This is a genomic window from Arthrobacter ipis (genome assembly GCF_014694315.1).
GTDB lineage: Bacteria > Actinomycetota > Actinomycetes > Actinomycetales > Micrococcaceae > Arthrobacter > Arthrobacter ipis.
The window spans coordinates 503,059-616,482 of the sequence record NZ_JAAOXD010000001.1; the positions used below are offsets into that span (position 1 = coordinate 503,059).

The 113,424-nt window shown below is 66.7% G+C and carries 112 protein-coding genes and 3 pseudogenes (1 of these 115 only partly in view); 83 read left to right on the forward strand and 32 right to left on the reverse strand.

Annotated features, from left to right (window positions below):
- Positions 1–359: hypothetical protein (locus G9E11_RS02395; RefSeq protein ID WP_190602591.1), on the reverse strand; the 359-nt coding region annotated here is incomplete at its 3' end.
- Positions 360–857: 498 nt separating this feature from the next.
- Between G9E11_RS02395 and G9E11_RS02400 the strand changes: the two genes are divergently transcribed.
- Entirely contained in the window at positions 858–1,514 is a 657-nt protein-coding gene (locus tag G9E11_RS02400) for a DNA alkylation repair protein (protein WP_190602593.1), read from the forward strand.
- A gap of 39 nt (positions 1,515–1,553) precedes the next feature.
- Here the strand turns inward: G9E11_RS02400 and G9E11_RS02405 are convergent, their stop codons facing one another.
- Complete coding sequence (locus G9E11_RS02405; RefSeq protein WP_190602595.1) at positions 1,554–2,924, reverse strand: ammonium transporter; 1,371 nt, start codon at positions 2,922–2,924, stop codon at positions 1,554–1,556.
- A gap of 392 nt (positions 2,925–3,316) precedes the next feature.
- Between G9E11_RS02405 and G9E11_RS02410 the strand changes: the two genes are divergently transcribed.
- The 4 genes from G9E11_RS02410 to G9E11_RS02425 all read left to right on the forward strand — a co-directional run bounded on the left by G9E11_RS02410 (position 3,317) and on the right by G9E11_RS02425 (position 5,053).
- A complete protein-coding gene (locus G9E11_RS02410; protein WP_190603672.1) occupies positions 3,317–3,589 on the forward strand; it encodes a hypothetical protein in 273 nt (90 codons plus the stop codon).
- 8 nt (positions 3,590–3,597) lie between these two features.
- Entirely contained in the window at positions 3,598–4,038 is a 441-nt protein-coding gene (locus G9E11_RS02415; protein ID WP_190602597.1) for a DUF1810 domain-containing protein, read from the forward strand.
- A 96-nt stretch (positions 4,039–4,134) separates the two neighbouring features.
- Complete coding sequence (locus tag G9E11_RS02420; protein ID WP_190602599.1) at positions 4,135–4,311, forward strand: CsbD family protein; 177 nt, start codon at positions 4,135–4,137, stop codon at positions 4,309–4,311.
- A 205-nt stretch (positions 4,312–4,516) separates the two neighbouring features.
- Entirely contained in the window at positions 4,517–5,053 is a 537-nt protein-coding gene (locus G9E11_RS02425) for a hypothetical protein (protein ID WP_190602601.1), read from the forward strand.
- A 31-nt stretch (positions 5,054–5,084) separates the two neighbouring features.
- Here the strand turns inward: G9E11_RS02425 and G9E11_RS02430 are convergent, their stop codons facing one another.
- Positions 5,085–5,588: a metallophosphoesterase family protein gene (locus tag G9E11_RS02430; protein WP_190602603.1), complete on the reverse strand. Its 504-nt coding sequence runs from the start codon at positions 5,586–5,588 to the stop codon at positions 5,085–5,087.
- Between the two features lie 32 nt (positions 5,589–5,620).
- On the opposite strand from G9E11_RS02430, the gene G9E11_RS02435 reads away from it, so the two are divergent.
- The 7 genes and pseudogenes from G9E11_RS02435 (at position 5,621) to G9E11_RS20920 (ending at position 8,937) form a co-directional block, all read left to right on the forward strand.
- Positions 5,621–6,139, forward strand: a complete 519-nt coding sequence (locus G9E11_RS02435; RefSeq protein WP_190602605.1) for an NUDIX domain-containing protein — start codon at positions 5,621–5,623, stop codon at positions 6,137–6,139.
- Between the two features lie 6 nt (positions 6,140–6,145).
- Positions 6,146–6,496, forward strand: coding sequence for a TraR/DksA family transcriptional regulator (locus tag G9E11_RS02440; RefSeq protein WP_190602607.1), 351 nt, complete (start codon positions 6,146–6,148; stop codon positions 6,494–6,496).
- Positions 6,497–6,579: 83 nt separating this feature from the next.
- Positions 6,580–6,768, forward strand: coding sequence for a DUF1918 domain-containing protein (locus G9E11_RS02445; RefSeq protein WP_102972420.1), 189 nt, complete (start codon positions 6,580–6,582; stop codon positions 6,766–6,768).
- The gene (locus G9E11_RS02450; protein WP_246468646.1) at positions 6,707–7,255 is read left to right on the forward strand and encodes an LpqB family beta-propeller domain-containing protein; all 549 of its coding nucleotides are present in this window, start codon (positions 6,707–6,709) and stop codon (positions 7,253–7,255) included. The genes G9E11_RS02445 and G9E11_RS02450 overlap by 62 nt, the downstream gene beginning before the upstream one ends.
- A 109-nt stretch (positions 7,256–7,364) precedes the next feature.
- A pseudogene (locus tag G9E11_RS20910) lies at positions 7,365–7,568 on the forward strand (DUF5671 domain-containing protein); the annotation flags it as partial.
- A gap of 92 nt (positions 7,569–7,660) precedes the next feature.
- Entirely contained in the window at positions 7,661–8,530 is an 870-nt protein-coding gene (locus G9E11_RS20915; RefSeq protein WP_246468752.1) for a hypothetical protein, read from the forward strand.
- Positions 8,479–8,937, forward strand: coding sequence for a hypothetical protein (locus G9E11_RS20920; RefSeq protein WP_246468648.1), 459 nt, complete (start codon positions 8,479–8,481; stop codon positions 8,935–8,937). Before G9E11_RS20915 ends, G9E11_RS20920 begins: the two co-directional genes overlap by 52 nt.
- 18 nt (positions 8,938–8,955) lie before the next feature.
- Here the strand turns inward: G9E11_RS20920 and G9E11_RS02460 are convergent, their stop codons facing one another.
- Positions 8,956–9,660 (reverse strand): endonuclease/exonuclease/phosphatase family protein, encoded by a 705-nt coding sequence (locus tag G9E11_RS02460; protein WP_190602609.1) that lies wholly within the window; start codon positions 9,658–9,660, stop codon positions 8,956–8,958.
- Between the two features lie 158 nt (positions 9,661–9,818).
- Positions 9,819–10,190 carry a hypothetical protein gene (locus G9E11_RS20925; RefSeq protein ID WP_246468651.1) on the reverse strand — a complete coding sequence of 124 codons (372 nt, stop codon included), beginning with the start codon at positions 10,188–10,190 and terminating at the stop codon, positions 9,819–9,821.
- Between the two features lie 55 nt (positions 10,191–10,245).
- On the opposite strand from G9E11_RS20925, the gene G9E11_RS02470 reads away from it, so the two are divergent.
- Both G9E11_RS02470 and G9E11_RS02475 read left to right on the forward strand, forming a co-directional pair.
- Positions 10,246–10,530 carry a DUF427 domain-containing protein gene (locus tag G9E11_RS02470; RefSeq protein ID WP_190602611.1) on the forward strand — a complete coding sequence of 95 codons (285 nt, stop codon included), beginning with the start codon at positions 10,246–10,248 and terminating at the stop codon, positions 10,528–10,530.
- Between the two features lie 69 nt (positions 10,531–10,599).
- Positions 10,600–11,403, forward strand: coding sequence for a thioesterase family protein (locus tag G9E11_RS02475; RefSeq protein WP_190602613.1), 804 nt, complete (start codon positions 10,600–10,602; stop codon positions 11,401–11,403).
- 12 nt (positions 11,404–11,415) lie between these two features.
- Here the strand turns inward: G9E11_RS02475 and G9E11_RS02480 are convergent, their stop codons facing one another.
- Entirely contained in the window at positions 11,416–11,799 is a 384-nt protein-coding gene (locus tag G9E11_RS02480) for a DUF2177 family protein (protein WP_190602615.1), read from the reverse strand.
- A 16-nt stretch (positions 11,800–11,815) separates the two neighbouring features.
- Between G9E11_RS02480 and G9E11_RS02485 the strand changes: the two genes are divergently transcribed.
- Positions 11,816–12,565, forward strand: a complete 750-nt coding sequence (locus tag G9E11_RS02485; RefSeq protein WP_190602617.1) for a lipoate--protein ligase family protein — start codon at positions 11,816–11,818, stop codon at positions 12,563–12,565.
- 10 nt (positions 12,566–12,575) lie between these two features.
- Here the strand turns inward: G9E11_RS02485 and G9E11_RS02490 are convergent, their stop codons facing one another.
- The gene (locus tag G9E11_RS02490; protein WP_190602619.1) at positions 12,576–12,938 is read right to left on the reverse strand and encodes a VOC family protein; all 363 of its coding nucleotides are present in this window, start codon (positions 12,936–12,938) and stop codon (positions 12,576–12,578) included.
- Positions 12,939–13,099: 161 nt separating this feature from the next.
- Between G9E11_RS02490 and G9E11_RS02495 the strand changes: the two genes are divergently transcribed.
- Positions 13,100–13,357 carry a hypothetical protein gene (locus G9E11_RS02495; RefSeq protein ID WP_190602621.1) on the forward strand — a complete coding sequence of 86 codons (258 nt, stop codon included), beginning with the start codon at positions 13,100–13,102 and terminating at the stop codon, positions 13,355–13,357.
- A gap of 14 nt (positions 13,358–13,371) precedes the next feature.
- On the opposite strand, the gene G9E11_RS02500 is transcribed toward G9E11_RS02495, so the two are convergent.
- Positions 13,372–13,629 (reverse strand): mycoredoxin, encoded by a 258-nt coding sequence (locus G9E11_RS02500; RefSeq protein ID WP_078028863.1) that lies wholly within the window; start codon positions 13,627–13,629, stop codon positions 13,372–13,374.
- A 102-nt stretch (positions 13,630–13,731) separates the two neighbouring features.
- Between G9E11_RS02500 and G9E11_RS02505 the strand changes: the two genes are divergently transcribed.
- Positions 13,732–14,481, forward strand: a complete 750-nt coding sequence (locus G9E11_RS02505; RefSeq protein WP_190602623.1) for an SOS response-associated peptidase — start codon at positions 13,732–13,734, stop codon at positions 14,479–14,481.
- 60 nt (positions 14,482–14,541) lie between these two features.
- Here the strand turns inward: G9E11_RS02505 and G9E11_RS02510 are convergent, their stop codons facing one another.
- Complete coding sequence (locus G9E11_RS02510; RefSeq protein ID WP_190602625.1) at positions 14,542–14,964, reverse strand: VOC family protein; 423 nt, start codon at positions 14,962–14,964, stop codon at positions 14,542–14,544.
- A 14-nt stretch (positions 14,965–14,978) separates the two neighbouring features.
- Here G9E11_RS02510 and G9E11_RS02515 point away from each other — a divergent pair, with 14 nt between their 5' ends.
- Positions 14,979–15,305 (forward strand): chorismate mutase, encoded by a 327-nt coding sequence (locus G9E11_RS02515; protein WP_190602627.1) that lies wholly within the window; start codon positions 14,979–14,981, stop codon positions 15,303–15,305.
- Between the two features lie 109 nt (positions 15,306–15,414).
- Here the strand turns inward: G9E11_RS02515 and G9E11_RS02520 are convergent, their stop codons facing one another.
- A complete protein-coding gene (locus G9E11_RS02520; RefSeq protein WP_102972335.1) occupies positions 15,415–15,801 on the reverse strand; it encodes a hypothetical protein in 387 nt (128 codons plus the stop codon).
- 155 nt (positions 15,802–15,956) lie between these two features.
- Between G9E11_RS02520 and G9E11_RS02525 the strand changes: the two genes are divergently transcribed.
- The 6 genes from G9E11_RS02525 (at position 15,957) to pdxS (ending at position 24,381) form a co-directional block, all read left to right on the forward strand.
- Positions 15,957–16,322, forward strand: coding sequence for a hypothetical protein (locus G9E11_RS02525; protein WP_190602629.1), 366 nt, complete (start codon positions 15,957–15,959; stop codon positions 16,320–16,322).
- Positions 16,319–19,930: a DNA polymerase III subunit alpha gene (locus tag G9E11_RS02530; protein ID WP_190602631.1), complete on the forward strand. Its 3,612-nt coding sequence runs from the start codon at positions 16,319–16,321 to the stop codon at positions 19,928–19,930. Before G9E11_RS02525 ends, G9E11_RS02530 begins: the two co-directional genes overlap by 4 nt.
- 203 nt (positions 19,931–20,133) lie before the next feature.
- Positions 20,134–22,098, forward strand: coding sequence for a threonine--tRNA ligase (gene thrS / locus G9E11_RS02535; protein WP_194717846.1), 1,965 nt, complete (start codon positions 20,134–20,136; stop codon positions 22,096–22,098).
- Between the two features lie 20 nt (positions 22,099–22,118).
- Positions 22,119–22,706, forward strand: a complete 588-nt coding sequence (locus G9E11_RS02540; RefSeq protein WP_190602634.1) for an HIT family protein — start codon at positions 22,119–22,121, stop codon at positions 22,704–22,706.
- The gene (pgsA, locus tag G9E11_RS02545; protein ID WP_190602636.1) at positions 22,696–23,316 is read left to right on the forward strand and encodes a phosphatidylinositol phosphate synthase; all 621 of its coding nucleotides are present in this window, start codon (positions 22,696–22,698) and stop codon (positions 23,314–23,316) included. The genes G9E11_RS02540 and pgsA overlap by 11 nt, the downstream gene beginning before the upstream one ends.
- A 138-nt stretch (positions 23,317–23,454) precedes the next feature.
- Positions 23,455–24,381, forward strand: coding sequence for a pyridoxal 5'-phosphate synthase lyase subunit PdxS (gene pdxS, locus G9E11_RS02550; protein WP_190602638.1), 927 nt, complete (start codon positions 23,455–23,457; stop codon positions 24,379–24,381).
- A 195-nt stretch (positions 24,382–24,576) separates the two neighbouring features.
- On the opposite strand, the gene G9E11_RS02555 is transcribed toward pdxS, so the two are convergent.
- Positions 24,577–26,589, reverse strand: a complete 2,013-nt coding sequence (locus G9E11_RS02555; RefSeq protein ID WP_190602639.1) for a M3 family metallopeptidase — start codon at positions 26,587–26,589, stop codon at positions 24,577–24,579.
- Positions 26,590–26,874: 285 nt separating this feature from the next.
- Here G9E11_RS02555 and G9E11_RS02560 point away from each other — a divergent pair, with 285 nt between their 5' ends.
- Complete coding sequence (locus G9E11_RS02560; RefSeq protein ID WP_246468653.1) at positions 26,875–27,306, forward strand: hypothetical protein; 432 nt, start codon at positions 26,875–26,877, stop codon at positions 27,304–27,306.
- Between the two features lie 43 nt (positions 27,307–27,349).
- Here G9E11_RS02560 and G9E11_RS02565 read toward each other — a convergent pair whose 3' ends face one another.
- Both G9E11_RS02565 and G9E11_RS02570 read right to left on the reverse strand, forming a co-directional pair.
- Complete coding sequence (locus G9E11_RS02565) at positions 27,350–28,102, reverse strand: type 1 glutamine amidotransferase (RefSeq protein WP_190602641.1); 753 nt, start codon at positions 28,100–28,102, stop codon at positions 27,350–27,352.
- Entirely contained in the window at positions 28,099–29,388 is a 1,290-nt protein-coding gene (locus tag G9E11_RS02570; RefSeq protein WP_190602643.1) for a Mur ligase family protein, read from the reverse strand. Before G9E11_RS02570 ends, G9E11_RS02565 begins: the two co-directional genes overlap by 4 nt.
- Positions 29,389–29,479: 91 nt before the next feature.
- Here G9E11_RS02570 and pdxT point away from each other — a divergent pair, with 91 nt between their 5' ends.
- The 9 genes from pdxT to G9E11_RS02615 all read left to right on the forward strand — a co-directional run bounded on the left by pdxT (position 29,480) and on the right by G9E11_RS02615 (position 39,509).
- Positions 29,480–30,211 (forward strand): pyridoxal 5'-phosphate synthase glutaminase subunit PdxT, encoded by a 732-nt coding sequence (gene pdxT, locus G9E11_RS02575; protein WP_190602646.1) that lies wholly within the window; start codon positions 29,480–29,482, stop codon positions 30,209–30,211.
- Positions 30,212–30,214: 3 nt separating this feature from the next.
- Entirely contained in the window at positions 30,215–30,970 is a 756-nt protein-coding gene (locus tag G9E11_RS02580) for a YebC/PmpR family DNA-binding transcriptional regulator (RefSeq protein ID WP_190602648.1), read from the forward strand.
- Between the two features lie 31 nt (positions 30,971–31,001).
- The gene (gene ruvC, locus G9E11_RS02585; protein WP_003800677.1) at positions 31,002–31,580 is read left to right on the forward strand and encodes a crossover junction endodeoxyribonuclease RuvC; all 579 of its coding nucleotides are present in this window, start codon (positions 31,002–31,004) and stop codon (positions 31,578–31,580) included.
- A gap of 81 nt (positions 31,581–31,661) precedes the next feature.
- Positions 31,662–32,309, forward strand: coding sequence for a Holliday junction branch migration protein RuvA (gene ruvA, locus G9E11_RS02590; RefSeq protein ID WP_190602650.1), 648 nt, complete (start codon positions 31,662–31,664; stop codon positions 32,307–32,309).
- A complete protein-coding gene (ruvB, locus tag G9E11_RS02595) occupies positions 32,302–33,390 on the forward strand; it encodes a Holliday junction branch migration DNA helicase RuvB (RefSeq protein ID WP_190602651.1) in 1,089 nt (362 codons plus the stop codon). Before ruvA ends, ruvB begins: the two co-directional genes overlap by 8 nt.
- Before the next feature lie 233 nt (positions 33,391–33,623).
- Entirely contained in the window at positions 33,624–34,019 is a 396-nt protein-coding gene (gene yajC, locus G9E11_RS02600; protein WP_190603601.1) for a preprotein translocase subunit YajC, read from the forward strand.
- Between the two features lie 100 nt (positions 34,020–34,119).
- On the forward strand, positions 34,120–35,877 hold the full coding sequence (secD, locus tag G9E11_RS02605; protein ID WP_190602653.1) for a protein translocase subunit SecD: 1,758 nt from the start codon (positions 34,120–34,122) through the stop codon (positions 35,875–35,877).
- Positions 35,877–36,893 (forward strand): protein translocase subunit SecF, encoded by a 1,017-nt coding sequence (secF, locus tag G9E11_RS02610; RefSeq protein WP_190602655.1) that lies wholly within the window; start codon positions 35,877–35,879, stop codon positions 36,891–36,893. Before secD ends, secF begins: the two co-directional genes overlap by 1 nt.
- A 222-nt stretch (positions 36,894–37,115) precedes the next feature.
- Positions 37,116–39,509: a RelA/SpoT family protein gene (locus tag G9E11_RS02615; RefSeq protein ID WP_190602657.1), complete on the forward strand. Its 2,394-nt coding sequence runs from the start codon at positions 37,116–37,118 to the stop codon at positions 39,507–39,509.
- Here G9E11_RS02615 and G9E11_RS02620 read toward each other — a convergent pair.
- From G9E11_RS02620 to G9E11_RS02630, 3 genes are all read right to left on the reverse strand, one after another.
- Positions 39,390–40,127, reverse strand: coding sequence for a type IV toxin-antitoxin system AbiEi family antitoxin (locus G9E11_RS02620; protein ID WP_246468654.1), 738 nt, complete (start codon positions 40,125–40,127; stop codon positions 39,390–39,392). The genes G9E11_RS02615 and G9E11_RS02620 overlap by 120 nt on opposite strands.
- A gap of 87 nt (positions 40,128–40,214) precedes the next feature.
- The gene (locus tag G9E11_RS02625) at positions 40,215–41,879 is read right to left on the reverse strand and encodes a DUF349 domain-containing protein (RefSeq protein WP_190602659.1); all 1,665 of its coding nucleotides are present in this window, start codon (positions 41,877–41,879) and stop codon (positions 40,215–40,217) included.
- 72 nt (positions 41,880–41,951) lie between these two features.
- Positions 41,952–42,770 carry a peptidylprolyl isomerase gene (locus G9E11_RS02630; RefSeq protein ID WP_190602661.1) on the reverse strand — a complete coding sequence of 273 codons (819 nt, stop codon included), beginning with the start codon at positions 42,768–42,770 and terminating at the stop codon, positions 41,952–41,954.
- Between the two features lie 262 nt (positions 42,771–43,032).
- On the opposite strand from G9E11_RS02630, the gene hisS reads away from it, so the two are divergent.
- The gene (gene hisS, locus G9E11_RS02635) at positions 43,033–44,388 is read left to right on the forward strand and encodes a histidine--tRNA ligase (protein ID WP_190602663.1); all 1,356 of its coding nucleotides are present in this window, start codon (positions 43,033–43,035) and stop codon (positions 44,386–44,388) included.
- A 49-nt stretch (positions 44,389–44,437) separates the two neighbouring features.
- Here hisS and G9E11_RS02640 read toward each other — a convergent pair whose 3' ends face one another.
- Entirely contained in the window at positions 44,438–45,721 is a 1,284-nt protein-coding gene (locus G9E11_RS02640) for an APC family permease (protein ID WP_190602665.1), read from the reverse strand.
- A 99-nt stretch (positions 45,722–45,820) separates the two neighbouring features.
- Between G9E11_RS02640 and aspS the strand changes: the two genes are divergently transcribed.
- Positions 45,821–47,608, forward strand: coding sequence for an aspartate--tRNA ligase (aspS, locus tag G9E11_RS02645; RefSeq protein ID WP_190602667.1), 1,788 nt, complete (start codon positions 45,821–45,823; stop codon positions 47,606–47,608).
- Positions 47,609–47,750: 142 nt separating this feature from the next.
- Complete coding sequence (locus tag G9E11_RS02650; protein ID WP_414635174.1) at positions 47,751–48,533, forward strand: GNAT family N-acetyltransferase; 783 nt, start codon at positions 47,751–47,753, stop codon at positions 48,531–48,533.
- Between the two features lie 102 nt (positions 48,534–48,635).
- Here the strand turns inward: G9E11_RS02650 and G9E11_RS02655 are convergent, their stop codons facing one another.
- The 6 genes from G9E11_RS02655 to G9E11_RS02680 form a co-directional block, all read right to left on the reverse strand.
- On the reverse strand, positions 48,636–48,773 hold the full coding sequence (locus G9E11_RS02655; protein ID WP_190602671.1) for a hypothetical protein: 138 nt from the start codon (positions 48,771–48,773) through the stop codon (positions 48,636–48,638).
- Between the two features lie 10 nt (positions 48,774–48,783).
- Positions 48,784–50,208 (reverse strand): MFS transporter, encoded by a 1,425-nt coding sequence (locus G9E11_RS02660; protein ID WP_311764280.1) that lies wholly within the window; start codon positions 50,206–50,208, stop codon positions 48,784–48,786.
- Between the two features lie 10 nt (positions 50,209–50,218).
- Positions 50,219–50,548: a Dabb family protein gene (locus tag G9E11_RS02665; RefSeq protein WP_190602673.1), complete on the reverse strand. Its 330-nt coding sequence runs from the start codon at positions 50,546–50,548 to the stop codon at positions 50,219–50,221.
- A gap of 2 nt (positions 50,549–50,550) precedes the next feature.
- Positions 50,551–52,245, reverse strand: a complete 1,695-nt coding sequence (gene chcC1 / locus G9E11_RS02670; protein WP_190602675.1) for a 4-oxocyclohexanecarboxylate 2-dehydrogenase — start codon at positions 52,243–52,245, stop codon at positions 50,551–50,553.
- A gap of 67 nt (positions 52,246–52,312) precedes the next feature.
- Positions 52,313–53,074: an SDR family NAD(P)-dependent oxidoreductase gene (locus G9E11_RS02675; RefSeq protein WP_194717751.1), complete on the reverse strand. Its 762-nt coding sequence runs from the start codon at positions 53,072–53,074 to the stop codon at positions 52,313–52,315.
- Positions 53,075–53,180: 106 nt separating this feature from the next.
- A complete protein-coding gene (locus G9E11_RS02680) occupies positions 53,181–53,966 on the reverse strand; it encodes an IclR family transcriptional regulator (RefSeq protein ID WP_190602677.1) in 786 nt (261 codons plus the stop codon).
- A 132-nt stretch (positions 53,967–54,098) separates the two neighbouring features.
- On the opposite strand from G9E11_RS02680, the gene chcC2 reads away from it, so the two are divergent.
- From chcC2 to G9E11_RS02705, 6 genes and pseudogenes are all read left to right on the forward strand, one after another.
- Positions 54,099–55,871, forward strand: a complete 1,773-nt coding sequence (gene chcC2, locus G9E11_RS02685) for a 4-oxocyclohex-2-ene-1-carboxylate 5-dehydrogenase (RefSeq protein ID WP_190602679.1) — start codon at positions 54,099–54,101, stop codon at positions 55,869–55,871.
- Positions 55,872–55,891: 20 nt separating this feature from the next.
- Positions 55,892–56,059 (forward strand): annotated as a pseudogene (locus G9E11_RS21615) (helix-turn-helix domain-containing protein); the annotation flags it as partial.
- 42 nt (positions 56,060–56,101) lie between these two features.
- Positions 56,102–56,611: pseudogene (locus G9E11_RS21620) on the forward strand (IclR family transcriptional regulator); the annotation flags it as partial.
- A gap of 178 nt (positions 56,612–56,789) precedes the next feature.
- The gene (locus G9E11_RS02695; protein ID WP_203219237.1) at positions 56,790–58,085 is read left to right on the forward strand and encodes a cytochrome P450; all 1,296 of its coding nucleotides are present in this window, start codon (positions 56,790–56,792) and stop codon (positions 58,083–58,085) included.
- Positions 58,078–59,370: an NAD(P)/FAD-dependent oxidoreductase gene (locus G9E11_RS02700; protein ID WP_190602684.1), complete on the forward strand. Its 1,293-nt coding sequence runs from the start codon at positions 58,078–58,080 to the stop codon at positions 59,368–59,370. The genes G9E11_RS02695 and G9E11_RS02700 overlap by 8 nt, the downstream gene beginning before the upstream one ends.
- Before the next feature lie 10 nt (positions 59,371–59,380).
- On the forward strand, positions 59,381–59,704 hold the full coding sequence (locus tag G9E11_RS02705; protein WP_190602686.1) for a 2Fe-2S iron-sulfur cluster-binding protein: 324 nt from the start codon (positions 59,381–59,383) through the stop codon (positions 59,702–59,704).
- Positions 59,705–59,809: 105 nt separating this feature from the next.
- On the opposite strand, the gene G9E11_RS02710 is transcribed toward G9E11_RS02705, so the two are convergent.
- Positions 59,810–60,484, reverse strand: a complete 675-nt coding sequence (locus G9E11_RS02710; protein ID WP_190602688.1) for an acVLRF1 family peptidyl-tRNA hydrolase — start codon at positions 60,482–60,484, stop codon at positions 59,810–59,812.
- 61 nt (positions 60,485–60,545) lie between these two features.
- Between G9E11_RS02710 and G9E11_RS02715 the strand changes: the two genes are divergently transcribed.
- From G9E11_RS02715 to nusB, 14 genes are all read left to right on the forward strand, one after another.
- On the forward strand, positions 60,546–62,009 hold the full coding sequence (locus tag G9E11_RS02715) for a replication-associated recombination protein A (RefSeq protein ID WP_190602691.1): 1,464 nt from the start codon (positions 60,546–60,548) through the stop codon (positions 62,007–62,009).
- Between the two features lie 170 nt (positions 62,010–62,179).
- Positions 62,180–62,806 (forward strand): 30S ribosomal protein S4, encoded by a 627-nt coding sequence (gene rpsD / locus G9E11_RS02720; protein ID WP_190602692.1) that lies wholly within the window; start codon positions 62,180–62,182, stop codon positions 62,804–62,806.
- A 144-nt stretch (positions 62,807–62,950) separates the two neighbouring features.
- On the forward strand, positions 62,951–63,325 hold the full coding sequence (locus G9E11_RS02725) for a DUF948 domain-containing protein (protein WP_190602695.1): 375 nt from the start codon (positions 62,951–62,953) through the stop codon (positions 63,323–63,325).
- Positions 63,326–63,343: 18 nt separating this feature from the next.
- Positions 63,344–63,574: a DUF6167 family protein gene (locus G9E11_RS02730; protein ID WP_190602697.1), complete on the forward strand. Its 231-nt coding sequence runs from the start codon at positions 63,344–63,346 to the stop codon at positions 63,572–63,574.
- A gap of 106 nt (positions 63,575–63,680) precedes the next feature.
- A complete protein-coding gene (gene alaS / locus G9E11_RS02735) occupies positions 63,681–66,359 on the forward strand; it encodes an alanine--tRNA ligase (RefSeq protein WP_190602699.1) in 2,679 nt (892 codons plus the stop codon).
- A gap of 6 nt (positions 66,360–66,365) precedes the next feature.
- The gene (gene ruvX / locus G9E11_RS02740) at positions 66,366–66,965 is read left to right on the forward strand and encodes a Holliday junction resolvase RuvX (RefSeq protein ID WP_190602701.1); all 600 of its coding nucleotides are present in this window, start codon (positions 66,366–66,368) and stop codon (positions 66,963–66,965) included.
- The gene (mltG, locus tag G9E11_RS02745) at positions 66,962–68,686 is read left to right on the forward strand and encodes an endolytic transglycosylase MltG (protein ID WP_190602703.1); all 1,725 of its coding nucleotides are present in this window, start codon (positions 66,962–66,964) and stop codon (positions 68,684–68,686) included. Before ruvX ends, mltG begins: the two co-directional genes overlap by 4 nt.
- Positions 68,683–69,543, forward strand: coding sequence for a shikimate dehydrogenase (locus G9E11_RS02750; protein ID WP_190602705.1), 861 nt, complete (start codon positions 68,683–68,685; stop codon positions 69,541–69,543). Before mltG ends, G9E11_RS02750 begins: the two co-directional genes overlap by 4 nt.
- A 26-nt stretch (positions 69,544–69,569) precedes the next feature.
- Complete coding sequence (gene aroC, locus G9E11_RS02755) at positions 69,570–70,769, forward strand: chorismate synthase (RefSeq protein WP_190602706.1); 1,200 nt, start codon at positions 69,570–69,572, stop codon at positions 70,767–70,769.
- Positions 70,769–71,410 (forward strand): shikimate kinase, encoded by a 642-nt coding sequence (locus tag G9E11_RS02760; protein ID WP_414635168.1) that lies wholly within the window; start codon positions 70,769–70,771, stop codon positions 71,408–71,410. Before aroC ends, G9E11_RS02760 begins: the two co-directional genes overlap by 1 nt.
- Entirely contained in the window at positions 71,407–72,495 is a 1,089-nt protein-coding gene (aroB, locus tag G9E11_RS02765) for a 3-dehydroquinate synthase (RefSeq protein WP_190602709.1), read from the forward strand. Before G9E11_RS02760 ends, aroB begins: the two co-directional genes overlap by 4 nt.
- Positions 72,495–73,013, forward strand: a complete 519-nt coding sequence (locus G9E11_RS02770; RefSeq protein ID WP_190602711.1) for a tetratricopeptide repeat protein — start codon at positions 72,495–72,497, stop codon at positions 73,011–73,013. The genes aroB and G9E11_RS02770 overlap by 1 nt, the downstream gene beginning before the upstream one ends.
- Before the next feature lie 187 nt (positions 73,014–73,200).
- On the forward strand, positions 73,201–73,764 hold the full coding sequence (gene efp / locus G9E11_RS02775; RefSeq protein WP_190602713.1) for an elongation factor P: 564 nt from the start codon (positions 73,201–73,203) through the stop codon (positions 73,762–73,764).
- Positions 73,764–74,174: a transcription antitermination factor NusB gene (gene nusB / locus G9E11_RS02780; RefSeq protein ID WP_003800750.1), complete on the forward strand. Its 411-nt coding sequence runs from the start codon at positions 73,764–73,766 to the stop codon at positions 74,172–74,174. Before efp ends, nusB begins: the two co-directional genes overlap by 1 nt.
- A 152-nt stretch (positions 74,175–74,326) precedes the next feature.
- On the opposite strand, the gene G9E11_RS02785 is transcribed toward nusB, so the two are convergent.
- On the reverse strand, positions 74,327–75,571 hold the full coding sequence (locus G9E11_RS02785) for a PrsW family intramembrane metalloprotease (protein ID WP_190602714.1): 1,245 nt from the start codon (positions 75,569–75,571) through the stop codon (positions 74,327–74,329).
- A gap of 177 nt (positions 75,572–75,748) precedes the next feature.
- On the opposite strand from G9E11_RS02785, the gene pyrR reads away from it, so the two are divergent.
- The 13 genes from pyrR to G9E11_RS02850 all read left to right on the forward strand — a co-directional run bounded on the left by pyrR (position 75,749) and on the right by G9E11_RS02850 (position 90,961).
- The gene (pyrR, locus tag G9E11_RS02790; RefSeq protein WP_190602716.1) at positions 75,749–76,333 is read left to right on the forward strand and encodes a bifunctional pyr operon transcriptional regulator/uracil phosphoribosyltransferase PyrR; all 585 of its coding nucleotides are present in this window, start codon (positions 75,749–75,751) and stop codon (positions 76,331–76,333) included.
- On the forward strand, positions 76,330–77,325 hold the full coding sequence (locus tag G9E11_RS02795; RefSeq protein ID WP_190602719.1) for an aspartate carbamoyltransferase catalytic subunit: 996 nt from the start codon (positions 76,330–76,332) through the stop codon (positions 77,323–77,325). The genes pyrR and G9E11_RS02795 overlap by 4 nt, the downstream gene beginning before the upstream one ends.
- On the forward strand, positions 77,325–78,686 hold the full coding sequence (locus G9E11_RS02800) for a dihydroorotase (RefSeq protein WP_190602721.1): 1,362 nt from the start codon (positions 77,325–77,327) through the stop codon (positions 78,684–78,686). Before G9E11_RS02795 ends, G9E11_RS02800 begins: the two co-directional genes overlap by 1 nt.
- Complete coding sequence (locus G9E11_RS02805) at positions 78,686–79,204, forward strand: PH-like domain-containing protein (protein WP_190602723.1); 519 nt, start codon at positions 78,686–78,688, stop codon at positions 79,202–79,204. Before G9E11_RS02800 ends, G9E11_RS02805 begins: the two co-directional genes overlap by 1 nt.
- A gap of 19 nt (positions 79,205–79,223) precedes the next feature.
- Positions 79,224–80,546, forward strand: coding sequence for a glutamine-hydrolyzing carbamoyl-phosphate synthase small subunit (gene carA / locus G9E11_RS02810; RefSeq protein WP_190603606.1), 1,323 nt, complete (start codon positions 79,224–79,226; stop codon positions 80,544–80,546).
- The gene (gene carB, locus G9E11_RS02815; protein WP_190602725.1) at positions 80,546–83,890 is read left to right on the forward strand and encodes a carbamoyl-phosphate synthase large subunit; all 3,345 of its coding nucleotides are present in this window, start codon (positions 80,546–80,548) and stop codon (positions 83,888–83,890) included. Before carA ends, carB begins: the two co-directional genes overlap by 1 nt.
- Positions 83,883–84,743 (forward strand): orotidine-5'-phosphate decarboxylase, encoded by an 861-nt coding sequence (gene pyrF, locus G9E11_RS02820; protein ID WP_190602727.1) that lies wholly within the window; start codon positions 83,883–83,885, stop codon positions 84,741–84,743. The genes carB and pyrF overlap by 8 nt, the downstream gene beginning before the upstream one ends.
- 104 nt (positions 84,744–84,847) lie before the next feature.
- Positions 84,848–85,165 carry an integration host factor, actinobacterial type gene (gene mihF, locus G9E11_RS02825; protein WP_111905467.1) on the forward strand — a complete coding sequence of 106 codons (318 nt, stop codon included), beginning with the start codon at positions 84,848–84,850 and terminating at the stop codon, positions 85,163–85,165.
- Between the two features lie 43 nt (positions 85,166–85,208).
- Positions 85,209–85,805: a guanylate kinase gene (gene gmk, locus G9E11_RS02830; RefSeq protein ID WP_111905438.1), complete on the forward strand. Its 597-nt coding sequence runs from the start codon at positions 85,209–85,211 to the stop codon at positions 85,803–85,805.
- 15 nt (positions 85,806–85,820) lie between these two features.
- The gene (rpoZ, locus tag G9E11_RS02835) at positions 85,821–86,081 is read left to right on the forward strand and encodes a DNA-directed RNA polymerase subunit omega (RefSeq protein ID WP_003800778.1); all 261 of its coding nucleotides are present in this window, start codon (positions 85,821–85,823) and stop codon (positions 86,079–86,081) included.
- 40 nt (positions 86,082–86,121) lie between these two features.
- The gene (coaBC, locus tag G9E11_RS02840) at positions 86,122–87,351 is read left to right on the forward strand and encodes a bifunctional phosphopantothenoylcysteine decarboxylase/phosphopantothenate--cysteine ligase CoaBC (protein ID WP_190602728.1); all 1,230 of its coding nucleotides are present in this window, start codon (positions 86,122–86,124) and stop codon (positions 87,349–87,351) included.
- A gap of 76 nt (positions 87,352–87,427) precedes the next feature.
- Positions 87,428–88,663, forward strand: a complete 1,236-nt coding sequence (gene metK / locus G9E11_RS02845; protein ID WP_111905440.1) for a methionine adenosyltransferase — start codon at positions 87,428–87,430, stop codon at positions 88,661–88,663.
- Between the two features lie 132 nt (positions 88,664–88,795).
- On the forward strand, positions 88,796–90,961 hold the full coding sequence (locus G9E11_RS02850; RefSeq protein WP_246468655.1) for a primosomal protein N': 2,166 nt from the start codon (positions 88,796–88,798) through the stop codon (positions 90,959–90,961).
- Positions 90,962–91,012: 51 nt separating this feature from the next.
- On the opposite strand, the gene G9E11_RS02855 is transcribed toward G9E11_RS02850, so the two are convergent.
- From G9E11_RS02855 to G9E11_RS02875, 5 genes are all read right to left on the reverse strand, one after another.
- Positions 91,013–92,089 (reverse strand): glycosyltransferase family 4 protein, encoded by a 1,077-nt coding sequence (locus G9E11_RS02855; RefSeq protein ID WP_190602732.1) that lies wholly within the window; start codon positions 92,087–92,089, stop codon positions 91,013–91,015.
- Complete coding sequence (locus G9E11_RS02860) at positions 92,086–93,015, reverse strand: alpha/beta fold hydrolase (protein WP_190602734.1); 930 nt, start codon at positions 93,013–93,015, stop codon at positions 92,086–92,088. The genes G9E11_RS02855 and G9E11_RS02860 overlap by 4 nt, the downstream gene beginning before the upstream one ends.
- Positions 93,016–93,028: 13 nt before the next feature.
- Positions 93,029–93,898 carry an aldo/keto reductase gene (locus G9E11_RS02865; protein WP_190602735.1) on the reverse strand — a complete coding sequence of 290 codons (870 nt, stop codon included), beginning with the start codon at positions 93,896–93,898 and terminating at the stop codon, positions 93,029–93,031.
- A gap of 89 nt (positions 93,899–93,987) precedes the next feature.
- Complete coding sequence (locus G9E11_RS02870; protein WP_190602737.1) at positions 93,988–94,350, reverse strand: VOC family protein; 363 nt, start codon at positions 94,348–94,350, stop codon at positions 93,988–93,990.
- Positions 94,351–94,435: 85 nt separating this feature from the next.
- Positions 94,436–95,398 carry a sugar-binding transcriptional regulator gene (locus tag G9E11_RS02875; protein WP_190602739.1) on the reverse strand — a complete coding sequence of 321 codons (963 nt, stop codon included), beginning with the start codon at positions 95,396–95,398 and terminating at the stop codon, positions 94,436–94,438.
- 139 nt (positions 95,399–95,537) lie between these two features.
- Here G9E11_RS02875 and G9E11_RS02880 point away from each other — a divergent pair, with 139 nt between their 5' ends.
- From G9E11_RS02880 to G9E11_RS02930, 11 genes are all read left to right on the forward strand, one after another.
- Positions 95,538–97,310, forward strand: coding sequence for a glycerol-3-phosphate dehydrogenase/oxidase (locus G9E11_RS02880; RefSeq protein ID WP_190602741.1), 1,773 nt, complete (start codon positions 95,538–95,540; stop codon positions 97,308–97,310).
- A gap of 58 nt (positions 97,311–97,368) precedes the next feature.
- Positions 97,369–98,115, forward strand: a complete 747-nt coding sequence (locus G9E11_RS02885; protein ID WP_190602743.1) for an MIP/aquaporin family protein — start codon at positions 97,369–97,371, stop codon at positions 98,113–98,115.
- Positions 98,116–98,214: 99 nt separating this feature from the next.
- Entirely contained in the window at positions 98,215–99,729 is a 1,515-nt protein-coding gene (gene glpK, locus G9E11_RS02890) for a glycerol kinase GlpK (protein WP_190602745.1), read from the forward strand.
- 395 nt (positions 99,730–100,124) lie between these two features.
- Positions 100,125–102,650, forward strand: a complete 2,526-nt coding sequence (gene leuS / locus G9E11_RS02895) for a leucine--tRNA ligase (RefSeq protein WP_190603607.1) — start codon at positions 100,125–100,127, stop codon at positions 102,648–102,650.
- A 92-nt stretch (positions 102,651–102,742) separates the two neighbouring features.
- Positions 102,743–103,786: a DegV family protein gene (locus G9E11_RS02900; protein WP_190602747.1), complete on the forward strand. Its 1,044-nt coding sequence runs from the start codon at positions 102,743–102,745 to the stop codon at positions 103,784–103,786.
- Between the two features lie 232 nt (positions 103,787–104,018).
- Positions 104,019–104,450 carry a DUF222 domain-containing protein gene (locus tag G9E11_RS02905; protein WP_246468656.1) on the forward strand — a complete coding sequence of 144 codons (432 nt, stop codon included), beginning with the start codon at positions 104,019–104,021 and terminating at the stop codon, positions 104,448–104,450.
- Positions 104,451–104,501: 51 nt separating this feature from the next.
- Complete coding sequence (locus G9E11_RS02910) at positions 104,502–104,687, forward strand: hypothetical protein (RefSeq protein WP_102972397.1); 186 nt, start codon at positions 104,502–104,504, stop codon at positions 104,685–104,687.
- A gap of 173 nt (positions 104,688–104,860) precedes the next feature.
- Entirely contained in the window at positions 104,861–105,859 is a 999-nt protein-coding gene (locus tag G9E11_RS02915) for a ComEA family DNA-binding protein (RefSeq protein ID WP_311764281.1), read from the forward strand.
- A 22-nt stretch (positions 105,860–105,881) separates the two neighbouring features.
- On the forward strand, positions 105,882–107,807 hold the full coding sequence (locus tag G9E11_RS02920) for a ComEC/Rec2 family competence protein (protein ID WP_311764282.1): 1,926 nt from the start codon (positions 105,882–105,884) through the stop codon (positions 107,805–107,807).
- A complete protein-coding gene (gene holA / locus G9E11_RS02925; RefSeq protein WP_190602752.1) occupies positions 107,744–108,757 on the forward strand; it encodes a DNA polymerase III subunit delta in 1,014 nt (337 codons plus the stop codon). Before G9E11_RS02920 ends, holA begins: the two co-directional genes overlap by 64 nt.
- 113 nt (positions 108,758–108,870) lie before the next feature.
- The gene (locus G9E11_RS02930; protein WP_190602754.1) at positions 108,871–109,917 is read left to right on the forward strand and encodes a hypothetical protein; all 1,047 of its coding nucleotides are present in this window, start codon (positions 108,871–108,873) and stop codon (positions 109,915–109,917) included.
- A 361-nt stretch (positions 109,918–110,278) separates the two neighbouring features.
- Here G9E11_RS02930 and rpsT read toward each other — a convergent pair whose 3' ends face one another.
- Complete coding sequence (gene rpsT / locus G9E11_RS02935; RefSeq protein WP_003800822.1) at positions 110,279–110,539, reverse strand: 30S ribosomal protein S20; 261 nt, start codon at positions 110,537–110,539, stop codon at positions 110,279–110,281.
- Between the two features lie 185 nt (positions 110,540–110,724).
- Positions 110,725–111,270 (reverse strand): type II toxin-antitoxin system PemK/MazF family toxin, encoded by a 546-nt coding sequence (locus tag G9E11_RS02940; RefSeq protein ID WP_190602756.1) that lies wholly within the window; start codon positions 111,268–111,270, stop codon positions 110,725–110,727.
- Positions 111,271–111,449: 179 nt separating this feature from the next.
- Here G9E11_RS02940 and lepA point away from each other — a divergent pair, with 179 nt between their 5' ends.
- Positions 111,450–113,303, forward strand: coding sequence for a translation elongation factor 4 (gene lepA / locus G9E11_RS02945; RefSeq protein ID WP_180987343.1), 1,854 nt, complete (start codon positions 111,450–111,452; stop codon positions 113,301–113,303).
- Between the two features lie 36 nt (positions 113,304–113,339).
- On the forward strand, positions 113,340–113,424 hold the 5' end (the start) of the coding sequence (hemW, locus tag G9E11_RS02950) for a radical SAM family heme chaperone HemW (protein WP_190602758.1). Its footprint extends 1,145 nt past the window's final position; the window shows 85 of its 1,230 coding nt (coding positions 1–85); its start codon is at positions 113,340–113,342; its stop codon lies off the right edge, out of view.

The window sequence follows — 113,424 nt, forward strand, 5'->3', positions numbered from 1 at the left end:
GGAGCAGGCTGGGCGGGAGCCGCCGCTGCCGTCGGCGCGGCGGCTACGGCGGGCGCGGTTGTGGCGGTGGAAGCGGCGGCAGGAGCTGCGACGGCGGGTGCAGCCTTTGCGGGAGCGGCAGCAGCAACGGCTGCCGGCACAGCGGCCGTTGCCGCCTTAGCCGCTGCCGTCTTGGCTGCCGCCTTTGCTACGGCAACCTTCGCCTCTGCTGCCCTGGACGCGGCAGCCTTGGCGGCCGCAGTCTTGGTAGCCGCAGTCTTGGCCGCAGCAGCCTTCGCGGCTGCTTCCTTCGCGGCTGGGGCCGATACGGTCTTGGCGGAAGCCGGCTCGGAGGCCTGGCCTGTGGAAGCCGTTCCCACGGCGGCAGCCTGACCGGGAACCTGTTCCGCGGAGGGAGCGAGGCCGCATCCGGTCAGCGAGAGTGCGCCGATGCTAATGGCAATGGCTATGTTCTTCTTAAGCAAAAGACCCCTCCGGGCACACGGCTGCCGCGCAGAAGGCAGCCACAATCTAGGTGGTAAAGAAAAGCACGAAGCGATTCTTGGCCCCGTCGACGGGGCCGGAGCAGCCGAATTGCCGCTCTGCGCATCCGGAGCCCAGCGTGGCCTCCGGGGCCCACATGGGGCCGTCCCTTGCGGAACAGGCGTCAACGTTACTTGATCGTTACCAAGGCCCGCAAAACGCCTGAAAGGCCGCAGGCTGGCCGTGCAACCGTTTCCCCGCACTGACCTGCGGCAACACTTCTTATGAAGGGGGCCGGAAACGCGGCGTCACCCCGTCGTCATCAGTGAGGACCAGGGCCAAGAGACAGGTGGTCCTAGTTAGACTGCCCGGCGCCCGGCGGAAAGAATGAGCTGATGAGTGCTGCCGGCGAGTTCGTGGATGACACCCTGCAGCGCGAGGCGTCGTGGTACCGGGCCGAGGATATGCGCCACCGGTTCGGCAGCGGGATGCAGTACTACGGAGCATCGGTCGGCGCGGTGCGCGGAACGGTCCGTGATGCCCTACGACGCCATGCCGGACTGACCCACGATGAGATCACCGCCCTGACTTCAGAACTGTGGGGGGTGCCTGTTTACGAGCGGCGCCTGGCCGCCGTCGTCCTCCTGCAGTCCAGGCTGGAGCTGCTGACCAACTCCGACCTGACGCGCATGGAGGGCTTTGTGCGGGACGCGCACATGCCCACGCTCGTGGACCCGCTTGCCGTCGACGTCATTGGTCCGCTGGTGGAGCGGCTCGGGGGCCAGGCGCGAGTGCGTGCCGACGCGGTGCTGGACCGGTGGGCTGGTGACCCGGACGTCTGGCTCCGCCGCGCGTCGCTGATGGCGCCCCTGCGGGCACTTCGATCGGGTGGGGGTGACTGGGACGGTTTCGTCCGCCGCGCCAGGATCGCCGCGGACGCACCACCGGCGATGACGGCGGCGGACAGCAGCCCCGACCGGGAAGCCGTTGACGCCATGCTGGACGCGGTGGCGGAGCGAAGGCCTGAGCTCCGGCTCTCCTTCCGCCGCTAGGACACCGGCCCTGCGACAGCAGAAGTAACAGCGGGAATGCTAGGCGGAAGCCGGTGCGGGCTGCAGTTTCTCTGCCGCCTCGGGGGAGACGGCGTCGTCCGCGGCCGGGATACCCGGCGTGCCTGCGGGGCGAACGGCCGGAGCCACAGAGATGTGCTGGCGGAGCGGGTGGAACTGGCTGTGCCCCATGCTGCCGAACTCGTAGGCGCTCTCGGCATGCTCCGACCGGTCGACGCCGGCAACTTCGGCCTCGTGGCTGACGCGGAAGCCGATGGTCTTGTGGATCGCGATGCCGATGATTGCGGTCATCAGGCCGGAGAGCGCGAGCGTGATGAGAACGGCAACGGTCTGGGCGATGAGCTGCTGGACGCCGCCGCCGTAGAAGAGCCCGCCGCCTTCGCCGTTGACGGGGAGGGCGATGAAACCGAGGGCGAGGGTGCCGACCAGGCCGGAGCCCAGGTGCACGCCGACGACGTCGAGCGAGTCGTCGAAGCCGTACTTGAACTTGAGTTCGACGAAGAGCGCAGACGCCACGCCCGAAACGAGGCCCAGGCCGATGGCGGCCGCTGGGCTGATGTTGGCGCACGACGGCGTGATGGCCACGAGGCCGGCGACGGCACCGGACGCTGCTCCCAGGGAGGTGGGATGGCCGTGGCGCACCTTCTCCGTGAGGAGCCAGCTCAGCATGGCGGCGCACGGCGTAACCAGGGTGTTGACCCAGATCAGCCCGGCCTGCTCGGCTGTGGTAGCGGCGCCGGCATTGAAGCCGAACCAGCCGAACCAGAGGAGGCCCGCGCCGAGCATGATGAACGGGACGTTGTGCGGGCGGTGCCCCGGGTCCTTCCCGAAACCGTGGCGCTTGCCGACGATCACGGCCAGTACGAGGGCGGCAACGCCGGAGCTGATTTCGACGACGGCGCCGCCGGCGAAGTCGATGACCTGGCCAAAGATGGCGGTCACTGCTCCGCCCTGGCTCATGAGGCCGCCGCCCCAGATCATGAAGGCGAGCGGGCAGTAGACGGCCGTGATCCAGATCGGCACGAAGAGTACCCAGGCGGTGAACTTGGCGCGGTCGGCGATCGCCCCGCTGATGAGGGCCACGGTGAGGATCGCGAAGGTTCCGGCGAAGCCGGCCTTGATCAGGTCGGGAGTGCCCATGAGACCGCTCAGACCGAAGCTGGCGAAAGGGTTGCCGAACAGACCCAGGACGCCTTCGCCGGTGCTCATGGAGTAGCCCCACAGCACCCAGACGACGCCCACGATGCCGGCGGACACAAAGCTCATCATGATCATGTTGAGGGAGGCCTTGGCGCGGGTCATGCCGCCATAGAAGAGCCCCAGTGCCGGGGTCATGAGCAGCACCAGTGCCGCCGACACCATCATCCAAACGTTCGCCGCAGTGATTTCCACGCGCTTTCCCTTCCCAGGAAACTCATCCTTTCCGCGGACCGCTGATGCCGGCGCCACGCCCCTCATTGATATTCGTGGACTTATGTTTCGGGTCCGGGCGTGGCAAGTTACACGCGGGTTTCAAAAATCGCGCCTACGTAAAGCCCGCGTGACTGCCGTGTTTCGTGTTTGTTAACGGCACCTGATGGCCGGGGTGCTTTTTGCTGATTCTGCAGCCGTTTTGCCCGGAAACGCTGGCCGAACCCCGTGCGCCGTGGTGAGGGTTGCCGCAGTTATGCCGCGTTACAAGCACATGAATGAAACACATCCATATCCGGGTCCCGTGCCTGGCGCGGGATGGTTTCCCTGCCGGACCTGTTGACCGGGTCTGAGCGGTGCGCCCACCATGGGATATGACTGATTCTGCAGCTACCGGCGATGACTACTTCACTGAGAATCCGCACGCGGATGTTGCGGCGGAAGCGGGGGATGCCGCAGCGGAAGCGGACAGCTCCGCTACCGTCGAAGACATTGCCGGGGACGTGCGGGACGAGATCCGGCTGGGCCATGTGGAGGACGAGGTGAGCCATGTGCTCGAGGAACGGCTGGACGAAGCCGGCATCAGCATGCGGCCTGAAGACGTGGACGACCTCGCCGAAGATATCGAGCGGGATGTATCCAGCTAGGAATGCCCATGAACGACCCGCATAACCTGGAACGGTTCGTCGCCGCGCAGAATGACGGTGCCACCTACGCCCAGGCTCTGGAGGAGCTGCGCGCAGGCAGCAAGCGCAGCCACTGGATGTGGTTCGTCTTTCCGCAGGTTGCCGGCCTGGGGCAAAGCGCCACCTCCAGGCGGTACGCCATCGCATCCCTTGATGAAGCACGGGCGTACCTGCAGCATCCTGTGCTTGGACCGCGGCTGATCGAGTGCGCCACCGCCGTCGATAACGTGGGCAACCGGGGCGCGGCAGAGATTTTCGGCGGCATCGACGCCCGGAAGCTGCAGTCCTCCATGACGCTGTTCCTGCGGGCGGCACCGGATGAACAGGTGTTCCGGCGCGTATTGGAGCACTTCTTCGGCGGGGAGGCCGACGCCGCCACAGACGGGCTGCTGGCAAGCCCGCGCATGTAAGTGGTAGCCGCCCTTCACCCGGATAGTTGGCGGACCTAGACTGGGAGCACGAGCCAGCCTGCAGCCAGCGGGCTGGGCAGACGGAAGGACAGTGGCATGGGTCTGGACGACAAAATCGACAACGCAGCAGAAAAGCTTGGCGGCAAGGCCAAGGAAGGGGCGGGCAAGGCCGGCGACGACCCGGGCCTGGAGGCTGAGGGTAAGACTGACCAGGCCAAGGCCGACCTGAAACAGGCCGGTGAAAAGGTCAAGGACGCTTTCAAGAAGGACTGACCAAACAGGATCACCACGCCTGGCGCTCCGCCTGTAGCGGAGATCTGAAGGGAGTCCCGCCCGCGAAACCGCGGCAGGGCTCCCTTTCCTGTTGGCATCTATATAAAAATTCGGTTGGATTTATTCTGGCGTGCCTAGCGGCCACCCTGTCCGGCGTGCAGAGTGAGGGTACGGATCCTCGGCCCAGTGATCGAAAGGAACCACCATGCGCTCTGCCCATCGCCCGCACTTGGTTGCCTTACTGGCGGCGGCCGTCACACTTGGCCTGGCCGGCTGCGGTTCCAGCCCCACGCAGGGCGTTTCGCCCGTTACCCCGCCGTCCGCCGTCGCCCCCTCAGGCACCACTGGTACCGCTGCTGGATACTCCGGAAAGCTGATCCCCTTCGCGTTCCCTGACCGCCCGCTTTCCTTCCAGTACCCGGTCGAATGGCATGCCGGATATTTTGAGGGCGGTGGGAAGCCGTCGCTGTCGGGTACTGCAACCGTGTCTGACCCCCAGAGCAGCAATAATCTCACCGCATATTTGGGCCAGATGGCAGATGCGGTGAGCCATCCGGTGAACAGGACCGTCTTCGAGTCGGAACCGGTCCCGGGTCTGAGCGGGCAGCCCGCTCCTGCGGCCAACTACTCGTTCTATGTGGACCGGACGGACGGCAAGCCGACCTACCGCATGCACCTGACGGCCGGGACACCCGCTGCCGGCGCCGAGGGCAGGCTTCTTTTGAGCATGTCCTACCGCTAGCAGGAGCCCTGGATCCGCCGTGCCGAAAGCCCTAGGTGGTGACCTCCACCAGCTGGACATCACCTAAACTGCCATTGACGACGACGGCGGTCATGTACGTGCACACAGGTTGCCGGCGGCGGTCGGTGGGGGAGCCGGGGTTGAGCAGGCGCAGGCCGCCGGGCGCCACCGTGTCCCAGGGAATGTGCGAGTGGCCGAAAACCAGCACGTCGGTGTCCGGAAAGAGGGCTTCGCAGCGCTGCTCCCGGCCCTTCGCCTGACCGGTCTCGTGGATCATGCTGAACCGGACGCCATCGAGCGTCACACTGGCCGTCTCGGGCAAACGCCGCCGAAGCTCGTCGCCATCGTTGTTTCCGTAGACACCGATCAGGCGCCTGCTGCGCTGTTCGAACTCGTCGAGCAGGCCGGCACTGATCCAGTCACCCGCGTGGAACACCACATCAGCAGTCTCGACGGCGGCCCACACCTGCTCGGGCAGTGCCCGGGCGCGCTTGGGGACGTGGGTGTCGGCAACAAGGACCAGGCGCAGGCTCATCGAAGCATCTTCCCATGGGGCAGACTGGGACGATGGAGAAAATCGTTCCGCCCTCACCCGGCGATCCCCGCCGTCCCCTTGGCCCCCGCGACCCCGGCGATGCGTGGGTGGAGGGCGACCGCGGACGGTTCTGGGGGCGCTTCGGATCGGCCGGCCTTCTGGTCCATGATGTGGAGAAGGGCGTTCTGCTGCAGCACCGTGCCACCTGGAGCGACCACGGCGGAACGTGGGGGCTCCCCGGCGGCGCGCTGCACCAGGGCGAGGACGCCGTGACCGGCGCACTGCGTGAGGCCCACGAGGAGGCGGCAGTACCCGAACAGAGCGTCAAAGTGCTCTTCACGTCCGTGTTCGACGTCGGCTACTGGTCCTACACCACCGTGGCAGTGCGGGTGCTGGAGCCCTTCGAGCCGGCCATCAACGATCCCGAAAGCATCGAACTGCTGTGGATTCCCGTTGAAGAGGTGGCCGGCATCAACCTGCATCCTGCCTTTGCCGCCTCCTGGCCGGACCTGCGGGGCAGGCTGCTGGACGGCTCCAGTAATGAACACTGATTAGCCATGAATACTGAGAAGTTCCGGCTGCTGCTGGAAGAGGAACGCGCGAGGAAGCTCGCCCTCCTGCCGGCGCTCACCGCAGACATCGCCTCCGCGAACGCAGCCCGGCAGAACTCCAACGTCGACGACGAGCATGACCCCGAAGGCGCAACCATCGCCTTCGAACTCTCGCAGGCGTCGGCCCTGCTGGACCAAAGCCGGTCCGGACTGGCGGAAGTGGACGCCGCCCTTGAGCGGATCGAAGCGGGCACTTACGGAATATGCACGGTGTGCGGAGAGCAAATCGCCGAAGGGCGGCTGGAGGCCCGCCCCTGGACCCCTTTCTGCATCCGCCACACGGGCGGCCGGGCCTAATCTCAGCCCGGCAGAGGAGGATGCCCGGGGGCTGTTCCACCGGAGGGAAGAGCATCGTACTCTAGGGCTGGGAGGTGATTGCCATGCAGGCAACCCAGGGAGACCGCATCATCATCCGGGGCAGGACGGTGGAGTCCTCGGACCGGCACGGTGAGATTCTGGAAGTCCGGGGCGCCGACGGAGCGCCGCCGTACCACGTCCGTTTTGACGATGGTCACGAGACCATCCTTTACCCCGGCGGCGACTTCACCGTCGAGCACCACACCACCTAGCTGCCCGGATGACAGCACCGCCACGGCCGACCGGACCCTGATCGTAGTCCTCACCATCATTGCCGGTCTCGTCGCCGTGGCGCTCGCTGTTGTCTTTTTCCGCGGCCTGCCGGAGCCGCTTGCTGAGAATACGCCGGCGGGTGTGGTCCAGCGGTATGCGGCTGCCGTCCTCAACGGTGACGAGGCGGCTGCCAGGCGGTACTCGACTGACGGTCGTTACGGGACCGTGCAGCCGGACGGGCCATGCACTCGGGTGGAACGTCCTGCGGCGGGCACGCTCCGGATTACGCTGGCCTCCACTGTGGAGCATGCCGACACAGCGGACGTTCACGTCGTCCTGGCCACGTCCAACGGCAGCGGTCCTTTCGGGAACCCCGAATACGAGAGTGAGGCCGTGTTTGGCCTGGAACGGGTCAACGGCACCTGGCTGGTGGCGACCGCCCCATGGCAGCTCACCATCTGTCCCGTTCCGGCGGCGAAGCCGTGAGTAACGTCCGGCCCGTACGCGTGAATCACCATCGCCGGCGGTGACCACGGTGCGGCGGCTGGTGGTCTTTGTACTCCTCTTTGTCCTCGTGCTGATCGGCGCTTCCGGCGTGGGCGGCCTGTTTGAGCGGCTGTTTAACTCGGGTGCAGGGCCGGCCGGGAACGACGTCGGCGGCCTCGCCCGGTCCCTTCCGTTTGCACTGGTCGGTGGATCCATGGCCGCGGTCCTGTGGTGGCTCGTGTGGCGCCGGCAGGGGGAGGAAGCGGAGCGCTCCTCGGTTGCATGGGGGCTGTACGTCTCCGGCGCATACATCGTTGCCCTCATCACCGCGGTTACGGCTGTGCTCGGCGCCGTAGCGCAGTTGGTGGGACTGCTGGCCTGTGCCGCGTCCGGCCCGGCGGGTGCTTGGGTGAGGGCCTGGAATGGCGTTCGTCCCTGGCCACGGGTGTGGTGTGGGCGGCCGTGTGGGCATGGCCCCGGTGGATGTGGCAGCACCGTGGCAAGGGCCCGCGCCGGCTGCACACCGTCCCGGCGCTCGCGGGGTCTGTGTTCGGTCTGCTGCTAGGTGCCGGCGGGGCCGTGGCTGCTCTCGGCAGTCTTCTCGATGCGGCGCTGCGGGGGCTGGCAGGTACACATGACGTGGGAACGCCCTGGTGGGTTTCGGTGCTGCAGTCACTCTTCTGGGCGGGCGGCGGGTTCCTGGTTTGGTGGTGGCATTGGGTCCGCGGCGAAGCTTGGCGCCTGTCCTCGCCGCTGGCCAACGTGGCCGCGGCGTTCTTTGGCGTGTTTGGCGGCTGCAGTACGGCAATGGCCGGCGCCATCACGGCGGTTTTCGTCCTGCTGCGGCTGGCACTGGACCGCTCCGAAGACATGATCCGGCTCGTGGATCCCCTTGGCCCCGCGCTGGCCGCGGCAGCTGTCGGGTGCCTAGTCTGGCGCTACCACGCGTTGCTCACGTCCGCGTGGTCGGAGAAGATGCGGGAGACGGGGCTGCTGCTGGCATCCGGAGTGGCGGTGGTCGCTGCGGCCTCAGGTGTGGGAGTTGTTGTCAACGCGGCCTTGGGCTTTGCCGAGACGGCGCTGGCGGGAACGGGGACGCGCACACTGCTGCTGGGGGGAATCAGTGCCCTGGTTGTGGGCGGTGCGGTCTGGTGGTGGGCGTGGCAGCCGGCGGACCGCCGCGGGTGGTTGGCTACCAGGCCTTCGAGTATCTGCTGGACCCTGTGCCCTCCGGAACCCTGGTGGGACGGATCCGGGCGCCGCTCGGACTGCTGACCGCCACCGCGCTCGTGGCCGTCTATCACTACAGCGTCTGGCGCAGGGAGCGTGCGGTGCTGCCGACGGACGCGGGCTCGCTGCAGGAAACCGACTCACTGCAGGAGGCTGGCCGGGTGCAGGACACCGGTCCGGTACGGACCGCGCGACGGACGATCGGCCAAGTCGTCCTGGTGACGGGCTCCGATCCTGTTCCACTGTCACGCGCCATCCACGAAGCCTCCGGTGCCGACGTGACGGTCTGGCTGCGGTCCGGCCTACCGGCAGGGCCGGACGCGGGACAGCCGGATGCCAGGACGCTTATGACCGCGCTGGAAGGTGTGAGCGCAGAGCGGGTGCTGGCCGTCGTCGGACCCGGCGCCCGGATCGATGTCATCCCGGTACAGGCCACACCGCCCCATGAGTGAAGCCTCCTGACGGAAGCCTCAGGAAACGGGCTGCCCCTTGATCGGTGACCGGTCGGCGCCGTATTCGGCCGTCACCAGGATGGGCAGGTGGTCCGATTTCCCCCGGGGGAGCGTTTCCACGCTTTCGATGTCGAGGCCCAGTGACGTAGCAAAGTCGAAGTGGCCTTTGAAGACCTTGTACCGGGTGTAGGTCCTGCGGTTGCTCAGGGACAGGGCGTAGCCGGAGTTCTTCATGTGCGTGTCAAGGTTCTTGGTGAAGAACGGGTAGTTGAAGTCGCCCACCATCAGGGTCATGAGGCCCGTGCCCATGCTGAGCAGCTCGGCATGCGCCGCGTGGATCTGCTTGCGCCGCAGCGAGTTGGACGCTGTGAGCGGGGCGGCGTGGAACGAACCCACCACCAGCTCATGGTCAGTTTCATTGTCCACCATCCGGGTGCCGATCAGCCGCTCATGGGCCGGTGCCATCACGCGGTCGTGCATCGACTTCTTCAGGGCAAAGGTCTGGGTATCCAGGGCCGTAAACCGGTCAGCCCGGTAGTAGATGGCCAGGCCCAGCCTGTTGCCCTTCGTGTAGTCGGCCAGGTGGAGCGGGCCGAGCGTGTCAGGCAGATCGGAAGAGTCACATTCCTGAAGGCAGAGGACGTCTATCCCAAAGTTGCGGGCCAGACTCATCAGTTCACCGCTCGCCTTGTGCTTGCGGAGGTTGTAGCTAATAACTCGCATCGAACACCTCTTCCGAGGGCTGCTAGAAGGACCAGTCTCCGAGTCTACCCAGATCATCATATGGAGATCCGTACATTAAGCGCGCGTCCGGCGAGGCAAAATATGCCGCGCCGGACGTATGCCAGATTCTGCAAAGGAGCTGTGGCCTCTGGCCTGAATTACCTTCCGCCGGGGCCGCTTCCCTGCGTGTACTCTCCGGCCGTGACCGTGCCGCCGTCGAGGCAGCCCTCGCCCAGTCCGGACTCCACCTTCGCCGTGCCTCCGGTGTACACCGTGTACTGCTTCCCTGCTTCGATGGCTGCTGCGGAAAAGACCAGCGAGCCGGTGGCTTTGGTGGTCACAAACGTGGCCACGAGCTTGCCGTCGGCGTTGTGGTGCACCACGAACCTGTCCAGCGCCCAGGCGGTGGCGCCGCCGGCGGACAGTGTCAGGGCAAGGGTGGACCCGGACTTATGCCCGCCGTGAGCCGGGCATTTGAGGAAGCTATGAAAGCTCCCGGCCAGCCGACGCGCTCCCGCCACAGGAATCATTGCGGACAGTCGGGTGTTGTGGAGGAAGCGAACCTGTCTTGGAGGAGGAAGCACCATGGTCAGAGCGGTCTGGAACGGCGCCGTGATCGCTGAGAGCGACGCCACCGTGAAGGTGGAGGGAAACCACTACTTCCCGAAGGCGTCAGTGCGCACCGAATACTTGGAGGACAGCTCCCACTCCACGTATTGCCCCTGGAAGGGGGAAGCGAGCTACTACAGCCTGCGGGTTGACGGCCTGTGCAATGAGAATGCCGCCTGGTACTACGCCGATCCGTCTTCTGAAGCGGCCGGGATCAGGGATCACGTGGCGTTCTGGCACGGGGTCCGGATCGAAGCCTGAGACGGCTCCATAGGCCGGAAGCGATAGAGTGAACCGGGATTAACCGATCACGCTTCGAAGGAGTCACCGTTGACTGCTGAACTCACGGAACTCGCCGGCGGCGACTTCTACTACCAGGACCTGGGCGGCGGCCGATTCCGCTCCACCATCCACGCCCAGGGGGCGTGGAACGCCCACGAACAGCACATGGCCCCGGCGTCGGGACTCCTGGCTGACCGGCTGGACCGGCACCAACCCCGGGACGGCATGCGGATGGCCAGGCTCAGCTACGAAATCCTGGGACTGATCCCCGGCGGTGAATTTGAAATCGTCACCGCGACGTTGCGCCCGGGACGCACCATCGAGCTGCTGCAGGCTGAACTGGTGGCGGCCGGGCGTGTGGCCATCAGGGCGACGGCTTGGCGCATGGTCACCAGCGATACAACCGCCGTGGCCGCCGTCGAGGATGGGTCCATCCCCTCACCGGAAGAATGCAAGCCCTATGACGGTGCGAGCGTGTGGCCTGGGGGCTACATCCGCTCCCTGGAAATGCGGGTGGCGGAAGGCCACCGGCCCGGCGCCGGGAAGGTGTGGCTGCGCACGGACCATCCGCTGACGGACGGAAACGACAGCACGGACATGGCGAGGCTCATGGGTCTCGTGGACACCGCCAACGGCATTGCCGCCCGGGTGCCTCCGGGCAAGGGCAGTTACGCCTTCCCGAACCTGGATCTCCAGATCCACATGTACCGGCGGCCGGAGGGCGAGTGGCTCGGGCTGGACAATGCCGTGTCCTTCGGTGCTGACGGCATCGGCCTCACCTCGACGGTGCTTCATGACCGGTCCGGCCCGTTCGGCCGGGCGGAACAGATCCTGACCTTGCGGAAGAGCTGACCCGCGGGCCGGCTAGTGGAAGACCAGCCAGCCCGCCAGCGTGGCGAGGCCGGTCAGCAGGGCGCCCCACGCCATGTCCACAACGATGAGCTGCAGCGGCCAGGTCTTGAGCGTCGCGGCGTTGGTGAGGTCGTACGTGGCGTAGGCGAAGGCGCCCAGCGCCGCCCCGTGGCCGACGGCGGTCAGCCACGTGCCGCTGTCGAGCGCCGGCCGCAGGGCAAAGAAAACGATGCCCGAAATGTAAATCAAATAGAACGCCACGGCGTACCCTAGATGGGGCCGGTCGGCCAGCAATTCACCGATGTGGCTGCGGTAGAACGGGTTCATGAGCTTGAGCCACACGGCGTCGATCACGGCGAAAGCAGCGGCGACGACCAGAAATTGCAACACGACCATAAGGGAGCTTAGCAACATGCAGCAGGCCGGGGCTGATTCACGGACTCTGACCCTCGTCCGGCAGGAGCAGTCCCTCGGCGCCGTCCGTGACCTTGACTTCGGGATCGAACTCCTCGGCAAGGCCAGGGCCGGGGACATCGGATCCACGCTTCGGCTGTACCGGCCCGCACCGACTGTTGCCTTCGGCCAGCGCGACACCCGCCTGCCCGGCTTCGGCGCCGCCGCCCAGACCTGCCGCGACCTGGGGTTCGAGCCGCTGATCCGCAAGGCGGGAGGCCGCGCGGCCGCGTATCACGAAGGCACGCTGATCATTGACCACGTGGAGCCGCACAGCGATGCGATCGCCGGAGCCAAAGGGCGTTTCGCATTTTTCGGCGAAATGCTGGCGGGAGCACTCCAGAGCGTTGGCGTGCACGCCGCCGTCGGCGAGATTCCGGGGGAGTACTGTCCCGGCGAATACAGCGTCCACGGCTTCGCGCCCGGGGTCCCTGACCACCGGATCAAGCTGGTGGGCACAGCGCAGCGCGTGGTGTCCGGCGCCTGGCTGTTCAGCTCTGTGGTGGTGGTGGAGAATTCGGCGCCCATCCGCGAGGTGCTGACGGCCAGCTACGAGGCCCTTGGGCTGGATTGGGATCCCGCGACCGCCGGCGCGGCCAACGACCTTGTGCCCGGCCTTGACGTACAGGCCATCGAGGACGCGGTGGTCCGCACCTACGCGGAGTACGCCACACTGGGGCAGGCGGACTTCAGCAGTCTCCGCGCCTAGCGCTGCCGGGTCATTCGGTGGCCGGGGGGATTTGGCAGATCATGAGGACGTTTCCGTCCGGGTCCCGGAAGTTGAACCACTGGTCATCGTTGACCTCGGTGAGTTCCACGCCCCGGGTTTTCATGAAGGCATGGGCCGCATGGATGTCCGCTGTGTTGAAGTGGAACGCGGGAACCTGGAAGACGGCGCCGGGGGAGTAGATCTTGCTGTCCAGGACGAGGCCGGCCCCGTCCATGGGGAGTATGTACAGATGGTCCAGCAGGACCTTGTCATCGGCGGGCACGCCCAGCATGCCGCAATACCAGTCGCGGGCTTCCTCGATATCGCTGACAGGGACAAAGACGGTGCCGATCTGCGGTGAAACTGGACTCACAGCAATCCTTTGGAACGCGGGAAGGAACTCGAACTGTAACGCGCTGGACTGGCCGCCGCCAGGAGCGGGGCCCGCCGGGATTTTTCGTACCCAGACCTGTCGATTTCAAACGCGCGGGAGAGGACGATTAAGGGACAGCCGCTGAAAAAAGGAGGTCGGTGATGTGCTATTCATCGCGGGCGGATTTCGGCTGGGACACCCGGAAGGATGCCCTCCGGAAGCCTGAGGTGCACCTGGAACCGGCGCCGCCGGAAGCTGCGCCCGGGAAGCCTGTGGACCATCCGGAACCCCGGACCCATGCAGACGACACCAAGCTGTGGGCCTTCCTGGCCCGCCGCAAGGAGCCCCGCCAGGAAGCCCACGCTCGCAGGCCGGTGCAGGACCGGATCGACGAAAAAGTCTTTACTGGTGAATCTTGATTGCGGCGTCAGCCCTACGCGGCCAGCCTGCTCTTGACCTCGGCTGCAGACGGGTTCGTGGCAGCGGTGCCGTCCGGGAAGAGAACGGTGGGGACGGTGCGGTTGCCGCCATTGATCTGCTCCACGAGCTCGGCCGTGCCGTCAACCTCTTCGATGTTGATCTCGGTGTAGCCGATGCCCTGGGCGTCCAGCTGCTTCTTCAGCCGGTTGCAATAGCCGCACCAGGTGGTCGAGAACATGGTGATGGTGCCGTCTTCGGGGGTAAAGTCCACGGGCTCTCCTCGGATTGATATGGTCCTGTCGGTTTCCTTCCCCACAACCGTAACCCGGGCACCGGTATTCCCCAGTCTCTGTTGCAATGGCATGCTGGTGCCATGTGTGGACGTTACGTCATGGCCCGGGCAGTGGGGGATTTGCTGGCAGAATTCGACGCCGAGCTTGAGAACGAAACCGAAATCCCGCCGTCGTGGAACGTTGCCCCCACGGACGGTGCGCCCATCGTCCTGGAACGGCTTATCGACGGCGGCACGGTCCGCCAGCTGCACGTCGCCCGCTGGGGCCTGGTGCCGTCGTGGGCGAAAAGCCCGGGCATCGGCGCGAAGATGATCAACGCCCGGAGCGAGTCGGTCCTCGAGAAGCCGGCGTTCCGCAAAGCGGTGCAGTCGAGGCGCTGCGCCGTCCCGGCGGACGGCTACTACGAATGGAAACAGGGCGAGGGCCGCAACAAACAGCCCTACTACGTCCACCCCCGTGACGACTCCGCCATGGCCTTCGCGGGACTGTACGAGTGGTGGAAGGACCCGTCCGTGCCGCCGGGTGAACCCGCCCAGTGGATGCTCTCGATGTCCATCATGACGGCGGACTCACCGCCGGCGGGAACTGAAGGCACCGTGTTCGCCGAACTTACGGCGCTCCACGACCGCGTCCCGCTGCCCATGAGCCGCGACACCATGGCAGCCTGGCTTGACCCGCAGGTTGACGACGCTGCCGGCCTGGTGGACCTCGTCCGGTCCGGCGTGAAGGACGTAGCCGCCGGCTGGCGGGTGGACTCCGTGGGCAAGGCGGTGGGCAACGTCCGCAACAACTCTCCGGAGCTCATCGAGCCTGTGGAGGCACTCTTCTGAGACTGACTTTTGGGGGTCACGGACTAGCTGACCTGACCGGAATCAGGGCCGAGCCTGGAATCAGACGGTGACCTGGCCGCCGTCGTCCACTGTCCACGTGGGGTTGAAGGCAATTTCCCAGCGGAAGCCGTCCGGATCGGCGAAGTATCCGGTGTAGCCGCCCCACGGCTGGGTCTTGGGAGGGGCCACGACGGACGCGCCGGCCGACTCTGCCTGAGCTATTACCTGGTCTACCTGCTCGGCGCTGCCGACGTTGTGGCTGAGCGTAATGCAGGGGACTGCGGAGGGAGCATCAACGGCGGCCTCGGCCCGCATCTGCGCGGCATCCCACAGGGAAAGAATCAGGCCGTGGTTGGCCTGGATAAAGACCACCTCATCGGGAACCTCACGGTGGACCGGCCAACCCAAGCCGTCCACATAGAAGCGCCGGGAGGCGGCCACGCTACGCACTCCCAATGAAATAAAATCGACTCTGGGCTGCATGGTTCGATACTGTCATGATCATGCCCACAAATCACGGAGACGAGAAAAACGCCCAGGCTGACCGGGAACAGCTCGCCGCCGTGCGGGTTGCGGTGGACGAGGTGGACGAGCAGATCGTCACGCTGATCGCTCGCCGCGAGCGCCTGATCCGCATCGCGGGAACCCTGAAGGGTGACGACGCTGAAGTGCGGGCGCCGGGACGCGTGGAACGGGTCATCGAGCATGTGCGCTTGGCCGCAGAGAAAAAAGAAATAGACCCGGACATCGTGGAAAGCACGTACCGGGCCATGATCTCGAAGTTCATCGAGCTTGAGTTGAAAATCCACAACGACAACAGCTGAGCTGTTGCTTCTGGCTGCGGAGAGGCTCCGTCCGCTGACAGGCGCGCCGGGGCGCGGGGCCAGCTGATCCGGGCTGCTGCCCGGTGCCGCTCGCGGGGGCGCTGACCCTCTAGAGCTTCTCCTCGACAGGCACGCCGGACTGGAATTCCCGCCCGTCGGCCTCGCTGAACGCGGACATGAGGTGGCTCTTGTCCAGCCCAAGTACCGTGCTCATCGGGAAGTTGCCCGTGATGGTGTTGCCCGAGTGCTCAACGCTGCTGAGGTCGAAGTTCTCCTCCGTGCCGTCATGGCTGAAGGAGTAGATCGAGACCGCCTCGCCGTTCATGAACTCGATTCCCAGCCTCCGTTGATGAGAATAATCCGGAGTGGCAGCCACGAGCCCCACAACAAAGGCTCCCGATGCTGGAATGTTGCCGTCGATATCGAACCTGGCCACCAATGTGCTTTCTTTGGCGGCGATGCTTACCTGCTTCAGGAGCGCGTCATTGGAACTCATGGGACCATCCTGCCCTGTGAGCCGCCGTCCGTCCACACCCATCTAGGTTTTGTCCCCGGCCCGGCGTAGACTGGAACTATTCGAATACATATTCGAATGACTGCTTTGAATGACTGCGTATTTCTGCATGATGAGATTGGTATCCGGAGGCACCCATGGGAACGTTCAGCGAGTCTGTTGACGTCGTCTGCGCACCTACCGGTGAGGCGGCGGAGCTTCGCTGGGGCGGCAGGGAATACCGGGTCTGCGCTGAACCCTTGCGCTGGTACGAACGCCGCCAGTGGTGGGCCGAAGAACGGCGTGCCCCGCTGGGTAGCGGGCCCGGGCTTGTTGACCATGAGATCTGGCGGGTGCAAGTCCTGCCTGCCGGCAGAAGCGGCCCGCAGGAAACTCCGGCTGCAGAACCCCCTGAACCACTAACCCTTGACCTGGTGCGGCATACCGGCAGCGGACGCTGGCGGCTGCTCCGCATCCACGACGCCCTCCTCCCTAAAGACGCACTCCAGCACAAATCAGCATGAGCTTCACTCATCTACACGTTTCCACCGCCTTCAGCGCCCACTACGGTGTCTCCTGGCCAGATGAACTTGCCCAGGCAGCTGCGGCCCAGGGAGCGACCGCCCTTGGGTGTACTGACCGGGACGGCCTCTATGGCACCGTAAAACACCTCAAGGCATGCATGGCTGCCGGGATTGACCCGGTGGTCGGGGTGGATCTGTCAGTGTTCGACGACGAGGGGGACCATGAGGGCGGGGTGCCTGATTCGCAGATGGCTGGGGTCCGGTTTTCCAAAACCCGGTTTTCGGCGGAGCGCGTCACCGGCCGGGTCGTTATCCTCGCTCACGGGCATAACAAGGGTGCGGGGTACAAGGCACTGTGCCGGCTGATCTCCGACTCACATGCCCGCACCACGGGCAAAGCCGGGGGAACTGTGCCTGTTGCTGTCACCAGGGCTGAACTCGCATCACGCGTCCTGGACCCGGAAACCCTGAAGCCGGTGCTTACCGTGCTGCTGGGCCCGGACTCCGACGTCGGCCTCGCACTGGGCGGCCGGCGGTACCTCCGGCCCCGCACCCTTTTCAAAAGCTGGCTGGACGCCATGCCCGCCGGAAGCGTCGCGGCGGAGATCGTCACCCACCTCAGCGCACCGGGTGAACCCTTGAGCACGGCCCACGCGGTCCGCATGCTCAAGCTGGCACAGGAGTACGGCGTGCCGGCCGTGCTCACCAACGCAGTCCGTTACTGCGAGGAGGACGGGGCTGCCACCGCCGACGTCCTGGATTCGGCCCGCACGCTCATGTCGCTTCCCGAACTTTCCGCCGCGCCGCTGCTTCAGCCCAACGGGCAGGGCTGGCTGAAAACCCCGGACCAAATGGTGGAGCTGGGCAAGGAGATCATCCATGCCGCCGGCTACGGTGCCGCCGATCTTCAGGTGCTGCTCGCACAGACTGAGGCGCTCGCGGACCGGTGCCGCATGGATCCCGTGTCCGACATGGGCTGGAAGCAGCCGGTGGTGCCCGAGGCTGCCGTCATCGGCATTGAAGGGGACCCGCTGGCAGAACTGGCCCAGCGCTGCGAGGCCGGAATTGCACGGCGATTCCCCGGCATCTCCGGGAAGGCGGAAGCAGACATGCGCGCCCGGCTGCAGCATGAGCTGAAGATCATCGCCCGCCTCGGCTTTGCCTCCTACTTCCTCACCGTGGCCGAAGTTTCCCGGATGATCCTGGACATGAATGTGAGGGCAGCAGCCCGGGGATCGGGTGCTTCCAGCCTGGTCAACTATTTGATCGACATCAGCCAGGTAAACCCCCTCCAGCATGACCTGATCTTCGAACGGTTCCTCTCCGGCGACCGGTCCACGCTGCCTGATATCGACATCGATGTGGAAAGCGCTGAGCGGCACAACGTCTACCGGAGAATCTTTGACCGCTTCGGCTCCCAGCGCGTCACGCTGATGAGCATGCAGAACGGCTACCGCGCTCGCGGTGCGGTGCGGGACGCCGGCATGGCGTTGGGGATGGACGACGGCGATGTCGGGGAGATTGCCAAACAGCTGTGGCGCTTTTCGGCACGGAAGTTCCGGGAGGCATTGGAGGAAAAACCGGAACTTCGCGAGTTCGCCGGACGGGTGGAACAGCGGAACTTTTCTGAGAACCAGCAGCTGGACCTGCTGGTGGACCTGACCGAAAGGCTGGACCGCCTTCCGCGCCACATCTCCATGCACCCCTGCGGGGTGATCCTCGGAGATGCCACCCTGCTGGACCGGACCCCGGTCCAGCCCAGCGGCCTTGGCCTGCCCATGAGCCAGTTCGACAAACACGACATGGACCCGATGGGCATGCTGAAGCTGGATGTCCTGGGTGTCAGGATGCAAAGTGCCATGGCCTTTGCCGTGCGGGAGATCATCCGGATCCACCCCTCCAAGGCTGAAGTGGTGGCCGCCGGAGCCCATCCCGCTGGGCCTGGGGGCAGCGGGCCGGACTACATCGCCGAGGACGGCCTGATCGACCTCAATGCCGTGCCCCTTGATGATGAGCCGACTTATGAGCTGATCAGAAGCACCCACACGCTGGGATGCTTCCAGATCGAATCGCCGGGCCAGCGGGAACTGGTGGGCAAGATGGCCCCGCGTGAGTTTAACGACCTCATCATCGACATCTCACTGTTCCGTCCCGGCCCCATGAAATCCGACATGGTCCGGCCCTTCCTTGAACACAGGCACGGCTTCGCGCCGGAGACCTACCCGCACCCTGATCTGAAGCCGGTGCTTCAGGAAACCCACGGCGTGACGGTCTTCCATGAGCAGATCCTGAGGACCTTTGATGTGATGACCGGCTGCGGGCTGGCGAAAGCCGACGAGTTCCGCCGGGCGCTGAGCAACGAGGTCAAGGAGGGCCAGGTCGAGGAGTTTTTCCGCCGTGAGGCAAAGGCCAGGAAGTATTCGCCGGAGGTGGTGGACAGGGTCTGGGGCACGCTGAAATCGTTCGCCAGCTTCGGGTTCTGCAAAGCCCACGGCGCCGCTTTTGCCGTGCCCACCTATCAGTCCGCCTGGCTGAAGGCCCACCATCCGGAGGCCTTCCTCGCGGGCCTGTGGGAGCACGATCCCGGCATGTACCCCAAACGTCTCCTTGTGGCCGAGGCGCGGCGCATGGGCATCCCCATACTTCCGCTGGACATCAACCGCAGCGGGGCGGAATACCGGGTGGAGCGTGTCGCGGAGGGCCCGGACCGGGGAAAGCTGGGCATCCGGCTGAGCCTCAACGGCATCTTCGGGCTGTCCGGTACTGAACTGAAGCGTATCGTTGCCGGCCAGCCCTATGACTCACTGGCGGACCTGCGGGCACGCTCCAGGCTGAGCAAGCCCAGCATCAAGCGGCTCGCCCAACTCGGTGCCTTTGACACGCTGCACCGGGAATCCGGCGGGACAGCCAACCGGGCAGACCTTGTCCACCACCTGCAAAACCTGCAGAGCAAGCCGGCAAGGAAAGGCGCGGAGGTCATTGAGGGACAACTCGCACTGCCCCTGGGGGATGTCGAGTTGCGGAACGTCAAGCCCGGGCTGCCTGAGCCCACCACAGTGGAGAACGTCCGGGCGGAACTGGACCTGATGGCGGTTGACGTCAGCGAACACCTGATGTCCAGCCACCGGCCGCTCCTGGACAGGCTTGGCGTCACCACCGCGGACAAGCTGCTGGGGCTGCGCAACGGCACGGAGGTGCTGGTGGCCGGTGTCCGGATCGCCACCCAGACCCCGCCCATGCGCGGCGGCAGGCGGGTGGTGTTCATCAGCATCGACGACGGCACCGGATGCGTGGATTCCGTGTTCTTCCACGAGGCCCAGGAACACGCCGGCCCGCTGCTGTTCGGGACCCGGCTGCTGCTGATCCGGGGAACCACCCGACGGACCGGTCCGCGCGGCATCAGCCTCAGCGCCAACATGGCCTGGGACCTCAGCCAGGTGGACACCCTGCCGTTCCCCGAACGGGAAACCGGTGAACGGGGGAGCGCTGACCCGGGACATCGTGAACCAGGGGGCGCCGGATCAGATAACCCTGAACAGGAGTTCTGGCAGCCGGGACCCCTTGAAGGTATCAGCAGAAACCTGGCTATCACCGGCCTGGGAAGCTGACCGGACCCGTTCATTTCCGCTTTTCCGCCGCATTGTTCCACTGGCCGCCACCGTGGCGCTTTGGCTCGCCACTTCCGCAACAGATAGCATTGACGAGGCTGGCTGTGGTCCCCGTACGCCACAAGCTACGAAGCCTGAACTTTGAATAGGAGACACCCGTGTCAGATGCCCAGCAGATCACCCTCATCGTCGATGGCGAAGAAATGAAGGTGACTACCGGGACCACCGGCGCGGAACTCTTCTTTGAGCGCCGCGACGTCGTAGTGGCCCGGGTCGACGGCGAACTCAAGGACCTGGACCAGCCCCTTCCCGAGGGTGCCCAGGTTGACGGCGTCACCATCGATTCCCCCGACGGGCTCAACGTGCTGCGCCACTCCACCGCCCACGTGATGGCCCAGGCCGTGCAGCAGCTGCGCCCGGACGCCAAGCTGGGCATCGGTCCCTACATCACGGACGGGTTCTACTTCGACTTCGACGTCGAGGAGCCCTTCACTCCGGAGGACCTGAAGACCCTGGAAAAGATGATGCTCAAGATCATCAACCAGAACCAGAAGTTCGTCCGCCGCGTCGTCTCCGAGGACGAGGCCCGCGAAGCCATGAAGAACGAGCCCTACAAGCTCGAACTGCTGGGCAAGAAGAACGACGCCGCCGATGCCGGCGAAGGCGTCAACGTCGAAGTGGGCGCCGGCGACATCACCATCTACGACAACGTCGACCGCAAGAGCGGGGACACCGTCTGGTGCGACCTGTGCCGCGGCCCCCACCTGCCCAACACCAAGCTCATCTCCAACGCCTTCGCCCTGACCAGGTCCTCGGCGGCGTACTGGCTGGGCAACCAGAACAACCAGCAGCTGCAGCGCATCTATGGCACCGCGTGGCCAACCAAGGACGCCCTGAAGGCCTACCAGGAACGCATCGCCGAGGCCGAACGCCGCGACCACCGGAAGCTTGGCGCCGAGCTGGACCTGTTCTCGTTCCCCGACGAGCTCGGGTCGGGCCTGCCGGTCTTCCACCCCAAGGGCGGCATCATCCGCAAGGCCATGGAGGACTACTCCCGGCAGCGCCACGTGGACGCCGGCTACGAGTTCGTCTACACCCCGCACATCACCAAGGGTCATCTGTACGAGGTATCCGGCCACCTGGACTGGTACCGGGACGGCATGTTCCCCGCGATGCACATCGACGCGGAGCACAACGAGGACGGCACCGTCCGCAAGCCCGGCCAGGACTACTACCTGAAGCCGATGAACTGCCCCATGCACAACCTCATCTTCCGCTCACGCGGCCGGTCCTACCGCGAACTGCCGCTGCGGCTCTTCGAATTCGGTTCCGTCTACCGCTACGAGAAGTCCGGCGTGGTCCACGGCCTGACCCGTGTGCGGGGCATGACACAGGACGACGCCCACATCTACTGCACCCGCGAGCAGATGAAGGACGAGCTCACCACTACGCTGAACTTCGTCCTCGGGCTGCTCAAGGACTACGGCCTGGACGACTTCTACCTCGAGCTGTCCACCAAGAACGAGGACAAGTTCGTCGGCGACGACGCCACCTGGGAGGAAGCTACCCGCACCCTGGCCGAAGTGGCCGAGGCCTCCGGGCTGGAGCTCGTTCCCGACCCGGGCGGAGCAGCGTTCTACGGACCCAAGATTTCGGTCCAGGCGAAGGATGCCCTGGGCCGCACCTGGCAGATGTCCACGATCCAGCTCGACTTCAACCTGCCTGAGCGCTTCGAACTCGAGTTCCAGGCCGCCGACGGCACGCGCCAGCGTCCGGTCATGATCCACCGGGCTCTGTTCGGTTCGGTGGAGCGGTTCATGGGCGTCCTCACCGAGCACTATGCCGGTGCCTTCCCGGCGTGGCTGGCTCCCGTGCAGGTGGTGGGCATCCCGGTGGCCGAGGCCTTCAACGACTACATGTTCGACGTCGTCGACAAGCTCAAGGCTGCCGGCATCCGCGCTGAGGTGGACATCTCCTCCGACCGTTTCCCGAAGAAGATCCGCACAGCCAGCAAGGACAAAATCCCGTTCGTGCTGATCGCCGGAGGTGAGGACGCAGAGGCGGGCGCCGTCTCCTTCCGCTTCCGGGACGGCAGCCAGGACAACGGCGTGCCCGTGGCCGAGGCTGTCCAGCGGATTGTGGACGCCGTCCGCAACCGGACCAGCTAGCCGCGGCGGAGGGGGCACACGTGCAGGAGAACACGGGGTCGGGCTATCCGGGCGACGCGGAGGTGACGGACGATTTTGGCCTCGCCGGCGTACCGGATGCCTTCCAGCGGCTGTGGACTCCGCATCGCATGGCCTACATCAAGGGCGGGCAGCACCAGTTCAAGAACCAGGACGACTGCCCGTTCTGCATCGCACCCGCACGCACCGATGAGGAGTCGCTCATCGTGTACCGCGGACGCACGTGCTACGTGGTGCTCAACCTGTTCCCATACAACCCCGGCCACCTGCTGGTGTGCCCCTACCGCCACGTCCCCGATTACACGGATCTGACGGTGGAGGAGACGGCCGATTTCGCCGACCTGACGCAGACCGCCATGCGGGTGCTGCGGAAGGTGGCGAATCCCGGCGGCTTCAACCTCGGCATGAACCAGGGGGTTGTGGGCGGGGCCGGCATCGCGGGGCACCTGCACCAGCACATCGTTCCGCGCTGGGGCGGGGACGGAAACTTCTTCCCCATCATCGCCCAGACCAAGGCGATCACGCAGACCCTCGACGAGGTCCGCCAGCAGGTTGCCGACGCCTGGCCCGGGGAGACGCATGCTGAATAGGCATGCCCGCGGTTTCTTCACCGCGCTGTTTACCCCGCTTGCACGCTGGCTTCTGAAAATTGGCGTCTCGCCGGACGCGATCACCATTGTTGGGACGGCCGGTGTAGTGGTGGGGGCCCTGGTGTTCTATCCGCTGGGCCAGCTCTGGTGGGGAACGATCTTTATCACCCTGTTCATCTTCTCCGACGTCATCGACGGCATCATGGCGCGGATGCAGAACCTCGGCGGGCGCTGGGGCAACTTCCTGGACTCCAGCCTGGACCGGCTGGCTGACGGTGCCCTTTTTGCGGGCCTGTCCATCTGGTTTTTCACCGGCGGTGCGGATGCCCCCATAGCCATTGCCGCCGTCGTCTGCCTTGTCCTTGGCATGGTGGTTTCCTATGTCCGGGCGAAGGCCGAATCTCTCGGCTTCCAGGCGAACGTGGGCATTGCCGAACGTGCTGAACGGCTGGTCTCCGTCCTGGTGATCACCGGCCTCACGGGCGTGGGACTGCCGCCGGTTGTGCTGCTGGCGACCCTGGTGCTGCTGGCCGCGGCGAGCCTCGTCACGGTGGTCCAGCGCGTCATGGCCGTGCGCATCCAGTCGCTGGAAGACTCCGAACAAACCTGATTAAGCCCGGCTGCCGCCGTGGGACTAGTATTAGAACTGCCCGGTCAATGGATCCGGTAATCCGGTGTGTGCAAAAACGGCATGTCCGTTCCGCCTGCACTGCCGGCGAAGGTCATCTAGCTACCCATAGGGGTTTTTGTGTCTACACCTGATGTAAGCAACGAAGCCGGCTCGTCCGCCAACAGCGTGACGGGCAGCAACCGCGTCAAGCGCGGCATGGCAGAGATGCTCAAGGGCGGCGTCATCATGGACGTCGTCAACGTCGAACAAGCCCGCATCGCCGAAGACGCCGGTGCCGTTGCCGTCATGGCGCTCGAGCGCGTCCCGGCCGACATCCGCGCCCAAGGCGGCGTGTCCCGCATGTCCGATCCGGACATGATCGACCAGATCATCGACGCCGTTTCGGTCCCGGTCATGGCCAAGGCCCGGATCGGTCACTTCGTCGAGGCCCAGGTCCTGCAGTCCCTCGGTGTTGACTACATCGACGAGTCCGAGGTCCTGACCCCGGCCGACTACGTCAACCACATCGACAAGTGGAACTTCAAGGTTCCGTTCGTCTGCGGTTCCACCAACCTCGGTGAGGCGCTGCGCCGCATCAACGAGGGCGCGGCCATGATCCGCTCCAAGGGCGAGGCCGGCACCGGCGATGTCTCCAACGCCACCGGGCACATGCGGCAGATCCGCGCCGAGATCGCCAAGCTTGCAGCCCTGCCCGAGGACGAGCTGTACGTCGCGGCCAAGGAATTGCAGGCCCCGTACGAACTGGTCAAGGAAGTTGCCGCCACGGGCAAGCTCCCCGTGGTGCTGTTCACCGCCGGCGGCATCGCCACCCCGGCGGACGCCGCGATGATGATGCAGCTGGGCGCAGACGGCGTGTTCGTCGGCTCCGGCATCTTCAAGTCCGGCAACCCGGCCCAGCGTGCCGCCGCCGTCGTGAAGGCCACCACCTTCTTCGATGACCCGGACGTCATCGCCAAGGCCTCCCGCGGCCTGGGCGAGGCCATGGTCGGCATCAACGTGGACGAGATCCCGCAGCCGCACCGCCTCGCCGAGCGCGGCTGGTAACTCGCGCTCTTGGGGGCGCCGGACGGCGCGATCGTCTGCATGCTATTCCCCGCGCCCCGCTAAAGCCGCTTCGCGGCGAGCGGGGCGCAGGGCCCTTTTTACGCATGCTGCCGGATCCAACCGCCCGGCGCCCTGCGCTCCTGATAGAACGACGCGGGCCCGCCACCTTCGAAGGTGGTGGGCCGGCGTCGTTCTTTATTCGAGGCCGCGGCGCTTTAGCAGTGGTTCGAGCCGTGCGTCGCGTCCTCGGAGGGTGCGGAACGACTCGAGCGGATCCCGGCTGTTGCCGCGGGAGAGCAGCTCGGCGCGGAACCGGTCGCCGTTGGCCCTGCTGAGACCGCCGTTCTCGGTGAACCAGTCCACGGTCTCGGCGTCCAGCACCTCGCTCCAGATGTAGGAGTAGTAGCCCGCGGAGTAGCCGTCGCCCGCAAAGATGTGCTGGAAATAGCCCGTCCGGTAGCGCGGCGGAATCAGCGGATGGGCTACGCCTGCCGCGGCCAGTGCCTTCGCCTCGAACTCCAGGGCGTCCTGCGGAACGCCGTCGGTGTCCAGGACGTGCCAGGCCAGATCCAGCAGCGCCGCTCCGAGGTACTCCGTGGTGGCGAACCCCTCGCCCCACAGGCGGGACTCGTTGAGCCGGTCGACGACGTCCTGGGCCAGCGGCTCCCCGGTGGCGTGGTGGCGGGCGTAGTTGGACAGCACCTCCGGCCACATGATCCACATTTCGTTGACCTGGGACGGGTACTCCACAAAGTCCCGCGGTACCGACGTGCCGGAGAAACGGGGGTAGGTGACGTCGGAGAACAGCCCGTGAAGGGCATGGCCGAATTCGTGGAACGCCGTGCGCACCTCATCGAGCGTGAGCAGCGTGGGCTCACCCGCAGGCGGCTTGGAAATGTTCAGGTTGTTGATGACCACCGGCTTGGTGCCCAGAAGCGCCGACTGGTCCACCAGCGAATTCATCCAGGCGCCGCCCCGCTTGGTTTCGCGGGTGTAGTAGTCGCCGAGGAACAGCCCCAGCTCCTTTCCGTCCGCGTCCCGGACCTCCCAGATCCTGACGTCCTCGTGGTAGCCGACAAGGTCCGTGCGCTCATGGAAGGTGATGCCGAAGAGGGAGGTCGCGGCGAAGAACACGCCATCCGTCAGTACCCGGTCCAGCTCGAAGTACGGCCTGAGGGCCTGCTCGTCCACGGTGTAGCGTTCCCGCCGCACTTTGGCGGAGTAGTAGGCCCAGTCCCAGGCCTCCAGCGGGTGGCCTGCGCTCTCGGCCAGGGCCGCGGCCTCGGCGTCGGCGTTCCGGACGGCGGCCGGCGCCAGCCGGTTCAGCATGGACCGGACAGCTCCAAAGTCCGGAGCCGTCTGCCGGTCCACCACCAGTTCGGCATAGTTGGCGAACCCCAGCAGGGCGGCCTTTTCGGCGCGAAGCCGGACCAGGGAGTTCACAAGGTCGAGGACGTCGAGGTCACCGCCGGAGCTGCCGCGGGCCACGGACGCCTCGAAGAGCCGCCGGCGCACGTCCCTGTTGTCCAGTGATGCCAGGGCCGGCTGGTTGCTTGGCTGGATCAGCGTCAGGAGGAACTTGCCGTCATGCCCGGCAACCCGGGCTGCTTCCGCGGCGCTGGCGATCTCATCCGCGGGAAGGCCGGCCAAGTCGTCGGCACTGTCCAGCAGCAGGGCGGCAGACTTCATCGCCTCCTTGACGCGCTGCCCGAATTCCGTGCCCAGCCGGGACAGTTCGGCGTTCAGTGAACGGAGCCGGTCCTGGCCGGCGTCGTCCAGCTGGATCCCGGACTGGCGGAACTCCTTGAGGTACTCCTCGACAAGCCTGGCCGATTCGGCGTCCAGGCCCGCGGTGTCCACGGCGGCGAACCGCTCGTAGAGAGCCCGGTTCAGGTACACGGCGTCCTGATGCGCGGCGAAGCGGGGCGACAGTTCCGTCTCCAGCTTCCTGATGGCCTCCGAGGCGTCGGCCGAAACCAGGGTGAAGAAGGAAGCCGCGGCGCGGTCCAGCAGCCGGCCGGACTTTTCCATGGCCAACGCGGTGTTGTCGAACGTGGCGGGACCGGGGTTGTCCACGATGGCCTGGATCTCGGCCAGGTGGTCGGTGAGCCCGGCGTCAACCGCCTCGGCGTAGTGGTCGTCGCCGATGTCGGCAAACGGCGGCAGTCCGAAGGGCAGGGCGCTGGGGGAGAGGAGGGGGTTGGTCATGAAGCAACCCTTTCATGCAGCTCTGCGGTGCACAATGTTTTGGCGTGCTTCTACGGGCGGGGTTTGCCCGCCGTCGGCATGCCGCAGACGTTTCAAGCGGCCGCCACTGCACTGCTGATGGCGGGGCTGGCGTCCTGCGGCGTGGCCGCCGAGCAGGCCCGGGCGCAGCCGGGTAACACTGCCGCTGCAACGCCGATGGCGGACCCCACCCCGGGCTCCGCACCCCCAACCCCGGGTGCCGGTCCCGCCTGCGCATCGGTCGCTGCACGTCCGTCCTGATCACGGGTGACAAGCTGGTGCACACCCAGCTGTGGCAACAGGCCCCACGAAGATGCCGTCGCCGCCGGGGTCAAGGGACTGGACTTCGGTCCGCTGCTGGAAGGGCAGCGGCGCGACATCGAACAGAGCGACCTCGCCGTCTGCCACCAGACAGAACTGTCCCCGACGTACGTTGTCAACGACGAGGGCCTGCTGCTCCGGGCACAGTTCAGCCAGGACAGTGACGGCAAATGGACCGCATCCGACGTCGCCTGGGCGCCGTCGGTCATCGTCAGCGCCCCCTACCGCTGGTGCTCTGTGGCCGCGGACGCCCCGCAGGGAGTCTGCGCCAGTCCCGCGGCGGACGCCGACACCCGGTTGCGGACCAAACACGTGGTGGAGTCCATGGGCGCGGCGCAGGCCGGAGCCCGCGAGCTACTGGTCACCAAGGAACGCTGACACCCGTGCGCTGAAACGGGACCGTCTCCCGTTCCGGTTGCGCCTAGCGCGGCCGGCGGGCCGCGTGCTCGCGGGCCAGGACGGCGTAGCGGTCATCCGCTTCGCCGGGCGCGAAGCTTCCGTACTTGCGTTCGACGGCGGTCCGGATCAGGAAGTCGGCTATGGCCGGGTTCTTGGGCAGCAGGGAACCGTGCAGGTAGCTGGCCACGATGTTGCGGTACCGGGCGCCCTCCTGGCCGTCGCTGCTGTTGTTGCCGGTGCCCTTCGCCGCCGTGCCCAGCGGTTCGACGCCGGGGCCAAGGGTGGTCTGGCCGCTGTGGTTTTCGTAACCCAGGACCTCGCCGAACTCCGCCGTGGTGACCTTGACGTTGCCTATCAGCCGCTCATCCGTGCCGTGGGTCTCCACGTTTAGAACTCCGATGCCGGGAATGACCGGGCCCGAGCGGGTCTTGAAGAAGCGGCCGAACAGCTGGTACAGCCCGCAAATGAGCAGCATGGGGGTGCCGTCCTCGGCCATACCCTTAAGGAGGCCGGCCCGTGATTGGAGGTCGTCCTGGATGACAAGCTGGCCGCTGTCCTGCCCGCCGCCGCCAAGGATGATGTCCACGCCCTCCGGGAACTCGTCGCCCACGTTGTACTCGAGCAGCTCCGGTGTGTATCCGTGCCACTTCAGGCGCTGCTGCAGCACCAGGGCATTGCCCCAGTCGCCGTAGATGTTCATCTCCCGCGGGTACAGCTGCAGGACCCGGATGGTTCCCTTTGACGCGGTAGTGCCGGCGGTCGATTCGGGGGTCAAGAGACCACCTCCACTGTGGTGATTTTGGACAGCTCACGGCGGATGGCGAGCATTGCGGTGTAGGTGCAGAAGACGCGCTTCGGCTTCCCTTTGCCCTTGCGGATGAAGTCGGCGAGGGCGGCCGGAATGTCGGTGTCCACCGCCCCGATCGGCACTTCGTCGTACTGCAGGCGCAGGGCCATGTCGTACGCCCGGGAGCCGCTGACCTGGTCCACGCCTTCCGCGCGCAGCGAGTCGAAATCGACGTCCCACAGCCAGGACATGTCGCGGCCGTCAGCGTAGTTGTCGTTGATGGCGATCATGGTGGCGTAGCCCCCCGAGGGGAATGACTTGAGGCCCAGACGGAAGCCGCTCGGGTTCTTGACCAGGACCAGGTCCAGCGGGAGCCCATCCACCGTGAGGCTTTCACCGCGACCAAATGCCGGGGCCACCTCGGACAGAGCCTTCAGCAGTGTGCCGTGGTCCGCCGTGGCCGCGCCGCTGCCGCAGATGCTGCGGGCCAGGGCCAGCGCGGCCGCGGCGTTGAAGATGTTGTAGACGCCGCGGAGCTTCATCCCGGTGGTGACCGTGACGCCGTCATACTCAAAGTCTGCGTCATCGGCACCCACGCGGCGGAGAACGACGTCGGCCTGGGGCCTTTCCGGTACTGCAGGTACGGGGCTGCCCGGTCCGGCGCGGAGTTCATCGTCGCTGGGGAAGGTGCCCAGCAGGGAGTCGTCCAGGCCGAAGTAGAGGACCTCGGGACCCTGCAGAGTACCGGCGATCCGGGCCACCCGCGGGTCCTCGCGGTTCAGCACCACAGTCCCCGTTGTCTTGGAGGCGATGTGCTGGAGGAGCTGGGCTGTCTTGTCGATCTCACCGAAGCGGTCCAGCTGGTCGCGGAGGACGTTCAGCAGGAGGCTGTAGCGCGGCGGGACGCGGTTGACGAAATGCACGGCGTGGGCCTCGTCCAGCTCCAGCACGGCGATGTCGGCGTCGAGCCGTCCGCGCCAGTCGACGTCGCCGATCAGGGCGGCCGCCACGCCCCGGGTGAAGTTGCTTCCCGTGCGGTTGGTGAACACCTTCAGGCCCTGGCTTTCCAGCAGCTCCACCACCATCTTGGTGGTGGTGGTCTTGCCGTTGGTGCCGCTGACCACGGCCACGCCGTGGGGAAGGGTGGACAGGGCCCGCTGCATGAAACCGGGATCAATTTTCTCGACCACCAGGCCGGGGAATGCAGAGCCTCCGCCCCTGAGCCGGGAGACCCGGCGAACGAATTTGCCGAGCGGAACGCTGAGGGAAAACATGCTCTGTAATATATCCCAGCAGCGGCATGGAATGTGGCGGACGGCCGACGGCGGGACCGGCTGGCCGCCGTCGGGACACTATGCTGTTTAGATGACCAATTCCCTTTCCAGCGCCCTTCCGCGCCCGGCCGGCGTGCCCGAAAAGCCCGGGTCCGGCCTGCGCATCGGCGTTCTGGCGCTCCAGGGCGACTTCCGTGAGCACCTCCGGGCGGTCGAGACCGCAGGCGCCACCGGCGTCAGTGTCCGCCGCCCCGCCGAGCTTGAGGGACTCGACGGGCTCATCATTCCCGGCGGCGAGTCTACGGCCATCGACAAGCTGGCCCGCGCCTTCGACCTCGCCGAGCCGCTACGGCAGCGGATCGCCGACGGCCTGCCGGTGTACGGCTCCTGCGCGGGCATGATCCTGCTGGCGCACGACATCGCCGATCCCGCCGCAGACCTGGCCGGAAACCCCCAGCAGACGTTCGGCGGCCTGGACATCACGGTGCGCCGCAACGCATTCGGCCGGCAGCGCGAGTCCTTCGAGACCGACCTCGACTTCAAGGGGCTGGAGTTCAGCGCCACCGAGCGCGGCGTGGCTCCGGTTCACGCCGTGTTCATCCGCGGGCCCTGGGTTGAGCGCGTGGGACCCGGCGTTGAGGTCCTGGCGCAGGTGGAGCCGGCCGACCAGGAGCACGCCTCCCACGCGGCCGATCTGCAGGGGACGGCTAGAATTGTTGCAGTGCGTTCAGGCCAACTGCTGGCCACCTCCTTCCATCCGGAAGTGACAGGGGAGAAGCGCGTGCATGAACTTTTTATTCGCATGATCAGAGGAGAAGCGTAAAGCATGTCAGGCCACTCCAAATGGGCAACGACAAAGCACAAGAAGGCCATCATTGATAGCCGCCGGGCAAAGTCGTTCGCCAAGCTGATCAAGAACATCGAAGTCGCGGCCCGCATGGGCGGCCCGGACCTCGCGGGCAACCCCGGACTCGAACTGGCCGTCACCAAGGCCAAGAAGACTTCTGTTCCGAACGACAACATCGACCGCGCCATCAAGCGCGGCGCCGGGCTCACCGGCGAGGTCGTGGACTACACCGAGATCATGTACGAATGCCGCGGCCCGCAGGGCTCCGCGCTGCTGATCGAGTGCCTTACCGACAACAAGAACCGCGCGGCATCCGAGGTCCGTCTGGCCATCTCCCGCAACGGCGGCACCATCGCCGACCCCGGCTCTGTCAGCTACCTGTTTACCCGCAAGGGCGTGGTCACCCTGCCCAAGAACGACCTCACCGAGGACGACGTCCTCATGGCCGTACTGGACGCCGGCGCCGAGGAAGTCAAGGACAACGGTGACAACTTCGAGATCCATTCGGACCCGAAGGACCTGCAGGCTGTCCGCGACGCGCTCAAAGAAGCCGGCATCGACTACGACACCGACGAGGCCGAGTTCGTGCCCTCCATGGAGGTGCCGCTGGACCTTGACGCCGCCAAGAAGTTCATGAAGCTCGTTGACGCCCTCGAGGACCTCGACGACGTCCAGAACGTCTACAGCAACGCTGACCTCAGCGACGAAGTTCAGGCTGCCCTGGAAGCCGAGTGATTTTCGGCGTGGCGGACCGGGGCGGTTGCACGTGACGCTGCGCGTACTGGGCATCGACCCCGGGCTGACCCGTTGCGGCATCGGCGTGGTCGACGTCGAAAAGAACCGCCGCGCCACCATGGTGGCGGTTGGTGTGGTGGGGACCTCCCCCGAGGAAACTCTCGACCAGCGGCTGCTGGTGATCGCCTTGGCCATCGACGACTGGCTCGACCGTTACGAGCCGCACGTGCTGGCGGTCGAACGTGTTTTCTCCCAGCTCAACGTCAGCACGGTCATGGGCGTGGCCCAGGCCTCCGGCGTCGTCATCGCCGCCGCGGCCCGGCGCGGCATCCCTGTAGCTTTGCATACGCCGTCGGAGGTCAAGGCGGCGGTGACCGGGAGCGGTTCCTCGAACAAGGAGGCCGTGACCAAGCTGGTCACTAAGATTCTCCGGCTCGACGCTCCGCCGCGTCCCGCGGACGCGGCCGACGCCCTGGCCCTCGCCATCACGCACGCATGGCGGGCGGGCAGCGGCGCCAGCGTAGCCACCACCGGCCCCGGCAGCCAGTCGCTGACGCCCGCCCAGCGTGCCTGGGCCGAGGCGGAGGCCAAGGCGCGCCGTGCACGTTGAATGCCGCCGGCGCTTGCTAGGGTATTCGTAGATATGTTCGGATAGTCGGTTCTTGCCGGCGCAAGTTCAGGAGCCCCGGCCTTGATTAGTTTTCTCCGCGGAACCGTGGCGCACGTCGGGCTGTCCACCGCCGTCATCGACCTCAACGGCGCCGGCATGAGCGTCTACGCGACGCCGCAGACGCTCAGCAAGCTGCGGACCGGCGAGGAGGGGAAACTTTTCACCTCCCTGATCGTCCGGGAGGATTCCCTGACTCTGTTCGGCTTCGCGAGCGACGACGAACGGGAAGTTTTCGACGTTCTGCTCAGTGTCAGCGGGGTGGGTCCGCGGCTCGCCCTCGCGGTCCTCGCCGTGCACGATCCCGAGGCCATCCGCGTGGCGGCGCACACCGGGGACAGCAAGACGTTCACCAAGGTCCCGGGCATCGGCCCGAAGGTTGGCGGGCGCATCGTTCTGGAACTCGCCGGGAAACTGGTTCCGCACGGCACAGCGACGCCCGCAGGAGCGCCGGCTGCGTCATCGGAAGGTGTCTGGAAACCGCAGGTCGTGGCTGCCATGACCAGCCTGGGGTGGTCCGAAAAGGACGCCACGGGCAGCATCGACAAGGCCCTCGCTGACGCGCCGGAACTTGCCGGCGAAGGCAACGTTGCCGAGATCCTGCGCACCACGCTGCGCTGGCTCGGCCAGGACGGAGCCCGGGCGGGCAACAGGGTAGGCAGCCGTGGCTGAGCCGTCCCTCGTCGCCGGGGGAGAAGAGCCGGAGGAGCGGGCCATCGAGGCGGCGCTCCGGCCCAAGAACCTCGATGACTTCGTGGGCCAGCACAGGGTCCGCAAGCAGCTTTCGCTTGTATTGCAGGCATCCCGGATGCGCGGGCGGAGCGCGGACCATGTGCTCTTTTCCGGTCCTCCCGGCCTCGGCAAGACCACACTCGCCATGATTGTCGCGTCCGAAATGAACGCGCCGCTCCGGATCAGCAGCGGCCCGGCCATCCAGCACGCCGGTGACCTCGCCGCCATACTTTCCTCGCTGTCCGAAGGCGAGGTCCTCTTCCTCGACGAAATCCACCGGATGTCCCGTCCGGCCGAGGAAATGCTCTACATGGCCATGGAAGACTTCCGGGTGGACATCGTGGTGGGCAAGGGGGCCGGTGCCACGGCCATTCCGCTGGAGTTGCCGCCCTTCACGCTGGTGGGGGCCACCACGCGTGCCGGACTTCTTCCGGGTCCGCTCCGCGACCGGTTCGGATTCACGGGCCACCTGGAGTTCTATTCGGTGGAGGAGCTGGAGCTGGTGCTGCGCAGGTCCGCCGGCCTCCTCGACTTGAAGGTGAACTCGGCCGGATTCACTGAGATCGCCGGCCGGTCACGCGGCACCCCACGCATTGCCAACCGGCTGCTGCGGCGGGTCCGGGACTGGGCACTGGTCCACGGGATTGAACAGATTGACGCCCGGTCCGCCTCTGCCGCCCTGGACATGTATGAAGTGGACAAGCGCGGGCTGGACCGGCTGGACCGGTCAGTGCTGGAAGCGCTGATCACCAAATTCGGTGGCGGCCCTGTAGGCCTGTCAACCCTGGCCATCGCTGTGGGGGAGGAGCCGGAGACCGTGGAGACGGTCGCCGAGCCGTACCTGGTCCGGGAAGGGCTGCTGGGCAGGACGCCGAGGGGCCGCATCGCCATGGCCCCGGCCTGGACCCACCTTGGGCTGGCAGTACCGGCAGGGGTCTTTGGGCAAGAAACCCTGGACCTTTTCGCTGCCGGGCCGGGCGATGAAGAATCGTCATCTGAATGGGTTTCCAGCACCCAATAGCAGCGCCCTCCCAGCTTTTCCCTCTAGACTGGAAAGACGCTCGGCACGTCCGGGCTTTGTTTCCGTGTCCCGCTTCGGCGGGCCGCCCGCGCCGGTCTCCCGTGTCGGGGCGGGCAGCCCGGTGCAAAGCGGACGTCGCTGTCAACCAGCTACGCAAGTACAGAACGGAACTTCACTTGTTCGCACAAATTAGTGCCCAGGCCCAGCCGCAGGCCGGCGGCGGCATCGACATCATGACCATTCTGCTGTTCGTCATGCTCGGCGTCTTCATCTTCATGATGTTCCGCCGCAACAAAAAGACCCAGAAGCAGCAGGCCCAGCTGCAGTCACAGTTCTCGCCGGGCGTCGAGGTCATGACAAGTTTCGGACTGTTCGGCCGCATCGTGTCGATTGACGAGGCAGAGAACAAGGTGGTCCTCGAGCTTTCGCCCGGCCACCTGGCCACCGTCCACCGCCAGGCCGTGACCAAGATCGTGGAACCCGTCGCCGAAACGCACGCCGTTCCTGATGACGCGTCCGCCCTGACGGCCGAGGACTCGCTGACCCATGAAGCCAAGGCCGGCACGGCCGACGAGACCCCGGACGAAACCCTCAAGCGCCTCAACGACGAGGGCAAGAAGGACATCTAGTCCGCCGCTTCCGCGCAGCACAGCTGTCTACGGCTGGAGAGCCGCCGGGTGCGACAAGGCTCGCCCCGGCGGCCCTCCGCAATTAATAGAAAGATAGGCAATGGCACGAACTGGCCGCAATAAACCATCCCTTCGGGTGCTGGTCTGGCTTGGCGTAATCCTGGCTGCCATGACGGCCGTCCTTGCGGGCGGCACGATGTCCGGGGTTGCCAGCTGGAGCCCGAAGCTTGCCCTGGACCTGGAGGGCGGCACGCAGATGATCCTGGCACCCAAGGTTGAGGGTGGCTCGGACATCAACGAGGAGCAGCTCAATCAGGCGGTGGCCATCATCCGTCAGCGTGTTGACGGCTCGGGTGTTGCCGAGGCCGAGATCAGCACGCAGTCCGGCCGCAATGTGGTGGTGAGCCTGCCCGGCACTCCGTCCTCGCAAACCCGCGCGCTCATCCAGGCCTCAGCGGACATGAACTTCCGCCCCGTCCTCGTCACGGGCCCCGGGGCCGTGGTTCCGGCCGACCAGCGGACACCTGCGGCAAAGCTGCCGAAACCGACGGCCAAGCCGACGAACGCCAGCGATTCGAACTGGATCACCGCGGACATCCAGAAGCAGTTCGAAGCCCTCGACTGTGACAATCCGGCCCAGGACAAGCAGGAACGCTCAGACCCGGCCAAGCCGCTGGTCACCTGTGAGCCCGCCACGGACCAGACACCTGCGATCAAGTACATCCTGGGTCCGGTCGAGGTCAAGGGTGTGGAGATCCAGGGCTCGACGTTCCAGCTCCAGCAGGGCGCCCAGGGTGCCGTCACCAACGAATGGGCTGTGAACATCCAGTTCAACGCCGAGGGCACGGCCAAGTTCAAGACGGTCACCGAACGCCTCAACCAGTTCTACGTTGCCGCGGGCGGCGAGACCGGCAGCGATCCCAAATCGCAGTTCGCCATCGTCCTTGACGACCAGGTCATATCGGCCCCGCGGTCCCAGGCAGTGATCACCGACGGACGCCCGCAGATCACCGGCGGCTTCACGGAGCAGTCCGCCAAGGCGCTGTCCGACCAGCTCCGGTTCGGTGCCCTGCCCATCAGCTTCGACATTCAGAGCGAACAGCAGATCTCCGCCACCCTCGGCGGTGAGCAGCTCCGGATGGGCCTCCTCGCCGGCCTGATCGGTCTGCTGCTGGTGGTCGTCTACTCGCTGTTCCAGTACCGTGCCCTCGGCTTCGTCACCATCGCGTCCCTGGTGGTGGCGGGTGCGCTCACGTACCTTGCCATTGCCATCCTCGGCTGGACGGAGAACTACCGGCTCTCCCTCGCCGGTGTGGCCGGCATCATCGTGTCAATCGGCCAGACCGCGGACTCGTTCATCGTCTACTTCGAACGTATCCGTGATGAGCTCCGCGAAGGCCGCGGCCTGGTGTCGGCAGTGGAGAACGGCTGGAAGCGGGCCAAGCGGACCGTTCTGGCATCCAAGGCGGTCAACCTCCTGGCCGCACTGGTGCTGTACTTCGTGGCCGTCGGCAACGTGCGGGGCTTTGCCTTCACCCTCGGCCTGACAGCCATTGCCGACCTCATCGTCGTGTTCATGTTCACGCACCCGACGCTGCAGCAGCTGGCCCGGACCCGGTTCTTTGGCGAAGGCCACAAGTTCTCCGGTCTTGACCCCGAGCGCCTCGGTGCGGTGCCGCTCTACCGCGGCGCCGGAAGGCTCCGCAGTCCCGAAGACAAGCCGTCAGTGGTGCGCGCCAAGAACACCGGCGCCGCGGCTGAGGCTGAGCGCCGGATGACCATCGCTGAACGCCGCCGTGCGGAGCAGCAGGAGCAGCTCGCCGGTTCCTCCAAGGGCCCGGCCAAGGAGGGCAAGTAATGTCCAGTTTCGCGAAATTCGGCAACGAGCTCTACACGGGCAAGCGTTCCTATGACTTCGTCGGGTCCAAGAAGATCTGGTTTATCGTGGCCGCCGTTGCGGTTGCGCTGTCGATCCTCATCCCGGTGGCCAAGGGCGGCTTCAACCTGGGCATCGAGTTCCGTGGCGGTTCCGAGTTCACGGTGTCCAACGTCAAGACCACCGAGGCATCCGTAGGCGAGAAGGCCGTCCACGACGTCGTTCCCGGCAGTGTGCCGCGCGTCGCGAACGTTGCCGGGACCACCATGCGGATCCAGACGGACAAGCTCTCGGACGACGAGACCCTCAAGATCAAGGAGGGCCTCACCAAGGCGTACGGCGTGACGGACAACGAGGTGACCTCCACCTTCGTCGGCCCCACCTGGGGCGCTGACGTCACCAAACAGGCACTGATTGGCCTGGTGGTCTTCGTTGCCCTCGCGACGGTCCTGATGGCCCTCTATTTCCGGACCTGGAAGATGTCCCTGTCGGCGATCGCGGGCATGGTGGTCACGATGTTCATCACGGCCGGTGTGTACGCCCTCAGCGACTTCGAGGTCACGCCGTCGGCGATCATCGGGTTTCTTACGGTGCTCAGCTATTCGCTGTACGACACCGTGGTGGTGTTCGACAAGATCCGTGAAAACACGGCCGACATCGATTCCTCCACGCGCCGGACCTTCGGCGAGGAGGTCAACCTGGCCGTCAACCAGACCCTGGTCCGTTCCATCAACACCATGATGGTTGCCATCCTTCCGGTCGGGGCGATCCTGTTCATCGGGGCCGGCCTGCTGGGTGCCGGAACCCTGCGCGACCTTTCACTCGCCCTGTTCGTCGGGATCCTGATCGGCACTGCAGCGACGATCTTCATCGCCGCACCGATGTACGCCTGGCTGCGCCAGGGTGAGGCGCCGTTGGTCAAGCAGGCCCAGCGCGTCAAGCAGCGCCGCGCGGACGCCGCAGCCAAGGCTGCAGCCGCCGAGCCCGCAAAAGCCTAGGCCCCGCACCTGCCCTTAGGCCGGATGCCGTCACCGTGACGGCATCCGGCCTTTGCGTTAAGCGCCTGTGCGCCTCCGGTTAAGCGCCTGTGCGCCTCCCACCGGACCGTCCGGCTACTCCGCTGCGTGCTGGGCTGGACCGTTGGTGACGGACGCGGTTATCGGTCGGGCCCGGAGCGGGAATACACTGGGATAATTAAACGGGTCGTGAGGGGTACTTCATTGGAAGAAGGTTCGACGTCGGCGCCAGCGGCTGCCGGAGGCAACGGTCCGGGCCAGGGACAGCAGACTGGTCTGGTGGCTGCCGGGCGCCCGGCGCCGGGGGTGCCCGTGGACAGCTCCGGCGTCCGGCCCACCTTCCCGGGGCGGCGCGAGCGCACGAGGTCCCGCCTGGCACGGCTGACGGGCCGGAGCACGGCGACGTACTCACCCATCCTGGAACCGCTGCTGCGGACCGTGCGGGCGAACAACCCGAAGGAAGACTTCGACCTCATTCAGCGGGCGTTCGTGGTGGCGGAGCAAAGCCACCGCGGGCAGAAGCGCAAGAGCGGTGACCCTTACATCACCCACCCCGTTGCCGTGGCGACGATCCTCGCCGAGCTGGGACTCAGCGGTACCACGCTGGCGGCTGCGCTGCTCCACGACACGGTGGAGGACACGCCCTACACCCTTGAGGACCTCCGGGCGGACTTCGGCCCAGAAGTCGCCATGCTGGTTGACGGCGTCACCAAGCTGGACAAGGTGAGCTTCGGCGAGGCAGCCCAGTCCGAGACCGTCCGCAAGATGGTCGTGGCCATGGCGAAGGACATCCGCGTCCTGATGATCAAGCTTGCGGACAGGCTGCACAACGCCCGCACCTGGCGGTTCGTCTCCGCCGAGTCCTCGGCCCGCAAAGCCCGGGAAACCCTGGAAATCTTTGCGCCGCTGGCACACCGGCTCGGCATGAACACCATCAAGTGGGAGCTCGAGGACCTTTCGTTCGCGGCGCTGTATCCCAAGGTGTACGAGGAAATCGTCCGCATGGTGGGCGACCGCACGCCGGAGCGCGAAAAGAGCCTTAGCGTGATCCGGAACCAGATCGCCGACGATCTGCGCACTGCCAGGATCAAGGCCACGATCACCGGCCGGCCCAAGCACTATTACTCGATCTACCAGAAAATGATCGTCCGGGACAAGGACTTCGACGACATCAACGACCTCATGGGTGTCCGGGTCCTGGTGGACTCGGTCCGCGACTGTTACGCCGCCCTGGGGACCCTGCATTCGCGCTGGAACCCGCTGCCTGGCCGGTTCAAGGACTACATCGCGATGCCGAAGTTCAACATGTACCAGTCCCTCCACACCACGGTGATCGGCCCGGGCGGCAAGCCGGTTGAGATCCAGATCCGGACGCACGAGATGCACCGCCGCGCGGAGTACGGCGTGGCAGCGCACTGGAAGTACAAGGACCAGCCGAACCGGACTGCCACTGGACCCGGCGGCCCCCGAGACGGCGACATGGGCTGGCTCCGCTCCCTCGTGGACTGGCAGCAGGAGACCTCCGACCCCGGCGAATTCCTCGACTCGCTGCGGTTCGAGATCAACGCCCGCGAAGTGTTCGTCTTCACCCCCAAGGGTGAGGTCATGGCGCTGCCCGCCGGGTCCACGCCGGTGGACTTCGCCTATGCCGTGCACACCGAGGTGGGCCACCGCACCATCGGTGCCCGGGTCAACGGCAAACTCGTGCCGCTCAACAGCGAGCTGAACCATGGCGACTGGGTGGAGATCTTCACCTCGAAGGCCGAGGGCGCCGGCCCCAGCCAGGACTGGCAGCACTTCGTCAAGAGCGCCCGGGCACGCAACAAGATCCGGCAGTGGTTCAGCAAGGAACGCCGCGAAGAGGCCATTGACCGCGGCAAGGAGCTGCTGACCCGGGCCATGCGGAAGCAGAACCTGCCGCTGCAGCGCCTCATGACCCACGACGCCCTGGCTGCCGTGGCAGAGGAATTCAAGTACGTCGACATCTCCGGGCTCTACGCAGGCGTTGGCGACGGGCACACTTCCGCGCAGCACGTCATGGAGAAGCTCGTCGAGATGCTCGGCGGGAACGAAACACCCGATGACGACCTCACCGAAGTCAGCATCCCCACCCAGGTCAGCAAAGCCCGGTTCTCGGATTCCGGCGTGGTGGTCCGCGGCGTGGGCGACGTCTGGGTGAAACTGGCCCGTTGTTGCACCCCCGTGCCGCCGGACCCGATCCTTGGTTTCGTCACGCGCGGCTCGGGCGTATCGGTGCACCGCACTGACTGCACCAACGTCGCCGGCCTCAAGGACCAGCCTGACCGGATCGTGGACGTGGACTGGGCGCCAACGCAGTCAAGCGTCTTCCTGGTGGAGATCCAGGTGGAGGCGCTGGACCGGAAGTCGCTCCTCTCCGACGTGACGCGCATACTTTCGGAGAACCACGTAAACATCCTGGCGGCGAGTGTCCACACGTCCACGGACCGCGTGGCCATCTCAAAGTTTGCCTTCGAAATGGGGGACCCCAAGTACCTCAGCCACGTGCTCAGCGCTGTGCGGAGGATCGACGGGGTGTTCGACGTCTACCGGACCACGGGCAACCACCGGAGGAGCTAACAGCGAAAGCTTCTCCAAAGCCGCGTTCTTGTGCGGCAGCCGTGGCATCGCCTCGACTGCCAGGACCAGGAGCCGGAGCCTGACATCAAGTTCGGGCTTCTCCAGGAGCAGCCGCAGGGCCGGAACTGCCCTCTCGGCCTCCACATGCAAGGCGATGTCCAGTGCCGTCCGGAGCGGACTCGAGACCATCAGGCCGCCCAGGCTGACGACGTCGAACGGTCCGAGCCGGACCTCGTGGAGCGTGCAGCCGCGGGTAGAGCGAAGGCTCGAGATGCGGCGTTTGGCGTCGACCAGTAAGGCCAACCGGTCCGGCTCGCGGGCGCACCCGTAGATCCAGGCCGCCGTCATCCGCCCCGCGACCACGCGCCGCCGCACCGGCGCCGGCACCCCGTGGGCAGCGGCACGTGCCCGCAGCTGTGGGGAGGCCGCAGTCCCGGGAACGGTGTAGCCGTGCTGATAGAGCTGCGTGAGCACGCCGTCGGAGGCCATGGACTGGAGCTCCGGCCAGGTGAAGGGCAGCCCCGGCGAATAGAGCTCCAGCAGCTGTGCGGGGGAGTCCGCGGGCGGGGAACCACCTTGTGTCCGCAAAAAACGAGGGGCCTGGGAGAACGGTGCCATTCCGTCATCCTGCCGGACGCGGCCTTAACGGGTAAGGCCCCGCCCCGGTTATGTGGATAACCGGAACGGGGCCTGTAAGGCTGTTGCCTAGGAGAGCTCGCTCGCCGAACGCTGGATCTGGTCCAGCCACGCCTGACGCGCTTCCAGGGCTTCCCGGGCGGCCTTGATCTTGCGCTGGTCGCCCTTCTTCTCTGCCTCGGCCAGGTCATCCTTCAGGCCGGCGATGGCGGATTCGAGCTGGCTCAAGGCGCTGTTGGTGCGGGCCTTGGTCTCGGGGTTGGAGCGCTGCCACTTCTCGTCCTCGGCCTGGCGGACCGCATCCTCGATCCGGCGGAGACCGGCTTCGATCCGGCCCATGTCCGCACGCGGAACCTTGCCCGCCTCTTCCCAGCGGTCGTGGATGGACTGCAGGGCCTTCTTGGCGGCCCCGATGTCCTTGACCGGAAGAATGCCGGATGCCTCCTCGAGGAGGGCCTCCTTGACCACCAGGTTTGCGGCGTATTCCTGGTCGATCTCGTCGTTGGCGGCCTGGCGCGAGCTGAAGAAGACGTCCTGCGCGGCACGGAACCGGGCCCACAGTGCATCGTCATCCTTGCGGCTGGCACGCGGTGATGCCTTCCACTCGTCCATCAGCCGGCGGTATTCTCCGGCAGCAAAGCCCCAGTCGGTGGACGTCGACAGCGCCTCGGCCTCGGCAATCAGCTTCTCCTTGGCCGACTTCGCCGCGGAGTTGTTGCTGTCCAGCTGGGAGAAGTAGGCGCGGCGGTGCCGGTCGAAGACGGTCCGGGCGGCGCGGAAACGCTTCCACAGGGCGTCCTCGTTGCTGCGGCCCAGCCGTACCCCGCTCTTCTGCGCGGTCTTCCAGCTTTCAAACAGCTCATTCATGCGCGCGCTGGAGGTCTTCCACTGAACCTGGGCAGGATCGGTTCCGGAGATGGCCTCGGCCTCGGCCACGATGGCCTCACGGGCGGCCAGCTCGGCGGCACGAACGGCGTCGTGCTGCGCCTTTTCCGCCTTCTCCAGCTCGGTGATCTGGGTGGACAGGGTGTCCAGCCGGTTTTCTGCGGAACGGATGTCGCCCACCATGTTCCGTTCAGCGAGCTGCTCGCGCAGGTGCGTCACGGTCTTCTGCATGTCAGTGGTGGGGGCCTTCGAGGCCACTCGCTGTTCCAGCAGGACAATCTGGGCGACGATGTCGTCATACTTCCGCGCAAAGTAGGCAAGTGCCTCGTCGTTGCTGACGTCCGGGTACTGACCGACCGGGTGCTCTTCGCCGTCGATGGTGAGGAAGACGTGGCCGTCACCCTCAACGCGGCCCCAGCGGGCGGCTTCGGCCAGCGAGGTGGCAGGGGGTGCCTGTACCGGTGTCACGGTGGCAGCCGGGCCGGCTTTGGGCCGGGCGGCAAAGGCGGCGGGCGTCGGCGCAGGCCGTGGTGCCGCCGTCGGACGCGGTGACGGTGCGGGGCCGGCTGCCGGCTTTTCCTGGACAGCCTCCGGCCGCGGGCTTTCCTCCGTGCTTTCGGGCGCTACCGCCTCGTCGGGCTGAGCCGAATCCCCGGGCGCTACCGCCTCGTCGGGCTGTACTGCCTGGTCGGGCTGTACTGCCTGGTCGGGCTGCGTCGCCTGCAGGGGCTCGGCCGCTTCCACGGCCTGTGCTCCATCCACGGTCTGTGCCGCTTCCACTGATTCGGGGGAAGCCTGGACCTCGGTCACTTCGGCTGCTGTTTCGTCGGATTTCTGACTGTCTGTCACCGCTAAAAGTCTTTCGCTTGGAGGAAAATACTCATTCACTAGTCGCCTATGGCCGCTGGCGCCACAAGGTTCCTACTTCAGAGAAAATGAGTCTATCGTGACTGGTTCCGCAGGTGCGCCGTCCGTGTCGTTTTCGCCCGTCTTAAGACCTGCCGCCGCAATCTTGGTTACGGTCTCCAGGCCAGAGGTCACCTTGCCCACGATGGTGTAACCGCCGGCGGAGTCGGCCGGAATGGCCGTGTCCTTGTAGACGATGAAGAACTGCGTGCCGTTGCCGTAGGCGTTGTTGCCCGTACGGGCCACCGCAATGGTGCCGGCGGGATATTTGTTGTCTGCCGGCGTGTTCTCCAGCGGCCCCCAGGTGTAGTTGGGGTCGCCCTGGCCATCGCCGGTCTTGGAGCCGCACTGCAGGACGCCGAAGTTTTCGCCAGTGGTGAGGCGGTGGCAGCTGACGCCCTTGTAGTAGCCCTGGTCGGCCAGGGACTTGAACACCGCAGCTGCCTGCGGGGCCTTGGTGCCGTCCAGCTGCACGCCCAGGGTGCCCCTGTTCAGCTTCAGTTCGCCGGTGAACGTCTTGCCGGCCGCCGTCGCGGGCTTGGGGACGTTCGCAGCATTGGTCTGGGACGATGACGGAGTGGCGTCGGGGGATGCCGGTGCGGACGGCGTCGCCAGGTCCGCCTCTGCGGCGGCGAATTCCGCTTCGGTCGGGTTCCCGGCAAACACCGTCAGTTGAAGTACGACGGCGAGGATCACCGCTGCGGCTCCCGCACCTCCCGCTACCAGGTTGTCCCGCCTGCGGCGCTTCTCCTGGTCACGGCGAAGCTCGCGTTTGGCCTCCATCTGCTGGATGCGCCTCTTGGCTTCGCGTGTCTCGCGTGGACTGGCCGCCACAGGGTCCTCCTCATTGATCTTCACCGCCGGACCGGGCCGGCCCCTGGAGGCATCCCCGGCTGCAGATTGCGCTGCGGCAGTCCGCCAGCGCCCGGCCTCCGCATTAGAGATGCAGGCGCCGAAAGCATAAACTGACTGCCGCACATAAGTTTATGCAGAACAGGCTGGACTCCCGCCGCTGCCTCCGCCGTTTGGTTCACATGTCGACGCGGAACGAGGCGCAGCGGCTCCGGCCTTCGTTTACCTGAGGAGAAAATCCACCATGGCACGCACCGCCTCCCTGTCCGGATTCCCCGAGTGGCTTCCCGAGGAGCGGCTGGTGGAGCAGCATGTCCTGGACTCGCTGCGCCGCACCTTCGAACTGCACGGTTTCTCTTCCATTGAGACCCGGGCCGTCGAAACCGTGGGCCAGCTGCTCCGCAAGGGCGAGATCGACAAAGAGGTGTACGGGCTGAGCCGGCTCCAGGACGACGAGGGGGAGGAAGCTGGGAAGGGCAAGCACGATCCGCACGCCCTGGCACTGCACTTTGACCTTACGGTGCCCTTCGCCCGGTACGTCGTGGAAAACGCTGGCTACCTGGCCTTCCCGTTCCGCCGTTATCAGATCCAGAAGGTCTGGCGCGGGGAACGCCCGCAGGAAGGCCGCGCCCGGGAGTTCACCCAGGCTGACATTGACGTGGTGGGCGACGGTGAGCTGCCCTTCCGCTACGACGTCGAGATCGCCCTGGTCATCGCGGAGGCGCTGGGCGCGCTTCCCATTCCGGAGTTCCGGCTGCGCGTCAACAACAGGAAGCTTGCCGAGGGCTTCTACCGCGGCATCGGCCTGACCGACACCGCCGGCGTGCTGCGCAGCATCGACAAGCTGGAGAAGATCGGCCCGGCCAAGGTGGCTGAGCTGCTCAAGTCCGAGCTCGGCGCCACCGACGAGCAGGCCCAGGCGGCGCTGAAGCTGGCCGGCATCAAGACCGAGGACACGTCCTTCGTGGCGCAGGTCCGCTTGCTGGGGGTCAGCAACGACCTCCTGGAGGAGGGCCTGAACGAACTCGAACAGGTGATCGAGGCCGCTGTAAAGCGGGTTCCGGGCAAGGTGGTCGCGGACCTGAGCATCGCCCGCGGACTGGACTACTACACGGGAACCGTCGTGGAGACCGTCCTAGTGGGCCACGAGCAGCTCGGATCGATCTGCTCCGGCGGCCGCTACGACGCCCTGGCGAGCAAGGGCAACCGGAAGTTCCCCGGCGTCGGGCTGTCCATCGGTGTGACCCGGCTCGTCTCGCGCATCCTCAGCCAGGACCTGGCCAAGGCCTCCCGTTCCGTGCCCACGGCAGTATTCGTGGCGCTCACCTCGGACGAGAGCTGGGGCGAAGCGCAGGACGTGGCCACGGAGCTGCGCAGCCGCGGCATCCCCGCGGAGGTGGCCGCCAAGGCCGAGAAGTTCGGCAAGCAGATCAAGTTCGCGGACCGGCGCGGCATCCCCTTCGTCTGGTTCACGGACGAGGACGGCAAGCACCAGGTGAAGGACATCCGATCCGGCGAACAGGTTGACGCCGATCCGGCCACGTGGACGCCGTCGGACGAAGACATCCGCGTCCAGGTCGCGGCCGCGCCGGCAAGCTGATGACCGCCGCGCCGGCTTCCTGAGCTAGCCTTTCTGAGCCGGCCCCGAATCAGCGCAACCGTCGCTTTTGGAACCGTCGCTTCCGGAACGCAAGCACGACGGCGCGCCCGGCGAGTCCGGCGGCCATGACAGTCGCCATGCCGAGCACCGAGGCAGCCGGCAGGGTGAATGCCAGGACCAGGCACCCTGCCAGCCCGGCGGCGTTGAGCCATTTGGGCGCGTGCCGGGGCCGGTCACGGAGCGTGAACGCGGCGGCATTCGTTACGGCGTAATAGAGCAGGACGCCGAAACTGGAAAAACCGACCACCGTCAGCACGTCGGTGGTGAGCAGCAACAAAACGACGACGGCGGCCACCGCCAGTTCGGCGGTTACCGGCACCGGATGCCGCCCGCCCACCCTGGCCAGGAGGCCGGGGAGGTCCCGTTCGCGGGCCATCGCCATGGCCGTTCGTCCCACCCCGGTGATGAGGGCCAGTAGTGCACCGAGCGAGGCGGCGGCGGCGCCTGCCTGGACCGCCGGTGCACCGGCCGCCAGCCGGGACTGTTCCACGGCGTCGAGCAGCGGCGCCGTGGAGGTGGCAAGCATATTTACCGGAAGATGGGCCAGGAGCAGCGCCCCCAGCAGCAGGTAGATGACCAGGGCGCCGGCCAGGGCCCCAAGGACGGCTCGCGGAATGACGCGGGCCGGGTCCTTGACCTCCTCGCCGAGCGTGGCGATGCGGGCGTACCCGGCAAAGGCGAAGAACACCAGCCCCGCGGCGGGCAAAATGCCCCAGCCGCCGCCGGCCCGTCCGGAGACCGCGCCGGAAGCTGTCCCGCCGTCGGCAACATGCGGTCCCACAATGCTCGCCGCAGCCACGAACGCAAGGGTGGCCAGGACCACGGCCAGGAGGATGCGGGTCAGGAAGGCGGTCCGGGTGATGCCCAACAGGTTCACGCCGGTCAGTGCGGCGACCGCGGCTACGGCCACGGGGGTGGCGTATTCCGGCGCAACGTACTGTCCAAAGGTCAGGGCCATGGCCGCACACGAGGCCGACTTGCCCGTTACGAAACCCCAGCCGGCGAGGAAACCGGACCATTCTCCAAGCTGCTTCCGGCCGTAGACGTAGGTGCCGCCGCTTTGCGGATACTTTGCCGCGAGCTGGGCCGAGGCGACGGCATTGCAGTACGCCACGGCGCCAGCCAGCGCTATGGCCACGAGCAGCAGCTCTCCGGCCAGCCGGGCCGCCGGTGCGAAGACGACAAAAACGCCGGCGCCGAGCATGGATCCGAGCCCGATCGCTGTTGCGTCGGCCACACCCAGCCTTCGTTGCAGCTGCTTGTGCTTGGTCATGGCGGGGCGGGAACCTTCCAAACGGGTAAACTCGGACGGGATCGTTTCCGCAACGATCGTATTTAAACTTCATTCTGTCTTCCTTCTGAAAGGAATGCTGTGCTGCGCACACATGACCTCGGATCCCTCCGTTCCGAGCACATTGGACAAACCGTAACCCTGGCAGGCTGGGTTGGCCGCCGTCGTGATCACGGTGGTGTCGCATTCGTCGATCTGCGTGACGCCTCGGGCGTGGCGCAGGTGGTGGTCCGTGAGGAAGAGGTCTTCCACGGGCTGCGCAACGAATACGTGCTCCAGGTGACCGGTACGGTCTCCAAGCGCCCGGAAGGCAACGAAAACCCAGCCCTGGCCACGGGCCAGGTGGAGGTCATGGCGGACAAGGTGGTCATTCTCAACACCGCCGACGCGCTGCCCTTCCAGATCGATGAGCACGTGGAAGTGGGGGAGGAAGCCCGGCTCAAGCACCGGTACCTGGACCTGCGCCGTCCCGGCCCCGCCCGTAACCTGCGCCTGCGCTCGGAGGCCAACCGCGTGGCCCGCGAACTCCTCCACCAGGACGGCTACGTGGAGATCGAGACCCCGACGCTGACGCGTTCGACGCCGGAAGGCGCCCGCGACTTCGTTGTTCCGGCCCGTCTTGCACCGGGTTCCTGGTATGCACTGCCGCAGTCCCCGCAGCTGTTCAAACAGCTGCTGCAGGTGGGTGGTTTCGAAAAGTACTACCAGATCGCCCGCTGCTACCGCGACGAGGACTTCCGCGCGGACCGCCAGCCTGAGTTCACCCAGCTGGATATCGAGGCCAGCTTTGTGGACCAGGACGACATCATCTCGCTGGGTGAAAACATCGTCAAGGCGCTGTGGAAGCTGATCGACGTCGAGATCCCCACCCCTATCCAGCGCATAACGTACGCCGACGCCATGGCGCGGTTCGGCTCGGACAAGCCGGACCTCCGCTTTGGCGTGGAGCTGACCGAGCTGACTGAGTTCTTCAAGGACACCAACTTCGGCGTCTTCAAGGCCCCCTACGTCGGCGCCGTGGTCATGCCCGGCGGGGCATCCCAGCCGCGCCGTACGCTGGACGGCTGGCAGGAATTCGCCAAGCAGCGCGGTCACAAGGGACTGGCGTATGTCCTGTTCAAGGAAGACGGCGAGCTGGCCGGTCCGGTGGCCAAGAACCTGACGGACACGGAGCGTGAAGGCCTGGCCGGTGCCGTAGGCGCCAAGCCGGGCGACTGCATCTTCTTCGCCGCCGGCGAGAAGTCTGGAGCCCGCGCCCTGCTCGGTGCCGCCCGCGTCGAGATCGGCCACCGAACCGGCCTGATCGACCCCAGCGCCTGGGCCTTCTGCTGGGTGGTGGACGCGCCGATGTTCGAGCCGGCCGCCGCAGCCGTGGCCTCTGGCGACGTGGCCGTGGGTGCCGGCAAGTGGACGGCCGTCCACCACGCCTTCACGTCGCCCAAGCCCGAGTTCCTCGACACGTTCGACAAGGACCCGGAGTCGGCCCTGTCCTACGCGTACGACATCGTCTGCAACGGCAACGAAATCGGCGGCGGCTCCATCCGCATCCACGAGCGCGATGTCCAGGAACGGGTCTTCGAGCTGATGGGCCTGGACCGGGCAGACGCGCAGACCAAGTTTGGCTTCCTGCTGGAAGGCTTCAAGTTCGGGGCCCCGCCACACGGCGGCATCGCCTTCGGCTGGGACCGTGTGGTGGCCCTCCTGGCAGGCGTGGAGTCCATCCGCGACGTGATCGCCTTCCCGAAGACCGGCAACGGCTATGACCCGCTGACCCAGGCTCCCGCGCCGATCACGCCGCAGCAGCGTAAGGAGGCCGGCGTCGACTTCAAGCCCGAGGCCAAGAAGCCCGAAGAGAAGAAGGCCGACTAGCTTCAGTAAAGCTGGCTGGCTGAACGCAGCAAGAGCTCCCCGGAAACGGGGAGCTCTTGCTCTTTACTGAACAGCTGCCCTTACGGCACAGTGGCGGATGGAGGATAACCGCGTGGAAGTGTTGTCCGGTCTGGAATCGCTGATGGATGCCGCCTGGCCCGCGCCCGAACGTCACGACACCGGCGAGTGGGTGCTCCGCGCGGCCGGTGGTGTAACGCAGCGGGCGAACTCGGTCTGGCCGCGGGTGGCTGCCGCGGACGTCGCCGCCGCGGTCCGGGAGGCGGCTTCCTGGTATCGGCAGCGGCGACTACCGGTGATTTACCAGATCTTCGACCATGGCGGCGCCGCCCCGCTGAACGCTGTGCTGGACAGCCTGGGTTACACCAGGCAGTCCGACACCCTGGTCATGTCCCGGCCCGCGGAGCCGCAGGACGGCCTTCCGGCCAGTGCCGGCGTCGAAATCTCGGAGCATCCTTCGGCGGAATGGCTGGAACTGTGGTGGTCCGTGGACGGCCGCGGCGGCGCCGCGGAGTTGGAGACCGCCCGTGCGATCCTCACCGGCTGCCCGGCGCTGTACGCCCTGGTGAGGGACGACGACGGCGGGGCGGCCGCCGTCGGACGCCTTGCTGTTGTTCACGGCTGGAGTGCTGTTCACGGCGGGGCTCCTGATCCCGGCGCGGCAGGCAGCTGGGGCGGGCTGTATTGCATGGCCACCAGGCCCGACTTTCGGCGCCGCGGTTACGCCACCCGGATCCAGCAGGCCCTGGTCAGAGCAGGTGCGGAGCGGGGGCTGGCCGGCTACTGGCTGCTGGTGATGGCGTCGAACTCCGCTGCCCGGGAGCTGTACGGCAGGGCAGGTTTCCGCGAGGTGTCCCGCTATTGCTACCGGCAGGAGCGGCCGCGGCGGGCCCTGACCGGCTGCTGAGCTGTGCCTCCACGCGCCGATACGACGGTTCCCCGCGCACACGACGTTGCGCAACGTCGTGCGGGCAGGGAACCGTCGAAACGGAGCGGAAGCTGCGGGGTGTTACGGGCCTTCGGGCAGGTAGTGCAGGCCCATCCACGGGGCGGTGGTGAGTTTGCCGGGCTCGACCGTTTGTGACGGTGCCGCAAGCGCCGGCTCGGAGGCGGACGCGTCGGCGGCTTCAGTGTCGTGGGCGTTCATGGCGCGCAGGTTAGCGCACATCGACGGACGGCTGCCGCAGCGGTGTTTGCCCTGCTGCTTCGGCCTGCCGCCGGCGGGCGATGCCCGCAAGGTACGGGCCGCCGAGTTCCCCGATGGGCGTGGTGGCAGTCTCGCGGGACCAGAACGCGGACCCGGCGGCAATGAGCATGCAGACGGCGCCGAACACGGCCACGGGCACCCAGCCCCATGCCCCCGGAGCCAGCAGCATTCCGGCGATCATCGGGCCGAAGCCGGCGAGGACCAGGCCGAACTGGTTCCCCAGCGCCATCCCGGAGTACCGGACGGGCGCCGCGAACTGTTCCGCGAAGAACGCCGGCCAGATGCCGTTGAAGCCCGAGTACAGCACCGTCATGTTCAGGAACGCGGCAAGGAACACCAGCACGATGCTGCCGGAGGAGAGGGCCAGGAAGTACAGGAAGATCGTGACGGAGCAGCCGATCGCTGCAGTCAGCAGGAGCGGGCGGCGGCCGATCTGGTCGGACAGCCTGGCCGCCAGCGGCATGGCGAACATGGACAGGCCGATGGCCACGGCGTTCACGGTCAGGATGGAGGCCCGGTCGAACCCGGCGCCGGACGTGGCGTAGGCCAGTCCGAAGACCGTGAAGATGGTCTGCATCACGGACATGATGGACATTCCCGCCACCCGCAGCACATCCGCGGCCTGGAAGCGGAGCACCTCCTTGATGGGCATCGGGGCCACCTGACGGCGCTCCTGGGCCTCCTCGAAGACTGGTGTTTCGTCCAGGTGCGTGCGGACCCAGTAGGCGATGGCCAGCACCACGATGGAGAGCCAGAACGGGATGCGCCAGCCCCAGCTCATCATGGCCTCCCGGGGCAGTGACGTAACCGGGATGAAGACCAGGGTGGCCAGCACCATGCCGGAGGCGTACCCCGTCATCACGAAGCTGGTGAAGAACCCGCGCCTGCCTTCGGGCGAGTGCTCCAGCGTCAGGGTGGAGGCGCCCGCCGATTCCGCGCCGGCGGAGAAGCCCTGCGCCAGCCGGCCGGCGACCAGCAGGATGGGGGCCCAAACGCCCAACTGCTCATAGGTGGGCAGGAAACCGATGCCGAGTGACGCCAGGCCCATGATGCCGAGCGTCAGCAGCAGAATCTTCTTGCGGCCCAGCTTGTCGCCGAAGTGGCCCATCACCAGTCCGCCGACAGGCCTCGCCACGTACGCGACGCCGAAGGTGGCGAAGGCGCCGATCAGACCGATGGCCGGGTCCGCGGAGGGGAAGAACAGGTGCGGGAACACAAGTGCGGCGGCGGTGCCGTAGATGAAGAAGTCGTAGTACTCCAGCGTGCTGCCCAGGAACGACGCCAGGGCGGCCTTGCGGGGTGTCTTGCGAGGGGCCTGCTGGGGAACCTGGTGCGAAACCGGCAGCGGAACCTGCGGCGATGGCGTAGTGGTCACGGGAATCTCCTTAAGACTGCGTTGTCTCAATGGGCGCCGGCGTGGTGTCCGGGAGGTGGAAGTCCACCGCCAGGATCTGCCGGCTGTTGGGGAACGAGTACGCCTTCAGCGGCTCGTGGAGCGGGTGCGTGTTGTAGACGGCGATGTCCTCGACGCTTGCAAAGTCGGCCACGATGGCGTAGTCGAAGGAGCGTTCGGTGTTGAGGACGTCCGGGCCGTGGCTGAGGCTAAGCATGCCGGGGATCTTTCCGGCCATGTTGTTGAGCCCGGCAATCCAGGCCTGCCGGTCAGCCGGCGGAAAGTCGGGCTTGAACTGGAAGAGCACAGTGTGGCGGATCATTTTCAGGCACCGGTCTCGACAAGCTCGGCGAGCGTTGACGGCGCGGCAGAGACATAGGCGGGGGACTGGCCGGCAAGGGTGCGGCCGGCGAGGTAGCCCATGGTCATGATCGGACCGAGGGTGGCGCCGGCGCCGGGGTAGCCAGCTGCGTAAGCGTTTTCCGTGGTGTTGCCGGCGGCGAACAGGCCCGGGATGGGGCGGTTGTCGACGTCGAGCACGCGGGCTGACCCGTCGGTGGCCACGCCGCCATTGGTGCCGAAGGCGCCGTTCACCACCTCCAGCGCGTAGAAGGGCCCGGATTCGAGCGGACCCAGTGAAGGGTTCGGCCACGGGCAGTCGGCGTCGCCCCAGTACTTGTCGTAAGCGCTTTCGCCGCGGCCGAAGTCGGGGTCCTCGCCATTGGCTGCGAACCCGTTGAACCGGGCCACTGTGGCTTCCAGGTTCTCCGCCGGAACGTTGATCTTCGCCGCGAGTTCAGCCAGCGTCGGCGCCTCGATCAGGTAATCCGGCGTCGGCTGGCCCGCGCGGTGGGCAAGGATGCCGTAACGCTCCAGGTAGCCGTGGTCCACAATCACGTGCGCCGGGGTGTTGAGCGTGCGGTTGGCGGCGGAGTCCCAGGACTGCAGGCTGCGGGCGAGGTCGTTGTAGTTCTGCGACTCGTTGGCGAAACGGCAGCCGTGCCTGTTCACCATGATGGACCCCGGGCCTTGGCGCTCGAACCGCAGCAGGGTCCCGATCGCCTGCCCGTCGCGGGTGTCGCCGGTGACGGCCATCGGCGCCCACCAGGCTTCGCGGGTGCCACGGGTCTGGCCGCCGATGCGCTGCGACATCCGCAGCCCGTCACCGGTGTTCGAGGGCGGCGAGCACATGGTGTAGAGCCGGGACGCTAGCATCGAGTCGGCCAGGGCCTTGTCCCATTCGAAGCCGCCCGTCGCGAGCACCACGCCGTCGCGGGCATGGAAAGCTTCGCCGGTTTCCAGTTCGACGCCGGTCACCCGGCCGCCGTCGGTGAGCGGCCCGTCGGTGAGCAGGCGGTGACCGCGGGCCCCGGTGATGAGTGTGGCATTGTCGCGGACGAGGCTGGCGAGCAGCATGGACACGAGGGCCTGTCCCTTGGCCACGAGGCCGGCGTCCTGGCGACCGGCCAGTTCGTTCCACGGGAACTTCGTGAAGGCGCCCCACTCCTCGTATTCCTGCATGGTGAACGGCGCGCGGCCGTCACTGCGAACGTGCGCGCGGAGGCTGCCCAGCGCTTCGGTGCTGTTGAACAGCTCCGGCTCAATCGTGCGGCCGCCCGCCACTGCACCCGGCAAATCCTGCCGGTAATCGGGGAAGTTGTCGAGGAAGATGAAGCGGACTCCGCACTCCGCCTCGACGAAGCGGAGCATCTGGTCGCCGTAGTTCAGCGCGGCGTCCAGCAGTTCCTCGCGACCCCTTCCGCGGGCGACGGCCCGCACATACTCCGCGGCCGCTGTCTTGGAATCGGTGATCCCGGCCTTCCGGGCGTGGTGGTTGTCCGCCACCCAGAGCATGCCGCCGGACACGGCGGAGGTTCCGCCCAGCAGGTCACTCTTTTCGAGGACGACGACGGACTTGCCGGCACGGGCGGCGGTGGCCGCCGCGGTGAGTGCGCCCGCACCGGAGCCGACGACGACGACGTCGTGAGTGTCCGCGGAGGTGCCGTTGACGAATTTCATTGGTGTTGCCTTTCGAAGCGAAGATGAGGGGTGCTGCCGCAGTTGGGCAGCCGCTGGGGGGCCGTCGTCAGACAGCCGTGTAGCCGCCGTCGATGACGAGCTCGGATCCGGTGGTGAAGCGCGACTCGTCCGAGGCCAGGTAGAGCACGCCGTACGCTATCTCGTCCGGTTCGCCTTGGCGGGGCAGCGGGTTGGAGCCCACCAGTTGCCTGTAGTAGGCCTCGGGACCGATGTCCGACTGCTCGGCGGAGCGGCGGCTCATCCTGGTGTTCATGGATCCGGGGTGGATGGAGTTGACCCGGATGCCGTGGGCGCCATAGGCCGCGGCGTCCGACTTGCTCAGGAGCCGGACTGCGCCTTTGGTGGCGTGGTACAACGGCACGTTCCGGCCACCGGTGAGGCCGTGGATGGAGGAGAAGTTGACGATGCTGCCGGTGCCTTTTTCGATCATGCCGGGGACCACGTGCTTGGTCATCAGCCAGACGCCCTTGACGTTGACGTTGAAAATCGTGTCGAAGTCGGCCGTCGAGGCGGTGTGGGAGGCTCCTGCCGGGCCGATGATGCCGGCGGCGTTGACCAGGATGTCCGGGGTACCCAGTTCGTCCCGGACCCGGCGGATGGCCTCGGCGACGCTTGCCTCGCTGGTGACGTCGACGTCGTACTCACTGATGTTTTTGTGGGCAGCGGCGGCGGGGATGCCGGCAACGTCCAGGCTGGCTACTTTTGCGCCGTGTTCGGCAAGGAGGGCGGCGGTGGCGCTGCCCAGGTCTCCGCGGCCTCCGGTGACAATGGCGGTCTTTCCGGCAACGCGGTTCTGGATGGGATTCATGTGGTGCTCCTCGTGATCCTGCAGCCTCGTCGCTGCTTCCCAGCCAGCGTGGCAGGGGACCTGTGAGCAGAACCACACGATTGCCGATGAACGGCAAAGCCTGCTTTCAGTGGCTTTGCCGGAGTGTCCCCTTCAGCTCACCCCGCCAGCCCAGTGCGCGGGAGATCCCGCGTGCTGCGGCCATCAGCACGGGCACCCGGGCAGGTGTGTTCTCCTCGTTGCGCGGCACCACCACGCTGAGCGCCGCGCGGACAGTGTTGTCGGGGCCGAACACCGGCACGGCGATCCCGCTGGACTCCGGCACGATCACGCCGGGCATGGCAGCGAAGCCGCGCTGCCGGATCTCGGCCAGGTGGCGCCGGAGCGCGGCCGGCTCGGTCAGGGTGGTCTCGGTGAACTTCGTCAGCGGCCGGGCCAGGAAGGCGTCCTGGTAGGCGGAGGGGGAGTGTGCCAGCAGCACCAGTCCCGAGGACGTGGCGTGGACCGGCAGCCTGCCGGCAATCTTGGTGATGTCCACAATCGTTTTATCCGAGCCCAGCCGCTCGATGTACAGGACCTCGTCCGAGTCGAGGATACCAAGCGTGGTGGAGTGCTGAACCACGGCCTGGACGTCCTCCATGAACGGCAGCGCGGCTTCCCGCAGGCCCAGCATTTTGGAGCTCCGGGAAGCCAGTTCCCACATGCGCGTGCCGATGTGGATGTCCCCGCCGGGCTCGCGTTCCAGCAGCCGCTCGAGCAGCAGGTCGTTGACCAGCCGGTAGGTGGTGGTCACCGGCAGGCCGGTGCGTCGCCCCAGCTCGGCAACGCTCATGGCGGGGTGCGTGTCATCGAAGGCGTTCACGATTTTCACGAAACGGCCGATGATCGACTCGCCGGATGCGGAGTTGGCCACTGTTCCTCCTGTCGATTCCCGCTCAATGGTAATCCTCCTCCCTGGCGGGCATGCTTCCGGCTCTACTGGGGTTTGTCAGTCAACGCCTGCCGCCGCAAAGGAGTGGCCTGCAGGCAGAACGGAGCAGGAACCATGACAGAAACCTCGGCAAGAACCGCAAGGACGGCGGTCTGTGACGTCCTCGTCATCGGATCGGGCGTGGCAGGGATGGCCGCAGCATTGAAGGCCGCTTCGCAAGGATTGAGCGTGATCATCGCTGAGAAGGAACAGTACTTTGGCGGAACCACCGCCATTTCCGCGGGCTGGGCCTGGGTCCCCGGCAACAAGCAGGGCCTGGCACAGGGCGATACCCGCGAGGACGCCGAAACCTACCTGAAGAACCTGGCGCCTGAGACGTTCAACGAAGCGGGAGTTCGGAACTTCCTGGACGCAGTGCCTGAAGCGATCTCCTTCTTCGAAAGAGAAACCGACGTGAAATTCACCTACCCGGAGAAGGCCCCGGACTACCAGATGGACCTGCCCGGGGCGAAGCTGTCCGGCCGGGCCATCCTCCCGCAGGACGTGGACGCACGGGTGCTCGGGGACAAGCGGCTCCTGATGCAGCCGTACATGAGTTCCTACACCGTCTTCGGCTACATGCCGCAGGTGGGGCCGGACATCAACGAGTTCTTCCACGTGAACCAGTCGGTCAAGTCCTTCATCTACGTGGCCAGGAAGCTGCTGCGCACCTGGGCCGACGCCGCCCGCTACCGGCGTCCGGTCCTGCGCTCTAACGGCAACGCCCTGATGACCCGCATGGTCAAGAGCGCCGACGACCTGGGCATCCGGCTGTGGAAGTCCTCACCGGCGCTCTCCCTCACCAGGGACGACGCCGGGACCGTCACCGGTGCGGTCATCGGGGGAGAGCACGCCGTCACCGTCACGGCACGCGCCGGCGTCATCCTCGCCGCCGGCGGGTTCTCCGGGAACCGGGAACTGCGGCAGCGCTATTTCCCGCATGACGCCGGCGGTGACGATCACTTCACGCCCACCGTGGGCCACGGAGGTGACGCCGCCACCCTGGCGATGGACGCCGGCGGATACATCGACGATTCCGTGTTCAGCGTCGGGTCCTGGGCGCCGGTGACCGTGTTCAGGTACCTCAGCGGTGAACAACGGCTCTTCCCGCATCTGCGGGCCATCGGCCTGCCCGGGCTGATCGCCGTCGACCGCCACGGCAGGCGCTTCGGCAACGAGGCCCTGAGCTACCACGACTTCGGCGGGGCCATGATCGAGCACAACAAGGACGAGGACGGAACCTTTTGCTACGTGATCGGCGACGCGAAAACGATGCACAAATACGGCATCGGTTATGCCAAGCCCTGGCCGATGCCCCGCGGCTACTTCTACCGAACCGGCTACCTGGTCAAGGGGAACACCCTTGCTGAGCTGGCGGGAAAGCTCGGCATCGATGCAGCGGGCCTGGAAGCCACCGTCGCCGGATTCAACCCGGCTGCTGAGCGCGGCGAGGACCCGGCCTTCGGCCGCGGCTCCACTCAGTACAACCACTTCCGGGGCGACCTCGAGCACAAGCCGAACCCGAACCTCGCGCCGGTGGGCAAGGGCCCGTACTACGCGGCGAAGATCCAAATGGGCGATCTGGGCACCTTCGCCGGCCTCGGCGTCAACGAACACTCCGAAGTGGTCACGGCTGAAGGATCGGTAGTTCCCGGACTCCTAGCCGTGGGCGCAGCCGCCGTTAGCGTCTTCGGCGGCGGTTACCCCGGTTATGGCTCCCACATCGGGCCGGCCCTGGTGTTCGGCTACCGTGCGGGCCGGGACATCGCCAGTCTTGCGGCCAAGAGGAACGTGGACCGGACCGGGGACGGGAACGCGGCGCGGCCGGCCAACGTGGCCGCAAACTAGGCGCCGGGCCGGAGACAGCCATGGCCAATTCGACATCGGGGGAATCGGTGATCAGCCGCGTGGTGCGGCTCATGAGCGCCTTCGACCGGGACCTGCCGGCCATGACGCTCTCCGGCCTTGCCCGCCGCGCCGGCCTCCCGCTGACCACCGCGCACCGGCTGGTGGATGACCTGGTCCTCCACGGTCTGATTGAGCGGCTGCCGGACGGGAACCTCTGCTCCGGGATGCGCATGTGGGAGCTCGCTGCCCGGGGCTCGCGTGCGCTGAACCTGCGCGAGCTTGCGCTGCCCTTCATGGAGGATGTCCAGGCCGCTGTCCACCAGCACACCACCCTGGCCGTGCTGGACCACGGCACTGTGCTGTATGTGGAGCGACTCTCCTCTCCGCATTCCAGCCTGGACGCCGCGCACATTGCCCAGCGGATGCCCATCCACGCAGCCTCGTCGGGCCTCGTGCTGCTGGCGTTCTCGCCGCCCCGTGTCCAGGCCGAGGTGCTCGCGAAGCCCCTAAAGGCGGCGACCCCTGAAACCATCACGGATCCAGCCCTCATCCGCAGGCATCTGGCCGAGATCCGGCAGCGCGGCTACGTGGCCCTGCCCGGCATTGGCGTCGCCGGGTGGGCGGGCATCGCCGTGCCCGTCTTCGGGCCCGGCAACATGATAGCCGCGGCCCTCAACGCCATCGTGCCGCGGCAGGAAGCGGCTGTTCCGCTGATCGTCCCCGCCCTGCTGACCGCTGCGCACGGGATCACCCGCGCGCTGAAATCCACCCGGCCGGAAGGGCCGGCAGACTTTCGCAACCGATGAACGGAAGACCCGTGGGGGCGGCCGCGGCGCATCCCGCAAGGTGGAGTGAGAGGCGGATCACATCGGATTACGCCGCAGCCAACCGGAAAGAAGGACGATGATGTCTTGCCCAATGACAGCAACACCCCCGGTCTCCACGCACGTCGCCTCCGTCGAAAGCAGGGACGCCAGCGAAGGCGGCAGGACTGCCCTGCCCCCGTATTCGCACGAACTTGACTGGCCGGAGGGCCTGGCGCCGTTCAAGGTGGTGGACGACGGGACCCAGGGCGATCCCTACCGCCACTACCAGTGGATGCGCGAGAACGCGCCGGTGCTCCGTGCCCATTCACCGGTATCGGACGTCTGGTTCATATCCCGGTACGACGACGTCCGCCGGGCCATGCGGGCACCGAAAGTGTTCTCCTCGCAGGTTGTGGACCCGGTCCCGCTGACCTTCCTGACGCTGTTCGACGCACCTAACCACACGAGGCTCCGCCAAGTTGTGGCGCAGGCCTTCACGCCCAAGGCCATCGCCCGCTTCGAGGACCGGGTGCGGGAGAACGCTGAAAAGTACCTGGCACCGATGCTCGCCGCCGGCGGCGGGGACGCCGTGGACGACTACGCCATCCCGCTGAGCATGTCCACCATCAGCGCCCTGCTCGACGTTCCGGCCGAGGACTTCGAGAAGATGAAGTTCTGGTCCGACGAGACCTTCAGCTACTTTGGCCGGCTGGCCCGCAACGCCCAGGGCACAGGCACCGACGAGCAGAGCACCCTGGAGTTCTTCGCCTACCTGAAGGACACCATGGAGCGCCTGTACAGCCAGGACAGCGACTCGGTTGGCGGGCACATCGCCCGGATGTGGAAGGATGGCCTGCTCAGCGAGAAGGAAGCCAAGGAACTCTGCGCCTTTGTGTTCGTCGCAGGCCACGACACCACCACCATCCTGCTGGCCAACGCCTTCCGGATCTTCAGCGAACACCCCGACCTGCTGGAGCGGATCCGCCGTAATCCGGACGACGCCAACCTCTTCGTCGAGGAACTGGCCCGCTACCGCGGCACCGTCCAGCGGGCCAGCCGGATCACCACCGAGGAGGTTGAGGTTGCCGGCGTGACCATTCCCGCCGGCGCAATCGTCCGCCTGCTGCCCGCTGCAGCAAACCGGGACAGTCGCAAGTACCCCGACGGCGAGCGCTTCGACATCGACCGGAACACCGACGGCCACCTCGGTTTCGGGCACGGCGTCCACAGCTGCCTCGGTGCGCCGCTTGCCAGGCTTGAGGTCCTGGTCACCGTGAAGCTGCTTGCCGAAAAGCTGGCCTCGCTCACGCTGGATGCGGACAAACCCATCGAGTACGTGCGCGGCAACAACCTGACGAACTCGGGGCCCGAGCACCTGCACGTGATGCTGGAGAAAACCAATGCGTAGCGGGACAGGCGCCGCAGTAACGATCCAGGACCCGGTGGTCATCATCGGCGCGGGACACTCCGGCGTCGCTGTCGCCACGGGGCTCCGCTCCCGGGGCTGGGAAGGCGGCGTCTTGCTGATCGACGCGGAGAACGGACTGCCCTATGAACGGCCGCCGCTCTCCAAGGAACTCCTGAAGGAGGGCGCCCCCGATGAGTCAGCCGTGCTCCGCAAGGAGAAGTTCTATGCGGACAAGGGCATCGCCAGGCTTGCCGGGGTCACCGCGGAGTCAATCGACAGGGACGGCCGGACAGTGCTGCTGTCCGACGGGACGCGTCAGGCCTACCACCGCCTGGTCATCGCCACGGGTTCACGGGCGCGGCCCCTCACCGTGCCGGGGGCGGGTCTTCCGGGAGTGCGGTCCCTGCGGACCCGGGACGATGCCCTGGAACTCAAAAGGCTGCTGGTGCCCGGAGCCCGCGTGGCCATCATCGGCGCCGGCTACATCGGACTGGAGGTGGCCGCGGCGGCGGCCGCGAAAGGCTGTGAGGTCACAGTGCTCGAATTCCAGGACCGTGTGATGAGCCGGGTAACGTCGGCCCCCGTCTCCCGCCACTTCGAGCAGCTCCACGGGCGGCACGGGGTCCGGTTCGTCTTCGGTGCCGCGGTCACATCGATCGACGGCGGGGAACGGGCCGAACGCGTGACCGTGGCCGGCGGCACCAACTTTCCTGCCGACGTCGTACTCGCCGGAATCGGCGTCCTGCCCAACGAGGAGCTGGCAGCGGACGCCGGCCTGGAGTGCCGGGACGGCATCCTCGTGGATGGGCACGGCCGGACGTCCAATCCCGCCGTCTATGCCAGCGGGGACGTCACGCGCTTCACGAGCCCCATCGACGGCGCCAGCCAGCGGCTCGAGTGCATCCAGAACGCGCTGGCACAGGCAGACCGGGTGGCCGCGCACATCACCGGCCAGGCGGCCGCTGAACCGGAAATCCCCTGGTTCTGGACCGTCCAGCACGGTGTGCGGCTGCAGACCGCGGGCGTCCGCCATCCGGAGGACCAGGCGATCGTTCGCGGCGAAACCTCCGGCGGCAAATTCTCAGTGGTCTACCTCCGTGAGGGCCGACTCGCCGCCGTCGACACCATCGCCAACCTGGCTGACTTCCGCACGGCCAAGCGGCTGATCGCCCAGGGAGCCCGGATCGACCCGGCCCTGGCCGCGGACCCAGGCATCCCCCTCACCGAAGCCACTTCCGGCACCCCCAACCACTCCGACGCTGACCTTGCAGCAGCCCGATCCTAAGGAAACCGACATGAGCAACAACAAACTGACAGTCGTCGACCGTGAAGGCGCCACCCATGACCTTGAATGGGAGCCGGACCAGAGCATGATGGAGGCCCTGCGGGACAACGACCTGCCCGTGCTGGCATCGTGCGGCGGCACCGCCTCCTGCGCCACCTGCCACGTGTTTTTGGAGCAGGAGGTCTTCGACACCCTGGAAGATCGCAGCGAGGACGAACTCGAGCTCCTCGTGGAGGCCGAGGGGTACCGGGAGTGCGGCTCGCGGCTCTCCTGCCAGGTGGGCTTCAGCCGCGACCTCAACGGGGTCACCGTGACGCTGGCACCCGAAGAGTAGCCGCGGCCCCGCCGTTTAGACGGTTCCCCGCGCACACGACGCTGCGCAACGTCGTGCGGGCAGGGAACCGTCGAAATGGGCAGGGTCCCCGCTGCAGGGCACCTGCTACCTCCCGGGCGGGTCGGTCACTGTTACCCGCACGGCGCAGGCGTCCGCCGCGGCCTTCTTCAGGACGGCGGCGCGGGGATCGGGGACATCGAGGTAGGCCAGGCGCGGCAGGTCTGCCCAGGGCTTTAGGGCAGGGTGCGCCAGGACTTCGTCAGCCAGGCCGCGGTCACCGCCCGGGAGGATGTACTCGAAGCCCTGGCCGCCAAAGATCAGCCGCGCCTGCTCCGCCACCGCCTCCACCATGGCATCCGCCTGGTTGGCGCGGCGCCGGGCGAACCGCTGCTGCGACTGGCCGCCGGCTGCACTGCGGGACTGCACATACTTGGAACCGGTCTTGGCGGCGAGGATGACCCCCTCGCTGGCGACCGCCACTCCGTATCCTCCGCGGCGGACCAGCAGCAGGCCGACCGTGCGCGGCTGGGACGCCAGGGAACCCAGCCGTTCCACGAGGCCGGATCCCCGCCCCGGCCGGCCGTCGTCGGGCCACGGCGCCACCAGCAGTGCGGTGGCGCCGTCCGCGGCAGCCAGCCGTACGCCGTCGTCGTGGTCCTCATATCCAAGGTCACCGTGGCTGGCGGCGAATCGTTCAACCCAGCCGGCCAACCGCGGGCCGGAGATGAACGCGGTCCTGGTGGACGCCGCACCTCCCTGCGTTGGACGGCTGCCTGGCATTCCCGATTCCCTGCTTTCGTGGCCGGATTTTTCCTGCTGAATCTAGAAGTAGCCTATCTATGTGGATGATCTCTTTGGTTCGGCGGCACAGGACAGCGACGACGGCGACAACGACGACGCCGCCGAATCGGACCAGTCCGGGACCGCCCAGTCCCGTTCCGTGCAGTCCCGGTCCACCCAGCCGCGCGGCCCGCTGGCGGTCCGGATGCGTCCCCGCACGGTGGACGAGGTGGTGGGCCAGCAGCATCTGCTGGGCCAGGGTTCCCCGCTGCGGCAGCTGGCGGCCGGTGCTGATGCTGCCGGTCCGGCCGGCCCCAGCTCGCTGATCCTGTGGGGGCCGCCGGGTACCGGGAAGACCACGCTGGCCCACGTGATCGCGCGGGGTCCGGGGCGCAAGTTCGTGGAACTGTCCGCCATCACCGCCGGCGTCAAGGATGTCCGCCGCGTCATGGACGACGCCCTGACCGCCCGTGACCTCTACAAGACCACCACCGTGCTGTTCCTCGACGAGATCCACCGCTTCAACAAGGCACAGCAGGATGCGCTGCTACCCGGCGTCGAAAAGGGCTGGGTGGTGCTGGTGGCGGCAACCACGGAGAACCCGTCGTTTTCGGTGGTGTCGCCCCTGCTGTCCCGCTCCCTGCTCCTGACGCTCAAGCCGCTCACCGACGCGGACATCGAGGGCCTGCTGGTGCGGGCCGTCGAGGATCCCCGCGGGTTGAACAACGACGTCCGGCTCAGCGACGAGGCACTCGAACACCTCGTCCGGCTTTCCGGCGGCGACGCCCGCCGGGCGCTGACGGCGCTGGAAGCCGCCGCCGGGGTTGCGTTCGGTGACGCGGACGACGTCGGAAGTTCCGGTGCGGGGGAAGGTGACACTTCGCAAACGGTCACCGTGGAACTGCGGCACACCGAGCGTGCCCTGGACGCCGCAGCCGTCCGCTACGACCGCGCCGGGGACCAGCACTACGACGTGGCCAGCGCGTTCATCAAGTCCATCCGCGGATCCGACGTGGACGCGGCACTGCACTACCTCGCGCGGATGCTGGAGGCGGGGGAGGACCCGCGCTTTGTGGCCCGGCGGATCGTGATCTCTGCCGCGGAGGACGTGGGAATGGCGGATCCGACCGCCCTGCAGACCGCCGTGGCCGCGGCGCAGGCCGTACAGCTCATCGGCATGCCCGAGGGGCGCATCGTCCTGGCCGAGGCGGTGGTCCACCTGGCCACGGCGCCAAAATCCAACGCGGCCTACATGGGCATCAACAAGGCCATCGCTGACGTGCGGGCTGGACTGGGCAACGGCATCCCGGCGCACCTGCGCGACGCGCACTATCCCGGGTCCAAGCAGCTCGGCCACGGGGTTGGCTACAAGTACGCCCACGATGCGCCGCATTCGGTGGCCGCCCAGCAGTATCCGCCGGACGACCTCGTGGGCCGCGACTACTACGAGCCCACGGCCAACGGCGCGGAGCGGGACATCGCCGTCCGGCTTGAGCGGTTGCGGAAGATCATCCGGGGCCGGTGAGGTTCTGGTAAGCTTGATCGTTGTCTGGCAAGGCGCGGACGCACAATCCACCAAATTTCGTATTTGATGAGGTTATGCCTGTGCCCAGTAGCAAAAGGCAGCGGTTGGCCGATGCTCTCCATCTTGGAGGCCAGTAACACTGACACACCGCAGATATTGGAAGGACACAAGTGGCTAACAACACTCGTGCTCGCCGTACCGCACGCCTTTCGCGTGCACTCGGCATCGCTCTGACCCCCAAGGCCGCCAAGTACATGGAGCGCCGCCCGTACGGCCCCGGTGAGCATGGCCGTGCCCGCAAGAAGCAGGACTCCGACTACGCCGTACGTCTGCGCGAAAAGCAGCGTCTGCGCGCACAGTACGGCATCCGCGAAGCCCAGATGACCCGTGCCTTCGAAGAAGCACGCCGCACCAAGGGCCTGACCGGTGAAAACCTGATCGAACTGCTCGAAATGCGTCTCGACGCCCTCGTGCTGCGTGCAGGCTTCGCCCGCACCATCGCCCAGGCCCGCCAGCTGGTTGTGCACCGCCACATCCTGGTTGACGGCATCCGCGTTGACCGCCCGTCGTTCCGCGTCGGCGAAGGCCAGCTCGTCCACGTGCACAGCCGCAGCGAGACCATGGTCCCGCTCCAGGTTGCAGCAGCCGGCGCACACCGCGACGTCCTGCCCGCCGTTCCGGCCTACCTGGACGTCAAGCTGGACGCCCTGCAGGCCCGCCTGGTTCGCCGCCCGAAGCGCTCCGAGGTCCCCGTGACCTGCGAAGAGCAGCTCGTCGTCGAATTCTACGCACGCTAAATTCCGGCAGCGTATCCAAAGAAGCCCGTGGCAAGCGCCGCGGGCTTCTTTGTATGTAAGGTACTCGGGGGACATTTGCGGCTGCAGCAGTTTGGCCGCCGCGCCCCGGTACGGTTCCACGGAGTTTCAAGGAGATGAACGTCTATGTCTGGTGGCGATATTGCCGGCCTGATCGCGGCCGGGGTATTTGCGCTCCTGGTCCTGTTGCTTGCTGTGCCCATCCTCAAGCTGGGGCGGGTGTTCGACGAGGTCCGGACATCCATCCGCTCCATCAGCGACGGCGCCACCCCGCTCATGGACGAGGTCACCGCGACGGTCTCCACCACCAACCAGCAGCTGAAGAAGGTGGATGGCATTGCCTCCAACGTTTCGGATGCCTCGGCCAACATCTCCGCGTTGTCCTCCCTCATGGCCGCGACCGTCGGTTCGCCGCTGATCAAGGTGGCCGCGTTCAGCTACGGCGTCCGTTCCGCGTTCGCCGCCCGCAAGAAGCCCGCCACCGGCCGCCGCAGCCGCTAAGCCCACCGGAGAACTGAAATGAAACGACTTGTCTGGATGGGAATCGGCGTGGCCATCGGGGTCATCGCGTTCCGCAAGGTCACGGAGGCACAGTCCGCGCTCGGCCCCGAAGGCCTGAACCGGGCCGTGGGCCGGCTCGCCGACGGCGTCTACGACTTCGCCGACGCCGTCCGCGCCGGCATGCGCGAACGGGAAACGGACCTTCGCTCCGCGCTGGGTGTTGAATCCCAGGACCTCGTCCGCCGCTAAACGCGCGAGAATTAAAACCTGCAGTGCCGTCCATTGCCGGGACTGCCTTTGAATCAAACTGTCACGCGCCGGCATGCGTGAACCAAGAAGGGTAAGTAATCAGCTCATGAAGTCGCAGGAGATCACAAAGCGCTGGGTCGATTTTTTCGTCAGCAAAGGCCACACGGCGGTTCCCTCCGCATCGCTGGTCTCCAGCGACCCCTCCCTGCTGTTCACGGTTGCCGGCATGGTTCCGTTCATCCCGTACCTGACCGCGCGCGAGGAACCGCCCTACTCCCGGGCCACCAGCGTCCAGAAGTGCATCCGCACCGGTGACATTGAGGAAGTGGGTAAGACTGCCCGCCACGGCACCTTCTTCCAGATGTGCGGCAACTTCTCCTTCGGGGACTACTTCAAGGAAGACGCCATCAAGTTCGCCTGGGAGCTGCTCACCACGAGCGTCGCCGACGGCGGGTACGGACTCCCGCCTGAGCTGCTGTGGGTGACCGTCTACGAAGAGGACGACGAAGCCGAGCAACTCTGGCTCAAGAACACCGGAGTCCCCGCCGAGCGCATCCAGCGCATGGGCAAGTCGGACAACTACTGGTCCACCGGCCAGCCCGGCCCGGCCGGCCCCTGCTCGGAGATCTACTACGACCGTGGCCCGGCCTACGGCGCCGAGGGCGGACCCATCGCCGACGAGAACCGGTACGTGGAGATCTGGAACCTCGTGTTCATGCAGTACCAGATCGACAACGTCCGCTCGAAGGTCGAGTTCGACATCATGGGCGAACTGCCCAAGAAGAACATCGACACCGGCCTGGGCATGGAACGCCTCGCGATGATCCTGCAGGACGTCGAGAACATGTACGAGACCGATCAGGTGCGCCCGGTCATTGACATGGCCGCCAAGCTCTCGGGCAGGGAATACACCTCCGCCGAGACCGAGGACGATCCCCACCACACCGATGACGTCCGCATGCGCGTTGTCGCCGACCACATCCGGTCCTCCCTGATGCTCATCGCCGACGGCGTCACGCCCTCGAACGAAGGCCGCGGCTACGTGCTGCGACGCCTCATCCGCCGCGCGGTCCGCTCCATGCGCCTGCTCGGCGTGGAACAGGCCTGCCTGCCGGACCTGCTGCCCGCCTCGCGCGACGCCATGAAGGGCGTGTACCCCATCGTGGACACGGACTTCGACCGCATCAGCCGGATCGCCTACGCCGAAGAGAAGGCGTTCCTGCGCACCATCGCCTCCGGCACCGCCCGCCTTGAGGATGCCGTCAACGAATCCAAGGCTGCCGGGCGTCCCCTCTCCGGCGCCGACGCGTTCGCGCTGCATGACACCTACGGCTTCCCCATCGACCTGACGCTCGAAATGGCCGAGGAAGCCGGCCTGAAGGTGGACGAGCCCGAGTTCCGCAAGCTCATGCTCGAGCAGCGCCAGCGCGCCCAGGCCGACGCCAAGGGCAAGAAGGGCGGCCACGCCGACCTCTCCGCCTTCCAGGAGTTGCTGGCAGAAGGCGAAACCGTCTTCACCGGCTACACCGACCTCGAGGGCGAGTCCCGGGTGCGCGGCATCCTCAGCCGCGGCAGCAAGGTCTCCCAGGCGGCCACCGGCGACGAGATCGAACTGGTGCTCGCCGAGACCCCGTTCTACGCCGAGGCCGGCGGCCAGGCAGCCGACACCGGCCTGATCACCGGTGACGGCTTCGTGGTCGAGGTTCTGGACGTCCAGCGTCCGATCAAGGGCCTGAGCGTGCACAAGGCCATCGTCCGCGAAGGCGAGATCGCCTCGGACGCACTGGTCCGCGCCGCGGTGGACCGCGAACGGCGGCACGCTGCAGAGCAGGCGCACACCGGCACGCACATCGTGCACGCGGCGCTGCACCAGATCCTCGGCCCGCAGGCCACCCAGCGCGGTTCGTTCAACAAGGCCGGGTACCTCCGGTTCGACTTCGCCTGGGGTGAAGGGCTGAGCGCCGCCACCAAGTCCGAGGTCGAGGAAGTCTCCAACCTCGCAATCCGCAACAACTTCCAGGTGGACACCAAGGTCATGGGCCTCGCCGAGGCCAAGGCCCTCGGCGCCATGGCGCTGTTCGGCGAAAACTACGGCAGCGAGGTCCGGGTTGTGGAGATCGACGGCGCGTGGTCCCGTGAGCTCTGCGGCGGCACCCACGTGTCCAACACCTCCCTGATCGGCAGCCTGTCCCTGCTCGGCGAGCAGTCCGTCGGATCCGGAAACCGCCGCGTCGAGGCGTTCGTCGGCATGGACGCCTTCCGGCACCTGGCCGCCGAACGCGCCCTCGTGACCGAACTCACCGAGATGCTCAAGGTGCCCTCCGGGCAGCTGGCGGACCGCATCTCCGCGACCCTTACCAAGCTGAAGGCCACGGAAAAGGAACTCGAGCGGCTCCGCAAGGAACAGCTCGCGGCCGCTGCGGCCCAGCTCGCCGGAACCGCCGTGGACGCCGCCGGCGTCCGGGTCATTGCGCACGACGCCGGCCAGGTCAGCGGTGCCGACGACATCCGTGGTCTCGCGTTGGACCTGCGCAACCGGCTCGGCTCCGAAGCCGCCACGGTTGCCGTGGCCGGCGTCAGCAACGACCGCCCGGTCATCCTGGTGGCCACCAACGAAGCCGCCCGTGAAGCCGGAGTCAAGGCCGGCGCGCTGGTCCGGCTCGCCGCCGGAATCCTCGGCGGCGGCGGCGGCGGCAAGGACGACGTGGCCCAGGGCGGCGGCACCGACTCCTCCAAAATCGGCGCCGCACTGTCCGCCGTCGTCGATGCCATCACCAGGCGCTAACAAACCGTGACTTCTTCTGCTCAGCCGCACGTCCACCCCCGGGGCATCAAACTGGGGGTGGACGTGGGGACCGTCCGCGTTGGCGTCGCCATCTGCGACCGGGACGAGATCCTGGCCACACCGCTGAAGACTCTGGACCGCAATCCCAAGAAGAATTCGGACGTCCGGATCATTGCCGCCCTGGCAGCGGACCGGGGAGCCGTGCAGATATTTGTGGGCCTGCCGCGGACCATGAAAGGCGAGGAGCACGCCTCAGCCCGCATGGCCACGGAGTACGCACAGTTGCTGGCTGACGAGCTGGAGCGGGCCGGTTCGGACGTCCCGGTCCACCTGGTTGACGAGCGGCTCAGTACCGTCACGGCCCACCGCAACCTTCACGAAGCTGGCATGAGCAGCAAAAATCACCGTAAAGTGGTGGATCAGGTTGCGGCTGCGGGAATCTTGCAGCACGCCATCGACATGCAAAAAGCCAGGGGAACGGATGTGGGGAGCCGTGTGAGCGCTCCTCCCCGTACGGGGCTGCCCGGACACGCCGCCGCCGCTACTGCTGAACGGCCTGACCCGGAAAAGGAAACACGATCTTCAGAGGATGGAAAGCTACATTGAGCCCGGTCAATAGCGACGACTCCTCCGGCGACCCCTTCGCGGACGCCGGACGGCCCCTGACACGCAAGGAGATCCGCGCCCGCGAGAAGTCCGTTACCGCCGAGTCCGGCGATGACGTGCCCGAGCAGGCCTACGAATCCGGTGAAGAGGTGCACGTTGGAGTGGGCGCCGCACAGCGGACCGGGGCTTCGGCTTCGGACGCTCCTTCCGGTTCAGATGGTGCCCGGACTGCGGCAATAGCTACAGCCCCGGTAGCCGTTCCCGCCGCATCCCCCGTCCCGGAGGCCCACATTCCTGACGCACAGGTTCCCGCCGCCCAGGCCGTTCCCGCCGCTGAGGTTCCCGACGCTCCGCCGGTTCCGCCGACCATCCACGACCCCGCCGAACATGGGGACGCAGCCGATCATGGGGACGCAGCCGTGCACACGGATACTGCCACACACGAGGAAGCGGCATCCGGGGTTCATGGCGTCCAGTCGGAAGACGCTCCGCACTTTGCCGAGTTCGCCGCCGGCCACCATGAGGATGGCCACCACTATGACATCCATCATGAGGCAGTAGGCCACGACACCTACGAGGAGCATGAGCACTACGAGCAACAGGCCGTGGGGCACCAGCTCCTGGCCGGCGCCGAAGATGTAGCCCCGGTGCCTCGGCCCTCCAAGAAAGTCCGGCGCCGGCGGCGCCTCGTGGCGTTGCTGCTGACGCTCGCGCTGTTCGTCACCGCCACCGTCGTCGGGGCGCAGTTCCTGAAACCGCTGCTCGGGAACGACAAGCCTGCCGACTTCCCCGGCCCCGGCGCCGGCCAGGTCAAGGTGTCGGTCGACCCGGGCGAAGGTCCGGTGTCCGTTGCTGCCAAGCTGGAAGACGCGAAGGTGGTGGCCAACGCCGAAACCTTCATGGTAGCCCTGACCGCCTCCGGCGGCACCCTGTCACCCGGGGAGTACGACTTTAAACAGGAAATGAAGAACTCCGACGCCGTCTCCGTACTTCTCAATGAGGGACAGGCGAAGGTCATGTACTTCGCCCTCAGCGCAGGCCTGCGGATCGATGAATCCCTGCAGGCGATCTCCGAGGGCTCCGGTCTTTCGCTGGCGCAGCTGAAGGCACTCAGCGACGCGCCCAAGCAGTTCGGACTGACGGCCAAGGCCAAGAACCTGGAAGGGTTCCTGGCGCCCGGCGAGTACCGTTTCCCGCTGGGAACCACCGCCAGGGAGATCCTCACCAAACTGGTGAAGACCACCCAGGATGAACTGAAGGCACAGGGCGTTACGGACGCCGCCAAGCAGTACGACGCCGTGACCGTTGCCAGCATCGTGCAGGCAGAGGGCGGCCAGGCCGAGTACAAGGACGTGGCGGGAGCCATCTACAACCGGCTGAAGCCCACCAACACCGAGACCAATGGCCTGATCCAGTCGGATGCCACAGTCACGTACGGCCTCGGCAAGAAGACCTTCCACATCGACGAGGCCGAGAAGGCCGACAAGTCCAACCCGTACAACACGTACGCAATCCAGGGCCTGCCCGTGGGACCCATCGGATCGCCGGGCAAGAATGCCATCGACGCGGCGGCCAAGCCGAACGACAACGACTACCTGTACTGGGTGACCATCAACCTCGACACCAAGGAGACGAAGTTCTCCAAGACGCTGGCCGAGCACAACGGCTACGTCGAGCAGTACAACGCCTGGTGCGAGGCCAACCCGGGCCGCTGCGTATGAGCCTGCGGGCAGCCGTCCTGGGGCACCCCATAGGCCATTCGAAGTCACCGGCGCTCCACCTCGCCGCCTACGCGCGGCTCGGTGCGGACATCGGCTACAGCGCCATCGATGTGACTGAAGAGTCACTGCCGGCGTTCATGGACTCCGTCCGTGCCGAGGCCGGCTGGCGGGGACTGTCCGTCACCATGCCGCTGAAGAAGGCCATGGTCTCGGAGGTGGACGAGGTCCGCGGTGTGGCCCGTGTCCTGGGCGTCATCAACACAGTGGTGTTCGAAGGTGCCGGGGAAGCCACCCGGCGGATCGGCTACAACACCGACGTGGCGGGGATCGTCAACGCCCTCCGCAACGCCGGGGCCAGCGACGCCCCCTCGGGCGTCATCCTGGGCGGCGGCGGAACCGCCGCCGCGGCAGTGGCTGCCCTACAGGAGCTTGGCGCGGTGTCCGTGGACCTGTACGTCCGGAACACCGCCCGGGCTGAAGAAGCCAAGGCCGCAGCCGGCGGGCTCGGCATGGACATCACCGTCCATTCCCTCGAAGGTGCGGTCGAAGCGATGGCCGGTGCCGGCGTCGTAATCTCCACGCTGCCGCCGCGGGCGGCCGACGGGATGGCAACAGAGCTGGAAGCACTCGGGCGACGCACGGACGGCGTCCTGCTGGACGTCGCGTATGATCCCTGGCCCAGCCGGATTGCCGCCGCGTGGCACGCCGGAGGCGGAGCAGTGGTTCCAGGCCTTGAGATGCTGCTCTACCAGGCGGTGGAGCAGGTCCGGCATTTCACCGGCCTTGCAGAGGCCGGCAGTGCCGACGTCATAGATGTGATGTGCGACGCAGTCGGGGCACCCCGGCGGGTGTCCTGACCGCCAGACATGGCAGGATGGTTTTTATGTTGCGTTGGTTGACCGCCGGTGAGTCCCATGGCCCGGCACTGGTCGGAATAATTGAAGGCGTCCCCGCAGGTGTGGAACTCACCAGCGGGCAGATCGCCGATGCCCTCGCCCGCCGGCGGCTCGGCTACGGCCGCGGGGCACGGATGAAGTTTGAGCAGGACGTCGTCACGATCCTCGGCGGTGTCCGCCACGGCATTACCCAGGGCGGCCCCGTCGCCATCCAGGTGGGCAACACCGAATGGCCCAAGTGGGAACAGATCATGTCAGCCGATCCGGTGGCCCCCGAGGAACTCGAGGGACAGGCCCGCAACGCCCCGCTGACCCGGCCGCGCCCGGGGCACGCCGACTTTACCGGCATGCAGAAGTACGGCTTCGACGAGGCCCGTCCCGTGCTTGAGCGCGCCAGCGCCCGGGAAACCGCCACGCGTGTTGCCATGGGCACTGTTGCCGCGCAGTTCCTGAAGCACCTTGGCATTGAGCTTGTCAGCCACACTGTCTCCATCGCGAGTGTCGCCGTTCCCGAGGGCAGGCCGCTGCCTTTGCCGGACAACGTGATCGCGCTTGACGCCGATCCGCTGCGCTGCTTCGACCGGGAAACGTCCGACGCCATGGTTGCGGAGGTGGACGCCGCCCACAAGGAAGGCGAAACCCTCGGCGGCGTGGTGGAGGTTCTCGCCTACGGACTGCCCCCTGGACTCGGCAGCTACGTCCACTGGGACCGCCGCCTCGATTCCCGCCTGGCCGCTGCCCTGATGGGCATCCAGGCCATCAAGGGCGTTGAGGTGGGCGACGGTTTCCTCACCGCCGCACGCCGCGGGTCCGCAGCCCACGACGAGATCGTCAAGGAAGCCGACGGCAGGATCATCCGCACCAGCAACCGCGCCGGCGGCATCGAAGGCGGCATGAGCATCGGCGACGTCCTGCGCGTCCGGGCCGCCATGAAGCCCATCGCTACCGTGCCGCGCGCCCTGAAGACCATCGACATCAGCACCGGTGAGGCGGCCAAGGCACACCACCAGCGCTCGGACGTCTGTGCGGTTCCGGCTGCCGGTGTGGTGGCGGAGGCCATGGTTGCGCTGGTCCTGGCTGAGGCCGTGACCGAAAAGTTCGGCGGCGACTCCGTGGCCGAGACCGCCCGCAACATCAGGGGCTACCTCGAGAGCATTCCGGCGTCGCTGGATACGATCGGACTCTAGTGCCCCGGAGCAAGACACCCTGCCCCGCAGGGGACCGGCCCATTGTGCTCATTGGGCCCATGGCGGTCGGCAAATCGGCGATCGGGCAGCAGCTGGCGCAACAGCTGGACGCCCCGTTCGTGGACACCGACGCGGTCATTGTGGAGGGCCACGGTTCGATTGCGGATATCTTTGCCAGCCGCGGCGAGCGTGCCTTCCGGGAGATCGAGGCCCGGACCGTTGCCCGCATCATCGAAGCCGCTGCCGGCACCCCCACCGTGGTTTCCCTCGGCGGCGGCTCGGTCCTGGACTCCGGCACCCAGCAGCTGCTGGATCGGTGCACGGTGGTTTACCTGGAGTGCGATGCCGATACCGTCGCCGCACGGATCGCCAAGAATTCCGGGCGGCCGCTGCTGGCCGGTGACGGCATCAGGCGCTGGAAGGCGCTGTTCGCCACCCGGAAGCCGGTCTATGAACGCCTCGCGGACATCGTGCTGGATGTCCGGCAGGGAACTGTGCCGCAACTGGGCCTGAAGCTGGAGGCGGCGCTGTGCGACTTCGCCGCCGGCAAGTCGCCCGCATCCACCACCCGCGAGATCAACAAAACCGCGACGACGGCAGCCAACGGAAGTGCCGCCGCGAAACAGGAAGTTGAAAAGTGAGCGAATCAACCGTCATCAAGGTCACCGGCCAGTCGGCCGGGGACAACTACGACGTCGTAGTTGGCCGCGGCCTGCTCGGCACGCTGCCGGGACTGCTGGGGGAGCGCGTCCGACGCGTCCTCGTCATCCATCCGCGGGCCCTCCGGCTCACCGGCGACACGGTCCGCGATGAACTGGCCGCTGCCGGCTTCACCGCCGTCACGGCGGAAATCCCGGATGCCGAGGAAGGCAAGCACATCCAGGTGGCTGCCTTCTGCTGGCAGGTGCTGGGACAGAACGATTTCACCCGCTCCGATGCTGTGGTCTCCGTCGGCGGCGGCGCCGTCACCGACCTCGCCGGTTTCGTGGCCGCCACTTGGCTGCGCGGCGTCAAGGTCATTCACATGCCCACCAGCCTCCTCGGCATGGTCGATGCGGCCGTGGGCGGCAAGACCGGGATTAACACGGCCGAAGGCAAGAACCTCGTGGGTTCCTTCCACCCGCCCGCTGCCGTCCTCACCGACCTGGACACCCTGAAGACCCTGCCCCGGAACGAGATCATCTCGGGCATGGCCGAGGTCATCAAGTGCGGCTTCATCGCCGATCCCACCATCCTTGACCTCGTGGAGAAGGATCCGGAGGCCGTCACGGATCCCGGCTCCGACGCCCTGCGTGAACTCATCGAACGCGCCATCGCCGTCAAGGCCCGCGTCGTCTCGGAAGACCTCAAGGAGTCCGGACTCCGCGAAATCCTGAACTACGGCCACACCCTGGGCCACGCCATCGAACTCGTGGAACGCTACTCGTGGCGGCACGGCGCTGCCGTCTCGGTGGGCATGATGTTCGCGGCCGAGCTGTCCCGCAGCGTGGGCCGGCTGAGCGACGCTGACGCCGACCGGCACCGCAGCATCCTCGAATCCCTCGGGCTGCCCGTCACGTACCGGCGGGACCGCTGGCAGGGACTTCTTGACGGCATGCGCCGCGACAAGAAGTCCCGCGGCGACCTGCTCCGTTTCGTGGTCCTCGACGGGATCGCCAAGCCGGGAATCCTGGACGTGCCCGACACCTCCCTGCTCTTTGCCGCCTACCAGGAGATTGCCTCCTGATGCGCGACGACCAGGGCGGAACAATCGAGTGGCCCGACGGCGGGTTCCCGGGGATCCGGGTCAACCCGGAAACGCTGCTTCCTGAAATCGTCAACGAAGAGGCATGCGCCGCCGCGCTCGAGGCGTCCACCGACCCCGCCGAACGGGTCCTGGTGCTGCTCGTGGAGGGGCACGCGGCCGACGCCGCCGAGCTGCTGGCAGAGGCCCGCTACAAGGACCCCGAGTCGTTCAGGCTCCGGGCCTACGAAGCGGATGTCCTGCGCGTGGCCCACCGCTACGACCGCGCCATTGAACTCTTCCGGCAGCTCCTCGGAGAGGCGCACGGCACGGCCAACGAGGCCCTTGCCCAGCAGTACCTCGGACGGACGCACTTCGTTGCAGGGAACATCGGGGCCGCGGTGGAATCCTTCGCCCGGGCGCTGGACCTGCGCGTTGCCCAGTCCGCCGATGCTGCCCTCATCTATTCCTCAACGGTGGCGCTGCAGCGGGCGCGGAACGTCCTCGAACTGGCCTCCTGACGGGTCCTCCGGCTGCGCCGGAGCGGTCCTCCGGCCGCGCCGCCAGACGGCCCCGAAAACCGTGCCTGCCTTTTCCGCTAGAATAGTTTCTGGATTTTTGATAACTACACGCTGGCGCGCCGTTCGGCATGCCTGCTTGATATACGGCCGGCAGCCAGAACCAGTCAGACACAACCAGAGGAAACCAGTGGCAACCACAAACGACATCAAGAACGGAACTGTCCTGAAGCTTGAGGGCCAGCTCTGGAACGTCATCGAGTTCCAGCACGTCAAGCCGGGCAAGGGTGGCGCGTTCGTGCGCACCAAGATGCGCAATGTCATGTCCGGCAAGGTCGTCGACAAGACCTTCAACGCCGGCCTCAAGATTGAAACCGCCACCGTGGACCGCCGCGACTACCAGTACCTGTACCAGGACGGCGCCGACTTCGTCTTCATGGACACCTCGGACTACGACCAGATCACCGTTTCCGGCGCCACGGTGGGCGACGCCACCAACTTCATGCTGGAAAACCAGATGGTCAACATCGCCATCCACGAAGGCAACCCGCTGTACATCGAGCTGCCGCCGAGCGTTGTCCTTGAAATCACCTACACCGAACCGGGCCTGCAGGGCGACCGCTCCTCCGCCGGCACCAAGCCCGCCACCCTGGAGACGGGCTACGAGATCCAGGTACCCCTGTTCGTCGAGAACAACACCAAGGTCAAGGTCGACACCCGCGACGGCAGCTACCTGGGCCGGGTCAGCGAGTAGTGAGCGCCCGCGGTAAAGCCCGCAACAGGGCTCTTGAGGTCCTCTTCGAAGCCGAGCAGCGCTCTGTCTCGGCCTTCGACGTGCTGCGTGCGCGCCGCGAGAGGACCGACCAGATCGTCAATCCGTATACCCTTGAGATCGTTGAAGGTGTGGTGTCGATGCAGGCCACCATCGACGAATTCCTGGAGACCTACTCGCAGGGCTGGACCCTTGAGCGGATGCCGTCCGTAGACCGCATCATCCTGCGGATCGGCACCTGGGAGCTGCTCTACAACGACGACGTTCCCGACGGCGTCGCCGTCAGCGAAGCTGTCGCTCTGGCCAAGACGCTCTCCACCGACGAGTCGCCGTCGTTCATCAACGGCCTCCTGGGACGCCTTCAGCAGCTGAAGCCGTCCCTGCTCGCCTGAGCCGAGTATGTACTGCGCAGAAAGCCCCTGCCGGGTTCCCGGCAGGGGCTTTCTGCGTCGCCAGTGCTGTTGGACCGGACCTTACTGCTGGACGGTTCTATACTGCTCCACTGTTCTTTACTGCTAGACGGTCTTTACTGCTGCACTGTTCTTTACTGCTGCACTGCGGCCCTGAGTTCGGTCAGGCGGCGCAGCTGCTGCACCTCGTCCTGCTGGTGGGACGGCACATCCCTGCCGCTGAGGATCCGCTGCCGGGTGAAGGCCAGGCGCGTCGCGGCCTTGACGAACTCCTTCATCTGATCGGCCCGGTTGTAGGACCCCGCCCAGCGCACAGCCTGCCGGCGGCCTCCGGGAGTGGACAGCAGCTCCACCTCGGCCGGCGCGAACCATCCCGCGGCGGCGTACTCCTGGAGGCGCTGCCGGGTGAGGCGTGTTTCCGCGACCCGCAGCACCACGATGCAGGCCACAGCGAGCAGGAAGATCGGGACCTGCACCAGCACGTACTGGGCGAGGAAATCCTGTCCCATGCTGTTCCACCTGTTGTGCAGGATCATGGCGGGAACCAGGCCCACGAAGAAGGCGAGCAGGGAGACGCCGGAATGCCAGCGCCGCGCGGCCAGGCCCATGATCAGGCCGGTGGTCCCGGTGAAGATGGCGTGCGCGAACGGCGACATCACCCCGCGCAGGAAGAAGATCTGGACAAGGTCGCTGCCGGGCGTGCTGGACTCGGCGATCGCCCGGCCGAAGTACAGGATGTTCTCGGTGAAGGCAAAGCCGCCCGCGATGGTGAAGGCAAACACCACCCCGTCCACGGGGCCGTCAAAGTTCCGGCGGGCGAAGAGCAGAAGCAGCAGCAGGCCAAGCGATTTCGCGAATTCCTCCACCACCGGCGCCTGCACGGTGGTCATGAAATCGCGGAAGGACGCCTCATCGGTGGCCGGGGCCGCGAGGGCGAAGACCGGCTGAATGAGCAGTGTCACGGCAATGGACACGGCCGCGCCCCAGGTGAAGGCAAACAGCAGCAGGCGCTTTGGCTCGGGTTCCCAGCGGTCAATGACGGCGACGGCGAACAGCACAGCCGCCAGCGGGATGAGGGACGCGACAAAACCGATGGCGAAGCCGGTGACGCCGGTGCTGGACAGGAGGAACGGCACCACGAGGAAAAGGCTGACGAAGGCGAGGATCCCGCCGCCCACCACGAGTCCCAGGGTCCCTGCCCCCGGGCGGGCGGCCACGGTGGACGCGGCCTCCGGGATGACCTGGTACACGGCGGCGCCGCGGTGCCCCGGCGCCGGCCGGTAGTTCTGCAGCTGGACGTGGCCCATCCAGCTGGGATTCGCGGGCTGCCCGTTGAACTCAGGTCCGGGGAACTGCCTCTGCTGCGGGTTCATCGACATAGACAGAGCCTATGTGCCCCGCTGTGGGCAACAAAGCACAGGGCTACAAGAAGCCGCACCGTGTGACGGACGACGCCCTCTGCCGCGGCCGGGGGCAGGCGCCCGTGTGGTAATTTTGGAAGGCAAATGTTCCTTTTTTAATTCCGTCCCGTGAGGCGGGGAAAGGGGAGACGAGCGATGACTTCTGTCACGCAGGCACCGGTTCCGGCCAGGGTTGTTCTCAACCAGGCGGACATTGACCGTGCCCTCACTCGTATCGCCCATGAAATCCTTGAGGCCAACAAGGGCTCCCAGGACCTGGTGCTGCTGGGCATTCCCCGCCGCGGCTACCCGCTTGCGGTCCGGCTCGCCCAGAAAATCGCCGCCGCCGATCCCGCCGTGGACGCCGCCGCCATCGTCGGCCAGCTGGACGTCACCATGTTCCGGGACGACCTTTCCCACCAGCCCACACGGCCGCCGCACCGTACACAGCTGCCGCTGACGGGCATCGACAACAAGGTGGTCGTGCTGATCGACGACGTCCTGTACTCCGGCCGGACCATCCGCGCCGCCCTGGACGCGCTCGTGGACCTCGGCCGGCCGCGGATTGTGCGCCTGGCCGTCCTGATTGACCGGGGCCACCGCGAACTTCCCATCCGCGCCGACCACGTGGGCAAGAACCTGCCCACGTCCTCGGCCGAAAAGGTCCGGGTCCGGCTCGAGGAGACCGACGCCGTCGACGGCCAGACGGTCAACGAAGTGGTAATCGAGGGCGGCGCATGAAGCACCTGCTCTCCACCGAAGACCTCAGCCTGGCCAACGCCGTCCGCATCCTCGACACCGCCGAAGAGATGTCGAGCGTGGGGGAGCGCGAGGTCAAGAAGCTTCCCGCCCTGCGCGGACGGACCGTGGTGAACCTCTTTTTCGAGGATTCCACCAGGACCCGCATTTCCTTCGAAGCCGCAGCCAAGCGGCTCTCCGCCGACGTCATCAACTTCGCCGCCAAGGGATCGTCGGTCTCCAAGGGCGAGTCCCTCAAGGACACCGCCCAGACGCTGTCCGCCATGGGTGCTGACGCCGTCGTGATCCGCCACTGGGCCTCCGGTGCACCGCACCGGCTGGCGGCCACGGACTGGATCGACGCCGCAGTCATCAACGCCGGCGACGGCACCCACGAACACCCCACCCAGGCACTGCTGGACGCATTCACCATGCGGCGGCACTGGACCAAGCTCTCCGGCCTGCCCTCCACGGGGGCGGACCTGCGCGGCATGCGCGTCGCCATCGCCGGCGATGTCCTGCACTCCCGCGTGGCGCGGTCCAACGTCTGGCTCCTGCGCACGCTCGGCGCCGACGTCACCCTGGTGGCGCCACCCACACTGCTGCCCATCGGCGTCGAACGCTGGCCTTGCAGCATCAGCTACGACATGGACGAGACGCTTGAAAAGGGCGTCGACGCGGTGATGATGCTCCGCGTCCAGGGCGAGCGGATGAACGCCTCGTTCTTCCCGTCCACCAGGGAGTACTCCCGCCGGTGGGGTTTCGACGACAACAGGCTCCGTGCGCTGGACAGCCTGGGCCTGAAGGACACCATCATCATGCACCCCGGTCCCATGAACCGGGGCCTGGAAATTTCCGCGGCCGCCGCCGATTCGCCCCGTTCCACCGTGCTCGCGCAGGTGAAGAACGGCGTGTCGATCCGCATGGCCGCCCTGTATTTGCTGCTCTCCGGGGATACCCGTGAACCAGCCGCCACCCTGAAGGAGAGCAGCTGATGGCTGAAGAAACCACGTACCTTATCCGCGGTGCAGCGATCCTTGGCGGCGACGCCGAGGACCTGCTCATCCGCGACGGCGTCATCGCGGCACGCGGTGCCGACCTGTCGCAGACGGACACAGCAGCCGGCGCCACCGAGATCGACGCCGACGGCCTCGTCGCGCTGCCGGGCATGGTGGACGTCCACACGCACCTCCGCGAACCGGGCCGCGAAGACGCCGAAACCGTGGAAACCGGCACCCGCGCCGCAGCTCTCGGCGGCTTCACGGCCGTGCACGCCATGGCCAACAGCACCCCGGTGGCGGACACCGCCGGCGTTGTGGAGCAGGTGTACAGCCTGGGCCGTGCCGCCGGCTGGGTGGACGTCCGCCCGGTGGGGGCCGTCACTGTGGGTCTTGCCGGCGAGCAGCTCGCCGAACTCGGCGCGATGCACGACTCCCGCGCCCAGGTCCGCATGTTCTCCGACGACGGCATCTGCGTCCATGATCCCGTCCTGATGCGCCGCGCCCTTGAGTACGTCAAGGCGTTCGACGGCGTCGTGGCCCAGCACGCGCAGGAACCGCGCCTCACCGCCGGTGCCCAGATGAACGAAGGCGAAGTGTCCGCGGTCCTCGGCCTGACCGGCTGGCCGGCAGTGGCCGAGGAAAGCATCATCGCCCGCGACGTCCTGCTTGCCCAGCACGTAGGCTCCCGGCTGCACGTCTGCCACGTGTCCACCGCAGGCTCGGTCGAGATCATCCGCTGGGCCAAGAGCCGCGGCATCAACGTCACCGCCGAAGTGACCCCGCACCACCTGCTGCTCACCGATGACCTGGTCCGCAGCTACGACCCCGTCTACAAGGTCAACCCGCCGCTGCGCACCAACGACGACGTCCAGGCCCTGCGCGCGGCCCTCGCCGACGGCACCATCGACGTCGTCGGAACCGACCACGCCCCGCACCCGAGCGAGCACAAGGAATGCGAGTGGGCGCAGGCGGCCATGGGCATGACGGGGCTGGAAACTGCGCTGTCCGTGGTCCAGCACGCCATGATCGAGACCGGCCTGATGACCTGGGCCGACTTCGCCAGGGTCACCTCCACTTCGCCGGCCGGCATCGGGCGGCTCACGGACCAGGGCCGGCCGCTCGAAAAGGGCGAACCCGCCAACATTGTCCTTGTGGATCCCGGGGCACGCTGGACCGTGGACCCTTCCGCGATGGCCACCATGGGGCGCAACTCGCCGTTCCGCGGTATGGAACTCCCGGGCAAGGTGGTGGCCACGTTTTTCAAGGGCCACCCCACGGTTCTGGATGGCAAGCTCAACACGCCCTACCGCTACCCCTCGGAAGCGCCGGTTGCCGGCGCGGCAGGTGCCTACTGATGGAAAAAGTCCTTCCCGGACTTGCGATGCTGGCGGTGGTCGCCGTCGTTTTTGTCCTGATCTGGATCGGCTGGCGCAACCGGCTCCGGCGGCAGTCTGACATCGAACAGCTGCCCGCGGTTCCGGCCGGGCTGGGCGAGCCGCTGGTTTCGGCGGACGGCCAGTACGTGGCCTCCACCACAGCGGGGGACTGGCTGGACAGGATTGCCGTGCACGGCCTCGGCATCCGCACCAACGCGCAGATCTCCATCCACCCGGAGGGCGTGCTTTTGGACCGCTCCGGCGCGCGGCCGCTGTTCATCCCGGCGTCCTCGCTGGCCGGTGTTCGGCAGGACAGCGGGATGGCCGGTAAATTCGTGGAAAAGGACGGGCTGCTGATCCTCAGCTGGACGCTAGGAGCCCACGCGCTGGACACCGGCTTCCGCACCCGCCGCGCCGCGGACAAGCCGGCCGTCCTTCAACAACTTCAGGAAATGATCTCCCCAGGCCCCCAGGCAGGTGCCCATAGTGGAAAGTAATAAAGTGACGGAAACCGAAGTGACAGTAAACGCAGGAACTGCGCCGCAGGCCGCAGCATCCGCCCCCGCCGTCCTGGTGCTCGAAGACGGCCGCATCTTCCGCGGCCGCAGCTACGGCGCGCAGGGCACCGCCCTGGGGGAAGCGGTCTTCGCCACCGGCATGACCGGCTACCAGGAGACCATTACCGACCCGTCCTACGCACGCCAGCTGGTGGTGCAGACGGCCCCGCACATCGGCAACACCGGTGTGAACAGCGAGGACGCCGAGTCCCGCCGCATCTGGGTGGCCGGCTACATCGTCCGTGACGCCGCCCGCCGCCCGTCCAACTGGCGCTCTGAGCGGTCTCTCGACTCCGAGCTCGTCGAGCAGGGCATTGTCGGCATCCAGGGCGTGGACACCCGGGCCATCACCCGCCACCTGCGCGAGCACAAGACTATGCGCGCGGGCATCTTCTCCGGCGAGGCCGCCAAGGCCACGGACAAGGAACTCGTCGACGCCGTGCTCGCCAGTGAGCCGATGGAAGGCGCCCGGCTGGCCGAGGAAGTCAGCATCGACGAAGCCTACGTGGTGGAGCCGAAAGACCACGGGTGGGACGGCGACGCGCGCTTCAGCATCGCGGCGATCGACCTCGGCATCAAGTCCATGACGCCGGTGCGCTTCGCCGAGCGCGGCGTCCGCGTGCACGTGCTGCCCGCCACGGCCACCATCGACGACGTCAAGGCCGTCAGCCCCGACGGTTTCTTCATGTCCAACGGCCCCGGCGACCCCGCCACCGCGGACAACCAGGTCAAGCTGCTCCGCACCGTCCTGGACGAGAAGCTGCCGTACTTCGGCATCTGCTTCGGCAACCAGGTCCTGGGCCGCGCCCTCGGCTTCGGCACCTACAAGCTGCGTTACGGCCACCGCGGCATCAACCAGCCCGTCATGGACCGCCGCACGGGCAAGGTGGAGATCACCTCGCAGAACCACGGCTTCGCCGTCGACGCCCCGCTGGACGGCCCCACCAACGCGCCGGAAGAGCGCTACGGACGGGTTGAGGTCAGCCACGTCAGCCTGAACGACGAGGTCGTGGAAGGCCTGGCCTGCCTGGACATCCCGGCCTTCTCCGTCCAGTACCACCCGGAAGCCGCCGCCGGCCCGCACGACGCTGCCTACCTCTTCGACCGTTTCATCGAGCTGATGGAAGGCACTCGCGACGGCCGCACCGCCAACCTGTCCAAGGAACCGGTGGACGCCCAGCACCCCGCAGAGGCCCAGGCGACTCCGGCCCAGCAAAACGGCGCCCAGCAGAACGGCGCCGAGCCGAACACGACTGACAACAAGACTGAGGACAAGAAGTAATGCCCAAGAGAACTGACCTTAAGAGCGTCCTGGTCATCGGTTCCGGCCCGATCGTCATCGGCCAGGCCGCTGAATTCGACTACTCCGGCACGCAGGCCCTTCGCGTCCTCAAGGAGGAAGGCCTGCGGGTCATCCTCGTCAACTCCAACCCGGCCACCATCATGACCGACCCGGAGTTCGCCGACGCCACCTACATCGAGCCCATCACCCCCGAGGTGGTGGAGAAGATCATCGCCAAGGAGCGCCCGGATGCCGTGCTGCCCACACTGGGCGGCCAGACGGCGCTAAACACCGCCATCGCGCTGGACAAGAACGGTGTGCTGGAGAAGTACAACGTGGAGCTGATCGGCGCGAACATTGCTGCGATCGAGCTCGGCGAGGACCGCGAAAAGTTCAAGGGCGTCGTGGAGCGCTGCGGCGCGGAATCCGCCCGCAGCCACATCATCCACACCATGGACGAGGCACTGAAGGCAGCCGACGACCTCGGCTACCCCATGGTGGTCCGCCCCTCCTTCACCATGGGCGGCCTCGGTTCCGGCCTGGCGTACAACGAAGAGGACCTCCGCCGCATCGTCGGCCAGGGCCTGCAGTACAGCCCCACCAGCGAGGTTCTGCTCGAAGAGAGCATCCTGGGCTGGAAGGAATACGAGCTCGAAATGATGCGGGACAAGAACGACAACGTGGTTGTGGTCTGTTCCATCGAGAACTTCGATCCCGTGGGCGTGCACACCGGCGACTCCATCACCGTGGCCCCCGCACTGACCCTCACGGACCGCGAATACCAGCGGCTCCGTGACATCTCCATCGCCGTCATCCGTGAAGTCGGCGTGGACACCGGCGGCTGCAACATCCAGTTCGCCATCGATCCCGCGACCGGCCGCGTGGTGGTCATCGAAATGAACCCGCGCGTGTCCCGCTCCTCGGCGCTGGCGTCCAAGGCCACGGGCTTCGCCATCGCCAAGATCGCCACCAAGCTCTCGCTCGGCTACACCCTGGACGAGATCCCGAACGACATCACGCAGAAGACCCCCGCCTCCTTCGAGCCCACGCTCGACTACGTGGTGGTCAAGGTCCCGCGGTTCGCGTTCGAGAAGTTCCCCGCCGCCGACAACACCCTCACCACCACCATGAAGTCGGTGGGCGAGGCCATGGCCATGGGCCGCAACTTCACCGAGGCCCTGCAGAAGGCCCTGCGCTCCCTCGAGCAGAAGGGCTCGCAGCTGGACTTCAGCTCCGTCCCCGAATGGGAAGTCCCGGAGCTCATCGAGAAAGCGAAGCGCCCCACGACAGAACGCCTGCACCAGGTGCAGCGCGCCCTGCTCGGTGGCGCCAGCGTGGAGGACCTCTTCGAGGCCACCAAGATCGACCCCTGGTTCCTTGACCAGCTCCAGCTGCTCAACGAGATCTCCCAGGAGATCCGCCGCTCCGGCGCCCTCACCCAGGACATGCTCCGCAACGCCAAGCGGCACGGCTTCTCCGACGAACAGATCGGCGCGCTGACCCACAATCCGGAGGCCGTTGTCCGCGGCGTCCGCCAGGCACTGGGCATCCGCCCGGTCTACAAGACCGTAGACACCTGCGCCGCGGAATTCGCCGCCTACACGCCGTACCACTACTCGGCCTACGACGAGGAGGATGAGGTTGCGCTGCACTCCAAGCCGTCCATCCTCATCCTCGGCTCCGGACCCAACCGCATCGGCCAGGGCATCGAGTTCGACTACTCCTGCGTCCATGCCTCCATGGCACTGCGCAAGGCCGGGTACGAGACCGTCATGGTCAACTGCAACCCGGAGACCGTCTCCACCGACTACGACATCTCCACCCGCCTGTACTTCGAGCCGCTGACGCTTGAGGACGTCCTCGAGGTCATCGCGGCCGAGGAACGCACCGGCGGCGTGATGGGTGTCTTCGTGCAGCTCGGCGGCCAGACCCCGCTGAAGCTCGCCCAGCAGCTCGCCGACGCCGGCGTGCCCATCCTGGGCACCTCGCCCGAGGCGATCGACCTCGCCGAGCACCGCGGCGCGTTCTCCCGGGTGCTGGACAAGGCCGGACTGGTATCGCCGAAGAACGGCACCGCTGTCTCCTTCGAGGACGCCAAGAAGATCGCGGATGAGATCGGCTACCCCGTCCTGGTCCGCCCGTCCTACGTCCTGGGCGGCCGCGGCATGGAAATCGTCTACGACGAGCCCAACCTTTCCCGCTACATCGCGAACGCCACGGAAATCACCCCGGACCACCCGGTGCTGATCGACCGTTTCCTGGAGGACGCCGTCGAAATCGACGTCGACGCCCTCTTCGACGGCACCGACATGTACCTGGGCGGCATCATGGAGCACATCGAGGAGGCCGGGATCCACTCCGGCGACTCCGCGTGCGTCCTGCCGCCCATCACCCTGGGCAGCAACGTCCTGGAACGCGTGCGCACCGCCACCCGCGCCATCGCCGAAGGCGTGGGCGTCCGCGGCCTCATCAACATCCAGTTCGCTCTGGCGTCCGACGTCCTGTACGTCCTCGAAGCCAACCCCCGCGCTTCCCGGACCGTGCCGTTCGTGTCCAAAGCCACCGGCGTCCAGATGGCCAAGGCCGCGGCCCTGATCGGCACCGGCGTGACCATCAACCAGCTGCGCAGCGCCTACAAGATGCTGCCCGAAACCGGTGACGGATCAACGCTTCCCCTGGACGCCCCCGTCGCCGTCAAGGAAGCCGTCCTGCCGTTCAGCCGCTTCCGCACCCTGGAGGGCAAGGTGGTGGACTCGCTGCTCGGCCCGGAAATGCGCTCCACCGGCGAGGTCATGGGCATCGACAAGCACTTCGACACCGCCTTCGCCAAGAGCCAGGCGGCCGCCAACAACGCCCTGCCCACCGAAGGCAAGATCTTCGTGTCCGTGGCCAACAGGGACAAACGCTCGGTAATCATGGGCGTCAAGCGCCTCTCCGACCTCGGCTTCGAGATCGTCTCCACCGGCGGCACCGCCGACGTCCTGCGCCGCAACGGCATCCAGGCCACTCCGGTGCGCAAGGTGGCCGAGGGCAGCAGCGCCGAGGGTGAAGGCACCATCGCCGACCTCGTGGTCGCGGGCGAAATCGACATGGTGTTCAACACCCCGTCCGGCGGCGAGGCCCGCAGCGACGGATACGAACTCCGTGCGGCCGCCACGTCCATCGGCATCCCCTGCATTACCACGGTGGCCGAGTTCAACGCAGCCGTCCAGGCCATCGAGGCCCTGCGCACCTACGCCTGGTCCGTGACCAGCCTGCAGGAGCACGCCGCAGCCCTCGCTGCGTCGCAGGAGGCCGCCTTGCAGAAGGCAGCAACGCAGAGCCCGGCAGCGCAGAATGCCTGAGGCGACTCCAGGGACCGGCCGGGAGTCGTTCGGCTCCCGGCTGGGCCGGGCCATGGCGGACCGCGGTCCGCTGTGTGTCGGGATTGATCCCCACCCTGCGCTTCTGGCCAGCTGGAGCCTGAACGACGACGTCGCCGGTCTGAGGCGCTTTTCGCTCACCGCACTGGAGGCCGTTGCATCGCTTGCTGCCGCGGTCAAGCCGCAGGTGGCGCTGTACGAACGGCACGGGTCTGCCGGAATGGCAGTCCTCGAAGAGGTACTCGCCACCGCCCGGGACGAGGGCGTGCTGACCATCGCCGACGCGAAGCGCGGCGACATCGGGTCCACCATGGCCGCATACGCCGACGCCTGGCTCCGGGACGGCTCTGCCCTCGCCGCCGATTCCGTGACGCTGAGCCCGTACCTGGGTTTCGAGTCGCTCCGGCCGGCACTGGATCTCGCTGCCGACCACGGCCGGGGCGTGTTTGTCCTGGCGCTGACCTCCAACCCGGAGGGAGCTTCGGTGCAGCACGTGGGCGGAAGCGATTCAGTGGCACGCCGGATTGTCCAGGCCGCCGCGGGGGAGAACGAACGCTACTCCGGCGCCATGGGCTCAGTGGGCCTCGTGGTGGGAGCCACTGTGGGCACGGCTCTGGCGGACCTGCAGCTTGACCTGGGTACCGTCCGCGGGCCGATCCTGGCCCCGGGCCTGGGCGCGCAGGGGGCGACACCCGCAGACCTGCGGAAGACCTTCGGCGCCGCCTATCCCCAGGTTTTGGGAACGTCCAGCCGGGACATCCTCAAGGCAGGCCCGGGCGTACGGGAGCTGACCGCGGCGGCGGAGCGCACCCTCGCCGGACTCCGCTCGGAATAGTCCATTGATTTCTCCGGCCGGCAGGGAGTAGGTTCAGGACAAATCCGTGGCTGCTCCAACGCCGCCGGCCCCGGATCCGTTGGCTGACCCCAGGGGAATTGACCGTGAGTTTGCGACCCTTGTCTCCGCAGGAACGTTCCGACGCACTCAGGAAGGCCGCGGCGGCAAGGGCTGCCAGGGCCTCGGCCAAAGAGCGGCTCAAATCCGGAGAGCTCACCGTGGCCCAGATCCTGGACTCCGGCGGCACCGAGGAGGCCATAGCGCGCATGCGCGTTTCGGAACTCCTCGAGGCCTTGCCGGGGATCGGGAAGGTCCGGGCCGCAGCCATCATGGACAGCCTCGGCATCGCCGCGTCCCGTCGGGTCCGGGGCCTGGGCATCCACCAGCGCCGGGCGCTGGTAGATTTTATGAACGAGAAATAGCTTTATCCGAACAGAGTCATCTGTAGACCGTCCAAAGGAATACGTGAGCAACAAACCCGGACTGACAGTCCTCGCTGGTCCTACGGCTGTTGGCAAAGGCACCGTGTCCACCTATATCCGCGACACTTATCCCGAGGTCTGGCTGTCCGTCTCGGCCACCACCCGGGCCCCGCGGCCCGGTGAGATCGACGGCGTGCACTACTACTTCAAGTCCAAGGAAGAGTTTGAGTCCCTTGTGGCCGCCGGTGAATTCCTTGAATGGGCAGTGGTGCACGGACAAAACACCTACGGGACCCTGAAGAGCACCGTCAACGAGGCCATTGCCGAAGGCCGGTCGGTGCTGCTGGAGATCGACCTGCAGGGCGCACGCCAGGTCAAGCAGGCCGTTCCGGATGCACAGTTCGTGTTCCTGGCACCGCCCAGCTGGGAAGAACTGGTGCGCCGGCTGGTGGGCCGGGGCACCGAATCTGCCGAGGAACAGCAGCGCCGGCTGGAAACCGGTAAAGTAGAACTTGCTGCTGAACCGGAGTTCGACCACACCGTCATCAATGACGACGTCCGCCGGGCAGCGGACGAGCTTGTTTCACTCATGGGGCTGACCCCGCACCCGCGCCAGACGCAGACGCCGTCAGCCCGTTAGAAATTTGGAGAATTCGTGTCCACGAACCTTGAAGGCATCATCAACCCGCCGATCGATTCGCTGCTCGAGGCGGCTGATTCCAAGTACGGCCTGGTGATCTTCGGTGCCAAGCGTGCACGCCAGATCAACGCGTACTACGCCCAGCTGCATGAGGGCCTGTTCGAGTATGTCGGCCCGCTGGTCGACACCAAGCTGAACGAGAAGTCGCTGTCCATCGCCCTGCGCGAGATCAACGAGGGCAAGCTGGTTTCCACGCCGATCGAAGCTGCAGAGTAACTTCCGCAGAGTAAACAGACTGCCTGCTGACGGAGTTCACGTGCGCATAGTCCTCGGAGTCGGGGGAGGGATCGCCGCTTACAAGGTGGCATCGCTCCTCCGGCTTTTTACTGAAACCGGTCATGACGTCACCGTCATCCCCACGGAAGCAGCCACCCGATTTGTCGGCGTGGCCACCTGGGAGGCGTTGTCGGGCAACCCGGTGACCAACAGCGTCTTCGACGACGTCGACCAAGTGAAGCACGTCCGGCTCGGCCACGAGGCAGACCTGATCGTGGTTGCACCGGCCACAGCCGACCTCCTGGCCCGTGCCGCCACCGGCCAAGCCAACGACCTGCTCACCAACACGCTGCTCATGGCGCGCGGCCCGGTGCTGTTCGCCCCTGCCATGCACACTGAGATGTGGCAGCATGCGGCGACCCAGGCCAACGTCGAGACGCTGCGCAGCCGCGGCGTGGCGGTCCTGGAACCCGCGAGCGGCCGGCTGACCGGCAGCGATTCCGGCCCCGGACGCCTGCCCGAGCCGGAAGCCATTTTCGAAGCGGCCATGGCATTGGCACACGGCCTCCAGGTGGACGCCCCGCTGTCCGGCCGCACCGTAACCATCAGCGCCGGCGGCACCCGGGAGCCCCTGGACCCCGTCCGGTTCCTCGGCAACCGCTCCTCCGGCAAGCAGGGCGTGGCGCTGGCCGCCGCCGCCCGCGACGCCGGAGCCACCGTGCGGCTCGTAGCCGCCCACATGGAGGTGCCCGCCCCGGCGGGTGTCGAACTGATCGCCGTCGAAACTGCACTGCAGCTCCGTGAAGTCATGCTGGCAGCGGCGGCCGGGTCCGACGTCGTCATCATGGCGGCGGCGGTGGCCGACTTCCGGCCGGCGGAGGTTTCCGGAAGCAAAATCAAGAAGCGGGACGACACCGCCGACCCCGTCATCACGCTGGTACGCAACCCCGACATCCTGCAAGAGCTCGTGGAAGTCCGTGACGCCGCGGGCAGCAGCCAGCTCGTGGTGGGCTTTGCCGCCGAGACTGGCGATGAGCAGGGCGATGTGCTGTCCTACGCCGAGGCGAAACTGAAGCGCAAGGGCTGCGACCTGCTGGTGGTGAACCACGTGGGCGCTGACAAGGTGTTCGGCCAGGACAACAACTCCGTGGTCATCCTGTCGCGGGCCGGTTCCGAACCCCAGTCGGCGTCCGGCTCCAAGCAGGACGTCGCCGCCATTGTCATTGACCGCGTCGGCTCCGAACTAAGCCGGGTCTTTCCGCGAACCTGATGGGCGTAAGCAACGTCTCCTTAGCATGGGGACACACGCCGCCGCCCCGCCGTTTGCCAACCAGTAAGGTAGTTGAGTGACTTTACCGCTGCACATTCCAGAATCCCACGGGTCCGCACCCGCCGCGCTTCGGCTCTTCACCTCGGAGTCGGTCACTGAAGGGCACCCGGACAAGATCTGTGACCAGATCAGTGATGCGATCCTGGACGCCCTGCTGGACAAGGACCCCGAGTCCCGCGTCGCCGTCGAGACCATGGCCACCACCGGCTTGGTCCACGTGGCCGGCGAAGTGACCACCGACGCGTACGTCGAAATTCCGCAGATTGTCCGCGAGACCATCCTGGGCATCGGTTACGACTCCTCGGCCAACGGCTTCGACGGCGCACGCTGCGGCGTTTCCGTGTCCATCGGGCAGCAGTCCAACGACATCGCCGGCGGCGTCTTCAATTCCCTGGAGGCCCGCGAAGGCCGCCAGGAGGACGACTACGACCTGCAGGGCGCCGGCGACCAGGGCCTGATGTTCGGCTACGCCAGCGACGAGACCCCGTCCTACATGCCCACGCCGATCTGGATCGCGCACCGTCTCTCGGAGCGGCTCACCGAGGTCCGCAAGAACGGCGAACTCGCCTACCTCCGTCCGGACGGCAAGACCCAGGCCACCATCGGGTACGACGGCGACCGGCCGGTTTCCGTGGAAACCGTCGTGATCTCCAGCCAGCACGCCGACGGCTTCAGCCTCGACCAGCTTCGGGCTGACCTCGCGACGCACGTCATTGACCCCGTCCTCGCCCTCGCGGACCTCGACATTTCGCGCACCAACAACATCCTGAACCCCGCTGGCGCCTTCGTGATCGGCGGCCCGGTGGGCGACGCCGGACTCACCGGCCGCAAGATCATCGTGGACACCTACGGCGGCATGGCCCGGCACGGCGGCGGCGCCTTCTCCGGCAAGGACCCGTCCAAGGTGGACCGCTCCGCGGCGTACGCCATGCGGTGGGTTGCCAAGAACGTGGTGGCCGCCGGACTCGCCAAGCGCGCCGAGATCCAGATCGCCTACGCGATCGGCCAGGCCCGCCCGGTGGGAACCTACGTCGAGACGTTCGGGACCGAGACCGTGGACCCGGCAAAGATCAGCGCCGCGATTGCGGAAATTTTCGACCTGCGCCCGCGCGCCATCATCGACGCCCTCGACCTCAAGCGTCCCATCTACGCCAAGACCGCAGCTCACGGCCACTTCGGCCGCGACGATCCGGACTTCACCTGGGAGCGCCTGGACCGCGTGGACGACCTGAAGGCGTACTTCAACGCCTGAACCGTCCCGTCCGTGGCCATCAGCAGCCGGGAAATGTCAGACCCGTGTGATTGGCTGATGAGTAACCCAGGACGGAGGTGAAGCGCCATGTCTTCTAACGGCACTTCTTCAAGCGCAATGTCTTCAAACGGCATGCCTTCAAGTGCGATGTCTTCGAGCGGCACGTCTTCGCATCCCACGCCGGAGCCGTTGCAGCTGTCACTGCTGCAGGGGTTCCCGGCCACGGCCAGGACCGCTGGCGGCCCGCCGCTGGCCGCCGTCTGCCCGGTTGCGCGCGTGCTCATTGAGTCGCCGCTGCCGCACCTGGACCGGCCGTTCGACTACAGCGTGCCCGCCGAACTGGATGATGACGCCCAGCCGGGCGTCCGCGTCCGGGTCAAGTTCAGCGGCCAGGAACTCGGCGGGTACATCCTGGACCGGGTTGAGGAGTCCGACGCCGGCCAGCCCCTCGTCCCGCTGCACAAGGTCGTCTCACCGGTCGCCGTCCTGACCCCCGCCATGCAGGAGCTCACCGGGCGGGTGGCTGCACGCTACGCGGGCACCGTCAGCGATGTGCTCCGCGTGGCCATCCCGCCGCGGGTGGTCAAGGTGGAGAAGGAATTTGCCGGCGCCGAACCGGCCGCTTCTGCTGAACCGGCAACGCAGGCCCCGGCGGACCACGACCTGTCCGGCTCCGCGTGGACCAGGTACCGGAACGGCGCCGCTTTCCTCCGCCATCTCGCATCGGGAGGCTCGCCCCGGGCTGCCCTCAGTGCCCTGCAGGGGTTCGGCCCGGACGGCTGGCCGGGGCTCATTGCGGACGCTGTGGCGGCGGTCCGGCAATCCGGACGTGGCGCCGTCGTCGTCGTTCCCGACTACCGCGACCTCGACCGGGTCCAGACAGCCCTCGAGGACATCCTGCCCGCCGAAGACGTTGCCCGGCTGACGGCCGACGACGGCCAAACACCCCGGTACCGCAACTATCTCAGGATCCTCAAGGGCACGGCGGGCGTCGCCGTGGGCACCCGCTCGGCGGCCTATGCCCCCGTGCGGAACCTGGGTCTCGTGGTGTGCTGGGACGACGGCGACGACCTGCACGTGGAGCAGCGTTCCCCGTACGCGCACACCCGCGAGGTGCTGCTGCTGCGTGCCGGGCAGGAGGGGGCTGCCTGCCTGCTGGCCGGGCACGCGCGGAGCACCGAAGTGCAGCGGTTGGTGGACGCCGGCTGGGCGATGCCCGTGGACGCCGAACGCACGGTGCTCCGCCGTACTGTTCCCCGGGTCCTCAACACCGCGGACAGCTTTGAGCAGGAGCGCGACCCGCTCGCCCGGCTGGCCAGGCTGCCGGGGGCGGCGTGGCGCACCGCCAAGGAGGCCCTCGAACGCGGCCCGGTCCTGGTGCAGGTTGCCCGTGCTGGCTATGCGCCGTCGCTGGCGTGCGAAACCTGCCGGGAACCCGCACGCTGCCCGTCCTGCCAGGGGCCGCTCGCCATCGCAGGCAGCGCAGCTGTGCCTCAATGCCGCTGGTGTTCGACGCCGGCACCTACCTGGCGCTGCGCGCACTGCCACGGCACCCGGCTGCGCCGCGGTGCGGCCGGTGTACTCCGCACGGCGGAGGAATTGGGCCGGGCGTTTCCCGGCAAGGCCGTGGTGACGTCCTCCGGGCAGAACGTCAAGGCCACGGTGCCGGATGCCGGCGCGCTGGTGGTGGCCACGGTGGGTGCCGAACCCGTGGCGCCGGGCGGATACGCCGCGGCGCTGCTGCTCGATGGCGATTCACTGCTGCGCCGGGAGAACCTCCGCGCGGGCGAAGACGCCGTGCGGCGCTGGTTCAATGCCGCTGCCCTGGTCCGGCCGGCCACCGAGGGCGGGCTGGTCGTCATCACCGCGGACGACACTGCCGCCGTCGGAGCATTGCTGCGGTGGGACCCTTCGGGCTATGCCCAGCGGGAGCTGGGCCTGCGCACTGAGCTGCAGCTGCCCCCGGCGGTGAGGGTCGCCGCCGTCACCGGCGGCAGCACCGCCGTCGGCCACTTCACCGCCTCAGCCACAAAGCTACTGGCCGCCGAGGGAGTGGAGCTGCGCATTGCGGGCCCGGCGCCGCTGCTTCAGACGGCAAGCATCCAGACCCCGAGCACCCCGACACCGGGCGCTCAGGCACCGGGCTCGGAAAACGTGGACGTGCGCACGCTGCTGTTCATCCCGTACGCGCAGGCCGCCACCGTGACCAGGGTGCTTCGGGCTGCGAAAGCCGCAGGGGCGGCGAAGCGAACCGAGGACCCGGTGCAGCTGCGGCTCGACGGCGTTGACGTGCTCTAGGGCCCTGACGTGCTCTGACGATTCGACGTCGGCCGGTTGGGGGCTGCCCGGTTACCGGCGGCGGAGTGCCATGACTTCTGCCGCCACGTCCACTAGCTGGCGGGCGGATTCGTCCCAGCTGAACTGCTGCGCCCGTGCAACCGACCGCCGCGACACGTCCTGCCAGTGCTGCCGGTCGCCGAGGCTACGGACGGCGGCGGCGAACTCCGTCGCCGACTCCGGATCGACGTAGGCGGCGGTGTCCGCCCCCACCTCGCGGAAGATCGGAATGTCGCTGGCGATCACCGGTGTGCCCAGCGCCATCGCCTCTACCAGGGGCAGACCATAGCCTTCGGCCTTGGACAGGGTGACCAGCGCGGTAGTTCGGTTGAGGAGCGCCGTGTATTCGTCGTCGGTGACACCGTTATGGAACACCACGTTGGCTCCGGAGGGGATCTGCGCTTCAAGCTCGGCGCGGCGGTGCGGGGTGACCCGGCTGAGCAGGTGCAGGGTGTAGTCAGGCAGTTCGGCCATCCCGGCGAGCATGGTTTCGACGTTCTTGTAGGGCATGAATGAACCCATGTAGAGCAGCGTCTTCTCCGGCACCGCCGCCGGGTCGCGGGGCTGCTGGGCCGGCTGCGGAGCGTTGCTGACGATGCGCACCGGACGGCTGGTCAGGCGGTACTTGGCCATCAGCGCCTCCGTGGTCCTGCTGATGGTGGCGACGACGTCGGCCCGGTTCAGCAGCAGGCGCTGGGGCCAGAACGCCTTGTGGTACAGGCGCCACAGGATCCGGACCGGGGCCGGCAGGAAGCCCGGAGGTGCCGGGTGTTCGTAATAGATGAGGTCGTGCAGGGTGAGCACCAGGCCGTACTTGCGTCCCCACGTGCCCATCGTCTGCATGGGGCAGACCACCACGTCGGCGCCGAGCTGATTGACCTTCCGGGCCACGAATAGCTCGGCGGGGGAGAGCGGGCTGCTGATCAGCGTGTACGGAACGTCGGGAAGCAGGGCGAGTTGCCGCAGATCGCTGATGAGCATGGACACATCGGCGATCTTTGAGACGGCGGCAATGAGGCTGGAGCCGTAGCGGCTGATCCCGTCATGGTGGTCCGTCCGGGTGAAACGGGCATCGATGACTATCTTCACGCGGGGTGGTCCTTAAGGAATCGGCGGATGAATCCTGCGGCAGGTTCTGGCGTTTCGTAGTGGATCAGGTGGCCGACGCCCGGGATGACGTCCAGCGTTGCGTCCGGAAGCAGCCCGGCCAGGCGGTGCTGGTCCCGCAGCAGGGCGATTTCATCCTTTTCGCCGGCGATGAGCAGCACGGGCAGGGTGAGCCTGGGCGCGACTTCGGCCACGTTGCTGCTGACGGACGCCGTGAACGATTCCAACAGGCTGTCCCGGTTGGCGAACGCACTGAAGTACGCGTGGTGCTGGCCGTGGATGAACCGCAGCAGGTCCTTGTCCTTCGTTTTCGCCATGGCCATGCTCATCACCCGCACGATGAGGGGGCTGCGGAGCAAGGCCAGTCCAAGTGGGCGGGGGAGACGCGCGGAGAGGCGGTAGTACAGAACGGCCAGCCGGGTCATGAGGCCTTTGGGGCCTTCGAGCGCGGGCGACGCGATGGGATTGACCAGGATTAGCGGGCGGACCGCGTCCGGATGCGCTGCTACGAAATGGGCGGCCACGATGGAGCCAAAGGAGTGTCCCAGCAATACGGTGTCCGGCCCGAGTCCGAGCGCCGCCATGAAGTCGCTGATGAACCTTCCGTAGCGCTCCACGCTGTGGGCGGCGTCGGTGAATGCTCCGGAGCTGCCAAACCCGGGAAGGTCCGGCATGATCAGGCGCATCTCGGGCAGCTGGTCGGCCACCCGCAGCAGACCGTGGTGGTCGCCGCGGAAGCCGTGGATGACCAGGATGCTCCGGGTGTCAGCCGTGGTCTTTTCGGGTTCGTAGACCCAGTAGGCAACGTTGCTGCCCGCCAGTTGCACAGTGGATGCACGGGTGCGGGCGGCGAGTCCGCTGCTGACGAAGGATGGTGCTGTAGCGGGCTCGGAGTCGGCTGTTCTCATGTGCTGGGGAGTCCTAGTTAACGTTGTCGGGGTGGGAGCCTGTGCGGTGGCCGCGCTCCAGGGCTTCGATGTCCGTCATGTCCAGCGCTGAGAGCTCGAAGCCGAAGACGTCTAGGTTCTCGCGGATCCTGGCGGCGGAGCTTGCCTTCGGGATGGTGACGTTGCCCAGCTGCAGCTGCCATCGCAGGATAATCTGTGCGGCGCTCACCTTGTGCTCGGCCGCGAGGGCGCCGATAACGGGATCCTCCAGCACCTGGCCGCGGCCCAGCGGGCTCCACGCCTCGGTGAGGATTCCCAGCCCGGCGTGCTTCTCCCGGAGCTCGGCCTGCTGCAGCCACGGATGCAGTTCAATCTGGTTCACGGCCGGCACTACCTCGGCTGTTTCCAGCAGTTGGTCCAGGTGCTGGGGCTGGAAGTTGGACACGCCGATGGCACGGACCTTGCCCTCGCGGTACAGCGTTTCCATGGCCCGGTACGTTTCCTGGAACAGTCCCCGCTTCGCGCACGGCCAGTGGATAAGGTACATGTCCACGTATTCCAGCCCGAGGTTGATCATGGACCTGTCGAAAGCCCGCAGCGTCGCGTCGTAGCCGTGGTCGTCGTTCCACACCTTGGTGGTGATGAAGAGGTCCTCGCGCGAGGTCCCGGGTGCGGCCTCGCCGGAACCGCCGGTGACGGCTTCCGCGGCGAACACCTCGACAAGGCCGCGCGCCACCCCAGACTCATTCCCGTACATGGCCGCAGTATCGAAATGACGGTACCCGGCTCCCAGGGCCGTGGCCACCAGGTTGGCGGTGTCTTTCGGTGCAACCTTGTAAAGCCCGAAACCCAACTGGTCGATCAGCACGCCGTTGTTCAGGCGGAGCCGGGGTGAGGTAGTCATGGTTACGACTCTACCGATACCGCGACGCGCCGCGGGTGACCGGCAGGCGCAGTTTCAGTCCCGGCGCCGGCCCGGCCCGAGGAGAACGGTCAGCCCCAGCAGAGGCAGAAGGGGTGGCCGGCGGGGTCCGCGTAGACCTGGAAGCCTTCCGCGGAGGTGATGTCCTCGGCGGGCTTCAGCAGGCGCGCACCCAGGGACAGGGCCTCATCGTGGGCAGACGCGACGTCCTCAACGTACAGGTCCAGATGGATCTGCTGTGGGTTCCCGTCCGGCCATTCCGGCGGCACGTGGTTGGGTGCGAGTTGAAAGCCCAGGCGCGGTTTCCCGTCGACACTGACGGTGTGCCAGTCATCCTCTGCGTCCACGGTGCCGCCCAGCAGGCCGGCCCAGAAGGCGCTCTCGGCCGGAAGGTCGGGGGCGTCGAACACAACGATCTCTCTGGTGATTTTCATGCGGTCATCCTTGCATGGCCGCCGCGATTTTCCGAGAGCCTCACACCAGTTTTCGTCGGGTGGGTCCTGGCTGGCAGGGCGTCGCTCAGTTCCCGTTCTTAAAGCTGACCAGGCGCCGCGCCGAGGCCTCATCGAGGATCAGATCCGTGGCCAGCCCGGCCACCAGCGCCCCCCGGAGCCCATTGATCTTTGACGCGCCGGAGACCACGCAGATCCGCCGGCGTACCTGGCGCAGTTGGTCCAGGGAAGGTCCGGTGGAGCGTTCATTCAGCGTGATGCCGTCAGAGGAGCCGTCGCCTCGGAAGAAGACCGTGGCCACGTCACCGACGACGTCGGACTTCGCCAGCGTGACCAGGTCGTCCTCGTCGAGGTAGCCGCCGGCGTACACGTGGCTCGGGTAGTCGGCATCCACCGAACCCACGCCAAAGATCGCAATGCTCATGCGGGACTGCAGGTCGAGGATGCGCTGCACGCTCCGCTCATTCCACATCGCGGTCTTCGTGGCGGCATGGTCGAAGAAGGCCGGTACGGGAAACTGTTCAACCCGGGCCCCGTAGGCGCTGCCGAAGCGCCGCATGATGTCGCTGGCGTAGGTGATGCCGGTGGTCTGCATGTTGCCCGCGCCGTTCAGCTGCACCACCACGCTGTCGTGGGTGATCTTGCGCGTCAGATGCCGGCTCACGGCGCTGAGGGTCGAGCCCCAAGCCACGCCGATGATGGCGTTGGAGTCCACGAGCGGTCCGATGGTGCGCGCGGCCTGCATGGCCACGCGGTCCAGCGTCTCCGCCTCGTTCAGGGTGTCCAGGACGGGCACCACGTGCACATCCACCTTGTACTGCGCCCGGATCAACCGCTCCAGTTCCGGCCCTGTGTCATGCGGACTGCGGATCTGGATCTGCACCAGGCCGGTCTCCCGCGCCGTCGAGAGCAGCCGGGAAACCGTGGAGCGGGAGGTCCGTAATTCCCGTGCGATGGCGTCCATAGTGAGGTCCTGCATGTAGTAAAGCTGGGCGGCGCGCAGCGCTTCGGAATGTCGGGGACGGGGCATGCATCGTTCCGTTCTGCACGTTTGTGCATAGTGCTTGACGTTATTTTCCAATAATTCAAACAATAGTGGTGAACGGTCCCGCACCATCCGGTGTGCGGCCTGCAACAAGCCATTACGAACCAAACCCAAAGGAGCAGATTTGGGACTCAAGGATTCATCCGGCCATACCAACAGCGCTGCTGCACCGGGTGTAGAACGCAAGTCCGTCTCCCGGCTGCGCCGGCGCCCCAGCGCCCGGGTACTGATCGTCGGTGGCGGCATCAACGGCGTCGGAACGTTCCGCGACCTTGCCCTGCAGGGCGTCGACGTGGCGCTCGTGGAGCGCGGCGATTACTGCCAGGGCGCCAGCGGCGCCTCGTCGCACATGATTCACGGCGGCATCCGTTATCTGGAAAACGGCGAGTTCCGGCTGGTCCGGGAGTCCGTGGTTGAGCGCAACAGGCTCCTGCGTATAGCACCCCACTACGTCAAGCCGCTGCAGACCACCATTCCGATCTTCAGCACATTCTCCGGTGTGCTTGCCGCCCCCCTGCGGTTCCTGACCCATAAGCAGCAGGGCAAGCCCAAGGAGCGGGGCGCGTTCCTGATCAAGCTGGGACTCAGCCTCTATGACTCCTTCTCCCGCGACGGCGGCAGCGTTCCGCGCCACCAGTTCCGCACACGGCACAAGGCGCTGGCGGAACTCCCGATGCTGCACCCCGGCGTCAAATACACGGCCACCTACTTCGACGCGTCGGTGCACAACCCCGAGCGTCTCACCCTGGACGTCCTGCAGGACGGCGAGAAGGCGGGCGGCCGGGCCAGCAACTACCTGTCCCTGGTGTCCGTCAGCTCCAACGCAGACGGATCCAGCACCGCGCGTCTCCGTGACGAGCTAACCGGTGAGGAGTTCAGCTTCACTGCGGACGTCATCGTCAACACCACCGGCGCGTGGGTGGACCTCACCAACCAGGCCATGGGTGTGCCCACCACGTTCATGGGCGGGACGAAGGGCTCACACATCGTCCTTGACCACCCCGGCCTGCTCGCTGCCTGCGACGGACGAGAAATCTTCTTCGAGCACACCGACGGCCGGATTGTCCTGATCTATCCCATGGGCGACCGCGTGCTGGTAGGAACCACCGACGTCGACGCCGACATGTCGGAAGACGCCGTCTGCACCGACGGTGAGATCGACTACTTCTTCGAGCTAATTGGCCACGTCTTTCCTGACATCGCCGTGAACCGCGGACAGATCGTCTACACGTTCTCGGGCGTGCGTCCGCTGCCGCGGCACGACGCCACCCAGCCCGGGTTCGTGTCGCGGGACTACCGCATCGAACGGCGCGGCCCGGAAGCGGGCCCCCGGGAGGGCGGCGCCGTCGTGCTCAGCCTGGTGGGCGGCAAGTGGACCACCTTCCGCGCCCTGGCCGAACACCTTGCCGACGACGTCCTCGCCGAACTGGGAACCGAACGGAAGATTTCGACGGCGAAGCTCGCCATCGGCGGCGGCGCCGGGTTCCCGGACAGCGAAGCCGGGATCCAGAAGTGGATCAAGGCCCACATGACACCCACGCGCGACGCCGACCGGACAGCCGGTCTCCTCACAAGGTACGGCACCCGCGCCGGGGAAGTCATCAGCTACCTCGACGCCGGACACGACCGCCTGCTGCGCTCCACCCGGGAGTTGAGCGTCAGGGAACTGCAGTTCATGGCCGCGCACGAACAGGTCGGGCACCTCGTGGACGTGCTGATCCGGCGCACCTCGCTCGCGTTCCGCGGCCTGGTCACCGGCGAGCTGCTGAACGAAGTGGCCGAGGCCTTGGCCGGGCCGCTCGGCTGGGATGCGGCAAGGGTTGCCGCCGAGATCAACCACGCCCAGGAGGTGCTGAAGCGATACCACGGCGTCGAGGTCCACAGCCTCGTCGCTTAGCGGGAAACCGTCCTTCAAACACGCGAAGGACTGACAACAGAAAATAGAGGAGTCAAAGATGTCTCTTGGATTGGTTTTTCTTTCCGAAGTTTTCGGAACCGCCATGCTGACCCTGCTGGGTTGCGGTGTGGTGGCCAACGTTGCGCTCAAAGGCACGAAGGGCAACAACGGGGGATTCCTGATGGTTACGTGGGGGTGGGGGATCGCCGTCTTCGCCGGCGTCTATGTCGCTGCCCGATCGGGATCGCACCTGAACCCGGCCGTCACGCTGGGCCTTCTCGTGAACGGCAAACCGGAGTATGCGACGGGCGTTCCAGTGGACTTTGCCTCCACGCTCACTTACTTCGGCGGAGAGCTTACCGGCGCATTCCTTGGCGCCGTGGTCACCTGGCTGGCGCACAAGCAGCATTTCGACGCCGAACCCGAGCCCGCGAACAAACTCGGCGTCTTCTCCACCGGCCCGGCGATCCGCTCCACGCCTTGGAACCTGATCACGGAAATCATCGGCACGTTTGTTCTTGTCTTCGTCATCCTCACCTTCGGCGGGACGCCGTCGGGGCTTGGCCCGTTGGCGGTGGCGCTTCTGGTCGTCGGCATCGGCGTGTCCCTGGGCGGACCCACCGGCTACGCCATCAACCCCGCGCGGGATCTCGGTCCCCGCATCGCGCACGCCGTCCTGCCCATCAAGGGCAAGGGGTCCAGTGACTGGAGCTACTCCTGGATCCCGGTGGTCGGCCCACTCATCGGCGGCACGCTGGCCGGCCTTGTAGGGCTGCTTCCCATCGTGTTCACGGCGGCCACCTGAACTGCCGCGTATTTTTCTAGCCCCTGCGCCACCCATTTCCGAAACCACATCCAATAACCACATCTGCTAACACGCAAGCACAACGACAAGGACGTCATCATGAGCCAATACGTAATCGCCATCGATCAGGGCACCACCAGCACCCGCGCCATCGTCTTCGACCAGAGCGGCAACATCGTGTCCTCCGGCCAGATGGAACACGAGCAGATTTTCCCGCAGGCCGGCTGGGTGGAGCACAGCCCCACGGAGATCTGGGACAACACCCGCGAGGTGATCGGTTCCGCGCTGTCCAAGGCGAACCTGACGCGGCACGACATCGCCGCCGTCGGCATCACCAACCAGCGCGAAACAGCGGTGGTCTGGGACAAGACCACCGGCAAGCCGATCTACAACGCGATCGTGTGGCAGGACACCCGGACCCAGCCCATCGTGGATGAACTGGCGCGGGACGGGGGAGCGGACCGGTTCAAGCAGAAGGTGGGGCTGCCGCTGGCAACGTACTTCTCCGGGACCAAGATCAAGTGGATCCTGGACAACGTCGACGGCGCCCGGGAGAAGGCCGAGGCCGGGGACCTGGTGTTCGGCAACACCGACTGCTGGGTGCTGTGGAACCTCACTGGCGGGGTGGACGGTGGAGTGCACGTCACCGATGTCACCAACGCCTCCAGGACCATGTTCATGGACCTGGACACGCTGCAGTGGGACGAGGAGATCCTGCGCATTTTCGGAGTGCCGGCGTCCATGATGCCCGCTATCAAGTCCTCCTCCGAGGTCTACGGCACGGTCCACACCTCGCAGCTGCTGCGGGAGGTGCCGGTGGCGGGTATCCTCGGAGACCAGCAGGCGGCCACCTTCGGCCAGGCGGCGTTCGAGACCGGTGAAGCGAAGAACACCTACGGTACCGGGTGCTTCCTGATCTTCAACACGGGTGAGGAGATCGTCCACTCGAAGAACGGGCTGCTCACCACGGTCGGTTACAAGCTGGGCGACGCGGCCCCGCACTATGCGCTGGAAGGGTCGATCGCTGTCACCGGTTCGCTCATCCAGTGGCTGCGCGACAACCTGAACATGATCAGCAGCGCTCCCGAGGTCGAGTCCCTCGCCGCTTCAGTGAAGGACAACGGTGGCGTGTACATCGTGCCCGCGTTCTCCGGGCTCTTCGCGCCCTACTGGCGCTCGGATGCACGCGGCGCCATCGTGGGCCTGACCCGCTTCGTGAACAAGAGCCACATTGCCAGGGCCGCGCTTGAGGCCACCGCCTTCCAGACCCGCGAGGTTTTGGATGCAGTCAACGCCGACTCGGGCGTTCCGCTCACGGAACTGAAGGTCGACGGCGGCATGGTCGCCAACGATGCCCTGATGCAGTTCCAGGCGGACATCCTCGGCGTCCCGGTTATCCGCCCGAAGGTAGTGGAAACCACCGCGCTGGGCGCAGCGTACGCGGCGGGCCTCGCCGTCGGTTTCTGGAAGGACCTTGGCGAGCTGTCCGCCAACTGGTCCGAGGACAAGCGCTGGGAGCCGAACCTGGATACCGAGGAGCGGGAACGGCAGCTGCGGCTCTGGAAGAAGGCCGTCACCAAGTCCATGGACTGGGTCGACGAGGACGTTCGGTAGTTCTCACTATTAGTGGGGGGCCGCCTCACCTTCGCGAGGAAGGCGGCCCCTGCCCCGCCCGCTTCGCGGTGCCCACCACACCATGGGCGAGGGGCCGCCTTCCTCGCTCTCCCTGAAACGTCACCGAAGTGTTCGTTCACGTAGGCCTGGCTCGTTGGTGTCCGAGGCTGGGTGTGCCGGGAGGGGATGGGGGTAGGGGTGCGCTAAAGTAGGTGTATGCGTGCGATCCTTCTGCTTAGCTAGCCGCTTGGTATCCCGAACAAATACGGATTATCGAGCGGCCGCCCCTCCATGTCGAGGGGCTTTTGTGTGTCCGGGGAGACCTTCCCGGCGGGCGGCGGGGATCAGACCGTTATGACAGGACAGAGGTCATGACAGAACAGAAGAGGGCAGCAGTGAGCGTTCAGCCGGAGACCGAAACCGGAACAGCAGCAGGTGGAGCCGAGACGCCCGAAGAGGGCGCGTACAGCTTCGCGGCAATGGAGGCCCGGTGGCCGCAGGTGTGGGAAGACCTGAAGGTCTTCACCCCCGCCGACGACGGTTCCCGGGAGCGCCGCTACGTCCTGGACATGTTCCCCTACCCGTCCGGCGACCTTCACATGGGCCACGCCGAAGCGTTCGCCATGGGTGACGTGGTGGCTCGCTACCTGCGCCAGCAGGGATACGACGTGCTGCACCCGATCGGCTGGGACTCCTTCGGGCTCCCCGCGGAAAACGCGGCCATCAAGCGCAACGCCCACCCGAGCGAGTGGACCTACGCCAACATCGACACCCAGGCCGCCTCCTTCAAGCGTTACGCCATCTCCGCAGACTGGTCGCGCCGGCTGCACACTTCCGACCCGGAGTACTACCGCTGGACGCAGTGGCTGTTCAAGCGCTTCTACGAACGGGGCCTCGCTTACCGCAAGGACTCACCGGTCAACTGGTGCCCCAAGGACCTGACCGTGCTGGCCAACGAGCAGGTTGTCAACGGCGCCTGCGAACGCTGCGGCACGGCCGTGACCAAGAAGTCGCTGAACCAGTGGTACTTCAAGATCACCGACTACGCCGACCGCTTGCTGGAGGACATGACCGAGCTGCAGGGGCATTGGCCCGAGCGGGTACTGGCGATGCAGCGAAACTGGATCGGCCGCTCGGAAGGCGCCCATGTCCGGTTCGTGATCGAGGCATCTGACGGACGTGCCGAGCGCGAAGTCACAGTCTTCACCACCCGTCCGGACACCTTGCACGGGGCCACGTTCTTCGTGGTGGCCGCGGACGCGCACCTGGCCCTGGACCTGGTTACGCCTGAACACCACGACGCACTCATGGCCTACCGTGAAAAGGTCAAGGCCCTTTCGGACATCGAACGCCAGTCCACCGAGCGTGAAAAGACCGGTGTGTTCACCGGCCGCTACGCCATCAATCCCCTTAACGGTGAGAAGCTGCCCGTCTGGGCAGCGGACTACGTCCTGGCCGACTACGGCACGGGCGCCATCATGGCCGTCCCGGCGCACGACCAGCGTGACCTCGACTTCGCCAAGGAGTTCGGCCTGCCTGTGCGCGCGGTGCTGGACACCGGTGAGGAGGATCCCGCCGTCTCGGGTAAGGCAACAGCGGGCGAGGGCACACTGATCAACTCTGGTGCGCTCGACGGCCTTCCCAAAGCAGAGGCCATTCCGGCGGCCATCGAAATCCTGGGCAAGCAGGGCACGGGGGAGAAGTTCGTGAACTTCCGGCTGCGTGACTGGCTCCTGAGCCGCCAGCGCTTCTGGGGCACCCCGATCCCGATCATTCACTGTGCCGAGTGCGGCGAAGTACCGGTACCCGACGAACAACTGCCGGTGACGCTGCCCGAGGACCTGCGGGGTGAGGCGCTGTCCCCGAGGGGCACTTCGCCCCTGGCCGCAGCCGCCGAATGGGTCAACGTCGAGTGCCCGAACTGCGGACGTGCCGCCCAGCGGGACACGGACACCATGGACACCTTCGTGGACTCGTCCTGGTACTTCCTGCGTTTCGTCTCCCCGCAGTACACAGAGGGTCCGTTCGATCCGGAAAAGATCAACGAATGGATGCCGGTGGGACAGTACGTGGGTGGCGTGGAGCACGCGATCCTGCACCTGCTGTACGCCCGCTTCTTTACCAAAGTCATTCACGACATGGGCCTGTTGGCGGCGGATGAGCCCTTCAGCGCCCTGCTCAACCAGGGGCAGGTCCTGAACGGCGGCAAGGCCATGAGCAAGTCGCTGGGCAACGGCGTGGACCTGGGCGAGCAGCTGGACAAGTACGGCGTCGACGCCGTCCGGCTCACCATGATCTTCGCTTCCCCACCCGAGGACGACGTCGACTGGGCGGACGTTTCGCCGTCGGGCTCCGCCAAGTTCCTGGCCCGCGCCTGGCGCCTCGGCCAGGACGTCTCAAGCGCCCCGGGGGTTGACTTCAGCACCGGTGACCGCGCGCTGCGCTCGGTCACGCACAGGACCATCGCCGACGCTGCGGAGCTGCTGGACAACAACAAGTTCAACGTCGTGGTGGCCAAGCTGATGGAGCTGGTCAACGCCACCCGCAAGACCATCGACTCCGGTGCCGGCGGCGCGGATCCGGCCGTGCGTGAAGCTGCCGAGGCAGTGGCCGTCATCCTCAGCCTCTTTGCGCCCTACACGGCGGAAGACCTGTGGAACGTCCTGGGGCACCCGGCGTCGGTGGCCAACGCGGGTTGGCCTTCGCATGACGAGTCCCTTCTGGTGCAGGAGACCATCACCGCGGTGGTTCAGGTCCAGGGCAAGGTCAGGGACCGGCTCGAGGTTTCACCGGCCATCTCCGAGGACGAGCTGCGCGAGCTTGCGCTGGCCTCCGAGAATGTCCAGCGCGCCCTCGACGGCCGGGGCATCCGGACCGTGATCGTGCGGGCACCTAAACTGGTGAACATCGTCCCGGCCTAGCAAGGTCATTTGAGTAGCCCGGGGGCGAGCGACTGGACGGGCTCTGGCCGCCGGCCTTGCCGGCGGCCGGAAACAACTGCAGGGGGAGTGCCGTGATGGACCGCGAACCGGCAGCCTGGCTGTGGTTGAAGGAGCATCTGGTCCGTCTCCGCCAGGCCACCAGGCCGGGCCATGTCCCGCCCACTGGCGAGCCCGCCGTCGTCGTCCGTACCGCAGTGGTGACGGATTCCGCTGCCGCTTTGCCCGCCGACTGGGTGCGGGCCTTCTCCATCAACGGCCGGTTGGCCGTCATTCCAATGCCCGTCATGGTGGGCGAGGAGATCTACGGCGAGGGCGAGGACGACATCACCGGGACCATCGCCGTGGCCATGGCTGCCGCGACGCCGGTTAAGACCTCCCGCCCGTCGCCGGGACAGTTTGAACAGGCTTATCTGGCCGCCGAACGGCAGGGCTTCGAGTCCGTCGTATCCATCCACATCTCCGGTGGCCTCTCCGGCACCGCTGATGCGGCCCGCCTGGCGGCCGGCCGGGTCAGGATCCCCGTCGAGGTGCTGGACACCCGCACCGTCGGAATGGCGCAGGGACTCGCCGTCCAGAGTGCCGTGGTGGCAGCGGCGGACGGCCGCGGTGCCGGCGAGGTGCGCCGGCTCGCCGAGGAGCGCGCGGCAAGAACCAAGGTCTATTTCTATGTGCCCAGCCTGGAGCAGTTGCGGCGCGGCGGACGCATCGGCGCAGCAGCTTCGCTGGTCGGAGCCATGCTGTCCATCAAGCCGATTCTCGCGGTCGACGGCGGCAAGATCGTTCCGCTGGAAAAAGTCCGTTCCGCGGCGAAAGCCATCGCCCGGCTTGAGGAGATCGTGGTGGCGGAGGCCGCGGGCCGGTCACTGGGGGAGGCGAGGCTGGCCATCCACCATTTCGGCAACCGGCCCGAGGCCGAGATGCTCGCGGCCCGGCTGGCAGCGAAACTCCCGGCCTGCCCGCCGGCGCAGATCAGCTCATTGCCAGCCGTACTGGCGGCCCACGCCGGGCTTGGGGTCCTCGCCGTGATCGTGGGGGAGAGCAGCTCGTCCGTGGCCGGTTGCCTCGCCGCCCCGTCCAAGGCAGCTGGCACCGGGGGTACTGAGCCCGCCACCTAGGCCACGCAGGCTGCACTTGATGCGGCCGGGCCAGCACTATGCCGCGTTTCTGCGATGCGGCGTTTTGTCGGTGCCCCCCTGTCATGCTGTGGGAAAGCACAACGCAGCAGTTGCGGAGACGTTAGAGGCCATTGGAGCCTCCGCTCTTTCACTGGCTGCTGAGCTCCGTCGGCGGCTGGTCCGGGTCCGGCGGGCGTGGATTTGCTGCCGGATGAGGCGGAATGTCTGCAGGATGAGGCGGATCCGCTGGGGGATCTGGCGATGGCGTGCCTGGGCGGGCTGGCTGGGGTGGCTGGGCGGGCTGGCTGGGATGGAGGCGCGGCTGGCGGCGGTGAAGGTGCATCTCGCCGCCGGCTTTTCCGCGGCGGAGGGGGCCATGACTCCGCCTGGCACGTCCGCGCAGGACCGCACCGTCCGGAAGATGTCGGTGACCGCGGAGGTTGCTGGCGCGCTGACTGTCAGTGAGGGGTCGGCGGAGCGGTTGCTGGTTGAATCCGTCAGACTGACCAGGGATCTGCCGTTGGCGCTGGGCGCGCTGGGGTCAGGAACACTGTCGTGGCAGCACGCGCGGATCCTGTGTGATGAGACCGAGGGGCTGGATCCTGCGGCTGCGGCGGCGTTTGAGGCGCACTTCCTGGACCCGGATGCCACTTGTCATGGCTAGCAGAGCCTGCCCGCCGGTAGTACAGTCTCCCCACCGAGCAAGGAGGCTCCCATGTCCATGCAAGTCCACCACGTCGCCCAGTTGGACAGGGATGTGGCCGAGGAAGTCACGAAATGGATGAAGTACCTGAAAGGGCAGGTGACCAGCGTGCAGTTCCTCACCACCACGATCCCTGATCCCAAGGAACCGGAGAAGTGGCGCGTGCAGTACGAGGCCTACATCACCTATCAGAGGTAGTGGCGCTATCCACATGGCGCAATCCACATAGGGCGAGACGGTACTGTCGGGAAGGCTGACCGTTTCCTACCGTGGTGGATATGTCACGCCGGACCGCTGGAGCCTCAGCCAGCGCTCAGGCGCGCGTTGGCGAGGGGCGCCCGGGCGCGGGGCGCTCCGCGGGACGTGGCCCCGTGGGAGAGAAAGCAACAGATGGGCGGGCGGCAAGAAGGCTGGCAGCCACGCTCGGACCGCCTGCTAGGCCTGGCCTTTCCTGGGATGAAGAGAAGGATCCGCCGCCGGGCGGTGGCCCCTCGGGGCTGCTCGAGACGGGAACGGGAGGCGGCTTTGCCTACGGCCGGCAGGCCGGTTCCTCCGGGTCTTCCGTGTCCGGCCAAGTGGCCGAACCGCGGTTCCGCTGGCGCCTGGGCATCCGTGCCGCGGTGTTGGTGGGCGTGCTGTCGCTGATTGCCGGAGCCTTGCTCTGGTGGCAGCTGGCTGCCAACGGTCCTGTTGTCCTTCCCCTCAGCTCAGTCACCCACGACGCGGCGGGAAAATCTGCCCCCGGCACACACGGTCCGGAGGGCAACGACCCGGAAAGCAAGGGCCTGGAGAATGACAGCACAGTTAGCAGTGGGCCAGACAGTGACGGGAAGGCCGCTGACGGCAAAGACGGGACTGGGACGGCGGCCGTGAACGTTGTGGTGCACGTCGCCGGAGCGGTGAAGAAGGCCGGAGTGGTCCGGCTCCCGCGGGGAAGCAGGGTACACGAGGCCATCGCCGCCGCCGGGGGCGCCAGCCCGGAGGCCGATCTCGACCGCCTCAACCTCGCCTCCCCCCTGGAAGACGGCCAAAAAATCTCCGTACCCCGCCGCGGCGAGGCGGCACCGGCTGGCACGTCCGGTGCCGCGCAAGCGGACAAATCCGGCGCGGCCGGCACGTCAGGAGCGGAGGCTGCCGAAGCGGATGGAACCGGCGGGCCTGCAGGCGACGGTGCCGGCGGCAAGATTAACCTCAACACCGCCACCGTGGAAGAACTGGGTGAGCTGCCGAGGGTCGGCCCGGTGCTGGCCCAGCGCATCGTCGACTGGCGCACGCAGCAGGGCCCCTTCAAGTCACCCGAGGAACTGGACGCCGTCGACGGAGTCGGCCCCAAAATGCTTGAAACATTGCTTCCGCTGGTGACCGTCTGACATGGATAGCAGGAATGAACGCGTGCCCAGCCGATGGCACCGCTATGTCCAGGCGGCCGTGGATTTCCCAAGGCTCGACTTCACGCAGGGTGAAAATTTCTCCAGCGATTCCGCCACTGCTGATTCCTTGCCGTCACAGCCTCCGGCCCGGCCCGGTCCCGCGAGTGCCCTCAGCCGGAGGATCCGCGCTGACATCCGCCGTCGTCTGCTGCCGGACGGACAGGACGTGGCCGCAACCGAACCGAACCGGCGCCGGACCGACCTTCGCCTTGCCCCGGCGGCCGTGCTGGTGTGGGCAGCCACCGTTGCCGGGCCGTGGCTAACACCGGGGATTCTTCTGATTGTGTGGGGCAGTCTCGCCGCGTGCGCCGGAGTGCTGCTCGCCATGCTTCTGCGGAGGAAGAAAGCCGAAGGACGCTGGCGGCGCAGTTTGCTGACCACCCTGACGGCAGCACTCATGCTTGCCGCGGCCTCGACCGCACATTCGGCAGTGTCGTCATCCCAGCGCCACGACGAGCAGGTGGCAGGACCCATCGCCGCGCGTGCATCAGCCGTGGCAGAAGTCGGGATCACCGGGGCGCCCCGTGCCCTCAAGACACCAGGCCCCTCCGGGCGTGCCGAACGCTGGGCAGTGGCTGCGGTGGTCCGGTCCTTGACGTCGGGCGGCCAGGTAATGCACGCGCATCTGCCGGTGGTCATCATCGGCGGGCAGGAGTGGCAGCACACCGGCACCGGCCAATTGTTTCGGGTCACCGGAAAGCTCCGGCCTCCGGACCCGGGCCGGGTGGAGGCGGCGATCCTGACGGCGTCATCCCCGCCCGTCCAGCTCGCGGCATCGCAGGATTGGCAGCAGGCGCCGGCCGCTCTGGGCAAGCGGTTCGCCGCAGCCGCCGCCTGGCTGGCCCCCGACTCGAGGGGCCTCCTCCCGGGCATGGTCACGGGCGACACCGGCGGCCTGAGCGAGGAGCTCGAGGCAGCCATGAAAACCGTGGGCCTGACTCACCTGACGGCGGTGTCCGGCGCCAACTGCAGTCTGATACTCGGCGCTCTGCTGTTGGCGGCACGCTCGCTGCGCCTCGCCAGGACTCCGGCCGCAGCCGTCGCCCTCGCGGGCCTGGGCCTGTTCGTCCTCATGGTTGGTCCTGATGCGAGCGTGCTCAGGGCATCGCTGATGGGTGCGATTGCTTTGGCATCTCTTTCAGGCGGCCGGGCCGGCCGCGGACTGAGTTTCCTTTGCCTGACCGTGATGGCCTTGCTGCTCGTGGAGCCGGAACTGGGGGTCAGCTTGGGCTTCCTGCTCTCCGTGCTGGCCACGCTGGGGATCATTGTGCTGGGACGCGGCATCATGGGCTGGTTTCCGCCGAGCGTACCGCGCTGGGCGGCGGCAGCTGTTGCCGTTCCCCTATCAGCCCAGGTGCTCTGCGGCCCCGTCATTGTGGTGCTGCAGCCACAGTTTTCCACCTACTCGCTGCTGGCCAACGTGCTTGTTGCCCCTCTCGTGGCACCCGTCACCATCATGGGCACGGCGGCCGTGGCACTTCTGCCCCTCGTGCCATGGCTAGCGGCGGTACTGATCGGCGTGGCCGGGTTCTTTGCCGGTGGTGTGGCAGCCATTGCCAGGTTTACCGCTGGTCTTCCCGGCGCCGCACCGCCTTGGCCGGAGGGCGTGTTCGGGTTGCTGACCATGCTGCTGTTCTCCATGGTGACATTGCTCGCCGTGTGGACGGCTGCCCATCCTGCCCGGACCGTCAAGATGGTCTTCGCCGCTCACGCAGGCACCGTCCGCCTCCTTGACCGGCTGCCGGAGGCCAGGTTCCGCCGCGGCGGCCCGGGTGACCATGGGAGACTTAGAGTCTGCAATCTGAACCCCGGGAGGAATCACCAGTGGCCGCTGCCCAGCAACGACCGAAGACGCCGGCCGCCAATTCGGCGAGCTGGCGGGACGTAACCCCTGCGGCGGTCGTCCTGATCACGGGTCCCGAGGAGTACCTCGGCATCCGGGCGATGGACCGTGTCCGGACGCAGGTACGGGCGGCCTCACCCGACGTGGAAGTGACCAGGCTCGCCGCCGGCGCGTACGAGGCCGGAGCGCTGGCCATGAATGTCAGCCCGTCACTGTTCGGTGAGAACAAGCTGATCGAGGTGGACGGCCTCGAATCGATGAACGATGCCTTCCTGACGGACGCGCTGACGTACCTCAAACACGTGGAACAGGACGCTGTCCTCGTGCTCCGGCACGGCGGCGGAACCCGCGGCAAGAAGCTCCTCGATGCCGTGAAGGCCGGGGGATGGCCGACTGTCGACTGCCAGCCGCTGAAGAAGGATGCGGAAAAGACCGCATTTGTCGCGGCGGAGTTCAAGGCCGCCGGCAGGCGGATCACCCCGGAGGCAGTCCAGTCGCTGGTCAACGCGGTCGGCGCCAACCTGTCAGAGCTGGCGGCGGCCTGCAGCCAGCTCATTGCCGACGCCTCAACTGGCGTTGATGCTGACATGGTCGACCGCTACTACGGCGGAAGGGTGGAGGCCACGGCGTTCAAGGTGGCGGACGCCGCCATGGCCGGCAACGGTCCTGTGGCCCTGTCCACACTCCGGCACGCGCTGGCGACGGGCGCCGATCCGGTACCGCTGGTGGCGGCATTGGCAGCCAAGCTGCGGACCGTGGCCAAGGTCGCCGGCGCGAAAGGATCATCGGCGCAGATCGCGAAGCAGCTGGGCATGCAGCCCTGGCTGGTGGAGCAGGCGCAGCGGGACGTCCGGAGGTGGACGCCGGAGGGCCTGGCCCGGTCCATCCAGGTCACGGCTGAAGCCGATGCGCAGGTCAAGGGACTTTCCCGCGATCCGGTCTACGCCGTCGAACACGCCGTCACGGTCATTGCGGCCGCCGCCCGCGGCCGTTAACGCTTCCCCCGGCTTGTAGACCCGAGCCAGCTTGTAGACCCGGCCAGCTTGTGGACCCGGGTCAGCTTGAAGGCTCGGGCCGAGCTTGTAGGCTCGGGGACAAGGGGGCGGTTGTGACTGATGATCTGTTGAGCGGTCCGCGAGGGCGCCGGTTCTGCCTCGGCGTTCTCACAGCAGCGCGCCCGGAAATTTGGACCCTGGCTGCCAGAGCCGCGGAATATCCCCAGGATCATGGACTTGCTCGCGAACTGGCCGAGGCGCTCCGCGGCCCGGCATCCGTAGCGGCCGCTGAATCAGCTGGTGGCGAGGTGCTGCTGGCTGGCCTCACCGAGGCGGTCGACACCGCGCGTTACTGGCAGCATCCTGACGAAACTGACGTCCTCCTCGCACAGCCCGGCATCCGGTTGGCTTTGGGCCTGGTCGCCCATGCCTTGGCTGACTCCCTTGCCGCATGGTGGGGTCCCGGGTTCCTGGACCGGGACCGGCAGTGCTTTGTGCAGTGGACCGACGAACGTATAGGTCTGCCGCCGGATTTCCGCGGGTCAGCCAGAAGGCTGGCCGATTGGAAGGCGGCCGCCCTCGCCGACGAGCGCCAGGCTGCAAAACGGCCAGAGAACCCGGCCGCCAACTGGGGCGGCTGGTGGTGGTCCACGCCGCGACCATCCGAACTGCTGACGACCACCCGGAGCATGCCGGAACTCGGTGCCACTGGTCTCCTGCTCGTCGAGGACGGCCTTGGGTGGAAGCAGGCCACCGTCTGGCCGCTCCTAACGCGGCCGGACTCCCGCGTGTATGAGATCGATGGCCCGGCGGCGTGGACCTGGCTGGCGGCGCGGTACCCAATGGACGTCAGCCTCTCCAAACGCCACGACTGGTGGCGGACCACAGGGATCGCCGGTCCCTGGTTGGTTCCCGATTGGTCTGCCGTTGCTGCCAACTACGACGGCGTCCATCTCACCCTCTGGGGATACCTCACCACCGCCGGACTCGCCTTTGCCGCAAGGCCATCCGCCGGACCGTCAGTTGCAGTGCTTGAGCGGACAGTACTGGCGGGCTGGGATCCCGACGAGACCTACTGGCTCAACGACGTCCTCACGCCGGGCGCCGCGCCCTCGAACTGGCGCAGTGACGGGTACGGTCGCTGGTCAAGCCAGTGTTGAACCAGACGAGTCTTGATCCAAACAAGCCTTGATCCAAACAAGCCTTGATCCAGATAAGTCTTGATCCATACAGTGTTGTACCAGACAGAAGTGGTCCAGACAGAAGTGGTCCAGACAGAAGTGGTCCGAACAGAAGTGGTCCGGACAGAAGTGGTCCGGACAGGGCGGTCAGCCTCAGCAGCCCGGGCAGCCGGCCCGAGGGCCGGAGTCCGGAGTCCGCCGTCGGGAGTCCCGCCGTGGGACGTTCAAGCCGCCGTCGGACGTTTAAGCGTCGGAGGTTAAAGCCGTCGGAAGTTAAATGAGAAGTGGCCGGCACCAATGGTGCCGGCCACAAGCATCAGTTCAGTTGAACTGGAAAACCTTAGAGTGCGTTGACCTTCTTGGAGATCGCCGACTTGCGGTTTGCAGCGTTGTTCTTGTGCAGAACACCCTTGCTGACAGCCTTGTCCAGCTTACGGCTGGCAGAAACGAGCGCAGTAGTAGCAGCTTCCTTGTCGGAGGACTCAACAGCGGTGTTGACGGCGCGGATGGCCGTCTTCAGCTCGGACTTGACTGCGTTGTTGCGCAGGCGAGCCTTCTCGTTGGTCAGGATGCGCTTCTTCTGGGACTTGATATTTGCCACGTGTGAACTCTCTTTGTAATGCGGAAATGGTCTAGAGGGCTTTCAAGCTGGCCTTGACTGAGCGGCGTGGGGATACCTATGGCGGCCAGCCATCAGTGACCGTCGACCTGCACGGACACACAGCTATAAATATTAGCAGGCCGGGGCCATGTGTGGCCATTCCGGGTACGGACGGCGCGCCGCAGTCATGTCCAGCCGTGCAGCCGACGCAACTCGTCCGCCACCAGCCTAAACTTCTTCCGGTCCAGCACGGACCCCTCGCGCCGGATGTCGGCCGGATGGATCTGCAGGACGCGGTCCAGCTTGGCCTCGCTGGGGCGGCCCTGCCTGTCCCACGTCCCTGTGCCGATATCCACGTAGTCACGGCGGCCGTGGGGGTGGCCGTCATGATCCTTGCTGGTCAGCATCAGACCCAGCAGATACCTCCCGCGGCTGCCGACCAGGAGAACCGGCCGGTCCTTGCCCCGCGAATGGTCCTCTTCGAAGGGAACCCACGTCCACACGATCTCGCCGGGGTCCGGGCGCCCGTCCGGGGAGGGGGAGTACTGCAGCGTCGCCGTACCGGTGAAGTCGCCCGGGTAGGTACCTGTGACGCCGGCCGGGGGCCGGGGTGCGTTTCCGGACCTGCCCCGGGCGGGCGCCGCAGTTCGGGCCGCCGGTTGCCTCAGCACGCCGAGGAAGCGGAGCGATGCACGGACGGCGCCGCCGATGGAGGAGAAGTTCAAAGCCATGCGGGCCACCCTACCCTCGGCCTTCGGAGCCGCCGGACCTCCGGGTGTGCAGGCCTCTCAAAATGTACTGCCAGCGCCCGGGACGTGGGAGACTAGAGGTTCAGATATGCGGCAGGCAGCAGGATGGCAGGAGTTCAGCCTGAGCAACGCCGCTGAAATGCCAACAGTAAGGACCCTGCGTGTCTCCCATGGCCCGCACCGCCCCGGTGCCCGCCGCGACAGATCCGGCCATCATTCGGAATTTCTGCATCATCGCGCACATTGACCACGGTAAGTCCACCCTGGCCGACCGCATGCTGCAGTTCACCGGCGTCGTGCAGTCCCGCGACATGAAGGCCCAGTATCTGGACCGCATGGATATCGAGCGAGAGCGCGGCATCACCATCAAGTCCCAGGCTGTCCGCATGCCCTGGGAACTGGGCGGTGTGAACTACGCGCTGAACATGATCGACACCCCGGGCCACGTGGACTTCACCTACGAGGTGTCCCGTTCCCTTGCCGCCTGCGAAGGTGCGGTTCTGCTGGTGGACGCCGCGCAGGGCATCGAGGCCCAGACGCTGGCCAACCTGTACCTGGCGATGGAAAACGATCTCACCATCATCCCGGTCCTGAACAAGATCGACCTGCCGGCCGCCCAGCCGGAGAAGTACGCCGCCGAACTGGCCAGCCTGATCGGCGGCGATCCTGAGGACGTGCTGCTGGTCTCCGGCAAGACCGGCGTGGGCGTCGAGGCGCTGCTGGACAAGATCGTGCGCGACCTGCCCGCACCCGTCGGCGACCCGGACGCACCTGCCCGGGCCATGATCTTCGACTCCGTCTACGACACCTACCGCGGCGTGGTCACTTACGTCCGTGTGGTGGACGGCATGCTGCACCCGCGTGAGCGCATCCAGATGATGTCCACCAAGGCCAGCCACGAGCTCCTGGAAATCGGCGTCAGCTCCCCGGAGCCGACGCCCTCCAAGGGCCTCGGCGTCGGCGAGGTGGGCTACCTCATCACCGGAGTGAAGGACGTCCGCCAGTCGAAGGTGGGCGACACCGTCACCAATCTCGCCAAGCCCGCGTCGGAATCACTGAGCGGCTACGCGGATCCCAAGCCGATGGTGTTCTCGGGCCTCTACCCCCTCGACGGCACCGACTACCCGGTACTGCGCGACGCGCTGGACAAGCTCAAGCTCAACGACGCAGCCCTGATCTACGAACCGGAAACCTCCGCGGCCCTCGGCTTCGGCTTCCGCGTGGGCTTCCTCGGTCTTCTGCACCTGGAGATTGTCCGTGAACGCCTTGAACGCGAATTCAACCTGGACCTGATCTCCACGGCGCCCAACGTGGTCTACGAGGTCACGCTCGAGGACAAGAACGTGATCACTGTGACGAACCCCAGCGAGTTCCCCTCAGGGAAGATCAACGAGGTCCGCGAACCCATGGTGGCCGCGACAATCCTCGCCCCCAACGAGTTCGTCGGCGCCATCATGGAGCTCTGCCAGGGCCGCCGCGGCGTCATGCGCGGCATGGACTACCTGTCCGAGGACCGGGTGGAACTGCGGTACTGGATGCCGCTGGCCGAGATCGTCTTCGACTTCTTCGACCTGCTCAAATCCAAGACGCGCGGCTACGCCTCGCTGGACTGGAAGGCCGACGGCGAACAGGTCGCCGACCTGGTCAAGGTGGACATCCTGCTCCAGGGCGAACAGGTGGACGCCTTCAGCGCCATCACCCACAAGGACAAGGCCTACGCCTACGGTGTGATGATGACCGGCAAGCTGCGCGAGCTCATCCCGCGCCAGCAGTTCGAAGTGCCGATCCAGGCGGCCATCGGGTCCCGGATCATCGCCCGTGAGTCCATCCGCGCCATCCGCAAGGACGTTCTCGCCAAGTGCTACGGCGGCGACATCTCCCGTAAGCGCAAACTGCTGGAAAAGCAGAAGGAAGGCAAGAAGCGCATGAAGATGGTGGGGCGCGTGGAAGTGCCGCAGGAAGCCTTCATCGCAGCCCTGACTACCGACGAATCCAAGGACAAGGCCAAGAAGTAGTGACGACCGTGGCCGGAACCTCCGGAGGCCGCACCCATGCCTAGCGTTCTTCCCCTGGGCGACCCCGCACCGTCGGACGGCCTGCTGCCGCAGCAGGCCGCGGAGGGTGCGGCCGCCCGGG

What these genes read in the sequence shown, in the direction of transcription:
- G9E11_RS02400 (WP_190602593.1), top strand. Translation starts at nt 858, where the DNA reads ATGAGTGCTGCCGGCGAGTTCGTGGATGACACCCTGCAGCGCGAGGCG.
- G9E11_RS02410 (WP_190603672.1), top strand. Translation starts at nt 3,317, where the DNA reads ATGACTGATTCTGCAGCTACCGGCGATGACTACTTCACTGAGAATCCG.
- G9E11_RS02415 (WP_190602597.1), top strand. Translation starts at nt 3,598, where the DNA reads ATGAACGACCCGCATAACCTGGAACGGTTCGTCGCCGCGCAGAATGAC.
- G9E11_RS02420 (WP_190602599.1), top strand. Translation starts at nt 4,135, where the DNA reads ATGGGTCTGGACGACAAAATCGACAACGCAGCAGAAAAGCTTGGCGGC.
- G9E11_RS02425 (WP_190602601.1), top strand. Translation starts at nt 4,517, where the DNA reads ATGCGCTCTGCCCATCGCCCGCACTTGGTTGCCTTACTGGCGGCGGCC.
- G9E11_RS02430 (WP_190602603.1), bottom strand. Translation starts at nt 5,588, where the DNA reads ATGAGCCTGCGCCTGGTCCTTGTTGCCGACACCCACGTCCCCAAGCGC.
- G9E11_RS02435 (WP_190602605.1), top strand. Translation starts at nt 5,621, where the DNA reads ATGGAGAAAATCGTTCCGCCCTCACCCGGCGATCCCCGCCGTCCCCTT.
- G9E11_RS02440 (WP_190602607.1), top strand. Translation starts at nt 6,146, where the DNA reads ATGAATACTGAGAAGTTCCGGCTGCTGCTGGAAGAGGAACGCGCGAGG.
- G9E11_RS02445 (WP_102972420.1), top strand. Translation starts at nt 6,580, where the DNA reads ATGCAGGCAACCCAGGGAGACCGCATCATCATCCGGGGCAGGACGGTG.
- G9E11_RS02450 (WP_246468646.1), top strand. Translation starts at nt 6,707, where the DNA reads ATGGTCACGAGACCATCCTTTACCCCGGCGGCGACTTCACCGTCGAGC.
- G9E11_RS02460 (WP_190602609.1), bottom strand. Translation starts at nt 9,660, where the DNA reads ATGCGAGTTATTAGCTACAACCTCCGCAAGCACAAGGCGAGCGGTGAA.
- G9E11_RS20925 (WP_246468651.1), bottom strand. Translation starts at nt 10,190, where the DNA reads ATGATTCCTGTGGCGGGAGCGCGTCGGCTGGCCGGGAGCTTTCATAGC.
- G9E11_RS02470 (WP_190602611.1), top strand. Translation starts at nt 10,246, where the DNA reads ATGGTCAGAGCGGTCTGGAACGGCGCCGTGATCGCTGAGAGCGACGCC.
- G9E11_RS02480 (WP_190602615.1), bottom strand. Translation starts at nt 11,799, where the DNA reads ATGGTCGTGTTGCAATTTCTGGTCGTCGCCGCTGCTTTCGCCGTGATC.
- G9E11_RS02485 (WP_190602617.1), top strand. Translation starts at nt 11,816, where the DNA reads ATGCAGCAGGCCGGGGCTGATTCACGGACTCTGACCCTCGTCCGGCAG.
- G9E11_RS02495 (WP_190602621.1), top strand. Translation starts at nt 13,100, where the DNA reads ATGTGCTATTCATCGCGGGCGGATTTCGGCTGGGACACCCGGAAGGAT.
- G9E11_RS02505 (WP_190602623.1), top strand. Translation starts at nt 13,732, where the DNA reads ATGTGTGGACGTTACGTCATGGCCCGGGCAGTGGGGGATTTGCTGGCA.
- G9E11_RS02510 (WP_190602625.1), bottom strand. Translation starts at nt 14,964, where the DNA reads ATGCAGCCCAGAGTCGATTTTATTTCATTGGGAGTGCGTAGCGTGGCC.
- G9E11_RS02515 (WP_190602627.1), top strand. Translation starts at nt 14,979, where the DNA reads ATGATCATGCCCACAAATCACGGAGACGAGAAAAACGCCCAGGCTGAC.
- G9E11_RS02520 (WP_102972335.1), bottom strand. Translation starts at nt 15,801, where the DNA reads ATGAGTTCCAATGACGCGCTCCTGAAGCAGGTAAGCATCGCCGCCAAA.
- G9E11_RS02525 (WP_190602629.1), top strand. Translation starts at nt 15,957, where the DNA reads ATGGGAACGTTCAGCGAGTCTGTTGACGTCGTCTGCGCACCTACCGGT.
- G9E11_RS02530 (WP_190602631.1), top strand. Translation starts at nt 16,319, where the DNA reads ATGAGCTTCACTCATCTACACGTTTCCACCGCCTTCAGCGCCCACTAC.
- thrS (WP_194717846.1), top strand. Translation starts at nt 20,134, where the DNA reads ATGAAGGTGACTACCGGGACCACCGGCGCGGAACTCTTCTTTGAGCGC.
- pgsA (WP_190602636.1), top strand. Translation starts at nt 22,696, where the DNA reads ATGCTGAATAGGCATGCCCGCGGTTTCTTCACCGCGCTGTTTACCCCG.
- G9E11_RS02555 (WP_190602639.1), bottom strand. Translation starts at nt 26,589, where the DNA reads ATGACCAACCCCCTCCTCTCCCCCAGCGCCCTGCCCTTCGGACTGCCG.
- G9E11_RS02570 (WP_190602643.1), bottom strand. Translation starts at nt 29,388, where the DNA reads ATGTTTTCCCTCAGCGTTCCGCTCGGCAAATTCGTTCGCCGGGTCTCC.
- pdxT (WP_190602646.1), top strand. Translation starts at nt 29,480, where the DNA reads ATGACCAATTCCCTTTCCAGCGCCCTTCCGCGCCCGGCCGGCGTGCCC.
- G9E11_RS02580 (WP_190602648.1), top strand. Translation starts at nt 30,215, where the DNA reads ATGTCAGGCCACTCCAAATGGGCAACGACAAAGCACAAGAAGGCCATC.
- yajC (WP_190603601.1), top strand. Translation starts at nt 33,624, where the DNA reads ATGACCATTCTGCTGTTCGTCATGCTCGGCGTCTTCATCTTCATGATG.
- secD (WP_190602653.1), top strand. Translation starts at nt 34,120, where the DNA reads ATGGCACGAACTGGCCGCAATAAACCATCCCTTCGGGTGCTGGTCTGG.
- secF (WP_190602655.1), top strand. Translation starts at nt 35,877, where the DNA reads ATGTCCAGTTTCGCGAAATTCGGCAACGAGCTCTACACGGGCAAGCGT.
- G9E11_RS02620 (WP_246468654.1), bottom strand. Translation starts at nt 40,127, where the DNA reads ATGGCACCGTTCTCCCAGGCCCCTCGTTTTTTGCGGACACAAGGTGGT.
- hisS (WP_190602663.1), top strand. Translation starts at nt 43,033, where the DNA reads ATGGCACGCACCGCCTCCCTGTCCGGATTCCCCGAGTGGCTTCCCGAG.
- G9E11_RS02640 (WP_190602665.1), bottom strand. Translation starts at nt 45,721, where the DNA reads ATGACCAAGCACAAGCAGCTGCAACGAAGGCTGGGTGTGGCCGACGCA.
- G9E11_RS02650 (WP_414635174.1), top strand. Translation starts at nt 47,751, where the DNA reads ATGGATGCCGCCTGGCCCGCGCCCGAACGTCACGACACCGGCGAGTGG.
- G9E11_RS02655 (WP_190602671.1), bottom strand. Translation starts at nt 48,773, where the DNA reads ATGAACGCCCACGACACTGAAGCCGCCGACGCGTCCGCCTCCGAGCCG.
- G9E11_RS02665 (WP_190602673.1), bottom strand. Translation starts at nt 50,548, where the DNA reads ATGATCCGCCACACTGTGCTCTTCCAGTTCAAGCCCGACTTTCCGCCG.
- chcC1 (WP_190602675.1), bottom strand. Translation starts at nt 52,245, where the DNA reads ATGAAATTCGTCAACGGCACCTCCGCGGACACTCACGACGTCGTCGTC.
- G9E11_RS02675 (WP_194717751.1), bottom strand. Translation starts at nt 53,074, where the DNA reads ATGAATCCCATCCAGAACCGCGTTGCCGGAAAGACCGCCATTGTCACC.
- chcC2 (WP_190602679.1), top strand. Translation starts at nt 54,099, where the DNA reads ATGACAGAAACCTCGGCAAGAACCGCAAGGACGGCGGTCTGTGACGTC.
- G9E11_RS02695 (WP_203219237.1), top strand. Translation starts at nt 56,790, where the DNA reads ATGACAGCAACACCCCCGGTCTCCACGCACGTCGCCTCCGTCGAAAGC.
- G9E11_RS02700 (WP_190602684.1), top strand. Translation starts at nt 58,078, where the DNA reads ATGCGTAGCGGGACAGGCGCCGCAGTAACGATCCAGGACCCGGTGGTC.
- G9E11_RS02705 (WP_190602686.1), top strand. Translation starts at nt 59,381, where the DNA reads ATGAGCAACAACAAACTGACAGTCGTCGACCGTGAAGGCGCCACCCAT.
- G9E11_RS02710 (WP_190602688.1), bottom strand. Translation starts at nt 60,484, where the DNA reads ATGCCAGGCAGCCGTCCAACGCAGGGAGGTGCGGCGTCCACCAGGACC.
- G9E11_RS02725 (WP_190602695.1), top strand. Translation starts at nt 62,951, where the DNA reads ATGTCTGGTGGCGATATTGCCGGCCTGATCGCGGCCGGGGTATTTGCG.
- G9E11_RS02730 (WP_190602697.1), top strand. Translation starts at nt 63,344, where the DNA reads ATGAAACGACTTGTCTGGATGGGAATCGGCGTGGCCATCGGGGTCATC.
- alaS (WP_190602699.1), top strand. Translation starts at nt 63,681, where the DNA reads ATGAAGTCGCAGGAGATCACAAAGCGCTGGGTCGATTTTTTCGTCAGC.
- G9E11_RS02750 (WP_190602705.1), top strand. Translation starts at nt 68,683, where the DNA reads ATGAGCCTGCGGGCAGCCGTCCTGGGGCACCCCATAGGCCATTCGAAG.
- aroC (WP_190602706.1), top strand. Translation starts at nt 69,570, where the DNA reads ATGTTGCGTTGGTTGACCGCCGGTGAGTCCCATGGCCCGGCACTGGTC.
- G9E11_RS02770 (WP_190602711.1), top strand. Translation starts at nt 72,495, where the DNA reads ATGCGCGACGACCAGGGCGGAACAATCGAGTGGCCCGACGGCGGGTTC.
- G9E11_RS02785 (WP_190602714.1), bottom strand. Translation starts at nt 75,571, where the DNA reads ATGTCGATGAACCCGCAGCAGAGGCAGTTCCCCGGACCTGAGTTCAAC.
- pyrR (WP_190602716.1), top strand. Translation starts at nt 75,749, where the DNA reads ATGACTTCTGTCACGCAGGCACCGGTTCCGGCCAGGGTTGTTCTCAAC.
- G9E11_RS02795 (WP_190602719.1), top strand. Translation starts at nt 76,330, where the DNA reads ATGAAGCACCTGCTCTCCACCGAAGACCTCAGCCTGGCCAACGCCGTC.
- G9E11_RS02800 (WP_190602721.1), top strand. Translation starts at nt 77,325, where the DNA reads ATGGCTGAAGAAACCACGTACCTTATCCGCGGTGCAGCGATCCTTGGC.
- G9E11_RS02805 (WP_190602723.1), top strand. Translation starts at nt 78,686, where the DNA reads ATGGAAAAAGTCCTTCCCGGACTTGCGATGCTGGCGGTGGTCGCCGTC.
- carB (WP_190602725.1), top strand. Translation starts at nt 80,546, where the DNA reads ATGCCCAAGAGAACTGACCTTAAGAGCGTCCTGGTCATCGGTTCCGGC.
- pyrF (WP_190602727.1), top strand. Translation starts at nt 83,883, where the DNA reads ATGCCTGAGGCGACTCCAGGGACCGGCCGGGAGTCGTTCGGCTCCCGG.
- G9E11_RS02850 (WP_246468655.1), top strand. Translation starts at nt 88,796, where the DNA reads ATGCCTTCAAGTGCGATGTCTTCGAGCGGCACGTCTTCGCATCCCACG.
- G9E11_RS02860 (WP_190602734.1), bottom strand. Translation starts at nt 93,015, where the DNA reads ATGAGAACAGCCGACTCCGAGCCCGCTACAGCACCATCCTTCGTCAGC.
- G9E11_RS02865 (WP_190602735.1), bottom strand. Translation starts at nt 93,898, where the DNA reads ATGACTACCTCACCCCGGCTCCGCCTGAACAACGGCGTGCTGATCGAC.
- G9E11_RS02870 (WP_190602737.1), bottom strand. Translation starts at nt 94,350, where the DNA reads ATGAAAATCACCAGAGAGATCGTTGTGTTCGACGCCCCCGACCTTCCG.
- G9E11_RS02875 (WP_190602739.1), bottom strand. Translation starts at nt 95,398, where the DNA reads ATGCCCCGTCCCCGACATTCCGAAGCGCTGCGCGCCGCCCAGCTTTAC.
- G9E11_RS02885 (WP_190602743.1), top strand. Translation starts at nt 97,369, where the DNA reads ATGTCTCTTGGATTGGTTTTTCTTTCCGAAGTTTTCGGAACCGCCATG.
- glpK (WP_190602745.1), top strand. Translation starts at nt 98,215, where the DNA reads ATGAGCCAATACGTAATCGCCATCGATCAGGGCACCACCAGCACCCGC.
- G9E11_RS02905 (WP_246468656.1), top strand. Translation starts at nt 104,019, where the DNA reads ATGAGGCGGATCCGCTGGGGGATCTGGCGATGGCGTGCCTGGGCGGGC.
- G9E11_RS02910 (WP_102972397.1), top strand. Translation starts at nt 104,502, where the DNA reads ATGTCCATGCAAGTCCACCACGTCGCCCAGTTGGACAGGGATGTGGCC.
- G9E11_RS02940 (WP_190602756.1), bottom strand. Translation starts at nt 111,270, where the DNA reads ATGGCTTTGAACTTCTCCTCCATCGGCGGCGCCGTCCGTGCATCGCTC.